The sequence below is a fragment of the Pseudomonas sp. PDM17 genome, assembly GCF_014851985.1.
Lineage (GTDB): Bacteria > Pseudomonadota > Gammaproteobacteria > Pseudomonadales > Pseudomonadaceae > Pseudomonas.
On record NZ_JACVAT010000005.1, the window covers coordinates 1 to 112,144 of the forward strand.

The 112,144-nt window shown below is 65.6% G+C and carries 101 protein-coding genes, 1 tRNA gene and 2 pseudogenes; 45 read left to right on the top strand and 59 right to left on the bottom strand.

The features are described 5' to 3' along the window. Positions 1-697, bottom strand: a 697-nt coding sequence (locus IB256_RS18250; RefSeq protein ID WP_192403575.1) for an OprD family outer membrane porin, incomplete at its 3' end; no start/stop codon positions are given. A gap of 193 nt (positions 698-890) precedes the next feature. After that, complete coding sequence (locus tag IB256_RS18255) at positions 891-2,195, bottom strand: OprD family porin (RefSeq protein ID WP_192403577.1); 1,305 nt, start codon at positions 2,193-2,195, stop codon at positions 891-893. Positions 2,196-2,488: 293 nt separating this feature from the next. On the opposite strand from IB256_RS18255, the gene IB256_RS18260 reads away from it, so the two are divergent. Continuing rightward, entirely contained in the window at positions 2,489-2,770 is a 282-nt protein-coding gene (locus IB256_RS18260; RefSeq protein ID WP_192403579.1) for a hypothetical protein, read from the top strand. A 287-nt stretch (positions 2,771-3,057) separates the two neighbouring features. Beyond that, positions 3,058-3,567 carry a hypothetical protein gene (locus IB256_RS18265; RefSeq protein WP_192403581.1) on the top strand — a complete coding sequence of 170 codons (510 nt, stop codon included), beginning with the start codon at positions 3,058-3,060 and terminating at the stop codon, positions 3,565-3,567. A 206-nt stretch (positions 3,568-3,773) separates the two neighbouring features. Here IB256_RS18265 and IB256_RS18270 read toward each other — a convergent pair whose 3' ends face one another. Both IB256_RS18270 and IB256_RS18275 read right to left on the bottom strand, forming a co-directional pair. Next, the gene (locus tag IB256_RS18270) at positions 3,774-5,402 is read right to left on the bottom strand and encodes a serine hydrolase (RefSeq protein ID WP_192403583.1); all 1,629 of its coding nucleotides are present in this window, start codon (positions 5,400-5,402) and stop codon (positions 3,774-3,776) included. A gap of 117 nt (positions 5,403-5,519) precedes the next feature. Further along, positions 5,520-6,209: a cysteine hydrolase gene (locus IB256_RS18275; protein WP_192403585.1), complete on the bottom strand. Its 690-nt coding sequence runs from the start codon at positions 6,207-6,209 to the stop codon at positions 5,520-5,522. 874 nt (positions 6,210-7,083) lie between these two features. Here IB256_RS18275 and IB256_RS18280 point away from each other — a divergent pair. The 7 genes from IB256_RS18280 (at position 7,084) to IB256_RS18310 (ending at position 11,264) form a co-directional block, all read left to right on the top strand. Continuing rightward, the gene (locus IB256_RS18280; RefSeq protein ID WP_192403587.1) at positions 7,084-7,422 is read left to right on the top strand and encodes a hypothetical protein; all 339 of its coding nucleotides are present in this window, start codon (positions 7,084-7,086) and stop codon (positions 7,420-7,422) included. Positions 7,423-7,628: 206 nt separating this feature from the next. Beyond that, the gene (locus IB256_RS18285) at positions 7,629-8,027 is read left to right on the top strand and encodes a DUF302 domain-containing protein (protein WP_192403589.1); all 399 of its coding nucleotides are present in this window, start codon (positions 7,629-7,631) and stop codon (positions 8,025-8,027) included. A gap of 80 nt (positions 8,028-8,107) precedes the next feature. Beyond that, positions 8,108-8,461, top strand: a complete 354-nt coding sequence (locus IB256_RS18290) for an SH3-like domain-containing protein (RefSeq protein WP_192403591.1) — start codon at positions 8,108-8,110, stop codon at positions 8,459-8,461. Next, positions 8,458-9,123, top strand: coding sequence for a nitrile hydratase subunit alpha (locus IB256_RS18295; protein ID WP_192403594.1), 666 nt, complete (start codon positions 8,458-8,460; stop codon positions 9,121-9,123). The genes IB256_RS18290 and IB256_RS18295 overlap by 4 nt, the downstream gene beginning before the upstream one ends. Continuing rightward, on the top strand, positions 9,120-9,449 hold the full coding sequence (locus IB256_RS18300) for an SH3-like domain-containing protein (protein ID WP_192403596.1): 330 nt from the start codon (positions 9,120-9,122) through the stop codon (positions 9,447-9,449). Before IB256_RS18295 ends, IB256_RS18300 begins: the two co-directional genes overlap by 4 nt. A gap of 203 nt (positions 9,450-9,652) precedes the next feature. Then, on the top strand, positions 9,653-9,913 hold the full coding sequence (locus IB256_RS18305) for a heavy-metal-associated domain-containing protein (RefSeq protein WP_192403598.1): 261 nt from the start codon (positions 9,653-9,655) through the stop codon (positions 9,911-9,913). Positions 9,914-10,229: 316 nt separating this feature from the next. After that, positions 10,230-11,264 carry a beta-propeller fold lactonase family protein gene (locus IB256_RS18310; RefSeq protein ID WP_192403600.1) on the top strand — a complete coding sequence of 345 codons (1,035 nt, stop codon included), beginning with the start codon at positions 10,230-10,232 and terminating at the stop codon, positions 11,262-11,264. 881 nt (positions 11,265-12,145) lie between these two features. Here the strand turns inward: IB256_RS18310 and ppa are convergent. The 8 genes from ppa to eat form a co-directional block, all read right to left on the bottom strand. Then, a complete protein-coding gene (ppa, locus tag IB256_RS18315; protein ID WP_081517241.1) occupies positions 12,146-12,676 on the bottom strand; it encodes an inorganic diphosphatase in 531 nt (176 codons plus the stop codon). 80 nt (positions 12,677-12,756) lie between these two features. Then, a complete protein-coding gene (locus tag IB256_RS18320; RefSeq protein ID WP_192403608.1) occupies positions 12,757-13,575 on the bottom strand; it encodes a zinc-dependent peptidase in 819 nt (272 codons plus the stop codon). Between the two features lie 7 nt (positions 13,576-13,582). Continuing rightward, complete coding sequence (locus IB256_RS18325; RefSeq protein ID WP_192290324.1) at positions 13,583-14,242, bottom strand: DedA family protein; 660 nt, start codon at positions 14,240-14,242, stop codon at positions 13,583-13,585. A 185-nt stretch (positions 14,243-14,427) separates the two neighbouring features. After that, complete coding sequence (locus IB256_RS18330) at positions 14,428-15,312, bottom strand: substrate-binding periplasmic protein (RefSeq protein ID WP_192290322.1); 885 nt, start codon at positions 15,310-15,312, stop codon at positions 14,428-14,430. 101 nt (positions 15,313-15,413) lie between these two features. Beyond that, a complete protein-coding gene (locus IB256_RS18335) occupies positions 15,414-15,878 on the bottom strand; it encodes a GNAT family N-acetyltransferase (protein ID WP_081517245.1) in 465 nt (154 codons plus the stop codon). Between the two features lie 335 nt (positions 15,879-16,213). Then, the gene (eutC, locus tag IB256_RS18340; RefSeq protein ID WP_192403610.1) at positions 16,214-17,011 is read right to left on the bottom strand and encodes an ethanolamine ammonia-lyase subunit EutC; all 798 of its coding nucleotides are present in this window, start codon (positions 17,009-17,011) and stop codon (positions 16,214-16,216) included. A gap of 15 nt (positions 17,012-17,026) precedes the next feature. Then, positions 17,027-18,421 carry an ethanolamine ammonia-lyase subunit EutB gene (locus IB256_RS18345; protein WP_192403612.1) on the bottom strand — a complete coding sequence of 465 codons (1,395 nt, stop codon included), beginning with the start codon at positions 18,419-18,421 and terminating at the stop codon, positions 17,027-17,029. 11 nt (positions 18,422-18,432) lie between these two features. Continuing rightward, positions 18,433-19,797 carry an ethanolamine permease gene (gene eat / locus IB256_RS18350; protein ID WP_192403614.1) on the bottom strand — a complete coding sequence of 455 codons (1,365 nt, stop codon included), beginning with the start codon at positions 19,795-19,797 and terminating at the stop codon, positions 18,433-18,435. Between the two features lie 363 nt (positions 19,798-20,160). On the opposite strand from eat, the gene IB256_RS18355 reads away from it, so the two are divergent. Then, positions 20,161-21,213 (top strand): AraC family transcriptional regulator, encoded by a 1,053-nt coding sequence (locus tag IB256_RS18355; protein WP_192403616.1) that lies wholly within the window; start codon positions 20,161-20,163, stop codon positions 21,211-21,213. A gap of 294 nt (positions 21,214-21,507) precedes the next feature. Here the strand turns inward: IB256_RS18355 and IB256_RS18360 are convergent, their stop codons facing one another. After that, a complete protein-coding gene (locus tag IB256_RS18360) occupies positions 21,508-23,028 on the bottom strand; it encodes an aldehyde dehydrogenase family protein (protein ID WP_081517256.1) in 1,521 nt (506 codons plus the stop codon). Positions 23,029-23,367: 339 nt separating this feature from the next. On the opposite strand from IB256_RS18360, the gene IB256_RS18365 reads away from it, so the two are divergent. The 4 genes from IB256_RS18365 to IB256_RS18380 all read left to right on the top strand — a co-directional run bounded on the left by IB256_RS18365 (position 23,368) and on the right by IB256_RS18380 (position 27,775). Continuing rightward, on the top strand, positions 23,368-25,284 hold the full coding sequence (locus IB256_RS18365; RefSeq protein WP_192290314.1) for a sigma-54-dependent Fis family transcriptional regulator: 1,917 nt from the start codon (positions 23,368-23,370) through the stop codon (positions 25,282-25,284). 229 nt (positions 25,285-25,513) lie between these two features. After that, positions 25,514-26,866, top strand: a complete 1,353-nt coding sequence (mpl, locus tag IB256_RS18370) for a UDP-N-acetylmuramate:L-alanyl-gamma-D-glutamyl-meso-diaminopimelate ligase (protein WP_192290312.1) — start codon at positions 25,514-25,516, stop codon at positions 26,864-26,866. Positions 26,867-26,868: 2 nt separating this feature from the next. After that, positions 26,869-27,498, top strand: a complete 630-nt coding sequence (gene ubiX, locus IB256_RS18375) for a flavin prenyltransferase UbiX (protein WP_017521701.1) — start codon at positions 26,869-26,871, stop codon at positions 27,496-27,498. Next, positions 27,482-27,775, top strand: a complete 294-nt coding sequence (locus IB256_RS18380; RefSeq protein ID WP_192403618.1) for a YceK/YidQ family lipoprotein — start codon at positions 27,482-27,484, stop codon at positions 27,773-27,775. The genes ubiX and IB256_RS18380 overlap by 17 nt, the downstream gene beginning before the upstream one ends. 162 nt (positions 27,776-27,937) lie before the next feature. Here the strand turns inward: IB256_RS18380 and IB256_RS18385 are convergent, their stop codons facing one another. The 3 genes from IB256_RS18385 to IB256_RS18395 form a co-directional block, all read right to left on the bottom strand. After that, a complete protein-coding gene (locus IB256_RS18385) occupies positions 27,938-28,579 on the bottom strand; it encodes an oxidoreductase (RefSeq protein WP_192290308.1) in 642 nt (213 codons plus the stop codon). A 30-nt stretch (positions 28,580-28,609) separates the two neighbouring features. Next, the gene (locus IB256_RS18390; RefSeq protein ID WP_192403620.1) at positions 28,610-30,340 is read right to left on the bottom strand and encodes a C13 family peptidase; all 1,731 of its coding nucleotides are present in this window, start codon (positions 30,338-30,340) and stop codon (positions 28,610-28,612) included. A gap of 93 nt (positions 30,341-30,433) precedes the next feature. Beyond that, complete coding sequence (locus tag IB256_RS18395) at positions 30,434-30,889, bottom strand: MaoC family dehydratase (RefSeq protein WP_045217066.1); 456 nt, start codon at positions 30,887-30,889, stop codon at positions 30,434-30,436. 179 nt (positions 30,890-31,068) lie between these two features. Here IB256_RS18395 and IB256_RS18400 point away from each other — a divergent pair, with 179 nt between their 5' ends. Genes IB256_RS18400 through IB256_RS18410 form a run of 3 tightly spaced genes read left to right on the top strand, consistent with a single transcriptional unit; the run spans position 31,069 to position 32,753 of the window. Continuing rightward, positions 31,069-31,431, top strand: a complete 363-nt coding sequence (locus tag IB256_RS18400; protein ID WP_045217069.1) for a CidA/LrgA family protein — start codon at positions 31,069-31,071, stop codon at positions 31,429-31,431. Next, a complete protein-coding gene (locus IB256_RS18405) occupies positions 31,431-32,144 on the top strand; it encodes an LrgB family protein (RefSeq protein WP_138212109.1) in 714 nt (237 codons plus the stop codon). The genes IB256_RS18400 and IB256_RS18405 overlap by 1 nt, the downstream gene beginning before the upstream one ends. Positions 32,145-32,162: 18 nt before the next feature. Continuing rightward, positions 32,163-32,753 (top strand): LON peptidase substrate-binding domain-containing protein, encoded by a 591-nt coding sequence (locus IB256_RS18410; RefSeq protein ID WP_192290304.1) that lies wholly within the window; start codon positions 32,163-32,165, stop codon positions 32,751-32,753. 124 nt (positions 32,754-32,877) lie between these two features. Here IB256_RS18410 and prpF read toward each other — a convergent pair whose 3' ends face one another. The 5 genes from prpF to IB256_RS18435 form a co-directional block, all read right to left on the bottom strand. After that, complete coding sequence (prpF, locus tag IB256_RS18415; RefSeq protein WP_192290302.1) at positions 32,878-34,065, bottom strand: 2-methylaconitate cis-trans isomerase PrpF; 1,188 nt, start codon at positions 34,063-34,065, stop codon at positions 32,878-32,880. 122 nt (positions 34,066-34,187) lie between these two features. Then, a complete protein-coding gene (acnD, locus tag IB256_RS18420; protein WP_192403983.1) occupies positions 34,188-36,797 on the bottom strand; it encodes a Fe/S-dependent 2-methylisocitrate dehydratase AcnD in 2,610 nt (869 codons plus the stop codon). Between the two features lie 14 nt (positions 36,798-36,811). Next, a complete protein-coding gene (gene prpC, locus IB256_RS18425) occupies positions 36,812-37,972 on the bottom strand; it encodes a 2-methylcitrate synthase (RefSeq protein ID WP_081517267.1) in 1,161 nt (386 codons plus the stop codon). A gap of 216 nt (positions 37,973-38,188) precedes the next feature. After that, on the bottom strand, positions 38,189-39,076 hold the full coding sequence (gene prpB, locus IB256_RS18430) for a methylisocitrate lyase (protein ID WP_138212114.1): 888 nt from the start codon (positions 39,074-39,076) through the stop codon (positions 38,189-38,191). Then, positions 39,073-39,795: a GntR family transcriptional regulator gene (locus IB256_RS18435; RefSeq protein WP_192290298.1), complete on the bottom strand. Its 723-nt coding sequence runs from the start codon at positions 39,793-39,795 to the stop codon at positions 39,073-39,075. The genes prpB and IB256_RS18435 overlap by 4 nt, the downstream gene beginning before the upstream one ends. Positions 39,796-40,039: 244 nt before the next feature. Here IB256_RS18435 and IB256_RS18440 point away from each other — a divergent pair, with 244 nt between their 5' ends. Next, the gene (locus IB256_RS18440) at positions 40,040-40,651 is read left to right on the top strand and encodes a class I SAM-dependent methyltransferase (protein ID WP_081517270.1); all 612 of its coding nucleotides are present in this window, start codon (positions 40,040-40,042) and stop codon (positions 40,649-40,651) included. On the opposite strand, the gene IB256_RS18445 is transcribed toward IB256_RS18440, so the two are convergent. The 3 genes from IB256_RS18445 to IB256_RS18455 all read right to left on the bottom strand — a co-directional run bounded on the left by IB256_RS18445 (position 40,630) and on the right by IB256_RS18455 (position 42,251). Continuing rightward, entirely contained in the window at positions 40,630-40,887 is a 258-nt protein-coding gene (locus IB256_RS18445) for a hypothetical protein (protein ID WP_192290297.1), read from the bottom strand. The two genes, IB256_RS18440 and IB256_RS18445, sit on opposite strands and share 22 nt — an antisense overlap. A 107-nt stretch (positions 40,888-40,994) precedes the next feature. Then, positions 40,995-41,237 carry a hypothetical protein gene (locus IB256_RS18450; protein ID WP_192290295.1) on the bottom strand — a complete coding sequence of 81 codons (243 nt, stop codon included), beginning with the start codon at positions 41,235-41,237 and terminating at the stop codon, positions 40,995-40,997. Between the two features lie 120 nt (positions 41,238-41,357). Continuing rightward, the gene (locus tag IB256_RS18455) at positions 41,358-42,251 is read right to left on the bottom strand and encodes an NAD(P)H-binding protein (protein ID WP_192403622.1); all 894 of its coding nucleotides are present in this window, start codon (positions 42,249-42,251) and stop codon (positions 41,358-41,360) included. Between the two features lie 168 nt (positions 42,252-42,419). On the opposite strand from IB256_RS18455, the gene IB256_RS18460 reads away from it, so the two are divergent. Beyond that, positions 42,420-43,388 carry an AraC family transcriptional regulator gene (locus tag IB256_RS18460; RefSeq protein ID WP_192290291.1) on the top strand — a complete coding sequence of 323 codons (969 nt, stop codon included), beginning with the start codon at positions 42,420-42,422 and terminating at the stop codon, positions 43,386-43,388. A gap of 191 nt (positions 43,389-43,579) precedes the next feature. On the opposite strand, the gene IB256_RS18465 is transcribed toward IB256_RS18460, so the two are convergent. The 10 genes from IB256_RS18465 to IB256_RS18510 all read right to left on the bottom strand — a co-directional run bounded on the left by IB256_RS18465 (position 43,580) and on the right by IB256_RS18510 (position 53,883). Continuing rightward, positions 43,580-44,029, bottom strand: coding sequence for a hypothetical protein (locus IB256_RS18465; protein WP_192290289.1), 450 nt, complete (start codon positions 44,027-44,029; stop codon positions 43,580-43,582). Positions 44,030-44,143: 114 nt separating this feature from the next. Then, entirely contained in the window at positions 44,144-44,683 is a 540-nt protein-coding gene (locus IB256_RS18470) for an SMI1/KNR4 family protein (protein WP_192290287.1), read from the bottom strand. 47 nt (positions 44,684-44,730) lie between these two features. Beyond that, positions 44,731-46,056 (bottom strand): sigma-54-dependent transcriptional regulator, encoded by a 1,326-nt coding sequence (locus IB256_RS18475; RefSeq protein WP_192290285.1) that lies wholly within the window; start codon positions 46,054-46,056, stop codon positions 44,731-44,733. Further along, positions 46,053-47,945 (bottom strand): sensor histidine kinase, encoded by a 1,893-nt coding sequence (locus IB256_RS18480; protein ID WP_192290657.1) that lies wholly within the window; start codon positions 47,943-47,945, stop codon positions 46,053-46,055. Before IB256_RS18480 ends, IB256_RS18475 begins: the two co-directional genes overlap by 4 nt. An 80-nt stretch (positions 47,946-48,025) precedes the next feature. Further along, on the bottom strand, positions 48,026-49,699 hold the full coding sequence (gene ggt, locus IB256_RS18485) for a gamma-glutamyltransferase (protein WP_192403624.1): 1,674 nt from the start codon (positions 49,697-49,699) through the stop codon (positions 48,026-48,028). Positions 49,700-49,784: 85 nt separating this feature from the next. Then, positions 49,785-50,519 carry an amino acid ABC transporter ATP-binding protein gene (locus IB256_RS18490; protein ID WP_081517280.1) on the bottom strand — a complete coding sequence of 245 codons (735 nt, stop codon included), beginning with the start codon at positions 50,517-50,519 and terminating at the stop codon, positions 49,785-49,787. Then, complete coding sequence (locus IB256_RS18495; RefSeq protein WP_138520248.1) at positions 50,516-51,184, bottom strand: amino acid ABC transporter permease; 669 nt, start codon at positions 51,182-51,184, stop codon at positions 50,516-50,518. Before IB256_RS18495 ends, IB256_RS18490 begins: the two co-directional genes overlap by 4 nt. Then, positions 51,181-51,927 (bottom strand): amino acid ABC transporter permease, encoded by a 747-nt coding sequence (locus IB256_RS18500; RefSeq protein ID WP_081517282.1) that lies wholly within the window; start codon positions 51,925-51,927, stop codon positions 51,181-51,183. The genes IB256_RS18495 and IB256_RS18500 overlap by 4 nt, the downstream gene beginning before the upstream one ends. A 194-nt stretch (positions 51,928-52,121) precedes the next feature. Beyond that, on the bottom strand, positions 52,122-53,030 hold the full coding sequence (locus IB256_RS18505) for a glutamate/aspartate ABC transporter substrate-binding protein (RefSeq protein WP_045217115.1): 909 nt from the start codon (positions 53,028-53,030) through the stop codon (positions 52,122-52,124). Between the two features lie 238 nt (positions 53,031-53,268). Then, a complete protein-coding gene (locus IB256_RS18510) occupies positions 53,269-53,883 on the bottom strand; it encodes a phosphatase PAP2 family protein (protein WP_192290281.1) in 615 nt (204 codons plus the stop codon). Positions 53,884-54,023: 140 nt separating this feature from the next. Between IB256_RS18510 and IB256_RS18515 the strand changes: the two genes are divergently transcribed. After that, positions 54,024-54,617, top strand: a complete 594-nt coding sequence (locus IB256_RS18515; RefSeq protein WP_192290279.1) for an MFS transporter permease — start codon at positions 54,024-54,026, stop codon at positions 54,615-54,617. Here the strand turns inward: IB256_RS18515 and ada are convergent. Beyond that, on the bottom strand, positions 54,561-55,649 hold the full coding sequence (gene ada / locus IB256_RS18520; RefSeq protein WP_192290277.1) for a bifunctional DNA-binding transcriptional regulator/O6-methylguanine-DNA methyltransferase Ada: 1,089 nt from the start codon (positions 55,647-55,649) through the stop codon (positions 54,561-54,563). The genes IB256_RS18515 and ada overlap by 57 nt on opposite strands. Before the next feature lie 135 nt (positions 55,650-55,784). Here ada and IB256_RS18525 point away from each other — a divergent pair, with 135 nt between their 5' ends. The 5 genes and pseudogenes from IB256_RS18525 to IB256_RS18545 all read left to right on the top strand — a co-directional run. Further along, positions 55,785-58,136, top strand: coding sequence for an ATP-binding protein (locus IB256_RS18525; protein ID WP_192224629.1), 2,352 nt, complete (start codon positions 55,785-55,787; stop codon positions 58,134-58,136). 101 nt (positions 58,137-58,237) lie between these two features. Then, positions 58,238-59,419 (top strand): two-component system response regulator, encoded by a 1,182-nt coding sequence (locus IB256_RS18530; RefSeq protein ID WP_192403626.1) that lies wholly within the window; start codon positions 58,238-58,240, stop codon positions 59,417-59,419. A 72-nt stretch (positions 59,420-59,491) separates the two neighbouring features. Then, positions 59,492-60,388: a PA4780 family RIO1-like protein kinase gene (locus IB256_RS18535; RefSeq protein WP_045217128.1), complete on the top strand. Its 897-nt coding sequence runs from the start codon at positions 59,492-59,494 to the stop codon at positions 60,386-60,388. 5 nt (positions 60,389-60,393) lie between these two features. Continuing rightward, positions 60,394-60,945 (top strand): nucleotidyltransferase family protein, encoded by a 552-nt coding sequence (locus IB256_RS18540; protein ID WP_192290273.1) that lies wholly within the window; start codon positions 60,394-60,396, stop codon positions 60,943-60,945. Between the two features lie 256 nt (positions 60,946-61,201). Continuing rightward, positions 61,202-62,087 (top strand): annotated as a pseudogene (locus tag IB256_RS18545) (EamA family transporter); the annotation flags it as partial. Between the two features lie 88 nt (positions 62,088-62,175). On the opposite strand, the gene cueR reads toward IB256_RS18545, so the two are convergent. The 3 genes from cueR to IB256_RS18560 form a co-directional block, all read right to left on the bottom strand. Continuing rightward, positions 62,176-62,577, bottom strand: a complete 402-nt coding sequence (gene cueR / locus IB256_RS18550; RefSeq protein WP_192290269.1) for a Cu(I)-responsive transcriptional regulator — start codon at positions 62,575-62,577, stop codon at positions 62,176-62,178. Between the two features lie 51 nt (positions 62,578-62,628). Next, positions 62,629-65,034, bottom strand: a complete 2,406-nt coding sequence (locus tag IB256_RS18555; protein ID WP_192403629.1) for a heavy metal translocating P-type ATPase — start codon at positions 65,032-65,034, stop codon at positions 62,629-62,631. Positions 65,035-65,137: 103 nt separating this feature from the next. Continuing rightward, positions 65,138-65,620, bottom strand: a complete 483-nt coding sequence (locus tag IB256_RS18560; RefSeq protein ID WP_192290265.1) for a hypothetical protein — start codon at positions 65,618-65,620, stop codon at positions 65,138-65,140. 153 nt (positions 65,621-65,773) lie between these two features. On the opposite strand from IB256_RS18560, the gene IB256_RS18565 reads away from it, so the two are divergent. Next, positions 65,774-65,971 carry a heavy-metal-associated domain-containing protein gene (locus IB256_RS18565; RefSeq protein WP_081517296.1) on the top strand — a complete coding sequence of 66 codons (198 nt, stop codon included), beginning with the start codon at positions 65,774-65,776 and terminating at the stop codon, positions 65,969-65,971. A 36-nt stretch (positions 65,972-66,007) separates the two neighbouring features. Here IB256_RS18565 and IB256_RS18570 read toward each other — a convergent pair whose 3' ends face one another. After that, positions 66,008-66,640 (bottom strand): TetR family transcriptional regulator, encoded by a 633-nt coding sequence (locus tag IB256_RS18570; protein ID WP_081517297.1) that lies wholly within the window; start codon positions 66,638-66,640, stop codon positions 66,008-66,010. 156 nt (positions 66,641-66,796) lie between these two features. Between IB256_RS18570 and IB256_RS18575 the strand changes: the two genes are divergently transcribed. From IB256_RS18575 to IB256_RS18585, 3 genes are all read left to right on the top strand, one after another. After that, positions 66,797-67,981: an efflux RND transporter periplasmic adaptor subunit gene (locus tag IB256_RS18575; protein WP_192403630.1), complete on the top strand. Its 1,185-nt coding sequence runs from the start codon at positions 66,797-66,799 to the stop codon at positions 67,979-67,981. Positions 67,982-67,993: 12 nt separating this feature from the next. Then, the gene (locus IB256_RS18580; protein WP_192290261.1) at positions 67,994-71,152 is read left to right on the top strand and encodes an efflux RND transporter permease subunit; all 3,159 of its coding nucleotides are present in this window, start codon (positions 67,994-67,996) and stop codon (positions 71,150-71,152) included. 211 nt (positions 71,153-71,363) lie between these two features. Then, entirely contained in the window at positions 71,364-72,539 is a 1,176-nt protein-coding gene (locus IB256_RS18585; RefSeq protein ID WP_081517300.1) for a multidrug effflux MFS transporter, read from the top strand. On the opposite strand, the gene IB256_RS18590 is transcribed toward IB256_RS18585, so the two are convergent. After that, a complete protein-coding gene (locus IB256_RS18590) occupies positions 72,540-72,719 on the bottom strand; it encodes a hypothetical protein (protein WP_045217315.1) in 180 nt (59 codons plus the stop codon). It abuts the gene before it with no gap. A gap of 304 nt (positions 72,720-73,023) precedes the next feature. On the opposite strand from IB256_RS18590, the gene IB256_RS18595 reads away from it, so the two are divergent. Both IB256_RS18595 and IB256_RS18600 read left to right on the top strand, forming a co-directional pair. Next, positions 73,024-74,919: a propionyl-CoA synthetase gene (locus IB256_RS18595; protein ID WP_192290259.1), complete on the top strand. Its 1,896-nt coding sequence runs from the start codon at positions 73,024-73,026 to the stop codon at positions 74,917-74,919. Positions 74,920-75,070: 151 nt separating this feature from the next. Then, positions 75,071-75,505, top strand: coding sequence for a response regulator (locus tag IB256_RS18600; protein WP_192290257.1), 435 nt, complete (start codon positions 75,071-75,073; stop codon positions 75,503-75,505). Between the two features lie 31 nt (positions 75,506-75,536). Here the strand turns inward: IB256_RS18600 and IB256_RS18605 are convergent, their stop codons facing one another. Then, positions 75,537-76,442 (bottom strand): neutral zinc metallopeptidase, encoded by a 906-nt coding sequence (locus IB256_RS18605; RefSeq protein WP_192290255.1) that lies wholly within the window; start codon positions 76,440-76,442, stop codon positions 75,537-75,539. Positions 76,443-76,509: 67 nt separating this feature from the next. Beyond that, positions 76,510-77,370, bottom strand: a complete 861-nt coding sequence (locus IB256_RS18610) for a PhzF family phenazine biosynthesis protein (RefSeq protein ID WP_192403631.1) — start codon at positions 77,368-77,370, stop codon at positions 76,510-76,512. Positions 77,371-77,542: 172 nt separating this feature from the next. Here IB256_RS18610 and alaC point away from each other — a divergent pair, with 172 nt between their 5' ends. Further along, positions 77,543-78,760 (top strand): alanine transaminase, encoded by a 1,218-nt coding sequence (gene alaC, locus IB256_RS18615; RefSeq protein ID WP_081517305.1) that lies wholly within the window; start codon positions 77,543-77,545, stop codon positions 78,758-78,760. Positions 78,761-78,936: 176 nt separating this feature from the next. Here alaC and IB256_RS18620 read toward each other — a convergent pair. Next, a pseudogene (locus IB256_RS18620) lies at positions 78,937-79,388 on the bottom strand (DUF411 domain-containing protein). Positions 79,389-79,572: 184 nt separating this feature from the next. On the opposite strand from IB256_RS18620, the gene IB256_RS18625 reads away from it, so the two are divergent. Beyond that, the gene (locus tag IB256_RS18625; RefSeq protein WP_081517307.1) at positions 79,573-80,031 is read left to right on the top strand and encodes a DUF4345 family protein; all 459 of its coding nucleotides are present in this window, start codon (positions 79,573-79,575) and stop codon (positions 80,029-80,031) included. 100 nt (positions 80,032-80,131) lie between these two features. After that, on the top strand, positions 80,132-80,434 hold the full coding sequence (locus tag IB256_RS18630) for a DUF1883 domain-containing protein (protein ID WP_017521653.1): 303 nt from the start codon (positions 80,132-80,134) through the stop codon (positions 80,432-80,434). A gap of 3 nt (positions 80,435-80,437) precedes the next feature. Here IB256_RS18630 and IB256_RS18635 read toward each other — a convergent pair whose 3' ends face one another. The 3 genes from IB256_RS18635 to IB256_RS18645 form a co-directional block, all read right to left on the bottom strand. Continuing rightward, positions 80,438-80,935 (bottom strand): DUF4136 domain-containing protein, encoded by a 498-nt coding sequence (locus tag IB256_RS18635; protein WP_192290251.1) that lies wholly within the window; start codon positions 80,933-80,935, stop codon positions 80,438-80,440. Between the two features lie 89 nt (positions 80,936-81,024). Continuing rightward, positions 81,025-82,110 carry a tRNA (uridine(54)-C5)-methyltransferase TrmA gene (gene trmA / locus IB256_RS18640; protein WP_192403632.1) on the bottom strand — a complete coding sequence of 362 codons (1,086 nt, stop codon included), beginning with the start codon at positions 82,108-82,110 and terminating at the stop codon, positions 81,025-81,027. 192 nt (positions 82,111-82,302) lie between these two features. Next, a complete protein-coding gene (locus tag IB256_RS18645; RefSeq protein WP_081517309.1) occupies positions 82,303-83,598 on the bottom strand; it encodes an NCS2 family permease in 1,296 nt (431 codons plus the stop codon). Positions 83,599-83,888: 290 nt separating this feature from the next. Between IB256_RS18645 and IB256_RS18650 the strand changes: the two genes are divergently transcribed. After that, a complete protein-coding gene (locus IB256_RS18650; protein ID WP_192290247.1) occupies positions 83,889-84,395 on the top strand; it encodes a SecDF P1 head subdomain-containing protein in 507 nt (168 codons plus the stop codon). Between the two features lie 191 nt (positions 84,396-84,586). On the opposite strand, the gene glyA is transcribed toward IB256_RS18650, so the two are convergent. Continuing rightward, the gene (glyA, locus tag IB256_RS18655; protein WP_024763060.1) at positions 84,587-85,840 is read right to left on the bottom strand and encodes a serine hydroxymethyltransferase; all 1,254 of its coding nucleotides are present in this window, start codon (positions 85,838-85,840) and stop codon (positions 84,587-84,589) included. Positions 85,841-86,107: 267 nt separating this feature from the next. Next, positions 86,108-90,271 (bottom strand): EAL domain-containing protein, encoded by a 4,164-nt coding sequence (locus IB256_RS18660; protein WP_225601857.1) that lies wholly within the window; start codon positions 90,269-90,271, stop codon positions 86,108-86,110. 420 nt (positions 90,272-90,691) lie between these two features. On the opposite strand from IB256_RS18660, the gene ettA reads away from it, so the two are divergent. Further along, complete coding sequence (gene ettA, locus IB256_RS18665) at positions 90,692-92,356, top strand: energy-dependent translational throttle protein EttA (protein WP_192224641.1); 1,665 nt, start codon at positions 90,692-90,694, stop codon at positions 92,354-92,356. Positions 92,357-92,420: 64 nt separating this feature from the next. Here the strand turns inward: ettA and IB256_RS18670 are convergent, their stop codons facing one another. Continuing rightward, positions 92,421-92,717 (bottom strand): hypothetical protein, encoded by a 297-nt coding sequence (locus IB256_RS18670; protein WP_225601845.1) that lies wholly within the window; start codon positions 92,715-92,717, stop codon positions 92,421-92,423. A gap of 217 nt (positions 92,718-92,934) precedes the next feature. Here IB256_RS18670 and gdhA point away from each other — a divergent pair, with 217 nt between their 5' ends. Then, a complete protein-coding gene (gene gdhA, locus IB256_RS18675; protein ID WP_138212153.1) occupies positions 92,935-94,269 on the top strand; it encodes an NADP-specific glutamate dehydrogenase in 1,335 nt (444 codons plus the stop codon). A 51-nt stretch (positions 94,270-94,320) separates the two neighbouring features. Here the strand turns inward: gdhA and IB256_RS18680 are convergent, their stop codons facing one another. The 8 genes from IB256_RS18680 to IB256_RS18715 form a co-directional block, all read right to left on the bottom strand. Continuing rightward, the gene (locus IB256_RS18680) at positions 94,321-95,352 is read right to left on the bottom strand and encodes a cytochrome-c peroxidase (protein WP_192290243.1); all 1,032 of its coding nucleotides are present in this window, start codon (positions 95,350-95,352) and stop codon (positions 94,321-94,323) included. Positions 95,353-95,480: 128 nt separating this feature from the next. Next, positions 95,481-95,840, bottom strand: coding sequence for a hypothetical protein (locus tag IB256_RS18685; protein WP_192403633.1), 360 nt, complete (start codon positions 95,838-95,840; stop codon positions 95,481-95,483). A 102-nt stretch (positions 95,841-95,942) separates the two neighbouring features. Further along, positions 95,943-96,968, bottom strand: a complete 1,026-nt coding sequence (gene rtcA / locus IB256_RS18690; RefSeq protein WP_192403634.1) for an RNA 3'-terminal phosphate cyclase — start codon at positions 96,966-96,968, stop codon at positions 95,943-95,945. A gap of 19 nt (positions 96,969-96,987) precedes the next feature. Then, a complete protein-coding gene (locus tag IB256_RS18695; RefSeq protein ID WP_192403636.1) occupies positions 96,988-97,566 on the bottom strand; it encodes a hypothetical protein in 579 nt (192 codons plus the stop codon). A 9-nt stretch (positions 97,567-97,575) separates the two neighbouring features. Continuing rightward, positions 97,576-98,802 (bottom strand): RtcB family protein, encoded by a 1,227-nt coding sequence (locus IB256_RS18700; RefSeq protein WP_192290236.1) that lies wholly within the window; start codon positions 98,800-98,802, stop codon positions 97,576-97,578. Continuing rightward, positions 98,799-99,197: a zinc-ribbon domain containing protein gene (locus IB256_RS30870; protein WP_192290234.1), complete on the bottom strand. Its 399-nt coding sequence runs from the start codon at positions 99,195-99,197 to the stop codon at positions 98,799-98,801. Before IB256_RS30870 ends, IB256_RS18700 begins: the two co-directional genes overlap by 4 nt. A gap of 31 nt (positions 99,198-99,228) precedes the next feature. Beyond that, positions 99,229-100,371: a slipin family protein gene (locus IB256_RS18710; RefSeq protein WP_192290232.1), complete on the bottom strand. Its 1,143-nt coding sequence runs from the start codon at positions 100,369-100,371 to the stop codon at positions 99,229-99,231. Between the two features lie 361 nt (positions 100,372-100,732). Next, positions 100,733-100,805: transfer RNA gene (locus IB256_RS18715), tRNA-OTHER, on the bottom strand. Positions 100,806-101,089: 284 nt separating this feature from the next. On the opposite strand from IB256_RS18715, the gene rtcR reads away from it, so the two are divergent. From rtcR to IB256_RS18735, 4 genes are read left to right on the top strand one after another with little or no spacing between them, the layout of a single operon-like run. After that, positions 101,090-102,703, top strand: coding sequence for an RNA repair transcriptional activator RtcR (gene rtcR / locus IB256_RS18720; RefSeq protein ID WP_192403638.1), 1,614 nt, complete (start codon positions 101,090-101,092; stop codon positions 102,701-102,703). A 35-nt stretch (positions 102,704-102,738) separates the two neighbouring features. After that, complete coding sequence (locus IB256_RS18725; RefSeq protein WP_192290228.1) at positions 102,739-103,308, top strand: NADAR family protein; 570 nt, start codon at positions 102,739-102,741, stop codon at positions 103,306-103,308. Continuing rightward, positions 103,301-104,242 (top strand): SMI1/KNR4 family protein, encoded by a 942-nt coding sequence (locus IB256_RS18730; RefSeq protein ID WP_192403640.1) that lies wholly within the window; start codon positions 103,301-103,303, stop codon positions 104,240-104,242. Before IB256_RS18725 ends, IB256_RS18730 begins: the two co-directional genes overlap by 8 nt. Continuing rightward, positions 104,239-105,294, top strand: coding sequence for a hypothetical protein (locus IB256_RS18735; RefSeq protein WP_192290224.1), 1,056 nt, complete (start codon positions 104,239-104,241; stop codon positions 105,292-105,294). Before IB256_RS18730 ends, IB256_RS18735 begins: the two co-directional genes overlap by 4 nt. Positions 105,295-105,342: 48 nt before the next feature. Here IB256_RS18735 and IB256_RS18740 read toward each other — a convergent pair whose 3' ends face one another. Then, the gene (locus tag IB256_RS18740; RefSeq protein ID WP_192403643.1) at positions 105,343-107,208 is read right to left on the bottom strand and encodes a DUF4105 domain-containing protein; all 1,866 of its coding nucleotides are present in this window, start codon (positions 107,206-107,208) and stop codon (positions 105,343-105,345) included. A gap of 61 nt (positions 107,209-107,269) precedes the next feature. After that, positions 107,270-107,758 (bottom strand): DUF3015 domain-containing protein, encoded by a 489-nt coding sequence (locus IB256_RS18745; RefSeq protein WP_192290220.1) that lies wholly within the window; start codon positions 107,756-107,758, stop codon positions 107,270-107,272. 246 nt (positions 107,759-108,004) lie between these two features. Here IB256_RS18745 and IB256_RS18750 point away from each other — a divergent pair, with 246 nt between their 5' ends. The 4 genes from IB256_RS18750 (at position 108,005) to IB256_RS18765 (ending at position 112,102) form a co-directional block, all read left to right on the top strand. Further along, complete coding sequence (locus IB256_RS18750) at positions 108,005-108,328, top strand: TraR/DksA family transcriptional regulator (RefSeq protein ID WP_045217219.1); 324 nt, start codon at positions 108,005-108,007, stop codon at positions 108,326-108,328. A 96-nt stretch (positions 108,329-108,424) separates the two neighbouring features. Beyond that, positions 108,425-110,932 (top strand): Lon protease family protein, encoded by a 2,508-nt coding sequence (locus IB256_RS18755; RefSeq protein ID WP_192403645.1) that lies wholly within the window; start codon positions 108,425-108,427, stop codon positions 110,930-110,932. A 146-nt stretch (positions 110,933-111,078) separates the two neighbouring features. Beyond that, the gene (locus IB256_RS18760) at positions 111,079-111,420 is read left to right on the top strand and encodes a hypothetical protein (protein WP_081517330.1); all 342 of its coding nucleotides are present in this window, start codon (positions 111,079-111,081) and stop codon (positions 111,418-111,420) included. Positions 111,421-111,607: 187 nt separating this feature from the next. Beyond that, the gene (locus IB256_RS18765; RefSeq protein WP_017521628.1) at positions 111,608-112,102 is read left to right on the top strand and encodes a TIGR00645 family protein; all 495 of its coding nucleotides are present in this window, start codon (positions 111,608-111,610) and stop codon (positions 112,100-112,102) included. Positions 112,103-112,144: the final 42 nt, after the last annotated feature.

Genomic DNA, 112,144 nt, shown 5'->3' on the forward strand with positions numbered 1-112,144 from the left:
GGAGCTGGTCGTTGACCTGGTAGTCGGCCTGGTAGGAGTCGAAGCGGTTGCCGGTGGTATCGCAGGCGTAGCGCTTGTTCTTGCAGTTCAGGCGCACGTCCTGGGCATCGGTGGAGTCGCGCGCGGTATAGCGCTCCAGGCGTGTGGCGGTGAACTTGAGGTGGGCGATTTCCTCGCTGGTCAGCTGCGCGCCGTGGAACATGTTGGGCAGCAGGCGGCCGTCGTTGTACTTGAGCAGCGGCATGTCCGGCAGCATCGCGCCGTACTTGAACTGGGTGTGGGAGACGCGCAGCTTGCCGGTGACGCCGGCCTTGGCGTACTGGTCCTCGGATTGACGCGGGTCGTGGCCGCTGGAGGGCAGCAGGCCGCTGTTGCTGTCGGCGGGGCTGGAGTCGAGCTTCACGCCGAGCATGGCCAGGGCATCGACACCGAAGCCGACGGTGCCTTCGGTGTAGCCCGACTGCAGGTTGAGAATGAAGCCCTGCGCGGTTTCCTCGCGCTTGGAGGCACCCTGCGGGTTGGACGAGCTGCCGTCGCGGAAGTCTCGGTTGAAGTAATAGGTGCGCGATTCCAGGCGCGCGCTGCTGTCCTTCAGGAAATCCGCGCGTACTGGCATGGCAAAGCTGCCGGCCAGTGCCAGGGCGCTGACGGCACAGCCGAGCGCACGCGGGGACGGGTTCAGGTTGAGGGCGGACATGCGATAGCTCCGTGAGCGTGAAAGATCGCAGCGAGATATCACGCGGGAACTCCGGCTGGTCGGCCTCAGAAAACAAATGATCCATTAATGAACGGGCAGACTCTCTGCTGTCCGTCTTCCGGTTCCGGGGCAGCCCTCGGCCAGGCTAACGGCCTCAGGCCTGCCGGGGCCTGGCGCTGTTTCTCCTCGCCTGTCAGAGGAGCGAGAAGTTGTAGGTGGCGATCAAGCGGGTTTCGTCGATATCCCGTGCGGACTCTTCGAAGTTGGTGCGGTAGGTCGCATTGCGCAGTCGGAGATTGAGGCCCTTGAAGGTGCCGTTCTGAACCACGTATTTGAACTCGACGTTGCGCTCCCACTCCCGGCCTTCCTGGTCGCCGGCTACCTCGATGTGGTCGCCGCTGACGTAGCGGGTGAGCAAGCTCAGGCCGGGAATGCCGAGACCGCGGAAGTCATAGTCGTAGCGCAGCTGCCAGGAGCGCTCCCCGGCATTGGCGAAATCGTTGTATTGCACGTAGTTGACCAGGTAAGGCGTGCTGCCATCTAGGTAGGGCATCGAGCTGTCGCCGGTAAGGCGTTGCCAGCCGACACTCAAGGTGTGATTGCCGAGGCTGTAGCCGAGCAGGGCGCTCAGGGTGCGATTGTCGATCCGGCCGGCTCGGGCGGCACCATCGTCGTCGCTGTCGAACCAGCGCAGATCCACGTTTGCCTGACCCGGACCGAGGGGCTGCCGGCCGACTACGCCGACGAAGCTCTGGCGATAGACGTTTTCCAGTCCGCCCCGGGCGTACTGCAACTGGAAGTGCTCGGTGATCTGATAGTCGGCCTGGTATGCGTCGAAACGGTTGCCGGTGGTGTCGCAGGTGTAGCGCTTGTTCTTGCAGTTCAGGCGGATGTCCTGCGCATCGGTGGAGTCGCGGCCGGTGTAACGCTCCAGGCGTGTCGCGGTGACTATCAGTCCGGGGATATCGGTGCTCGCCAGTTGCGTGCCGTGGAACATGGCCGGCAGTAGGCGCGTGTCGTCGTGCCGGAGCAGCGGCATATCCGGCAACAGGGCGCCGAACTTCAGACGGGTCTGGGCGAAGCGCAGTTTGCCGGCGACGCCTGCCTTGGCGTACTGATCGGCAGCGCCACGCGGTTGATGGCCGCTGGAGGGGAGCAGACCGCTGTTGCTGTCCGCGGGGCTGGAGTCGAGCTTCAGGCCCAGCATGCCCACGGCATCCACACCGAAGCCGATGGGGCCTTCGGTAAAGCCCGATTGCAGGTCGAGGATGAATCCCTGGGCAGATTCCTCGTGCTTGGAGGCACCCTGCGGATTGGCGGAGCTGCCGTCGCGCATGTCGCTGTTGAAGTAATAGGTCCTGGACTCGAGGTGCGCACTGCTGTCTGTGAGGAAGTCCGCGCGTGCCGGGCCGACGATCCCGGTGGAGAGGACCAGTGAGCCTATTGCCCACAGTGGGCGATAAAGGCGAGTGGTGAGCGTGGGGGAAATGACAGGCATTCGATGACTCCATGGCAACTGAATGGCCAGCGGAAATAGCACGGGGAGTCGAGGAAAACTTTGCCTGAATAATTAATGAGCCGATTAATGAGTCACGGCCTTCTTTGCTTTGCCCTGGCAGGAAATGAGCGCTGCTCAATGTCTCATTATTCGCTCTTGCCGGGCGTGGCGGATTTTCCTGTTAATGCCAGGGGCCTCGCGGTGCGACGCCTGGGGTGGTGGGGGCGGGTTTTCATTAGTCGGTTATTTGCAACCCTGAGCGGTTATCGCGCAGGCGTCAGCGGCGCACACTGATGGCAAGCATTGATCGATGTGGACAGGGCGCGACGGCCAAGGCCGAACGTCAGCCCAGCGATATTTCCTGCTTCCATTGGGTGTGGATAGACAAGATGAAAAAGACTCTGGCGATATCCGCTGTATGGCTTTGCTGCACTTTCCTCCTCGTGGGTTATACGGCCTCGGCCAGCGTGGAAAGTTGCGGCAAGGACGATCAATCCTGTGCAAGCAGCACGGCCTGGTATCGATTGCATGGCCTGGAAAAGCTATCCGAAGCCACCGGTAAGCTCTATTTCTAGATTTCCAGCTTCTTCGTGTATCGGCTGTATTTCGCCCTCCGGTCTGAGTCGTCCGCCGTGAATGCGGCTTCTAGTGTGCCGACTTCACGAGGAGGCTTTCCCGCTGGCTCTGTTGCGTGTTTGGTTGAGCGTAGTTAGGCGGCTTGCCGAGCTTTCGCTCTAACGATACCCACGCCAGGTACGAGTCATTGTCGTGGTTGCCAATGAGCGGAAACCCCCCCCGGGAAAAGACAAACCGGAAGGAGGGGAAGCGAATCGTTCGTTGTAGACAACGTAGACAACGGCTGATGGAAACCCATCGTCGCTCACCCGCTGCGAGGCGGCGTGTGAGCAGCTTTGCGCGGATCATCCTGGCGCCCGCTAGCCGGTCCAGTAAAGCGGTGGGCGCAAAGGCACAACGTTTAATCATCTACCCCGAGTACGGCACCATGGCCAACAAGCACCTGCGAATCCTGATTACCGAGAACCTGCATCGCGAGGCACTCTGGAAGGAGCAGATGCTGAACCAGTTGGGCTATTTCCGCATTGCAGTCGCCTCGTCGCTGCAGGAAATGCGCATTCTGGGTCGCTGCACATCCATGCCGTTCGATGTGATGATCAGTAGTTCCCGACTGCTCAACACCGAGCCGCTGCAGCGAGGTTCGACGGCCGGTGTCTACCGCAATGCGCTGTTCTACGACATGAAGTACCTCTGCACCGATCCGACACTGCTGGCCGCGCCAGGAACTGTCGTACAACTGCCTGGTCCCCTTGGCATCGCGAATCTCGACGCTTTCATGGCCCTGGTCAGCGCCTAAGGGCCGTACGCGGAGGCGTTCCTTCGCCAGCAATGGATTGCGATGGTTGAAATGCACAAGGCCCGCTACGAGCGGGCCTTGTGCATTCAGGGGCGTGGGTTTCCGGAAACGATATTCAGTGACGCGTGATCGGGCTGGTTCCGGAGCGGCAGCTGACGGATCACGGCTGCCACTCCGCAAGTTTGACCTCACGTCCTGACGATGTCTCAGGGCTGGTAGACGCTAACCGCCTTGAGCAGCAGATCGTTCATGAAGCGGGTCATTTTATCGAGTGTCGCAGTGTCGGTGATGCCGTACTTCTGCGACAGCTGGTCGAGGTTCTCGTAACCCGCCCAGACGCGGCCGCGCTCATCCTGCCAGACCGCGACGCGCAGGGGCAGGTCAAGTGCCGCGCCCTGCTTGTCGAGCATCACCTTGCTGCCGACGTTTGGGTTGCCCAGCACCAGGACCTTGGTCGGGCGCAATTGGCTACCGGTACCACGGGAGTTCTTCTCGTGGTCGAACTCGGCGAATACCGGCACTTTGTGCAGAGCGAGGTCTTCCTTCAGGCGGGTGATGGTTTCATCCACACTGAACTTGCTTTCCAGGTTGACCACCTTGTCCGAATCCAGTCCGGACCCAAGGCCCGGCTTGTACGCCTCGGCGATGTCTCGTCCCAGCGCAGTCATGTCGACATCCTGCTTGTTGGTGATCAGGGTGACGCAGACCAGTTCGTCGCCGGCGGTGAAGCGGCTCAGGTAGGCGCTGAAGCCAGCGTTGCTGCCCTTGATCTCGAGGAAGCCTGGATGACGGGTGAATTCCCACCCGGCCATCGCCGGAACTACGCTGCCGTTCTTCAGCTTGGCCGGTTTGTAGATGGTGTCGCGGTGAGCGGCGTCCTTGAGCAGAACGCTGCCGGCGAGGGCGATGTCCCAGCGGCTGATGTCTTCTGCGGAGGACCAGATGCCGCCATAGGCGTAGAGGTTCTTCGATTCATTGATGCCGACGGCCACGTTCTTGCCGTTTACGCTCCGGTAGCCAGTTGCCGCCTCGCTGGGGTCGATGAAGACCTGGTCAGCCTTGAATTTCGAGTGTTGATTACCGACCTTGGTCGGAGTGGGGCGGTCAAGGTGTACGCGGGTCGCCATGTCAGCCGGGAACATCGTGTTCTTGAGGTCCAGGGGCTTGATCTGGTACTTCCAGACGAAGTCCTCATAGGACATGCCGCTCACCTTCTCGACGATTTTGCCGAGCAGGATGAAGTCGGTGGCGCTGTCGCGCACGTTGGTACCCGGTTTGAACAGCAGGGAGCTGTCCTTCACCAGGTCGATCAGCTCTTCTGGGGTATACGCCTGGTCCGCCTTGTAGCCATGGTGGCGGAAGTCCGGGATTCCGGAAGCGTGCTGCATCAGTTCAAGGATCGTGATGTCATGCCAGCTGCGCGGGGCATCGGTGATGTAGCGGGAGACGGGTTCGGAAACGTCCAGCTTGCCCATTTCCACCAGCTGGAAAATAGCCACCGCGGTGAAGGCCTGGGTGATCTGGCCGACGTTCCAGGACGTCTTGATCGATGCCAGTTCATCGTTGCTTGCGGTTGCCAGGCCGTAACCGGCTGCGCGCGGGATATAGGGTGCCTGGACGATCGCCATCGACAGACCGGGCAGGTCGTTCTTCTTCATGAAGTCCGACACCATCTGGTCGATGTACTTGCCGCCAGCTTTGAGTGCAGGGTCACCGCGGTTCACCGAGTACAGGGTGGCATCAGCGGCCTGGGCGGCGAAAGTGTGCACAGGCAGCAGGGTAATGGAGGAGAGGAGGCAAACCGAGATCAGGGTCTTTCTGAGGGACGGGGTCATGTTGACGTTCCAGTTGAGAGAATGTGGGTCAGCTGCAGTAGTCACCGGTAGTGGGGCGTTGCTCGCGCCCGGCCGATTCCGATGACGAGGTATCGGGTGAAAGGTCGCTGGCGAGAGTCAGAGAGGGGCAGGGGCCAGGCGCTGGAGGATTTCGTCCGTACTGAGCACATCGCGCGCGAGATAGCGGAAGTTGATCTGTGCCGAGACATTGCCGTCACCCCATTCGGGATGGCGAGGGCCGGCAGTAGCATCGCGGGCGATGACCAGTTCGAAACCCTGTTCGATCAGCTCGCGGGCATGAGCCTCGACGCACATGTTGGCCAGCATTCCACCGAGGATGACGCGCTGGATGCCGCGCTTGCGCAATTGCAGGACCAGATCGTTGGTTTCCGGGCCGTACAGCTTGTGTGGTGAGACGACGATGGTCTTGCCGTCTTCGATATAGGGCCGCAGGGACGGTACCCAATCGGCTCCGGAACCTGCGAATCCTTCCAGGCTGAGAGGGCTGCGGCGTTCGAACATGTGGTTGAAGTGCATGACCTGGCCGAGAGGCTCGTGGAAATGCCAGTTATGATCGGTTGGGTAGTAATAGTGCGGGGAGACGAACACCTCATAGCTGTGGGCCTTTGCCGCCTTGAATAGCCGCTCGATGTTTTCCAGCGTACGGTTGGCTTCCACGGCCTCCTTCACGAAAGGCCAGGCGCCGCCATTCTCGGTCAGAACTTCAATTTGAGGGTCCGTGAACAGTAGTGCGGTGGTATTCGGATTGAAGCGATCCGAATCAGGGGCGTTTAGAACGTCAGTCATGGATATCTCCAGGGATGGCATCGATCATTTATCAATTCGGCGGCTAGCCTGGTCCGGTAGGGCGGATTTGCAGATTTCAGTTTTCGCCACGAATAACTCTTATGAAAACTGGAGCGCTGACTGCCAGCCGAAGTTGATGAGCAGGTGCTGGCGTAAACCAGACGGCTATTCCGTGTTCTCGCAGGGCCTGCAGTAACTCTGTATCACTGGCGTTGTCTGCGGCGGTAATAACGAAGTGCTCGTTCTGGGTGCAGTGCAACACCTGGAAGTTAATCGATGATTGGTTGGTAAAGAATTTAGGTGGCGTAGTCTCTACAGACTTGATGCTTCGGATGCTGTTGCCTCCTATGAATGCCGGAGCTCGCCTGGTTGGCGACGGAATCAAGCTAAGCCGGTTGCTCAAAGCCGACAACCCATTGCAACACTATTTGAAGTGATTGGTCTGAATAATGATTTCGTGAAATATTATTATGATTTCAAGGGCCGGGCTTTAATCTCGTGGTAAGGGATCTGGCTGGGTGGTCAGCGGTTCTCATTATCGATTTGTTGTTGCGTGCAGGCAGGCTGTTTGTCTTTGGCAAGGCGAATCGCTGGCGGTGTGTGATGTTTGCTGGCGTGGTTAGGGTAGATGGCTGGCGTGCACTGGGTGGTGGGTTTTAAGTTGTTTGGTTATTAATAATCTCCTGTGGTGAAGTAATGATGTGTCTTGTCTCCAAAGGCTGGGTAAGAGTTCTGAAGCTCACTGGCGTAGCCGGGAGCGGCGAAGTAACTCGTTGGTGTTGCCAATTCAACTAAAGGGTGGCCCACAGATGTTTTACTGAGCCTTGCCTGGGAGTTCGCCGACGAATCCATACCTGATGGGAGGAAGCACATCGTGTCCCGGACCAAGCCATTGCGCGCGCCACCCGCCACCTTGCAGACCCTGGCGTCGAATGCCGATGACGAATCGGCCATCTTGCAGGCCGCCAGTATTCCCATGGACTACAGGAACTACCGTACGCCGCAGGAGGCGCGCCAGGCGCTGGCTGACGCCCAAGCGGATTTCCTCGCCCGTGGTGGGGTGGTCACTGTGCTCGAGAGCTTTGTCTCCAAGCCACTTCCGCCTGCGAAGACGTTGACTGATCACAGCACCGGAAGGTCTGTGCCTGTGACTCGCGGCAACCTGGAGGCGGCTCGGCTCGACAGGGCAGCGAACACGAGGAGTGATCCATGATGTCGGCGAGGCGCCTGGTTGGCAGACACGCCGTGTGTTGGCCTCCGACCCGTATCGCGGAGGGAGTGTCCACTTTCCGTACGCTGCTCCGGGCCCGCGACAGACTTCAAGGGGGACACATGGCGATGCAGGTTTCTCTGGCAGTCTGTCGGCGACGGACTATCGTCTTCGTGGTTCCTTTTACCTGCGACTGCCGAGGCTGATCCATGGAACATCCATCACGCACACGGACGATTACCAGCCAATTCGACTTTGCCACCACGCTTTTGCGGCTCCACCAGACATTGCAGTCGCACGGAGTCACCATCTTCGCGGATATCGATCAGCGGGCCGCTGCACAGCAGGCCGGGACTACCCTGCGGCCGACCCAGCTCATCCTGTTCGGGAATCCCAGAGGCGGTACGCCTGCCATGCAGGCCAACCCCCACGCAGCGGTGGAGTTGCCGTTGCGCGCGGTGGTCTGGGAGGACGAGCAAGGCACTACCCACATCGACTATCAAGATGCTGCCGGGGTTCTCGCTGCGGAGTACGGCTTGCCGCAGGACCACGTGGCTGCGCTGGCTGTCCTGGAGCCTTTGCTTCAGGGCGTGGCTGGCTTGAGGTAGAGCTGGTCGACTTTTCGAGAAGTCGCAATTTCCATCCAATCTGAACATCGGCAAAGGTCCTCAGCCGAGGAGGAAACCCCATGTCTGTTCGCCCTTGGAATGCTCCTGTCCCCACTGCCAATGTCGTCTTCGCGCTGGGAGAGCAGCCCCCCTTCCGTGCCGGGGACCGGGTGCGTATTGCCACTCGCTCGCCAGTGGGGCACTACCGCGTGCCCACCTACATTCGCGGCAAGGTGGGCACCATCGAAGCTGTCGTCGAGCCTGTAGGTGTCGACAACGAGCAGGAAGGCTTTGGCCGCAACGCAGGTGCAAAGCGTCACTACTACCGTGTGGCATTCCCCATGACCGAAATCTGGCCGCACTACGCCGGCTCGGCCCATGACGGGCTACGGATCGAGGTCTACGAAACCTGGCTGGAGAGCATCGAGCAATGAGTAAGACAGGACATGGACACGACCATGGGCATGATCACGAACATGCCCACGAGGAGATCGCCGAGTCCGGCGGGCCAGGTTACTACGAGATCATGGAGACGGCCGTCCGGGAGCTCCTGGTGGCCAAGGGATACCTGGGCGCCGACGAGATCAGGCGGCAGATCGAAGTGCTGGACTCGCGCACGCCTGCTCTGGGTTCCATGGTTGTCGCGCGAGCATGGACCGACCCGGCGTTCAAGGCGCGCCTGCTGGCCAACGGCCGAGCCGCGTGCGAGGAGCTGGGGGTCAGCTTCTATGACGACACCCAGCTGATTGCACTGGAAAACACCGAGAAGGTGCACAACCTGATCGTCTGCACGCTCTGTTCCTGTTATCCCCGGCCACTCCTGGGGCTGCCGCCGGACTGGTACAAGCTCAAGCCCTACCGTGCGCGTGCAGTCAGTGAGCCGCGCCTGGTGCTTGCCGAATTCGGTACGTTGATTCCAGACGATGTCGAGATCCGCGTCAGTGACTCAACGGCGATGGTGCGATTCCTTGTCGTGCCAAGACGGCCAGAGGGAACGGATAACTTCAGCGAGAAAGAACTGGCAGATCTCGTGACGCGCGACTCGATGATCGGAGTCATTCCCGCCACTGCACCAACCGCAAGGAGCGCCCCATGACGCAGTCGGAAAACCTGGTCCGCAAACTCCCCAATGACATCGGTGGCGAGGAAGCGGGTCCGATCGATCGAAGTGAGCACGTACTGGAGCCCTGGGAGAAGCGTTGTCATGCCCTCGCGGACGTACTGGACTTCCACAAGATCATCAATACCGAAGAGAAGCGACGCGGCGTCGAAGCGCTCGGTGCTCAGATGATCTCGGCCCTCAGCTATTACGAGCGCTGGATAGTGGCATTCGCCAACATCTGCTTCGAGAAGCAAATCCTCACGCCCGAAGAGTTGGCGCGGAAGATGGACGAAGTGCAGAGCCGCAGCTCCACCTCATAGGTGGGAGCAGGTCATTGAATTTGCCGTCTGTATGCAGTGGGGACGGTCGTGAGCCGGGGAGTTCTGTCGTGCACCTTCAGCCAGGACTCAGCGCATCAGGACCGTCTGTCCGGAGGCAAAAAAAACGCTTCGATGCGTATTGACCTTGACCTTGTGTCAAGGTTGAAAGTGGCTCCATCCACTCAACAACTGGAGTCCCAGAGATGATCAGCATTGAAGTCAAAGACATGACCTGCGGCCACTGTGAAGCCACCCTGCGCAAGGCTGTCGCCGCGGTAGACGCTGGAGCCGGCGTGGTAGTCGACTTGCCAGCACGTCGACTGGAGATCGACTCCATCGTGGATTCGGAGCGCTTCTTCGAAGCGGTGCTTGCCGCCGGCTATACCCCGGAAAAAGTGGGCGCGAAGAACGCCAATGCCAATGGAAACGCGGTCAAGGAAAAACGCGGCTGCTGCTGCCGCTAACCGCAGCAGGGCGTCGGCAGGCTGCTGACGCCCAACCTCTCGAAAGGTGGACACGGATATGCCTCGTACGAAGCGTTCGGATGAATGCGCCCAGGATCATCCCGCAGCCCTGTTCAGGCGCTCGGAGATTCCACCACTCATAACCTTCACTCGTTGCCGACGGCTACGGCCTGCGCGATGTGCCCCGCTGCATCCCTGAGCCGGGAGAAGCAACCGGGCCGAGTTCGTCGGTGATGACCTCAAACAGATGACTGCGTCGGCTCGCTGATGAAGCCGGCGCAGACGAGTACCCGTTTCTCAACAAGGAGTGACCAACATGCAAAGCATCAAGAACAAGCTTCTGGCAGCCGTACAGATTGGCCTGCTGGCCTTCGCCGGAAGCGCCTTTGCCGCCGACAAGGTCTATACCGCCAACGAGGGCGCGGCCGTGGTCGACGTGCTGGACGCCGCTTCGCTGAAGCCGCTGAGCAGCATCCATGTCGGCATGAAGCCTCACAACGTGCAGGTATCGCCCGATGGGAAGTTCATCTGGGTGACCAACATGGGGGAGCCGAGCAAGGCAGGTAATGCCGAGGCGAAGAAGGAGGCCGAGGGCGGTCACGTGGACAAGCCTGGCGCGGTGTGGGTCATCGATGCCGGCAACGAAGCCATCGTCGCCAAGGTTCCGGTGGGCAAGCACCCGGCGCATGTGGTGGTATCCCCGGATGGCAGCACGGCCTACGTCACCAACAGCGGTGACAACACCATCAGCGTGATCGACGCGGTGAGCCGCAGCCCGGTGACGACCATCGCAGTCGGCAAGTTCCCGCATGGTCTGCGCATCAGCCCGGATGGCAAGGAAATCTACCTCGCCGACATGAAGGGCGGCACGGTGTCGGTGGTCGATACGGCCAGCCGCAAGGAAGTGGCACAGATTCCGGTAGGCAAGATGCCGGCGCAGGTCGGCTTCACGCCGGACGGGCGTCTGGTCGCTGTGTCGCTGGCTGGCGAGAACGCGGTCGCGGTGATCGACACCGCCACTCGCAAGGTGGTGCACAAGGTGAGCGTGGGCAACATGCCGATCCAGCTGTTCGCCACGCCGGATTCGCGCACTGTTGTGGTGGCGAACCAGGGCTCCCGTGAAAAACCTGGCAACTCGGTCAGCGTGATCGATCTGGAACACTTCAAGGTCGCAAAAACGGTGGAGACGGGTGCCGGTGCCCATGGGGTGGTGATCGATCGCGAAGGACGCTATGCCTACGTCACCAACTCCTTCGCTGATTCGGTGTCGATGGTCGACTTGAAGGAAGGCAAGGTGGTCAAGACCACGCCGGTCTCGAAGAACCCCAACGGCATCAACATGACGCCCTAACGCGCCGTCAGGCAGAAAAGCGCCGCTGTCAGATCTGCTCCATTCCCCCTCGCCCGATGCATTGCATCGGGCGTGTTGTTTCCGAGCAGATTCGGTCAACGTGCGGGGTGTGTCTGAGCGAGGCAGGGACGCTCCGCAGGACTGCTGATCGCAAGCCATCTTCGTTGATGGTCGGTCGTTGCATCTGGCGGCCTATAGCGGACTTTCACTCAATCAGCGCTGCGATGAAGTAGCCAGGCAATGACCCCTGCGAATGGAGCGAGCGGAACCGGGCCTCCGACAACGACTGCTGAGCCCCAGGCAAAGCCGCTTTCACCCTTGAACCGGCCACCGCGCAGAAAGCGCAATACGCGGGCACCGGCGCAATGCGTCAGATAGACGCGTATTCAGCCGTCAATGACGTCCATCCGGTCTTCAGGATCGCGAATGCGAGGTGGGCGAAAAGAGTAAAGCTCAGATGTCTGGTGGCAGTCGCCCGCTTCCGGGCCTGCCCCGTCGATCATGGTTTCAAACCATTCCGGTGAGATTCGCTGCAGTTGGTGGTCAGGACGAATGCAGGCGGATGGTTGACTGCAGTGCGATCCCGCACTCCGAGCCGGCTGCCGCAAGGTGTGGGTCGAAGTGTGGGTGCTATATCCCGAGCTTTCACGATGCCGCGCTCCGCAAGGCTTGCGGGCATTAAAAAAGCCGGCTTGTGGCCGGCTTTCAGGGGGTGGTCCAACCTTACTTCTGGTAGGGCGGACCGCCTTGATTCTGTGGCAGCGCAGCGAGCTGCGTGCGGGGCGAAGATGGTAGCAAAGTCGGGACGAAAAGCCTAATCCCAGTCATGAAAAAGCCCCGCCTGGGCGGGGCTCTTCACGGCGCGGTCACCCGCGCCACCATCACTTGGCCTGGAAGGCAGCGACGGCCTTGTTGATGTAGTCGTGAGCCTGGGCGGTGTCGCCCCAGCCTTCGACCTTCACCCACTTGCCCTTCTCGAGATCCTTGTAGTTCTCGAAGAAGTGCTTGATCTGCTCCAGCAGCAGGGCCGGCAGGTCAGTGTATTCCTTCACGTCGTGGTACAGCACGCTCAGCTTGTCGTGCGGCACGGCGATCAGCTTGGCGTCGCCGCCGGCTTCGTCGCTCATGTTCAGCACGCCAACCGGACGGGCGCGGATCACGGAACCCGGAGCGACCGGGTACGGGGTAACGACCAGCACGTCCAGGGGGTCACCGTCGTCGGCCAGGGTGTTCGGGATGAAACCGTAGTTGGCCGGGTAGAACATCGGGGTGGCCATGAAACGGTCGACGAACAGGCAGTCGGTGTCCTTGTCGATTTCGTACTTGATCGGCGCGTGGTTGGCCGGGATCTCGATGGCGACGTAAATGTCGTTCGGCAGGTCTTTGCCAGCCGGGATGCTGCTGTAGCTCATGGACGACTCCAGATAGTGGTCGGGCCGAAAAAGTGCGGCGGATTATAGGCAGATTGCCGTGTCCAAGCCACAGACATCGCCTAGTGCGCCTGAGTTTCCTGATATTCGGGGTGATCGGCCTGAAGCTTGTGCAGGCGCGAGAGCGGATCTTGCCGGTAGAACAGCGAAAGCTGTTCATAGACTTTGGGATAGGCCGCCCAAAGGAGGTCCGGAGCGGTAAAGAAGTACTCGCTGGTGACGGCAAAGAACTCGGCCGGATTTTCCGCCGCGTACGGGTCGATGGCGGTGTGCGCCTGCGGATTGTGGTCGAGCTGGCGGTTCAGGTCGTCGTAGGCGGCCTGCATGGCGGCGGCCCAGTCGGCGACGCGCATGTCGCGGTGCAGCGGTGGCATGCCGTTGGCATCGCCATTGAGCATGTCGAGCTTGTGGGCCAGTTCGTGGATCACCAGGTTATAGGCATCCCAGCCACCGCCGTTTTCCACGCCGGGCCAGGCGAGAATCACCGGGCCCTGCAACGAGGTCTCACCGGCGCGCTCGTCGTCGAATTCGTGCATGACGCCCGCCGGGTCGCGGTGCTTCTGCGGGCTGACGAAGTCGTCGGGATACAGGACCAGCTCATGGAAGCCGCCGTACCAGTTCAGGTCCGGCAGGTGCAGCAGTGGTAATTCTGCCTGGGTGGCCAGCAGCAGGCGGCGGTAGTCGTCCAGTTCGATGCCCGGCAGTGGCGAGAGGCGCTTGTCGCGCAGGAACAGCAGCGCCCGCTCGCCGAGCCGGCGCAGCTCTTCTTCGCTCAGACCGTCGAGGATCGGCAGGTGCCCGCGCACCTGCGCCCACAGCTCTGCGTCAAGCGGATAGCGGGCGAGGAAGCGCCGGCGGCGCCAGGCGCTGAACGACCACATGGGCGGATCAGTGCTCGCCGGGCTGGGCCTTGGCCGAGGGGCGCATCTTGTGGCGGATGAAACCGATCAGCATGGGCACCAGGGAGAAGGCGATGATGGCGACGATCATCACCGAGAGGTTCTGCTTGATGAACGGCACATTGCCGAAGAAGAAGCCCAGGGTGACCAGGCCGCCGACCCAGGCGATGCTGCCGGCCACGCTGAAGAACAGGAAGCGCGCATAGGGCATGTAGGCCATGCCGGCGACGAAGGGGGCGAAGGTCCGCACGATGGGCAGGAAGCGCGCCAGGGTCACGGTCTTGCCGCCGTGGCGTTCGTAGAAGGCGTGGGTCTGGTCCAGGTAGTCGCGGCGGAAGACTTTCGAGTCCGGGTTGCTGAACAGGCGTTTGCCCAGGGTTCGGCCGATCACGTAGTTGGTGCTGTCACCGCTGATCGCCGCGAGCAGCAGCAGGCCGCCGAGCATCCACGGGTCCATGCCGCCCGCGGCGCAGATGGCGCCGGCGATGAAGAGCAGGGAGTCGCCCGGCAGGAAGGGTGTCACCACCAGGCCGGTCTCGCAGAAGATCACCAGGAAGAGGATGGCGTAGATCCAGGTGCCATAGTTGGCCACCGCCAGCGACAGGTAGGTGTCGAGGTGGAGAATCAGGTCGATCGGGTTGAATTCCATGAGAAGCCTGTCTGACAACAAGGTGAACGGCCGGGCCGCCCATTATAAGGCGCGGCCGGGCTGCCGGGGGCGCGCTCCGTCGAATCCTGCGACGGAGGTCCGCGGGAGGATATTACAGCTTCTGCGTGAAAATCCTGTCGCTGTGAACGCGGCAATGCCTTGTGACAAATGCCCGGCGCACGGTCCTAGAGCAGGCTCGCCTGCCAGCTCAGCAGGTCCGTTGTCGTCCGGGGAGTCAGAGTGGCCCCGTGCTGATCGCTGGTCGCCGGCAACTGCTCGGCCAGCGGATGCGCAGCGACTTCGCGGGTGTTCATCGCGCTTTCCAGACGTGCCTCGGCGATCAGTTGCTGAAGACGGCCGCTGCGGCGCAGGGTGCGCAAGCCGCGATCGAGGCTGGCGGCCAGGGCTTCGCCTTCGGCGCGCTTCTTCGGCACCAGCACGTAGAGTGGCTTGATCTCCAGCGGAGGGTCGACGAACTCGAGTTGCTCGCGCAATGCCGGGGCGTTCTGGCTGAGCAACTGGTAGCCGGTGTAGCGGTCCACCACGGCCAGGTCGATACGCCCGCGCAGGAGTTTTTCCAGGTTCTGCCAGTCGCTGCTCACCACGTCCTTGTTGAGGAAGTCGGCGGCGTCAAAGCGCTCTTGATTGACGTAACCGCGCACTACGCCGATGCGGTAGGGTCGCAGAGTGTCGAGGTCGCGCGGGTTGATCGGCAGGGCGCGGTCGCGGCGGCGGAAGAAGCCGAGCTGGGAGTCCAGCAGTGGCATCGAGGTGTAGAAGTCCTGGCTGCGGTCTGGCGACAGGTAGGCCGGCATCAGTGCATCGAAACGGCCCTCGCGGGATTCGTTGAGGGCCCGTTGCCAGGGCAGAAAGACCAGTTCTGCCTTGTCGCCGTTAAGCGCCAGGGCTTCGTTCAGGATGCGGCTGGCCAGCCCGTTGCCCGGCAGGTCGCTGCCGACGTAGGGCGACCATTCCAGGGTGGCGATGCGCAGGGTCTGGGCCTGGGCGTTGGCGCCCAGGAAGGCGAGACAGAGACAGGCGGTGCGCAGAACAAGCAGGGAAATACGCATGGGATCCCTTCATGCGGAGGCCGCGGTGATTCCGCTGGTTGCACTCTAATGCGCCGGGCCCGCCGATGCCAGCGGGCCGCTCCGCACCGTGGATCAGCTCCTCAGTTGAGATCGTCGCTGATCGGCAGGATGTAGTTCTTGAACTCGCTGTCCTCGCGGAAACCGATGGACTCGTAGACCTTCTGCGCCACTTCGTTATTGACGCTGGTGGACACGCGCATGCGCACGGCCTGGGTCTCGCGGGCCATCTGCCGGGCGGTCTGCAGCAGGTGGTCAGCGACCAGCTGGCGTCGAGCCTCTTCGGCGACATAGATGTCGTTGAGGATCCATACGCGTTTGAGCGATAGCGAGGAGTAGCTCGGGTAGAGCTGGCAGAAGCCCAGCAGCTTGCTGTCGTCGTCATCCGGCAGGGCCAGGTAGATCACCGATTCCTTGCGGCGCAGGCGCTTCTCGAGGAATTTCCGCGAAGACTCGGGGTAGGGGAGCATGCCGTAGAACTCACGGTATTTGACGAACAGCGGCGCGAGCAGATCGAGGTGGTCGAGCGTGGCTTGCACGATGCGCATAAGCGGGCCTCGGCGGGAGGTGAGTGGGCTGGTATGGCGATGCAGGGGCTATGCCAGCGAATAGCCATTGGTCCGATGCTGCACTAGAAATTGTTGAAAGCGCAATCCAAGCGAGCGTTTGATCTGGAATGGTTGGCAGACGGGGCTTGAGACGCTGTAGGAGATAGCTTGCTTGGAAAGTTTTGTGGGGTGGTGACAGGGGAATGTTCAGGGGGCGACGGACTGTAGGAGCGAGCTTGCTCGCGAAACGCCTCGGCGACGGAGCTGCTGGAAACCCGTTCGCGAGCAAGGGCCAGGCGCCCCCTCGGTCCTACGAAGAGCCGCCCGTGCTGCTTTCAGGTCAGCAGGAAGTTCGCCCCCGGCCCGCCGCCCTCCAGCGTCGGCAACTCCGCCTCGTCCTTCAGGTTCACCCCCGACAGCTGCCGGCGGCAGGCCTCGCGCATCAGATACAGCAGCCGGTGCGTGGCGAGACCGTAGCTGAGGCCTTCCAGGCGCACGTTGGAGATGCAGTTGCGGTAGGCATCGTTCAGGCCGACCTTCGGCGCCCAGGTGAAGTACAGGCCGAGGCTGTCCGGCGAGGACAGGCCGGGGCGCTCTCCGATCAGGATCACCACCATCTTCGCCCGCAGCAGCTCGGCGACTTCGTCGGCCACGGCGACCCGGCCCTGCTGCACCAGCGCCACCGGGGAAAGATTCCAGCCTTCGTTGCGCGCCTGCTCCTCCATACGCTGAAGCAGGGGCAGGCTGTGACGTTGCACCGCGAGCGACGAGAGACCGTCGGCGATCACCACCGCCAGGTCATAACCCTGCGGGTGGCGGTCGGCGTGGCGACGCAGGGTCTCCACCGATTCCTCGTTCAGCCGGCGGCCCAGGTCAGGGCGTTGCAGGTAGGTGTCGCGGTCGGCGGCAGCGCTGTGCAGCAGCAAGGTGGCGCGGCCGTGTCCGGCCAGTTGCGCGGCGAGGCCCTCGCGGTCGAAGGGCAGGTGCACGGCGTCGCGCGCCTGGGCATGGGCGAACTGGAAGTCCAGTTGCGCGCCGGTCGGCAGGCTGGTGCCGGCGCGGCCCAGGGCGATGCGCGCGGCGGTCAGTCGACGCAGTTCCTGCCAGGGGTTGGGGGTGAAGCTGTCGCTCATCGAAAACTCCTCAACTCAGGACAGCTGCGCGAGCGCGTGGCGGAAGGCGCCGGGAAGCTGGCCGGCCATCTGCACGCGGCCATCCTGCTGGTGGAGGATTTCCATGCGCGCAAGCCACGCTTCGAATTCCGGCGCTGGCCGCAGGCCCAGCGTCTGGCGCGCGTAGAGCGCGTCGTGGAAGGAGGTGGTCTGGTAGTTGAGCATCACATCGTCGGAGCCGGGGATGCCCATGATGAAATTGATGCCGGCCACGCCCAGCAGGGTCAGGAGCATGTCCATGTCGTCCTGGTCGGCCTCGGCGTGGTTGGTGTAGCAGATGTCGCAACCCATGGGTACGCCGAGCAGCTTGGCGCAGAAGTGGTCTTCCAGCCCGGCGCGGATGATCTGCTTGCCGTTGTACAGGTATTCCGGGCCGATGAAGCCGACCACGGTGTTCACCAGGAACGGCTTGAAATGCCGCGCCACCGCGTAGGCGCGGGTCTCGCAGGTCTGCTGGTCGACGCCGTGGTGGGCGTTGGCCGACAGCGCGCTGCCCTGGCCGGTCTCGAAGTACATGAGGTTGTCGCCGAGCGTCCCGCGCTTCTGCGACAGCCCCGCTTCGTAGCCTTCCTTGAGGATCGACAGGCTCACGCCGAAGCTGGCGTTGGCCGCTTCGGTGCCGGCGATGGACTGGAACACCAGGTCCAGCGGCGCGCCGCGATTGATCGCCTCGATGGAGCTGGTGACGTGAGTGAGCACGCAGGACTGGGTGGGAATCTCGTAGCGCTGGATGATCGCGTCGAGCATCTCCAGCAGGGTGCAGATCGACTGCAGGCTGTCGGTGGCCGGGTTGATGCCGAGCATGGCGTCGCCGTTGCCGTAGAGCAGGCCGTCGAGCACGCTGGCGGCGATGCCGGCCGGATCGTCCGTCGGGTGGTTGGGCTGCAGCCGTGTGGACATGCGTCCGCGCAGCCCCATGGTGTTGCGGAAACGGGTGACCACGCGGATTTTCTGCGCGACCAGTACCAGGTCCTGCACACGCATGATCTTCGATACCGCGGCTGCCATTTCCGGTGTCAGCCCGGGCGCCAGGGCGCGCAGGCTGGCTTCGTCGGCGGCATCGCCGAGCAGCCAGTCGCGCAGGCCGCCCACCGTGAGGTGGCTGACCGGCGCAAAGGCCTGGCGGTCGTGGCTGTCGATGATCAGCCGGGTGACTTCGTCGCTCTCGTAGGGAATCAGCGCCTCGTCGAGGAAGTGCTTGAGCGGGATGTCGGCCAGCGCCATCTGCGCGGCGACGCGCTCGGCGTCGCTGCCGGCGGCGACCCCGGCGAGGCGGTCGCCGGAGCGCGCCGGGCTGGCCTTGGCCATCACCTCGCGCAGGCTGTCGAAGCGCCAGGTCTGGCCACCGACGCTGTGGACGAATCCGGACATGGCGCTACTCCTCAGCCCTGGCTGGCGAACGATGCGTCGGTGCCGCGGTTGAGGCTGATGACGATGCTGCAGATGGAGCAGCCGCCGATCATCAGCACCAGGAACACCGAGGCGATGACGTTGTTGAACCAGAGCATGGCGGCCAGGCAGACCAGCGCCAGGACCAGCGCGATGGCCGGCACCACCGGGTAGCCCGGTGCGCGGAAGCTGCGCTCCAGGTCCGGCTCGCTGCGGCGCAGCTTGAACAGGCTGAACATGCTCATGATGTACATGACGATGGCGCCGAACACGCTCATGGTGATCATCGCCGCCGTCAGGGTCATGCCTTGCAGGCTGATCAGGCCGTCGCTGAAGATCGCCGCGATGCCTACGGCGCCGCCGGCGAGGATGGCGCGGTGTGGAGTCTGGAAGCGCGACAGCTTGGCCAGGCCACGCGGCAGGAAGCCGGCGCGGGCCAGCGCGAAGAACTGCCGCGAGTAACCCAGGATGATGCCGTGGAAGCTCGCCACCAGGCCGAACAGGCCGATCCACACCAGCATGTGCATCCAGGTCGAGTTGTTGCCGACCACGGCTTTCATCGCCTGCGGCAGCGGGTCGTTGATGTTCGACAGGGCGCGCCAGTCGCCGACGCCGCCGGCGAAGATCATCACGCCGATGGCCAGGGTCACCAGGGTCAGGATGCCGGCGATGTAGGCGCGCGGAATGGTGCGTTTCGGGTCTTTCGCCTCTTCGGCCGCCATGGCCGCGCCCTCGATGGCGAGGAAGAACCAGATGGCGAACGGGATTGCGGCGAAGATGCCGGCCATGGCGGTGGAGCCGAATACATCCGAGCCGGCCCAGCCATTGAGCACGAAGTTGCTGAAGCTGAAGCCCGGTGCGACCACGCCCATGAACACCAGCAACTCGGCCACCGCCAGCACGGTCACCACCAGTTCGAAGGTGGCGGCGATGCTTACGCCGAGGATGTTCAGGGTCATGAAGATCACATAGGCGCCGGTGGCCGCCCACTTCGGATCGAGGCCGGGGAACTGCACGTTGAGGTAGGCGCCGATGGCCATGGCAATGGCCGGCGGGGCGAAGACGAACTCGATCAGGGTGGCGATGCCGGCGATCATCCCGCCGGTCTTGCCGAACGCCCGCAGGCTATAGGCGAAGGGCCCGCCAGCGTGGGGGATGGCGGTGGTCAGCTCGGTGTAGCTGAAGATGAAGCAGGTGTACATCACCGCGACGATCAGCGTGGTGACGAGGAAGCCCAGGGTACCGGCGGCGGCCCAGCCGTAGCTCCAGCCGAAGTACTCGCCGGAGATCACCAGGCCCACGGCGAGCCCCCAGAGGTGAAGGGTGCCAAGCGTTGGTTTGAGTTGTGATGCGCTCATTGTTGTTATTCCTCTCTCCGCAAGGGATAGGCCGCAAGTGGGGCGGGCCGCAGGGGCGTGGACGGATACCTGAGACTCGATGGTAGTGGCGCACTGCCGCGCAAGACTTGACCGCTGGAACCGGCTTTCGCCATGCAGAGTCAACTGGTTGTTACCCATCGCCCCACCGTGCGCGCGGTGCTCGCTTCTGGTGCTGGAAATCGCCCGCCTGCCCCGTGCTGTGGCAGCTGCAGGCCAGGCGTGGCGCCATGTCGGGGGGCGTTGGTAACGGATCGGCGAGGCATGGGATTTGCTTTGTTTTCTCGTTCCCTGTTCCCGCGTGCGACGTGCCCCGAGCACCTCATAACAAGATCGGTAACCGACATGAGCCAGCCTCTGTTTTCCCCGTCCGGCCTGAGCCTGCCCCTGGCCAGCAACATCGGCGTGCTGTCCGCTGCCGCCAGCGGCCTGGGTCGCTTCATCGGCGACCAGGGCGGCGACATCGACCGCGTCTTCGGTCGCGCCGGCATCGACCCGGAGCGCCTGCTGCATCCGACCCTGAGCCTGGCACTGACCAACTACTGCCAGGTGCTGGAGGAGGCTGCGCGACAGTCGGGCTGCGACAACTTCGGGCTGCGCTACGGTGAGCAATTCCGCCCCCGTGAGCTGGGCCTGCTGGGCTACGTCGGGCTGTGTTCGGAGACGCTGGAAGAGGCGCTGAAGAACTTCGCCGCCGCTTTCCCCTATCACCAGCACGACACCCTGATCCGCCTGGTGGATTGCGGGGAGTGCTATCGCTTCGACTACCAGGTTCGCCACGGCGCGATCCTTGACCGCCGCCAGGACGCCGAGCTGACCTTAGGGATGGCGCTGAACCTGATGCGCCACGCGCTCGGCTCCGAGTGGGCGCCGCGTGCGGTGAGCTTCGAGCACGCTCGGCCGGAAGGCTGGCAGGAACACGGGCGGGTGTTCGATGCGCCGGTGCTGTTCCAGCGCGGCTGCAATTCGATGCTGATTCCCAAGCGCGACCTCTACGGCCGGCAGATGCCCGAGCGCGATGCCAACTTGCTGTTCCTGGTGCAGGACGTCATCCGTCGGCTGGGCGAGCAGGGCAGTGCGCCCAATCTGGTGGAGGACGCCGGCACGCAGATTCGCCTGGCGTTGGCGGATGGCGAGCCGTCGCTGGAGATCATTGCCGAGCAGCTGGAGCTCACTACCGCCGGCCTGCAGCGGCGCTTGCGCGAGGCCGGGCTGAGCTTCAGTCAGCTGGTGGAAAACACCCGCCGTGAGCTGGCGTTGCACTACCTGCGCCAGCCGCAGCGGCCGATCTCCGAGTTGGCGCCGCTGCTGGGGTATTCCGAGACCAGTGCGTTCTCCCGCGCCTTCCGCCGGTGGTTCGGGGTGAGCCCTCTGCAGTGGCGTAGCGACGCCAGCTGAGTCTTTCCATTGTGTGGCCCGCTACATGAAACCCTGCGCGAGGGGCTGCCCTCTCCCTAACCCTCTCCCTGAAGGGAGAGGGGACTGTTCGGCGCTGGGTGAAACCACATCGTCAGCCGGCACGATCTGCTCCCTCTCCCTTCAGGGAGAGGGCAGGGGAGAGGGGAAGCCCCGGCGCGGGCTTTCATGAGAGGCCAGTTTCCCCCAGGCATAAAAAAGCGCGGCCCGTGGGCCGCGCAAGGATCGATGTGAGGAGGTGCCCGGCTCGCGCCGGGCGGGTGACTCAGAACAAACTCAGAAGAAGCCCAGCGGGTTGATGTCGTAGCTGACCAGCAGGTTCTTGGTCTGCTGGTAGTGGTCGAGCATCATCTTGTGGGTCTCGCGGCCCACGCCGGATTTCTTGTAGCCACCGAAGGCAGCATGCGCCGGGTACAGGTGGTAGCAGTTGGTCCACACGCGGCCAGCCTTGATGCCACGGCCCATGCGGTATGCACGGTTGATGTCGCGGGTCCAGACGCCCGCGCCCAGGCCGTACTCGGTGTCGTTGGCGATCGCCAGCGCTTCGGCTTCATCCTTGAAGGTGGTGACGCCCACCACCGGCCCGAAGATTTCCTCCTGGAACACGCGCATCTTGTTGCTGCCCTTGAGCAGGGTCGGCTGGATGTAATAGCCGGTGGAGAGGTTGCCGTCGAGCTTCTCGACCGAGCCGCCGACCAGGATCTGCGCGCCTTCCTGCTGGGCGATGTCGAGGTAGGAGAGGATCTTCTCGTACTGCTGCTGCGAGGCCTGGGCACCGACCATGGTGTCGGTGTCCAGCGGGTCGCCGCGCTTGATGGCCTTCACCTTCTTCATCACCACGTCCATGAACTGCGGGTAGATGGACTCCTGCACCAGCGCGCGAGAGGGGCAGGTGCACACCTCGCCCTGGTTGAAGAAGGCCAGCACCAGGCCCTCGGCGGCCTTCTCGATGAAGGTCGGCTCGGCCTGCATGATGTCTTCGAAGTAGATGTTCGGGCTCTTGCCGCCCAGTTCCACGGTGGACGGAATGATGTTCTCGGCAGCGCACTTGAGGATGTGCGAGCCCACCGGGGTCGAGCCGGTGAAGGCGATCTTGGCGATGCGCTTGCTGGTGGCCAGCGCTTCACCGGCTTCCTTGCCGAAGCCCTGGACGACGTTGAGCACGCCCTTGGGCAGCAGGTCGCCGATTACTTCCATCAGCACGCAGATGCCCAGCGGGGTCTGCTCGGCCGGCTTGAGCACGATGCAGTTGCCGGCGGCCAGTGCCGGGGCGAGCTTCCACGCCGCCATCAGCAGCGGGAAGTTCCACGGGATGATCTGCCCGACCACGCCCAGCGGTTCGTGGATGTGGTACGCGACAGTGCTGTCGTTGATCTCGGCGGCGCTGCCTTCCTGCGCGCGGATGCAGCCGGCGAAGTAGCGGAAGTGGTCGGCAGCCAGCGGGATGTCGGCGTTGAGGGTTTCGCGGATCGGCTTGCCGTTGTCCCAGGTCTCGGTGACGGCCAGCAGTTCCAGGTTCTGTTCGATACGGTCGGCGATCTTCAGCAGCACCAGCGAACGGTCCTGCACCGAGGTGCGGCCCCAGGCATCGGCGGCGGCGTGGGCGGCGTCCAGCGCCTTGTCGATGTCCTCGGCGGTGGAGCGGGGGAACTCGGCGATGGGCTGGCCGTTCACCGGCGAGGTGTTGGTGAAGTACTGACCCTTCACCGGCGGGACGAATTCGCCGCCGATGTAGTTGCCGTAGCGCGCCTTGAACGAAACGATGGCGCCTTCGCTACCGGGATGGGCATAACGCATGGTCGGATCTCCTGGGTCTTGTGCTTGTTGGGGAGGACGTTGAACAAGCGTAGAGCAAGGGCCGGGCCATGCCAGTGAAAGGCGCGCCGCGCATGGGCTGGGCGGGTGGCTGGTGATGCTCCGGAAAGTGCGCTGTTACGCCTCTGGCACAGTGCCTCGTGACACTTTGTCCCGTTTTCGTGACAGTCGTGACCTGACGGTCGGCCAGGCGTTGCATTGGGCTGGCGCGTGGGGGATGCTGTCCTGCGTTCCATCGCTTTCTGTAGGAAGAGAAAGGTCCTACAAGACTTCGTTGGAATTCGGGGCTGCCTCCCCGTCCCCAAGCGGAGAACAACAAGAATGCGCGCCAACGATTTGAGCCGCCACGCCCGCCAGGTCATGACCGTGGCCGAGGGCAAGGCCCCCGCCGGTGCCCCCGGCGCGGACCCATCGATCGCCCGCTCCTGGATGCGCTGCCTGGAGCAGTACCACCTCGACCCGGCGCAACCCATGGCGCCCGCCGTGCTCGAACACGCGCGCATGCTCGAGGTCCGCGAGCGCCACCGCCAGGTGCTGGAGATCGCCAGCGACGAGATGAACAGCCTGCACCAGCAGCTGTCCGGCGCCGGACACGCGGTGCTGCTCACCGATTCCCGTGGGGTGATCCTCAACTGCGTCAGCGAAGCCGCCGAGCGGCGTACCTTCGAGCAGGCCGGACTCTGGCTCGGCGCCGACTGGAGCGAGGCCCGCGAAGGCACCAACGGCATCGGCACCTGCCTGGTGGAGCGCCAGGCGCTGACCATTCACCAGGACGAACATTTCCGCAGCCGCCACACAGGCCTGACCTGCTCGGCCAGCCCGGTGTTCGACCCGCAGGGCGAACTGCTGGCGGTGCTCGACGTTTCCTCCGCGCGCCGCGACGTGTCGCGGCAGAGCCAGTTCCACACCATGGCGCTGGTCAACCTGTCGGCCAAGGCCATCGAGAGCTGCTACTTCCTGCGCCATTTCGAGGACCAGTGGCTGCTGCGCTTCCACCTGCAACCCGACGGCCTCGGGTTGTTCAGCGAAGGCATGCTGGCCTTCGGCGGCGATGGGCGCATCCGCGCGGCGAACCAGAGCGCCATCAACCTGCTCGGCAGCCGCCGGGAAAGCCTGATCGGCCGCTCGCTGGAACAGTGCTTCGATTGCCGGCTGGACGACCTGTTCAGCCGCGCCGACCCGCATCCCAACGCCAGCTGGCCGCTGCGCACCCAGGCCGGGCGCACGCTGTATGCGCTGCTGCGCGGCAAGCGGCCCATCGCCGCCGCGCCGGTCCTGCCGCGCGCGCCTCTGGCGAAAGGCTTGTGCATCGACGACCCGCAACTGGCCCACGATTTCCGCCGTGCGCTGAAGGTCTACGCCCACGACGTGCCACTGCTGCTGCAGGGCGAGACCGGCACCGGCAAGGAGGCTTTCGCCCGCGCCGTGCATCTGGGTGGCGAGCGCGTCGGCAAGAGCTTCGTTGCGCTGAACTGCGCGGCGATTCCCGAGACCCTGATCGAGAGCGAACTGTTCGGCTATCGTGGTGGCAGCTTCACCGGCGCGCGCAAGGAAGGCATGCGCGGCAAGCTGCAGCAGGCCGACGGCGGCACGCTGTTCCTCGACGAAATCGGCGACATGCCGCTGGCACTGCAGACCCGCCTGCTGCGTGTGCTGGAAGAGCGCCAGGTGGTGCCCATCGGTGGTGAGCCGCAGGATGTGGATATCCGCCTGATCAGCGCCAGCCACCGTGACCTGGAAGCGCTGGTAGCCGCCGGGCAGTTTCGCGAAGACCTCTACTACCGCCTCAACGGCCTGGTGGTCGCGCTGCCGCCACTGCGCGAGCGTGAAGACCGCGGCGCACTGCTCGACCACTTGCTGGCCGAGGAGAGCAAGGGCCGCAGCGTGCGCCTGGATGACGATGTGCGCCGGCACCTGCTGGACTTCCCCTGGCCGGGCAACGTGCGCCAGTTGCGCAACGTGCTGCGCACGCTCTGTGCGCTGTGCGACGGCGGCCGCATCCAGATGGCCGACCTGCCGCCGGACCTGCGTCGCGCGCCGGCTGCCGCTGCGGCTCCGGTCGCCTTGGCCGGGGAGGGCGGTGACACCCTCGGCGTGGCCGAGCGCAACGCGCTGCTGGAAGTGCTCGAAGCGCAGCGCTGGCACATCAGCCGTGCCGCGCAACAGCTGGGCATCAGCCGCAATACCCTGTACCGCAAGCTCAACCGTCACGGTCTGAACAGGAAGAGCCTCTCGTAGGATGACGTGGAGCGCAGCGATACCCGTCACTGTCCGGCGCCGGATCAGCCTGGGTATCGCTGCGCTCGACCCATCCTGCGTTTCACGCCCGTGACGACTTTTCCCGGCCTGCGGGAACCGCCTCCCCACCTCGTCGTCTGATGCCCCGGCGGCGGGCCGCGCGGGGGCGCGCTGTGCTACTCTGCCGCCCATTCGAAGTGCCTTCAAAGGCTTGATTGCAGGAGTCTGCATGCATATCCACATCCTCGGCATCTGCGGCACCTTCATGGGGTCGCTGGCCGTCCTGGCCAAGGAACTGGGCCACCGCGTGACCGGCTCCGACGCCAACGTCTACCCGCCCATGAGCACCCAGCTGCAAGCCCAGGGTATCGAGCTGATGCAGGGCTACGACCCTGCGCACCTGGAGCCGGCTCCGGACCTGGTAGTGGTCGGCAACGCGCTGTCGCGCGGCAACCCGGCAGTGGAATACGTGCTGAACAAGGGCCTGCCTTACGTCTCCGGCCCACAGTGGCTGGCCGACCACGTGCTGCAGGGGCGCTGGGTCCTGGCGGCCGCCGGCACCCACGGCAAGACCACCACCAGCAGCATGCTGGCCTGGGTACTGGAGCACGCCGGCATGAGCCCGGGCTTCCTGATCGGCGGCGTGCCGCAGAACTTCGGCGTCTCCGCACGCCTGGGCGGCACCCCGTTCTTCGTAGTCGAGGCTGACGAGTACGACAGCGCCTTCTTCGACAAGCGCTCCAAGTTCGTCCACTACCACCCGCGCACGGCGATCCTGAACAACCTGGAGTTCGACCACGCGGACATCTTCCCCGACCTCGCGGCCATCGAGCGGCAGTTCCACCATCTGGTGCGGACCATCCCCGGCGAAGGCCTGGTCATCCACCCGACGTCCGAGACCGCACTCAAGCGCGTGATCGACATGGGCTGCTGGACGCCGGTGCAGACCACCGGCGAAGGCGGCCAGTGGCAGGCGCGGCTGCTCAGCGAGGACGGCTCGCACTTCGAGGTGCTGTTCGACGGAAAACCGCAAGGCACCGTGGACTGGGAACTGACCGGCCAGCACAACGTCGCCAACGCTTTGGCCTGCCTTGCAGCGGCCCGTCATGTCGGCGTGGTGCCGGAGCTGGGTTGCGCCGCGCTGTCGGCCTTCAAGAGCGTCAAGCGGCGCATGGAGAAGGTCGCGGAAGTGCAGGGCGTGACTATCTATGACGACTTCGCCCACCACCCGACCGCCATCGCCACCACCCTCGACGGCCTGCGCAAGCGCGTCGGCGATGCCAGGGTGATCGCCGTGGTTGAACCGCGCTCCAACTCCATGAAGCTCGGTGCCCACCGCGACGGCCTGCCGGAGTCCGTTGTCCAGGCCGACAGCGTGTTCTGGTACGCGCCGCCCAACCTCGGCTGGGACCTGGCCGCCACCGTCGCCAGTTCGACCGTGCCGACGCAAGTGTGCGATTCGCTGGAAGCCATCATCGAGGGCGTGAAAGCCATCGCCACGCCGGGCACCCAGGTGGTGGTCATGAGCAACGGCGGGTTTGGCGGCCTGCACGGCAAGCTGGCCAAGGCGCTGGAGAGCTGAACATGGCCGGAGCCGAACGCGTCACCCTCGCCATGACCGGCGCCTCGGGCGCCCAGTACGGCCTGCGTCTGCTCGACTGCCTGGTGCAGGAAGACCGCGAGGTGCACTTCCTGATCTCCAAGGCCGCGCAACTGGTGGTGGCCACCGAGACCGACGTGACCCTGCCGAGCAAGCCGCAGGCGATGCAGGCTTTCCTCAGCGAGTACACCGGCGCCGCGCCGGGGCAGATTCGCGTCTACGGCAAGGAAGACTGGATGGCCCCGGTGGCCTCCGGTTCCGGGGCTCCCAGTGCGATGGTGGTGGTGCCCTGCTCGACGGGGACGCTCTCGGCCATCGCCACCGGCGCCTGCAACAACCTCATCGAACGTGCCGCCGACGTGGCGCTGAAGGAGCGCCGCCAGTTGATCCTGGTGCCGCGCGAGGCGCCGTTCTCCAGCATCCACCTGGAGAACATGCTCAAGCTGTCCAATATGGGCGCGGTGATCCTGCCGGCCGCTCCGGGCTTCTATCACCAGCCGCAGACGGTCGACGACCTGATCGACTTCGTCGTCGCGCGCATCCTCAACCAACTGGGTATTCCCCAGGACATGCTGCCGCGCTGGGGCGAACACCATCTTGTCAGCGACGAATAAGGTCCTCGCCGTCCTGTTGCTGTTGCAACTGGGCGGTTGTGCCACTGTGAAGACGCTCAACGACAGCCGGCCCGGCGACCCGCTGATCTATGCCGGCACCCGGCTGGACTGGTATTCGCTCAATGGCGGCTGCTGCCCGAAGGATCACTTTGGCACCGACGCGCCGGCCTACCCCGGCCTCGACCTGCCCGGCAGCGCGCTGCTGGATACCTTGTTGCTGCCGCTCTCGCTCGCCGCGGAGCTGGGCATCGGCCTGCAGGTGTGGGGCGGGAACTGACCCGCTTCTGCTGATTCCCCTGAAGAAAGATCAGGGAGGTCCTGCGTAGGATGGGGGGAGCGGAGCGATACCCATGCGGTCATTGTTGCGATTGATGGGTAACGCTTCGCTCCACACCATCCTACAAAAGCGCCCGGCGATCGTAGGCTTGCGTGGAGGGGGTTATTTGCCCAGCTTGCGCAGTTCGTCCGATTCGACGACGCGCACGCCCTTGCCCGGCTCCAGGGCCAGGCGCCACAGCGCGCGGGCCAGGGCGATGGCTTCGATGCCGTGGAGCTTGCCCGGCAGGATGCGCGAGAAGGGCGCGGCGAGCAGTTCGGCGAGGCGGATTTCCTCGCGCTGCCCCAGCAGCAGTGACGGCCGGGCGATGGTCAATTGCTGCCAGCCTTGCTGGCGCAGGGCATCTTCCAGCTCGCCCTTGGTCCGGCTGTAGAAGATCGATGACTTGCTGTCCGCACCCAGCGCGCTGACCACGATGTAGTGCCGCGCGCCCAGGGCCAGGCCGCGCTCGCCCAGGGCCAGCGGCAGGTCGTAGTCGACACTGCGGAAGGCCTCCTCGGAGCCGGCCTCCTTGAGCGTGGTGCCCAGGCAGCAGAACACCGTGTCCACCGGCTGGAGCAGGTGCGGGATGAGTTCGGCCAGCGGGCCGACGGGATTGTCCAGGCGTGGGTGCTCCGCCAGCTTCCTTCGGGCCGGGGCAATGACGCGCTTGACCGTGGGCTCGTTGAGCATGCGGTCGAGCAGATGCTCACCGGTCAGGCCGGTGGCGCCAGCTAGCAGGATATTCGTCGGTTTCGAGTACATCTGTGTTTCCCCTCTGACACACCTTCCAGCTTAGTTCTCGCCCTGTCCTTTTGCCTGCGCATCGTTGCTGCCGAGCGCCAGGGCTCCGTGCGTCTGTTGCGCACGCAGGGCCTGCCAGCGAGTAATGACCGCATCCGGCGCCCAGAGTTGCGGCTCCGATGGCTCGAACTCTTCCTCCTTCTCGCGCTTGGCCACGGTGACGCTGGCGAGCTTGAACGCCTGCCTGAGGTCGTCGGTCTGCTGGAAGGCCTTGGCAAAGAGCGCATCGCCGAAGTAGGTGAAGTCAGCCTCCTCGGAGCAACCGAAGGACACCCGGTCGGCGCGCGCGGCGGTCATGATCAGGGTCTTGTCGTCCTTGAGCGCGGGGATGAAGCCGCCGCTGTAGCAGGCGGAGATCACCAGCACCTTGGTGCGGTCCTTGAGCGGAGCGAGCAGCGTGGCGAGTTCGCTGGCCGGCAGGTCGTCGAGCTTCAGGCCCGGCATGTCCAGCACCAACTGGTGGTCATGGGAGCCGTGGCTGGTCAGGTAGATGAACACCAGGTCTTCCGGGCCGCTGCGCTCGGCGATGGTGCGCAGGGTGCGGGCGAGGGTTTCGCGGGTGGCCATGGGACGGTCGGCGAGGTGATCGCGGTGGTTCACCAGACGGACCACGCCGCGCGCGCCGAAGCGATCACCGAGCAGGTTGGCGACGTAGTCGGCCTCTCGCAGGAACACGCTCTGCTTGCCGTCGCCGCCCAGGCTGACGCCGTAGAGCTCGATTGCCGGGGTGGACTGCGGGATGGCGGACAGGGCTTTCTCCAGCATGGCGCCCTGTTCCAGCAAGCCGACTTCCAGCGGGTTGGGCAGTAGCTTGCCGGCGGCGTCCTGGCGCAACTGGCCGGCGCTCCAGGTGCCTTTCTGCACGGTGCCGTCATGGCGGGTTAGGGTGCCGGCACCGGAGTACTCGCCACGGGCGAAGCCACCGCTGTAGGTCTGGCCGTCGGCCTTGGTCAGGGTGCCCTGGCCGTCGAAGCGCCAGAAGCGGAAGTCGCCCTTGTAGCGGCTGCCATCGGTGCCGATGAACTCGCCCGGCCCGCTCAGCGCGCCGGCCTTGAAGCGACCGAACCAGACATCGCCGTCGGCGTTCTGGAAGCGTCCGGTGCCGTCGAACTGGTCGTTGCGGAACTCGCCGGCGTACTGGTCGCCCGCATCGTCGCGGAAGATGCCCTTGCCTTCGAGCACGCCGTTCTTGAACGGGCCGCTGTACTGGTTGCCGAGGCTGTCGCGGCGGGCGCCTTCGCCGTTGGCTTCGCCTCGGGCGAAGGCTCCCTGGTGGTGGGTGCCATCGGCTTGTACGAGGCTGCCCAGGCCCTCGTAGCGACCCTTGCGGAAGCCGCCGCTGTAGGTGGTGCCGCCCTGGGAAATCCGCCCTTCGCCGTCGAACTCGCCGCGCTTGAACTGGCCCTCGTAGAAGCTGCCGTCGGCGTACTGCAGGTGGCCACGCCCTTCGAACAGGCCGTCGCGGAACTCGCCTTCATAGCTCGTGCCGTTGCCGTCGCTCCACTTGCCCTGGCCGCTCTGCAGGCCCTTGTCGAAGCCGCCCTCGTACCAGGAACCATTGCTGTAATCCAGCCGACCCGGGCCCTGCAGTTGGCCGTTCACCAGCTCGCCACGGTAGCGCGCGCCGTCGGGCAGGCGGGCGTCCGGGGGTGTCAGCGGTTCGCCTTCGCCGCAGGCAGTCAGGAGCAGGGCGAGGCTCAAGGGCAGGAGTTGGCGTGGCATCGGGACTCTCGAATCGACGGTGGGTCGCAGAGTGAGTGTGACGTAAAAAAGCCCGCGGACGCGGGCTTTTTTCTCAACGCTGTGCCAGAGCCGTCAGACGAAGCACAGGCTCAGCGATTCGGCGATGTAGGCCGGCTTGGGCAGGCCTTCGATCTCCAGGGTGCAGCGTGCCTTGATCAGCCACTGGCCGGGGTTCTTCTCGGTGATGTCGGTGATGGTCACCTGCAGGCGCACGCGCGAGTCCACCGGTACCGGCTGGATGAAGCGCACGCTGTCGAGGCCGTAGTTGACCACCATCTTGGGGTTCTCCGGCAGGACCAGCAGGCCCTCGCAGAGTTTGGGGATCAGCGACAGCGACAGGAATCCGTGGGCGATGGTGCCGCCGAAGGGCGTCTTCTTCGCCTTCTCCGGATCGACGTGGATGAACTGGTGGTCCTCGGTGCACTCGGCGAACTGGTTGATGCGCTGTTGATCGACGGTGATCCACTGCGAATGACCCAGGTCCTTGCCGATGTAGTCCTTCAGTGCGCTTACGGGTACGAATGCCATGTTTCCTCCGGGGATATCGTTGTTCTTCTAGTGCGGCCTGCATGAGAGTCCGCCAACAGATCAGCATGGGGTCCGCGGCCGGTCAAGCCGCAGTGGCATTCATGCTTTGGGCGAATGCCGAGCCATAGCGGGTGCCGGGCGGGCATAATGGCGGTTCCTTGCGCTGGAGATGTTCCCTGATGTTGCTACGCGGCCTGACCTGGCTGGTGCTGTTCCAACTGCTCGGCACGGGCCTGAATGCTCTCATCCTGCACATGATTCCCGGCCCCATCATTGGGCTGGTGCTGCTGTTCGCCTTCCTGGTGTGGAACGGCGAGGTGAGCAAGCCGGTGAACGAGGCGGCCGCTTCGCTGCTGCGCTACCTGCCGTTGCTGCTGGTACCGGCGGCGGTGGGCGTGATGGCCTACGCGAAGCAGATCGCCGCGGACTTCTGGGCCATCGCCGGCGCCCTGGCGCTGTCGCTGCTGGTGTCTTTCGTGTTCGCCGGCTGGCTGATGCAGAAGCTCATCGACCGCCAGCGCAAGCAGAAGGAGGGCGCGTGATGTTCGACTGGCAAGGCGCGCTGAACTCCGTCATCCACCATCCGCTGTTCTGCGTCGGCGTTACCCTGGGCGCCTACCAGCTGGCGCTGGCGGCCTACGAGCGCACGCGCTGGGTGTTCCTGCAGCCGGTGCTGGTGTCGATGCTGATGGTCATCGCGGTGCTGCTGGCCTGTGGCATCGACTACGCGGAATACAGCAACAGCGCCAAGGTGCTGACCATCCTCCTCGGCCCCGCTACTGTCGCGCTGGCGGTGCCGCTGTTCCTCAACCTGAAGCGCATCCGCCAGCTGTTCTGGCCGACGCTGATCACCCTGCTGGTCGGCGGCCTGTTCGCCACCGCGCTGGGCATCGGCCTGGGCTGGCTGTTCGGCGTCGACCACGAATTGCTGATGAGCCTGGCGCCCAAGTCGGTGACCTCGCCCATCGCCATGCTGGTGGCCAGCCAGATCGGCGGCGTAGCGGCGCTGGCGGCGGTGTTCGTGTTGATTACCGGCGTGCTCGGCGCCATCCTCGGCCCGGAACTGCTGCGCCGCTTCGGCGTGCATCACCCCGCTGCGCAGGGCATGGCGCTGGGCATGACCGCCCACGCCGTGGGCACCTCCCGCGCCTTGCAGGAGGGCGAGGAGTGCGGCGCCTTCGCCGCCCTGGCCATGAGCCTGATGGGCGTGGCCACCGCTGTGCTGCTACCGTTGGCGGTAGCGCTGATCGCCTGACGAATCGACGGAGTGTCCATGAGTTTCCCGCTGTTCCCCCTCAACACCGTGCTGTTTCCCGGCTGCCGCCTCGACCTGCAGATCTTCGAGGCGCGTTACCTGGACATGATCGGCCGCTGCATGAAGCAGAGCGGCGGGTTCGGCGTGGTGGCCATCGTCGAGGGCGAGGAAGTCGGCGATGCGCCGGAGCGCTACAGCCTGGTCGGCTGCGAGGCGCATATCCGCGACTGGCAGCAGCGGCCAAATGGTTTGCTGGGTATCCGTGTCGAAGGTGGGCGGCGCTTCCGCGTGCTCTCCGCCAACGTGCAGACGGACCAGTTGACGGTGGCCGAAGTGCAGTGGCTGGACGAGCAGCCCGACCAGCCGCTGACCAAGGAGCACGACGACCTTGCGGCATTGCTCGAGGCGCTGTCCATGCACCCGATGGTCTCCGCGCTGGAGATGGGCGGGGAGGTCAACGGCCAGCAGGCACTGGCCTGCCAGCTCGCCTACCTGCTGCCCTTCGAGCGCGACCAGAAGCAGGTGCTGCTGGAGATGGACGACCCCACCGTACGCCTGGCGCGCATCCAGGTGCTGCTGGAGCAGTTGCAGGGCGACTTCGTTGCCTGACACGCCATCTCCTGCAGGGATACATCGGCGCGCTGGGGGAGGAAGAGCCCAGGCACGATTTCCCCATGAGAAACGACAAGGCCCGCAATCGCGGGCCTTGTGCTTTCACGGGTAGATCCAGCGATCAGAACGAATCGCCCGGCACCCGTACCCAGCCTTCCATCAGGATGCGCGAGCTGCGGCTCATGATGGCCTTGGTCACGGTCCACTCACCGTTAACCTGTTTCGCCTCGGCGCCTACGCGCAGGGTGCCGGAGGGGTGGCCGAAGCGCACGGCGCTGCGTTCGCCACCGCCGGCGGCGAGGTTCACCAGGGTGCCGGGGATGGCGGCTGCGGTGCCGATGGCCACGGCGGCGGTGCCCATCATGGCGTGGTGCAGCTTGCCCATGGACAGCGCGCGAACCAGCAGGTCGACATCGCCGGCCTGGACTTCCTTGCCGCTGGAGGTGACGTAGTTCTTCGCCGGTGCGACGAAGGCGATCTTCGGCGTGTGCTGGCGGGTCGCGGCTTCTTCCGGGGTCTTGATCAGGCCCATGCGCAGGGCCCCGGCGATGCGGAATTTCTCGAAACGCGCCAGTTGCTCGGGGTCGCCATTGATCGCTTCGCGCAGTTCGGCGCCGGTGTAGCCGATGTCCTGGGCGTTGACGAAGATGGTCGGGATGCCGGCGGTGATCATGGTCGCCTTGAAGGTGCCGATGCCGGGGACTTCCAGATCGTCCACCAGGTTGCCGGTGGGGAACATGGCGCCGCCGTCTTCACCGTCGTCGGACGGGTCGAGGAACTCCAGCACGATCTCGGCGGCGGGGAAGGTCACGCCGTCCAGCTCGAAGTCGCCGGTCTCCTGCACCTGGCCGTTGGTGACGGGCACGTGGGCGATGATGGTCTTCTGGATATTCGCTTGCCAGATACGCACCACGCAGGTGCCGTTGTCCGGGATGCGCGACGGGTCGACCAGGCCGGCGTGGATGGCGAAGGAGCCGGCGGCGGTGGAGAGGTTGCCGCAGTTGCCGCTCCAGTCGACGAAGGCCTTGTCGATGGAAATCTGCCCGTAGAGGTAGTCGACGTCGTGGTCCGGCTGGCTGCTCCTGGACAGGATCACGCACTTGCTGGTGCTGGAGGTCGCGCCGCCCATGCCATCAATGTGCGCGCTGTACGGATCGGGGCTGCCGATCACGCGCATGAACAGCTGGTCGCGGGCTGGGCCGGGCACCTGGCAGCGCTCGGGCAGGTCCTGCAGGCGGAAGAACACGCCCTTGCTGGTGCCGCCGCGGATGTAGGTGGCGGGGATCTTCACTTGAGGTACGTGGGGCATGGGTCGGGTCCGTGGGTGTTCGGTGGTGGGCTGCCCTCTCCCCCACCCTCTCCCTTCAGGGAGAGGGTGGGGGAGAGGGGCTTTCAACCCGGCCCGCCGCATGGCAAGCCGGGGCCGTTGCATCACGCCACGGACGACTCGAGGAAGTCCTTGGCGAAGCGCTGCAGCACGCCGCCGGCGTTGTACACCTTCACTTCGGCGGCGGTGTCCAGGCGGCAGGTGACCGGGACCTCGACCACTTCACCGTTGCGGCGATTGACCACCAGGGTCAGGTCGCAGCGCGGCGAGACGTCGCCCTTGATGTCGTAGGTCTCGGTGCCGTCCAGGCCCAGGGTCAGGCGGGTGGTGCCCGGCTTGAACTCCACCGGCAGCACGCCCATGCCCACCAGGTTGGTGCGGTGGATGCGCTCGAAGCCTTCGGCCACGATCACTTCCACGCCCGCCAGGCGAACGCCCTTGGCCGCCCAGTCGCGGGACGAGCCCTGGCCGTAGTCGGCACCGGCGACGATGATCAGGTTCTGCTTGCGGTTCATGTAGGTTTCGATGGCTTCCCACATGCGCATCACCTTGCCTTCGGGCTCGACGCGGGCCAGCGAACCCTTCTTCACCTCACCGTTGACCACGGCCATTTCGTTGACCAGTTGCGGGTTGGCGAAGGTGGCGCGCTGGGCGGTCAGGTGGTCGCCGCGGTGGGTGGCGTAGGAGTTGAAGTCCTCCTCCGGCAGGCCCATTTTCGCCAGGTATTCGCCGGCCGCGCTGTCCAGCAGGATGGCGTTGGACGGCGACAGGTGGTCGGTGGTGATGTTGTCCGGCAGGATCGCCAGCGGCAGCATGCCCTTGAGCGTGCGCTCGCCGGCCAGCGCGCCTTCCCAGTACGGCGGGCGGCGGATGTAGGTGGACATCGGGCGCCAGTCGTACAGCGGGCTTTCCGCTTCCTGCACGCTGCCCAGGTCGAACATCGGGATGTAGACCTGCTTGAACTGCTCGGGCTTGACGCTGGCGGCGACGATGGCGTCGATCTCTTCGTCGGAGGGCCAGAGGTCCTTCAGGGTGACGGGGTTGCCGTCCTTGTCGGTGCCCAGCGGGTCCTGCTCGATATCGAAGCGCACGGTGCCGGCGATGGCGTAGGCGACCACCAGCGGCGGCGAGGCGAGGAAGGCCTGCTTGGCGTACGGGTGGATACGCCCGTCGAAGTTGCGGTTGCCCGAGAGCACGGCGGTGGCGTACAGGTCGCGGTCGATGATCTCCTTCTGGATCACCGGGTCCAGCGCGCCGGACATGCCGTTACAGGTAGTGCAGGCATAGGCGACGATGCCGAAGCCGAGCTTCTCCAGCTCTGGCAGCAGGCCGGCTTCTTCCAGGTACAGCTTGGCGACTTTCGAGCCCGGCGCGAAGGAGGTCTTCACCCACGGCTTGCGCAGCATGCCCAGCGCATTGGCCTTCTTCGCCACCAGGCCGGCGGCGATGACGTTGCGCGGGTTGGAGGTGTTGGTGCAGCTGGTGATGGCGGCGATGATCACCGCGCCGTCGGGCATCAGGCCCTGGGCTTCTTCACCCTTGCCTTCCTGCAGCTTGGCTTCGTCGGCGATGCCGCGCTCGGCCAGTGCCGAAGTCGGCAGGCGGCGGTGCGGGTTGGACGGGCCGGCCATGTTGCGTACGACGCTACCCAGGTCGAACTCCAGCACGCGCTCGTACTCGGCGGTTTCCAGAGCGGTGCTCCAGAGGCCGAGGGTCTTCGCGTAGTTCTCCACCAGCTCCACCTGCTCGGGCTCGCGGCCGGTGAGCTTGAGGTAGTCGATGGTCTGGCCGTCGATGTAGAACATCGACGCGGTGGCGCCGTATTCCGGGCACATGTTGGAGATGGTCGCGCGGTCGCCGATGGAGAGGCTGTCCGCACCCTCGCCGAAGAACTCGACGTAGGCGCCGACCACGCGCTCCTTGCGCAGGAACTCGGTGATCGCCAGGACGATGTCGGTGGCGGTGATGCCCGGCTTGCGTTTGCCGGTGAGCTGCACGCCGACGATGTCGGGCAGGCGCATCATCGACGGGTGGCCGAGCATCACGGTCTCGGCCTCGAGGCCGCCGACGCCGATGGCGATCACGCCCAGGGCATCCACGTGCGGAGTGTGCGAGTCGGTGCCGACGCAGGTGTCGGGGAAGGCCACGCCACCGCGCGCCTGGATCACCGGGCTCATTTTCTCCAGGTTGATCTGGTGCATGATGCCGTTGCCGGCCGGGATCACATCGACGTTCTTGAACGCGGTCTTGGTCCAGTCGATGAAGTGGAAGCGGTCCTCGTTGCGGCGGTCCTCGATGGCGCGGTTCTTCTCGAACGCATCCGGGTCGAAGCCTGCGGCTTCCACGGCCAGCGAGTGGTCGACGATCAGCTGGGTCGGCACCACCGGGTTGACCTTGGACGGGTCGCCGCCTTTTTCGGCGATGGCGTCACGCAGGCCGGCGAGGTCGACCAGTGCGGTCTGGCCGAGGATGTCGTGGCAGACCACGCGCGCCGGGTACCAGGGGAAGTCGAGGTCGCGCTTGCGGTAGACCAGCTGCTCCAGGGAGGCGGTCAGGTCCGCCGGCTCGCAGCGGCGCACCAGCTGTTCGGCCAGCACGCGGGAGGTGTAGGGGAGCTTGTCCCAGGCGCCGGCCTGGATCGCTTCGACGGCCTCGCGGGCGTCGAAGTAATCCAGCGCGGTGCCGGGCAGGCGCTTGCGGAATTGGCTGTTCACGGTGGCGTTCATAGTTATTTACGGTCCTTGAGCGGCACGAACTTCAGGTCTTCAGGGCCTGTGTAGTTGGCGCTCGGGCGGATGATCTTGCCGTCGATGCGTTGCTCGATGACGTGAGCGGACCAGCCGGCGGTGCGGGCGATGACGAACAGCGGGGTGAACATCGCGGTGGGCACGCCCATCATGTGGTAGCTCACGGCGCTGAACCAATCGAGGTTGGGGAACATCTTCTTGATGTCCCACATGATGGTTTCCAGGCGCTCGGCGATGTCATACATCTTGGTGTTGGACTGCTCGTTCGACAGCTGGTGAGCGACTTCCTTGATCACCTTGTTGCGCGGGTCGGACACGGTGTAGACCGGGTGGCCGAAGCCGATCACGACTTCCTTCTTCTCGACGCGGGCGCGGATATCGGCCTCGGCTTCGTCCGGGTTGTCGTAGCGTTTCTGGATCTCGAAGGCCACCTCGTTGGCGCCGCCGTGTTTCGGGCCGCGCAGCGCGCCGATGGCGCCGGCGATGCAGGAGAACATGTCCGAACCGGTGCCGGCGATAACGCGGGAGGTGAAGGTGGAGGCGTTGAACTCGTGCTCGGCGTACAGGTTGAGCGAGGTGTGCATGGCGCGCACCCACGACTCGCGGGGCTTCTCACCGTGCAGCAGGTGCAGGAAGTGGCCGCCGATGGAGTCGTCGTCGGTCTCGACGTCGATGCGCTTGCCGTTGTGGCTGAAGTGGTACCAGTAGAGCAGTGCGGAGCCCAGGGAAGCCATCAGCTTGTCGGCGATGTCGCGGGCGCCCGGGTGGTTGTGGTCATCCTTCTCCGGCGACAGGCAACCGAGCACGGATACGGCGGTGCGCATCACGTCCATCGGGTGGGCCGAGGGCGGCAGGGTTTCCAGGGCGGCCTTGACGCCGGCCGGCAGGCCGCGCAGGGCTTTCAGCTTGGCCTTGTAGCCGGCCAGTTCGGCAGCGTTGGGCAGCTTGCCGTGGACCAGCAGGTGGGCGATTTCCTCGAAGTCGCAGCGGTTGGCGAAATCCAGGACGTCATAGCCACGGTAGTGCAGGTCATTGCCGGTACGGCCGACGGTGCACAGGGCGGTGTTGCCAGCGGCGGTGCCACTCAGGGCCACGGACTTCTTCGGCTTGAAGCCGGTGGTGGTTTCTGCGGTAGCGCTCATCGCGTGTCTCCTCATCAAATCCGGTTGCTTGTTCTTGTCCCCGGCGCGGGCCGGGATATCGGTTCGAATCTGGTTGGTCGGCTCCCGCGCGGGAGGCCGGCCTGGCGTAGGGCGAATAACGCGAAGCGTTATCCGCCGTCACCGCCAATGGTGGATAACGTCTGTGACGTTATGCACCCTGCGCTTCGTTCAGGCCTGGCCCGAGCGAAGGGGAAATCACTTCTTGCCAGCGGCAAACAGGGCGTCGAGCTTCTGCTCGAAGGCGTGATAGCCGATGCGGTCGTACAGCTCGGCACGGGTCTGCATCAGTTCGATCACGTTCTGCTGGTGACCTTCCTGGCGGATCGCGGTGTACACGGCTTCGGCGGCCTTGTTGGCGGCGCGGAAGGCGGACAGCGGATACAGCTGGATGGCCACGCCGACCGAGGCCAGCTCGTCACGGGTGAACAGCGGGGTTGCGCCGAACTCGGTGATGTTGGCCAGGATCGGCACGTTCAGCGCATCGACGAAGCGCTTGTAGGTCGGCAGGTCGTAGGCGGCTTCGGCGAAGATCGCATCGGCGCCGGCCTCGACGTAGCGCAGGCAACGCTCGATGGCGGCGTCCACGCCTTCGGCCTGGATGGCGTCGGTGCGGGCGATGAGGAAGAAGTTCGGGTCGGTCTTGGCGTCGGCGGCGGCCTTCACGCGGTCAGCCATTTCCTCGACGGAGACGATTTCCTTGCCCGGACGGTGACCGCAGCGCTTGGCGCCAACCTGGTCTTCGATGTGGGCGGCAGCGGCGCCGGCCTTGATCAGGTTCTTGACGGTGCGCTCGATGTTGAAGGCGCTGGGGCCGAAGCCGGTGTCGATGTCCACCAGCAGCGGCAGGTCGCAGACGTCGGTGATGCGGCGAACGTCGGTGAGCACGTCGTCCAGGGTGTTGATGCCCAGGTCCGGCAGGCCGAGGGAACCCGCCGCCACGCCGCCACCGGAGAGGTAGATGGCCTTGAAGCCGGCGCGCTTGGCCAGCAGGGCGTGGTTGGCGTTGATCGCGCCGATCACCTGCAGCGGCTTTTCTTCGGCAAGGGCTTCACGGAAACGTTGGCCGGCGGTCTTGTTGCTCATTGTTCACCTCGTTCGTTGGCTGTCTTGGCTTGGGCGTCCAGGTAGTGACGCTCCATATTGCGTTTCGAGGCGCCGATGTGACGGCGCATCAGCAACTCGGCCAGTTCGCCGTCACGATCGGCGATGGCATCGAGAATCCGGTGGTGCTCGGAGAAGGCCTGGCGCGGGCGGTTGGGCGTCGCCGAGAACTGCAGGCGGTACATGCGCACGAGCTGGTACAGCTCGCCGCAGAGCATGCGGGTGAGGGTGCGATTGCCGCTGCCCTGAATGATCCGGTAGTGGAAGTCGTAGTCGCCTTCCTGCTGGTAATAGCCGCGGCCGGCCTGGAACGCCTCGTCGCGCTCGTGGGTGTCGAGCACCCGGCGCAGCTCGTCGATCTCGGCCTGGCTCATGCGCTCGGCGGCCAGGCGGCAGGCCATGCCTTCGAGGGATTCGCGGATCTCGTAGAGCTCCAGCAGCTCCTCGTGGCTGAGCGAAACCACCCGCGCACCGACGTGCGGCACGCGCACCAGCAGCTTCTGGCCTTCCAGGCGGTGGATTGCCTCGCGCAGCGGGCCGCGGCTGATGCCGTAGGTGCGCGCCAGTTCCGGCTCGGAAATCTTGCTGCCGGGGGCGATCTCGCCCTTGACGATGGCCGACTGGATCTTGCGGAACACGTGTTCCGACAGGGTCTCGCCGTCGTCGCTGGCAGGGGGGGGGAGAATCAGGCTATCGCTCATGGTGTCGACAATCTTCTTGATGTGCGGCGAAAGCTACCCCCGGAAAAGTCTTCGGTCAATCAAGATCTGATGAATTGTCGACAATCGTCTAATGGGGACCTTTGGTTATGCCGAGGCGGGCGGCTCGCTGGGGGCCGTTGTACGGGAGAATGATGCGCGAGAATGGCGGATATCCCCTCGTCGGCTGCTGTGCCGGCGCGCTGCAGGCCCGCTAGGATCGGGGGAAACGCCGGAAGAACTGCCCATGCAACTCTATGACCGCTATGTGCTGCCCCGACTGATCGACTTCGCCTGCGGCATGGGTGATGTGATGAAGCAGCGCTCGCTGCTGGTGCCCCGTGCGCGCGGCCGGGTACTGGAGATCGGCATGGGCACCGGCCTGAACCTGTCGTTCTACGATCCGGCGAAAGTGTCGACAATTGTCGGCGTCGACCCGGCGGCGCAGATGCAGAAGCTCGCCCGCAGCCGGGCCGAGGCGATCGGCATTCCGGTGGACATGGTGGCGCTGGAGCTGGGGCAGATTCGTGCCGACGCCGGCAGCTTCGACAGCATCGTCTGCACCTTCACCCTGTGCAGCATCCCCGATGCGGTGGCGGCGCTGAAGGAAATGCGCCGGGTACTCAAGCCCGGTGGCGAGTTCCTCTTCTGTGAACATGGTCTGGCGCCGGATGCCGGCGTGCGGGCCTGGCAGCACCGCCTGACGCCGGTCTGGAAGCCGCTGGCCGGCGGCTGCCACCTGGACCGCGACATGCCGGCGCTGATCGAGTCCGGCGGCTTCCACCTGCGCGAACTGATCCAGGACTACCTGCCGGGGCCGCGGCCGATGACCTACGTCTACCGTGGCATGGCCGACTGACGCCCGGGCAGGCGGTCGAGCACCTCGATGCTGAGGATGTAGGCGCTGCGCACGTAGAGGTCTTCCGGTCGCAGGAGCAGCCCCATGTCCGACTGACAGTCGTTCATGCGCACCACGAAAGGCGCCTCGCCATCGCACAGCGCGCAATAGTCTCCCTGGCTGATCCAGCCCTGGAGCACAGAGGACTCGCGGTTGTGCGCGCGAACCACGACTTCGACCTTGAGCTGATTGTCCATTGCCACGTCACTCCACGGCGGGGAAAAGAGGTGGCAGACCTTAACGTCCGTCCTGAATGGTCTCTGTCAGGTTGTTCTGAATGGCCTGTGGGACTATCCCTGGCGTATCAGGCGACCCGGTCGGCCGGGGTGACGTTGAGGATGTGCGTGCCGCTGAGGAACAGGTCCTGCACCGGGCCGGTGGGGCAGTGGCGGCTCTGGCAATCACCCAGGCGCACCTCGAAGGGCGCGCGGCCGTCGCACAGGGCGAGGTAATCCTCGCGACTGATGCGGCCGTGGAGGATGCGTTGCGGGCGGTAGGGAGACCAGGTCTCCACATCGACCCAGAGACTGTCGGAAGCGAGGTTCATGGCAGTGGTCCGGCCGTTGGGAAAGGGGCGAGTACTCTAGACAGCGGACCAGCGCCAAATTCATCAGAACCTTCCGGGATATTTGTAGGAATTTATTTTTGGCTGACTGACGGCACCGTCTTACGGCAGCGCCCGGTAGGCCTCGGCCCAGTCCTGGGCGAAGTCTTCGAAGCGCGTCGACGTGGTATTGGCTGGCGAGCGCACCTCCTGCGCCCGAACCCGCCCGCTGTTGATCGCCTCGCCCAGTTCCGCGTAGCACGCGGCAACGCTGGCGGAGCAACCGGCTTCGCGCAGTGCGCTCTCCAGCTCCCGAGGCGAAACCGGTACGTAAGGCAGGTCCGGCCGGCCGATGGCCGCTCCCAGCAGCCGGGTTGCCTGGGCGTAGCTGATATCGCGCTGGCCGAGCACCTCGCGGGTCACGCGGCCCTGCCAGTCGCGGCCCAGCAGGGCGCGGCTGGCGGCATCGGCGACATCCCGGGTGGCGACCATCGGCACCGGCACATCCGGCGCCACTGCGTCGCTGTAGCAGTCGTAGGCGCGGACGATTTCCAGCGCACCGTACAGGTTCTCGAACAGCGCGCCGGAGCGCAGCATCAGCACATCCACCTCCGGCGGCAGCTCGCGCAGGCGCTGTTCCTGATCGTGCATGCTGATGATCGGCCCGGTTCCGGCGGGCACCTCGGCGCCCACGCTGCTCAGGAACACCACCCGGCGCACGCCGCTGTTGCGGATCGCGGCGAAGATCGCCTTGCCCTGGGCGGCCTGCTGCTGGCGATAGTCCTCGGTGTCCGGGCCGTAGGCGAGCAGGGTGTAGACCGCTTCCGAGCCGCGGAAGGCCTTGCTGAGGAAGGCGGCGTCGTGCGGCTCGCCCACGGCGATCTGCGCACCGGCGGCCGCCAGCGGCGCCAGGCGTTCGGCATTGCGGCCCAGGGCGCGAACGGGCACGCCGGCTTCCAGCAGGGTCTGGCAGATTCTCGAACCGGTGCGGCCGGTGGCTCCCATTACGGTAATCATGGCGGTGTCCTCGCTGTTGGCCGTCCCGCGGCGCCCGCCGTGGGTTCGTTGGCCCGGGTTCAGTTTCCTGCCAAAGAGCTGGACGGTTAATGCCTGGAAATCGCTTCTTCGTGCTTATTCGTCCAGGAGTGCTGGACGCCGCCGGACTGCCGGACCAGTCTCAAGACCATGAACGCTCCTACCGCCATTCAGGACCCGACCGACGCCTGGGTTTCCAACGATCCTCTGGGCGAAGCCCTGCATTTCCTGCGCATGAGCGGCACCTTCTATTGCCGCTCCGAATTCACCGCACCCTGGGGGCTGGACCTGCCAGCCATGCCGCAGTGTCTGATGTTCCATGTGCTGACTGTCGGCGAATGCTGGCTTGAAGCCGAGGGCGACGAGCCGCGCCGGCTGACGCCGGGCGACCTGGTGCTGGTGCCCCACGGCGAGGGCCACCGGCTGGTGAGCGCGCCGGGGGAAGCGGCGACGGCATTGTTCGACCTGCCGCGCGTCTACGCCAGCGACCGTTACGAAGTGCTGCGCCAGGGCGGAAGCGGGGCGCCGACGGCGATGATCTGTGGCGCGGTGCGCTTCGATCATCCCGCCGCGCTGCAACTGGTGCGCCTGCTGCCGCGGGTGCTGGAGGCGCAGGTGCGTGACCCCGGCCAGCGCGACTGGCTGATGAGTACCTTGAGGTTGATGGAAAACGAAGCACGGGCCATGCGCCCCGGCGGTGAAACGGTGATCACCCGGCTGGCCGACATCCTGGTGATCCAGGCCATCCGCGCCTGGATCGAGCAGGACCCGGCGGCCCAGACCGGCTGGCTCGGCGCCTTGCAGGATCGCCAGCTGGGCCGCGCGCTGAGCCTGGTCCACCGCGACCCGGCGCGGGACTGGAGCCTCGCGTCGCTGGCCGGCGCGGCGGCCATGTCGCGCTCCGCCTTTGCCGCCCGTTTCGCCGAAAAGGTCGGCATGCCGGCCATGCACTACGTCACCCGCTGGCGCATGCATGTGGCGCTGAGCTGGTTGCAGGAACGGGAGATTGCCGTGGCCGAACTGGCCGAGCGCCTCGGCTACCAGTCGGAGGCGGCGTTCAGCCGGGCGTTCAAGCGCTTTATCGGCGTCTCACCGGGCAGCGTGCGGCGCAGCCTGTAGGAGCGGGCCATGCGCGTGATCGCGGGCATGGCCCGCTCCTACAGGGTGATGCCGGTGCCGACGGTCGTGCTGCCCCGTAGGGCGCATGACGCGTCAGCGTTATCCGCCGCGGGGCTTCGACGGATAACCTGTTCCAGGTTATGCGCCCTACGTCTCTGCCGGCGGCAGGCGCGGCCCGGCAAGGGGTGGGTTCAGAGCTGGATATCGTCGCGGATCAACACGCAGGTGCAGCCGTCTTCGTCTTCGCGCCAGTCGTGGAGGAAGTACATCTGGATCTTGCCGCCGTCCATCACCGCCAGGTAGTCGCCCACTTCCGGGACGAAGAAGGCGGAAGTGCCGGGCTGTGCTTCGCACTCGATGCGGGCGCTGAAGAACAGCGCCGGGTCAGCGTCGTCGAAGAAGTCTTCGCGCTCGGCGGCGTCCCACTCGATGGGCGCTTCGAAGGGGCCGAGGAACAGCACCTTGGCGTCGCCCATGTCCAGCTCTTCGGCGTCCGGGTCGTTGTCGTCCGGGCGGTAGACGGTGGCGTCCAGCGCGCTGCTGTCGGCGAGGATGGCCTGGCGCGAGGCCATGCGCTGCTGCGGGTCGACGCCGGCGTCGGCGCAGAGCTGGTTCCAGAGGGTTTCGGCTTGGGTGGACATGATGGCTCCCGCTCGTGCGGCCGGTTCAAAGGCCGATAGTGTCCGGGACGGCGGAGCAGAGATCAACGCCCTGCGTCAGCGCGACCGAGGTCGTGCTGACGCATCACGATTCGCTCAGCGCGCGCTGATGCGGGTGCGCATCTGGTCCATGCGCTCGATCAGGCTGTCGACTTCCTGCTTGAGCAGGTCGAGGAAATCGGTCGGCTCGCAGCTTTCCAACTCGTAGCCGTCGTACAGCGCGAGGCTGCCGTCGGCGCGGAAGCCGTAGTAGCGCGGATCGCTCTGGACCTTGAGCACCGGCGCGAAGTCCACGATGCCCTGGCGGCGGACTTCGGCCAGCTGCACGCTCAGGCTCAGCCATTCAGGGATGTCCTCGGCCAGCCCGAACACCAGCAGGCCGCACCAGAAGGTCCAGGCGGGACCGACGTCGAAGGCCTTGGCCGCAGGCCAGGACTCCTCCCGTGCGGTGATGTACAGGCCACCAAGTTTGGATAGTGTCAGCAGACGGAAGGCCTCCGGCAGGGCGAAGCCCAATTCCGCTTCGTAGCGCTCCAGGGCGGCGGGCTCGGCCTTGCCGGCCACCACTTCGAAGTGCTCGATCTCGATGGGTTCGAGAATCTTCCAGATGTCTTGCAGCAGAGCGTCTTCAGTCATTGCCAATCCTTTTCCGAGTGACTGTCAGTCGTGTGCGAGGCGCGCCGTCACAGGCCGTACTTCTTCACCTTGTCGAACAGCGTGGTCTTGGCCATGCCCAGTGCGTGCGCGGCCTGGCTGAGGTTGCCGGCGTGGCGTTCGAGGGCGGTGGACAGCAGGCTCTTCTCGAAGGCTTCCACGGCCTCGGCGAAGCGCGGCTCGCCGGCGTCCGGGCCGAGGTTGCCGCCGGCCAGTACCGGCAGGCCGAGGGCGAAGCGTTCGGCGACGTTGCGCAACTCGCGCACGTTGCCCGGCCAGTCGTGGGCCATCAGGGTGGCGGCGGTGGCGTTGTCGATGGGGGGCGCCGGGCGGTCGAATCGCAGCGAGGACTGCTGCAGGAAGTGCTCGAAGAGCATCAGGATGTCTTCGCGGCGCTCGCGCAGCGGCGGCAGGTTCAGGGTGATGACGTTGAGGCGGTAGTAGAGGTCGCTGCGGAAGCTGCCTTCGCGGCCCATGGCGGCGAGGTCGGATTTGGTCGCGGCGATCACCCGGCAGTCCACGCGGATCAGTTCGTTGGAGCCCAGGCGTTCCAGCTGCTGTTCCTGCAGCACGCGCAGCAGTTTGATCTGCAGGTTCAGCGGCATGCTCTCGATCTCGTCAAGGAACAGGCTGCCGCCGTCGGCGTGCTCGATCTTGCCGATCCGCCGCTTACCGGCGCCGGTGAAGGCATGGGCCTCGTGGCCGAAGATTTCGCTGTCGATCAGGCTTTCCGGCAGGCCACCGCAGTTGAGCGCGACGAAGGGTTTGGGCTGGCGCCGGCTGGAGTCGTGCAGGCAGCGCGCGACCAGTTCCTTGCCGGTGCCGGTCTCGCCTTCGATGAGCACGTTGGCGGAGGTGTCGGCGACGTTGGCGATCAGTTCGCGCAGCGCCTGCATGGCCGGTGAGCGACCGATCAGCCGGCTTTCCAGGGCCTGTTTGCCGGCGAGCTGGCGCCGCAGCTGGCTGACTTCGCGGGTCAGGGCGCGCTGGGCGAGGGCGCGGCGCGCGGTGTCCACCAGCTTCTCGGGGGAGAAGGGTTTCTCCATGAAATCGTAGGCGCCGTCGCGCATGGCCTTGACCGCCATGGCGATGTCGCCGTGGCCGGTGATGAGCACCACCGGCAGGCTGGGGTCGCGCTCCTTGAGTTTCTCCAGCAATTGCAGGCCGTCCATGCCGGGCATGCGGATGTCGCTGACGACGATGCCGGGGAAGTCGGCGCCGACCTTCTTCAGCGCTTCCTCGGCACTGCCCACGCTGTCGGTCTCGATGTCTTCCAGGGCCAGCGCCTGCTGGCAGCCGAGGCGCACGTGGGGGTCGTCCTCGACGATCAATACGCGCAGGGAAGGGTCGCTCATGCGGGTGTCTCCATGGCGGGCAGCAGCGGCAGGTTCAGCTCGAAGGCGGTGCCGCCGGCCTCCGGGTAGGCCACGCCGAGGCTGCCGCCGGCGGCGGTGGCGAGGCTGGCCGATAGGGTCAGGCCCAGGCCCAGGCCGAGTTCGCCGGGCTTGGTGGTGAAGAAGGGTTCGAACAGGTGCTGGCGCGCATCCTGCGGGATGCCGGGGCCGTTGTCGCGGACCACCAGACGGTAGTGGCCGTCGCCTTCGCTGCGGCCTTCCAGCCAGAGCTGGCGGTCGACCTGCGGACCCATGGCGTCGAGGGCGTTGGCGATCAGGTTGACCAGGATCTGTTCCAGGCGCGTCTGGTCGATGGCCAGCTGCGCGTCGGGGTAGTCGCGGTGCAGGGTCACCGGCACTTCGGAGAGCCGCCCCTGCAGCACCATCACGGCGGCGTCCACCGCCTTGCTCAGGGTTGCCTGGCCGTGGTCGTCGGCGCGTCGGGCGAAGGCGCGCAGGCTGGCGGTGATGCGGCCCATGCGGTCGACCATTTCCGCGATGGCTTCGAGGTTGCTGCTGGCGACGTCCAGCTTGCCGCGTTCGAGGAAGCGCACGCTGTTGCTCGACAGGGTGCGCAGCGCCGCCAGCGGCTGGTTGAGTTCATGGGCGATGCTGGTGGACATCTGCCCGATCACCGCCAGCTTGCCGGCCTGGACCAGGCGGTCCTGGGCCTTGCGCAGGGTGTCCTCGGCCTGCCGGCGTTCGCGGATCTGCTCGCGCAGGTGCTGGTTGCTGGCGCGCAGGTCTGCGGTGCGGTCGGCGATACGCCGCTCCAGGGCGTTGTTGGCCTGCTCCAGTGCCTCACGGGCGGCGAGGCGGGTGGCGATGACCTTGCGCCGCTCATTCCAGGCGATCAGCAGGAAGGCGAACAGGGCGAAGCCGACGGCGGCCAGCACGCCGTGCATCAGTGCTTCGCGGCGCAGGTCGGCCAGCGGGGTGAGCAGGGTGAAATTCCACGGCGTGTCGCTCAAGCTGCGCGTCTGCATCAGGTAGCTGAGCGGCTTGTGGCTGTCGGCGTGCTCGCCCGGCGGGAAGCTGATTTCCTCGACGCCTTCACCGAGAGGTTTGCGCGCCAGCGGCTGCCATTCGTTGAGCGCCCACCAGTAGTACTGCAGGCTGCGGGCGAGGCGTTCCTTGTCCTGGTCGCTGAGCGGGCGCACGGCCTTCAGGCGCAGGGCCGGGTCGCTGGAGAGGATGATGATGCCGTTCTCGTCGCTGACGAAGGCTTGCAGGCGTGCCTTCTCCCAGCGTTCTTCGAGGGATTCCATGCGCACCTTGACCACCGCCACGCCGACGATCTTGCCGCCGTGAACGAGGCCATGGGCGAGGTAGTAACCGGGTTCGCCGGTGGTGCTGCCGATGCCGTAGAAGCGTCCGGGGCGGCCGCTCACCGCTTCCTGGAAGTAGGCGCGGAAGGACAGGTCTTCGCCCAGGTAGCTGTCGGCGTCCTGCCAGTTGCTGGTGGCGAGCACCCGGCCGGAGGTGTCCAGCAGGTACACGGCGCGGCTGCCGGCGCGGCGGTTGAGGCCTTCCAGGTAATGGTTGACGCGGTCGCGGTGCAGCGGCGTCGGGTCCACCAGCAGGCGGCTGACGCTGCCTTCGAGTTCCAGCAGGCTGGGCAGGTAGGTGTAGCGGCTGATCTCGCTTTCCACGCCACGGGCGTGCAGTTCCAGCTGGCGTTCGCCGGTCTCGATCAGGGTGCGGGTGCCGGCGCCTTCGCTGATCAGGTAGCCGCCATAGCCGAAGCCCAGGGTGAGCAGGAGCAGGAGGAAGGGCAACAGGTAGTTGCGCACGAGGCGTGGCTTCACGGTCAGCGGCGGCGGCAGTGGGCTGGAAGCGCATTGCAGCACAGTCGCCGAGGCCGAACCAGCCCAACGCCGGGGGGCGGCGATGGACTGGCTCGGGTACCACACGGTGCGTCCGCCGGGGCTTAGGGCTTGACCACCATGCCGATGCCGCGGCCGCGCGGATCGGAGGCGGTTTCCAGAGCCTTGCCGTTGACACGGATGGCCTGGATGTCACCCATGTTCCAGCCCTGGTCTTCCAGGGTGTAGCCCATGGCTTTGAGCTCGTCGGCAACCTTGCCGGTGAGCGGCGCGTATGCGTCGTAGTAGATGGTGTCCTTGGGCAGCAGCTGGTGATGCACGCGCTGCGCGGCGACTGCCTTTTCCAGGGGCAGCTTGTAGTCGTAGACGTTGTTCAGCACCTGGAAGATCGAGGTGAAGATCCGCGAGCCGCCGGGGGTGCCCAGCACCAGGCTGACGTGGCCGTCGCGGGTGACGATGCTCGGGCTCATGGAGGAGAGCATGCGCTTGCCCGGCTCGATGGCGTTGGCGTCGCTGCCCACTACGCCGAAGGCGTTGGCCACGCCCGGCTTGGAGCTGAAGTCATCCATCTCGTCGTTGAGCAGGAAGCCGGCGCCCTTGACCACCACGCCGCTGCCGAAGTCCCAGTTGAGGGTGTAGGTGTTGCTGACGGCGTTGCCGTCCTTGTCGACGATGGAGAAGTGCGTGGTCTGGTGCGGCTCCAGGCCGGGACGGACTTTCTCGGTGGCCGAGATGGCGTCCAGGTTCACTTCTTTGGCGCGCTTGGCGATGTACTTGGCGTCGGTCAGCTGGGCCACCGGCACCTTGGAGAACTGCGGGTCGCCCAGGTAGTCGGCGCGGTCGGCGAACACGCGCTTCTCGATTTCCGCGAGCAGGTGGATGTACTTGGCGGAGTTCAGCTCCACACCCTTGAAGTCGGCGGCGCGCTGTTCCTTGATGCCGATCAGCTGGGCCAGGGCAATACCGCCGGAGCTTGGCAGCGGCGCGGTGTAGAGGGTGTTGCCCTGCCAGTCGATGCGCATCGGTTCGCGCCACTTGGCTTGGTAGCTGGAGAGGTCATCGGCGCTGATCAGGCCGCCGTCCTGCTTCATCTGTGCGATCAGCAGCTTGGCGGTCTCGCCCTTGTAGAAGTCGTCCGGGCCCTTGTCGGCAATGCGCTCCAGGGTCTTGGCGAGCTCGGGCTGCTTGAAGGTCTCGCCCGGCTTCATGGTGCCGAAGTAGTCGCCGAAGTTGGTCTTGCCGTTGAACAGCGCGATGGCGTCCTGGCGGTACTGGTACTGCTGGTCGGCGACCCGGAAGCCGCTCTGCGCGTAGCCGATGGCCGGGGTCAGCAGCTCGCTCCACTTCAGCTTGCCGAAGCGCTTGTGCGCTTCCCACAGGCCCATCACGGTACCCGGCACGCCGGCGGCCTTGGCGCCGACCAGGCTGAGGTTCTCGATCACCTCGCCCTTGTCGTTCAGGTACATGGTCTTGGTCGCCGCCTTGGGGGCGATCTCGCGGTAGTCGAGGAAGTAGGGCTTGCCGTCGACGTACAGGGTCATGAAGCCGCCGCCGCCGATGTTGCCGGCTTCGGGGTAGGTGACCGCGAGGGTGAAGGCGGTGGCGACCGCGGCGTCGACGGCATTGCCGCCTTTCTTGAGGATCTCGGCGGCGACCTTCGCACCGTACTGGTCGGGGGATGCGACCGCGCCGCCGTCGAGAGTGACGGCGAACACCGAAGAACTCGCCGCGAGGATCGCGACGCCCAGGGGCATCTTGCTGAAGTGGAACACGCGCATGGAACTTCCTTATTTATTCTTGTGCTTGCGGTGAGGTTGAACGCCCCGGCGTACCGGGGCCTTCGGGTGAATCAGAACGGCTGGATCAGTGCGGCAGGATCTTGGCGAGGAACTGCTGGGTGCGCTCGGCGCGGTTCTGCAGGTCGCCGAAGAATTCCTCCTTCGGGCAGTCCTCGACGATCTGCCCGCGGTCCATGAAGATCACCCGGTCGGCGACCTTGCGCGCGAAGCCCATCTCGTGGGTCACGCACATCATGGTCATGCCTTCCTGGGCGAGCTGGACCATCACGTCGAGCACTTCGTTGACCATCTCCGGGTCGAGCGCCGAGGTCGGTTCGTCGAACAGCATGACGATCGGGTCCATCGCCAGCGCGCGGGCGATCGCCACGCGCTGCTGCTGGCCGCCGGAGAGCTGGCCGGGGTGTTTGTGCGCGTGAGCCTTGAGGCCGACGCGGTCGAGCAGCTTCATGCCCTTGTCCATCGCCTCTTCCTTGCTCCGCCCCAGTACCTTGCGCTGGGCGATGGTGAGGTTCTCGGTGATGGTCAGGTGCGGGAACAGCTCGAAGTGCTGGAACACCATGCCGACCCGCGAACGCAGTTTCGGCAGGTCGGTCTTCGGGTTGGCGATGGAGGTGCCGTCGACGGTGATATCGCCCTTCTGGAAGGGCTCCAGCGCATTGACGCACTTGATCAGGGTCGACTTGCCCGAGCCGGACGGCCCGCAGACCACCACCACTTCACCCTTGGACACCTTGGTGTTGCAGTCGGTGAGCACCTGGAAGTCGCCGTACCACTTGCTGACGTTATCGATGGAGATCATACGGTTAACCTTTTCTGCAGGCGCTTCACGCCGAAGGACGCGGCGAAGCTGATGACGAAGTAGACGAGTCCGGCGAAGATCAGGAACTCATGGGGCTGGCCGATGATGTCGCCACGGGAGCGGGCGGCGTTGAGGAAGTCCATCAGGCCGACGCTGTAGACCAGCGAGGTGTCCTGGAACAGGATGATGCTCTGCTGCAGCAGCAGCGGGGTCATCTTGCGGAATGCCTGGGGCAGGATGATCAGGCGCATGGACTGGCCGTAGGTCATGCCCAGCGCGTAGGACGCGCCGATCTGGCCCTTGGGGATGGCCTGGATGCCGGCGCGGACGATCTCGCAGTAGTACGCCGCCTCGAACATCATGAAGGCCACCAGGCACGAGGTGAACGCGCCCACGGGGGTGTCCTGACCGGTGATCCAGCGCAGGATGAACGGCACCGCGAAGTAGAACCAGGTGATCACCAGCAGCAGCGGGATCGAACGGAAGTAGTTCACGTAGAAGCCGGCGATGTTCGACAGCAGCTTGCTGTTGGACAGCCGCATCAGCGCGAGGATGGTGCCCAGTACCACGCCGCCCAGCACGCCCAGCACCATCAGTTGCAGGGTGGTGAGCATGCCTTCCCAGAGGCCGGGGAGGGCGGGGACGATCTGACTGAAGTCCATCATTTACCTCCCACGGAGATCAGGCCCGGCACCGCTACCTTGCGCTCGACGAAGCGCATGATCAGCATCAGGCTCATGTTCAGGGTGAAGTAGATCGCGGTGGCGAGGGTGAAGGCCTCGAACAGGTTGGCGCTGAATTCGGCGGTCTGCTTGGTCTGCGCCAGCAGCTCCATCAGGCCGATCAGCGAGGCCACCGAAGAGTTCTTGAAGACGTTGAGGAATTCCGAGGTCAGCGGCGGAATGATGATCCGGAAGGCCTGCGGCAACAGCACGTGACGGTAGATCGACGGCAGGCGGAAACCCACGGCGCTGGCGGCGGCGAGCTGGCCCTTGGGCAGCGCCTGGATGCCGGTTCGCACCTGTTCGCAGACCCGCGCGGCGGTGAACAGACCCAGGCACACGACGACGCTGATGAAGGCCGAGGTTTCCGGGGCGATGCCCAGCTTGAACCAGTCCTGGATCGGCTGCGGCAGGTAGTCGGGTACGAAGAAGTACCAGAGGAACAGCTGCACCAGCAGCGGCACGTTGCGGAACAGCTCCACGTAGGCCGTGGCAATGCCCGACAACCAGCGGTTGGGCAGGGTGCGCATCACGCCCAGCAGCGAGCCGAGCGCCAGGGCGATGACCCAGGCCGCGAGCGAGACGGCGATGGTCCAGCCAAGGCCGGTGATGTACCAGTCCAGGTAGCGTTCGTCGCCAATCCCGGTGGACTTGAAGAACACGCCCCAGTCCCAGTTGTAATCCATGACGGGTTTCCCCTCGATTGCTTTGCACGGTTGCTTGGTACGCTACGGGGCCGGACGCGGGCGCAAGGCCGCCCGCCACCCGCGGGTAGCGGGTGTTCCGGCATCGTCATCAGGAGTAGTGGGCTCGGGAGCGCTGGCTTGCGCTCCCGATCCCCCGCGTGGCTACGCCTTGTGGGCGCAGCCGCGCGCGACCGTTACATCTGCTCGGCAGACTTGTCGGTCGGATTGGCGATCAGCTTCTTGAGCTCATCACTCATCGGGAAGTTGAGGTTCAGGTTCTTCGGCGGGATGGGCTGCATGAACCACTTGTCGTAGATCTTGTTCACTTCACCCGAGGCGAAGGTGTCGGAAATGGCCTTGTCGACCACCTTCTTGAACGGTGCGTCGCCCTTGCGAACCATGCACGCGTAGATCTCGTAGGACTGCGGCTTGCCGACCACGTGCCAGTCGTCGGGCTTCTTGGCCTTGGCCATTTCGCCGTAGAGCAGCGCGTCGTCCATCATGAAGGCCACGGCGCGGCCGGACTCGAGCATCAGGAAGGACTCGCCATGGTCCTTGGCCGAGATGATGTTCATACCCATCTTCTGGTCGGCGTTCATCTGCTTGAGCAGGCGCTCGGAGGTGGTGCCGGCGGTGGTCACCACGTTCTTGCCCTTGAGGTCCGGGAAGTCGTTGATGCCCGAGCTGGTCTTGGTCAGCAGGCGGGTACCGACCTCGAAGATGCCGACGGAGAAGTCGACCTGCTTCTGGCGTTCGAGGTTGTTGGTGGTGGAGCCGCACTCGATGTCCACGGTGCCGTTCTGCACCAGCGGGATACGGGTCTGGGAGGTCACCAGGTTGTAGCGGACCTTGAGGTCGGGAACGTTCAGCTCTTTCTTCAGGGCTTCGACGACCTTGATCTGCAGGTCGTGGGAATAACCTTCCGGCTGACGCGGATCGCTGCCGAGGTAGGAGAAAGGAATGGAGGCGTCACGGTGGCCGAGGACGATGGTGCCGGAGTCCTTGATCTTCTTCAGGGTACCGGTGAGTTCTTCGGCGACGACGGGAGTGGCGAGCAGGGCCGCGACAATGGCGACGCCCAACGCACGGGGTGCGAAACGCATGGAGACTACCTCGACTGGTTGTGTTTGTTATTCAGTCCTGCGCCGACGAGGCTCACTCCAGGCCGGTCGCATGTTCGAGGTGGAGCAGAGCAGGCTCCGTGCCAAGCTTTTTATTTTTTGGTAACCGATTGAATTATAAGAATTAATTTTGATTTAACGACCGTGGCGAAGCGACGCCGCGTTCGGTCATCCGGAAATCTCTGGAATTCTCGTTCGGAAATCCGAACGAATCGCCCGTTCAGACGTCCGGCTGGCCGGCCCACTGGCCGCGCCGATATGGCTGGTCGCGATCGGCCAGGTGCGCGGCGATGCGCTCCAGTAACTGGTGCGTCGGGGCGCGCACGCCGGTGACCGCCTGGCCCAGCCCCAGCGCGATGATCAGCAGCAGAAGCGCGGGCTGGAAGGCCGGCAAGTGGATGCGCGTGGCGCCGAGGAAGGCTGCGCTGGTGCCCAGGCCCAGCGCCAGGCCGGCGTAGACTTCGGCCGGCGAGTGGACGTTGATCGCCAGCCGCGAGAGACCCACCAGCACCGCAATCAACGCCGCCAGCCCCGCAGCGGCGAGGCCGGCTCGCCGCGAGCTGAACAGCTGCGCGGCCAGGGTCGGCAGCACCGCGCCAGCCATCATGCTGTGACCGGAGATGCCGGTGAAATTCAGGTTCGGAATTCCGATTCCCCAGCCCATGAAGGCCAGCTTCGAACCCACCACCAGCGCGGTCGAGAGTCCGAACAGCAGCGCCCACAGCCCGGCCTTGGCGGTCTCGCGGCGGTACAGCAGCCAGCAGAAGACGAACACGGCGGCGGGCGCCAGCAGGGAGCTGTCGCCGAGGCGGGTGATCAGGGGCCAGAAGGTCATGGGGCGTCGGATGGGGGCGAAGGTTGGCAACGGTAGCACAGGCCGGCGCCGTCACTGGGCGCCAGGCGACGGGATGAGCCCTTGGCCGTTATCCGGGGGCTGGCCCACAATGTGGCCCTCAGCCCTCAGGAATGCCTGCCATGGAAATGGAAAACCCCTACCGCGCCCCGGAAGCCCCGCTGGTCGAGGAGCGTGCCGGCGCCGAGCAGGCCAATCGATTCTTCGTCATCTCCATCACCAAGATGATCGTGCTCTACGTGGCGACGCTGGGGCTGTTCAACCTGTACTGGATGTACAAGCACTGGTCGATCCAGAAACCGCACATGCCGGGCAAGATCAACCCGCCGCTGCGCAGCCTGTTCATGATCTTCTATATCCACTCCCTCGCCCGGCGTGTGCATGAGGCCTTGCCCGAAGAGCAGCGCAAGGGCTGGAGCTACAGCAGCGATGCCACCTGGGCGGTCGTGCTGCTGATCGTCTCCAATGTCGCCGACAAACTGACCAGCCGCATTCCCGAGCTCAGCCACTACAGCCTGCCGTTCATCGTCCTGGGGCTGGTGCCGCTCATTCCGCTGACGAACATCCAGCGCCGCGCCAATGAGGCCAGCGGTGATCCGCTGGGCCAGGGCAATGCTTCGATCACCCGCTACAACCTGCCATTCCTGATCCTCGGCGGTCTACTCTGGGTGCTGATCGTGATCGGCTCGGTGGCGGAGTTCGCCGGCGTCGCCTGAGTGACCCTCGCGGCGCAGCAGTTCGCGCTTGCGCGGCAGACCCCAGCGATAACCACCTTCGCCGGCGCCGCCGACCACGCGGTGGCAGGGCACCAGCAGGCCGACATTATTGCTGGCGCAGGCACGGGCGATGGCGCGTGGGTGCGTGCCCAACTGTTCGGCCAGTTCGCCATAGCGCCGCGTCTCGCCGCTGGGAATGCGCGTGAGGGCGCGCCAGACGCGCAGCTGGAAGGCGCTGCCGTGCAGGTCAAGCGGCAGGTGCGCGGCCTGTTCGGGTTCCTCCAGCTGGGTAATTACCTCGCGCAACCAGTCGCCCAGGCCGGCGTCGTCGCGGCTGCGTTCGGCGGCGCTGAAGCGCTCGGCCAGCTGGCGCTCCAGTTCGTCGGCCTCATCGGCGAAGAGCAGGGCGCACACGCCCTTGTCGGTGGCCGCCAGCAGCACCAGCCCGAGCGCGCAGGGCGCGATGGCGTAGCGCAGGCGCTCGCCGGCGCCTTTCTGACGGCGTTGCGCGGGGCTCAGCGGCGTGGCGCTTTCATACAGGGCGCGGGTGCCGGAGTAGCCGGCCTCAAGTGCAGCGTCGAGCACCGAGCGCGCTTGCGGCAGGACAGCGGCCAGGCGCTGCTCGCGGCGGGATTCCGCCCAGGCCCGTGGCGTGAGGCCGGTGCGGGCCTTGAAGGCGCGGGCCAGGTGCGAGGCGGACAGGCCGATGCGCCCGGCGAGCTCCTCCAGCGTCAGCGGCTTCTCGGCCTTGTCGAGCAGCGCGCAGGCCGCGGCGACCAGCGCATCCAGTTGTTCGCGCGGGCTCGGGCCGCGTGGCGAACAACGCTTGCAGGGGCGGAAGCCGGCGGCCTCGGCCGCTTCGGGCGCGGCGTGGAAGGCCACGTTTTCCCTTGATGGCCGGCGGGCCGGACAGTTCGGCCGACAGTAGACACCGGTGGAGCGCACGCTGAAGACGAAGCGCCCCTCGTAGCGTTCATCGCGCTCGCAGACCGCCTGCCAGCAGCGCTCGGGGTCAAGTCGGGTGATCGTCATGGCAGCTCTCCGGGGCAATGGCTGTTGGGGCGATTGTCCGTCCCGACACGAAGTGCAGCAATCCGCATCGCGTTTTCAAACTCGAAGCGCGGCGGCAGGGGCTACGCTTGCTGGGTATTCCCTGAAGAAGACCCCATGTCCTTGCGCCGATTCTGCCTGTGCTGCCTTCTGCTGCTGCTCGCGCTGAGCGCCCAGGCCCGTGCCGCGAGCCTGGCGCTGAGCGAGCAGGAGCGAGCCTTCATTTCAGCCCACGAGCCGATCCGCGTCGGCCTGTTCCGCGCCGGCTGGCCGCCGTTCGAGGTGATCGACGAGTTCGACCAGTTCCACGGCATCAGCGCCGATTACCTGCAGTTGCTGTCCGAGCGCCTGGGGATGAAGGTCCAGCCGGTGCTCTACAACACCTGGGAGGAGGTGCTGGCAGCGGTGAAGGCTGGCGAGGTGGATCTGCTGCCGTCCATGGCGGCTACCGAGGAACGCCAGCATTTCCTGAGTTTCACCCAGCCCTACGTCACCACCAGCAGCCTGATCTTCGCCCGGCGCGACAGCACCATCCGTACGCTGGACGACCTGTCCGGCCGCCGCGTGGCCGTTGAGCAGGGCTATGCCGTCCATGAACTGCTGACCAAGGCTGTGCCGGGGATCGACTTCGTGCTGGTGGAGGACTCACCCAGCGCGCTCAAGGCGGTCTCCACCGGGCGCGCCGATGCCTATGTCGGCAACCTCATCACCACCACCTTCCTGATCGAGCAGCTCAGCCTTTCCAACATGGAGGTGCGCGGCGACAGCGGGCTGGGCAACAGCCAGGTGCGCTTCGCCACGCGCAAGGCGCTGGAGCCGCTGGTGCCGCTGCTGGACCGCGCGCTGGGCAACATCACCCGCAACGAGCAGGAGGCGATCCAGGCGCGCTGGCTGCCGTCGCTGGATGTCTTCGACTGGATGAACCTGCTGCAGATCGCCTGGCCGTGGGTGGTGGGTTTCCTCGCCCTGCTGACCTTCGTTCTGGTGTGGAACCGCCGGCTGTCGATCCAGGTGACCGAGCGCGCCCGCGCCGAGGCGGAGGAGCGGCGCCAGCGCAGCACGCTGCTGGCACTGATCAACTCGATCCCCGATCCGATCTGGTTCAAGGACACCCAGGGCCGCTATCTGGGAGTCAACCAGGCGTTCGCCGACTGTCTGGGGCGCGCGCCGGAGGACATAGTCGGGCGCAGCGACCAGCAAATGTTCAGCCGTGCCGCCGGCACCGGACGCCAGGAGCGCGACCGCCAGGCGCTGACCGAGCGCGAGCCCTACGCCAGCGAAGGCTGGGTGGTCTATCCCGATGGCCGGCGGGTGCTCTTCGATACCCTGCGCAGCGCCTTTCATGACGATCAGGGCCGGTTGCTCGGGCTGGTGGGCGTCAGCCGTGACGTTACCGCGCGCAAGTCCACCGAGCTGGCACTGGCGGAGGCCCGTGACCTGGCCGAAGAGGCCGCGCAGCTCAAGAGCGACTTCCTGGCCAACATGAGCCATGAGATCCGCACGCCGCTGAACATCATCATCGGCCTGGCGCACCTGCTCCAGGAAACCACCCTGGACCCGCAGCAGGTGGACTACCTGGGCAAGATCCAGGGGTCGGGCCAGTACCTGCTGGAGCTGATCAGCGACATCCTCGACCTGTCCCGTGTGGAGGCCGGCAAGCTGGAGTTCGAACACATCGGCTTCGACCTTGAGCGCCTGCTCGGCGAACTGTTCGACCTGTTCAACATCCGTGCGGCGAGCAAGGGCCTGGCGGTGCGCTGCGAGATCGACCCACGGGTGCCCGCCCAGGTGGTAGGCGATTCGCTGCGCCTGCGGCAGATCCTGATGAACTATGGCAACAACGCGCTGAAGTTCACCGAGCAGGGCGAGGTGGTGCTGATCGTCCGCCTGGAAGACGAGGACGAAGACAGCCTGCAGCTCTACTTCGCCTTCCGCGACACCGGCATCGGCATCACCGAGCCGCAGCAGGAGCGCCTGTTCGAATCCTTCCAGCAGGCGGACAGCTCGATCACCCGCCGTTATGGCGGCTCCGGCCTGGGCCTGGCGATCTGCAAGAAACTGGCGGAGGCGATGGGCGGCAGCGTCGGGGTGGAAAGCGAGCCGAATCGCGGCAGCCTGTTCTGGTGCCGGCTGCCCATGGGCCGGGTGGACGACTCGGTCAGCCTGAGCCTGCAGAACATCAGCCACGAACCGCTGCCGGTGCCCATGTTGCCGGCGGCCTCGGCTGCTCCGGCGCTGCTGGAGAGCGGCAATGTCGCCGAAGTCGAGCAGGTCTGCCGGCGCCTGGCGCACCTGCTGGCGGCGGACGACCCGCGCGCCGGACGGTTGCTCGGCGAACGTGCAAGCCTGCTGCGCAGCGTCTTCAATGAGGGCTACGAAGGCATTGCCACGAGCGTGCGGCGTTTCGAATTCGAGCGGGCCCTGGAAAGTCTGGTGAATCTCGCGAGGGAGCGCGACATCCGGATCTGACGGGGCGGATAGACAAGAAAGGTGCGACAGGAACACGCGGACAGGGCCGTGGTCCGATCACCCATGGCATGTCACGAATCTGACCGATGCGAGGAGTTGCGATGGATAGCATGCTGGACCGGCCGGAGCAGGAGATGATCCTGGTGGTGGACGATCAGCCCGACAACCTGATGCTCATGAGCGAGCTGCTCATGGACCGCTATCAGGTGCGCGTCGCCTCCAGCGGGCCGAAGGCGCTGCGCCTGATGCAGAGCGACCCGCGCCCGGACCTGGTGCTGCTCGACATCATGATGCCGGAGATGGACGGCTACGAAGTCTGCCGCCAGCTCAAGGCCGACCCGCTGACCCGCGACATCCCGGTGATCTTCCTCACCGGCATGGTCAGCGCCGCCGATGAGCAGAAGGGCCTAGACCTGGGCGCGGTGGACTACCTGACCAAGCCGATCAGCCCGCCGGTGACCCTGGCGCGCATCCGCGCGCACCTGAGCCTCAAGGCCAACGCCGACTTCCTGCGCGACAAGAGTGAGTACCTGGAACTCGAGGTGCGCCGTCGCGCCCGCGAGCTGCAGGCCATTCAGGACGCCACCCTGGAAGCCATGGCGACCCTCTGCGACCTGCGCGACAACCCACACAGCAACCACCTGGTGCGCATCGAACACTACATGCGACTGCTGGGCAGCTCGCTGTCCCTGCACCACGAGTTCTCCACCGAACTGTCGGTGGAGAACATCGAGTTGCTGGTGCGCTCGGCGCAACTGCACGATATCGGCAAGGTCGCCGTGCCCGACCGCATCCTGCACAGCCCCGGCCAACTGGAAGAGGCCGACCGGCTGATCCTCGAAAGCCACACCACCGTCGGACGTGACGCCCTCGAGGCGGCCGAGCGCAAGCTGGGCTCCCCGGCGGAATTCCTGCGGTACGCCAAGGAGATCGCTTACAGCCATCATGAACACTGGGACGGCAGCGGCTTCCCCGAGGGGCTGGCCGGCGAGCAGATTCCGCTGGGCGCGCGGATGCTCTCGCTGATCGACTGCTACGACGAACTCACCTGCCGCCACGCCTACCGCACCTCGCTGACCCCGGAGGAAGCCGCCGGGCGCATCAAGGCGGGCGCCGGCAAGCAGTTCGACCCGCGCGTGGCCGAGGCCTTCAGCGAGGTCGCCGAAGGCTTCGCCAACATCGCCCAGCGCTACGCCGACAGCGACGAGGCGCTGGGGCTGGAGCTGCAGCGGCTGGAAGACGCGGTGGTGGAAAGCATCGAGCTGACGCCGCCTGAACCCTGATCGCGCTGGGCGGTTGTCGAGGATTGCCGTATAAGGAGCGCAGCGCCCCAGAGAGGTACGCCAGGAAGCCTGATGAAAACCCCGAAACGCCTGGAGCCGTTGATCGAAGACGGCCTGATCGATGAAGTATTGCGCCCGCTGATGAGCGGCAAGGAAGCAGCGGTCTACGTGGTGCGCTGCGGCGCCGAGCTGCGCTGCGCCAAGGTCTACAAGGAAGCCAACAAGCGCAGCTTCCGCCAGGCCGCCGAGTACCAGGAAGGCCGCAAGGTGCGCAACAGCCGCCAGGCCCGCGCCATGGCCAAGGGCACCAAGTACGGCCGCAAGGAGCAGGAAGACGCCTGGCAGAACGCCGAGGTGGCCGCGCTGTTCCGCCTGGCCAACGCCGGGGTGCGCGTCCCCAAGCCGTACGATTTCCTCGACGGCGTGCTGCTGATGGAGATGGTCGCCGACGAAGAGGGCGATGCCGCGCCGCGCCTGAACGACGTGGTGATGGAGCCTGAACTGGCCCGTGACTTCCACGAATTCCTCATCCGCCAGATCGTCATGATGCTCTGCGCGGGCCTCGTGCATGGCGACCTGTCGGAATTCAACGTGCTGGTCGGCCCGGACGGCCCGGTGATCATCGACCTGCCGCAGGCCGTGGACGCCGCCGGCAACAACCACGCCTTCCGCATGCTCGAGCGCGACGTGGGCAACATGGCCGCCTACTTCGGCCGCTTCGCCCCGGAGCTCAAGTACACCCACTACGCCAAGGAAATGTGGGCCCTCTACGAGGACGGCAAGCTGCAGCCGGACACCCCGCTGACCGGGCACTTCGACGATCCGGAAGACGAGGCGGACGTGGATTCGGTGCTGCGTGAGATTGCCGAGGCCATGCGCGAGCAGGAGCGCCGTGAAGCCGGCCGCGCCGCCCAGGATGCCCCGCAGCAACGCGACGAGCCTCCGCCTCCGCCGTGGGAGCAGGCCTGAACCCATTGCCCGGCGAATCTGAGCTGCTTGCACTGATCGCCGGGCAACCTGAACGCCTGCACCTGCTGCGCGTGGTGCGCGATCACGGCCCGCAAGGCGCCTGGGTCGCTGCCGGTTTCGTGCGCAACGCGGTGTGGGACGCCTTGCAGGGCTATGACGAGCCCACGCCGCTCAGCGATATCGATGTGTTGTACTTCGCGGCCGACAACCTGGAGCCCGAAGCGGACTGCGCCTGGGAGCTCCGGCTGCTGGAGGCCTGCCCGGACCAGCCCTGGTCGGTGCGCAACCAGGCGCGCATGCACCTGCGCAATGGCGATGCGCCCTACAGGGATTGCGCCGATGCGATGTGCCGCTGGCCGGAGGTCTGCACGGCGGTAGCGCTGCGACTGCGGGGGGATTCCCTGGAGCTGCTGGCGCCGTTGGGGATCGATGACCTCTGGGCGCTGCGGGTCCGGCCGACCGAGCATTTCCGCGCCAAACCGCACCTCTACCGCGAGCGTCTCGCCGCGAAGAACTGGCCGGCGCGCTGGCCGAAGCTGCGTATCGAGACCCTGTAAAGCCTTTTCGCCGAAATCGCCGTCATGCTCTGCGTAGGATGGGTGGCGCGCAGCGATACCCGTGCTGATGGTTTCCCGGGATTGATGGATATCGCTTCGCTCCACACCATCCTACGCACGGTTCCTTCTTGGGGCTGGGTACGGACTGTCTGGATTCCCGTCTGGTCCTGCGAAAGAACTGTAAGCCCACAACTGTATCCATACATTTCAGACGTGGGCTGTTAGTTTTGCCTCATCCCACCCCGAGCGCTCTGCCATGCCCCTCCGCCATGTTCTCCTCGCCCTGCTGGTCACCCTGATCTGGGGCGTCAACTTCGTCGTGATCAAGGTCGGCCTGCACGACTTCCCGCCGCTGCTGTTCTGCGCCTTGCGCTTCGCCCTGGCGGCGCTGCCGCTGATCTTCCTGCGCGGCCCGCTGCCGGCACCGTTCTGGCGTATCGTGCAGATCGGCGTGCTGCTGGGTGTGGTCAAGTTCGGCCTGCTGTTCGTCGGCATGCACATCGGCATGCCCGCCGGCCTGTCGTCGCTGGTGCTGCAGAGCCAGGTGTTCTTCACCGTGCTGATCGCCGCCGCCTTCCTCGGCGAGCGTCCCAGCCCTCGCGCACTGATCGGCCTGGTGCTGGCTGCCGGCGGTCTGCTGCTGATCGGCCTGGAGCGCCCCCTGGGCGACAGCCTGGTAGCCTTCCTGCTGGTGATTGCCGCCGCGCTGGCCTGGGCCTTCTCCAACATCGCCACCAAGCGATCCGGCGCCAGCGACATGCTGCGCCTGATCAGTTGGGTCAGCCTGATCCCGCCACTGCCGCTACTGGTCCTCTCGTGGATATTTGAAGGCCAGGAAGCCATCGAGCACGCCGTGCTGAACATCAACTGGACCGGCGCGGGAGCGCTGCTCTACATCGCTTTCCTCGCCACCACCGTCGGCTTCGGCCTGTGGAGCTTCCTGCTGCGCCGCTATCCGGCCAGCCAGGTCACGCCTTTCGCCCTGGCGGTACCGGTGTCGGGCCTGCTGTCGGGTTGGCTGTTCCTTGGCGAAGACCTCACCACCCAGGATTGGATGGCGTGCGTACTGGTCTTCGTCGGCCTGGCCGTGACGGTACTGCCGGCCTCGCTGTGGCGCCGCCGCGCGGTGGCCAGCGCGTAGGGCGGATAAAGCGGAGCGCTTTATCCGCCGTTATCCGGCATGGCGGATAACGCTTGCGGCGTTATGCACCTTACGGGATGGAATAGCCTTCAGTGACGGCAATTCCCCGACTCCAGGTCCTTGAGGATCGGGCAGTCCGGCCGGTGGTCGCCCTGGCAGTGGTCGCTCAGCTCCTGCAGGGTGTCGCGCAGGCTGCTGAGTTCGGCGATCTTGCGGTTGAGTTCGTCGATGTGCCGTGCGGCCAGGGCCTTCACGTCGGCGCTGGCGCGGGAGCGGTCCTGCCAGAGGGCGAGCAGTTGGCCGACCTCTTCCAGCGAGAAGCCGAAGTCCCGCGAGCGGCGGATGAACGCCAGGGTGTGCAGGTCCTGTTCCCTGTAGTGGCGGTAGCCGCTGGCGCTGCGGCCGGCGGGGGTGAGCAGGCCGGTGGATTCGTAGTAGCGGATCATCTTCGCGGTCAGGCCGCTCTTTTTCGCCGCTTCGCCGATGTTCATGCCGATGTCTCCTGAACGAACGCCCCCGCTTCTCGGGCGGGGGCGTGGGGCTTATTGGTGATCACGTGGTTTCCAGCGCTTGAGCAGCAGGGCGTTGCTCACCACGCTAACACTGGAGGCGGCCATCGCCGCGCCGGCGACCATGGGGTTGAGCAGGCCGAAGGCGGCCAGCGGGATGCCCACTAGGTTGTAGATGAAGGCCCAGAACAGGTTCTGGCGGATCTTCGCGTAGGTGCGCCGGGAGATGTCCAGGGCTGCCGGAACCAGGCGCGGGTCGCCGCGCATCAGGGTGATGCCGGCGGCGTGCATGGCGACGTCGGTGCCGCCACCCATGGCGATGCCCACATCTGCCGCGGCCAGTGCCGGGGCGTCGTTGATGCCGTCGCCGACCATCGCCACGACCTTCCCTTCCTGGCGCAGCGTGCCGACCACGGCAGCCTTGTCGCCGGGCAAAACCTCGGCGTGTACGTCGTCCAGGCCCAGGGCGTCGGCCACGACCTTGGCGCTGCCACGGTTGTCGCCGGTGATCAGGTGACTGGCGATGCCGCGCTCGCGCAGGGCGTCGATGGCGGTTTTCGCGCCTTCCTTGAGGCTGTCGCCGAAGGCGAACAGGGCGATCACCCGTGCCTGCGGCTCGCGTTCGATGAGCCAGGACAGGGTGCGGCCTTCTGCTTCCCAGCGCTGCGCCGACTCAGTGAGCGCGCCGGGTTGCAGCCGGGCTTCGTCGAGCATCCGGCGGTTGCCCAGGGCCAGCAGGCGACCGTCGATGCGGCCTTGAATACCCCGCCCGGTCAGGGCCTGGGTGGCCTCGGCGGCGGCTGGGTTCAGGCTGCGATCAGCGCAGGCGTCGAGTACGGCGCGGGCCAGCGGGTGTTCGCTGCCGCGCTGCAGGGCGCCGGCCAGGGCAAGGGCTTCGGCCTCGTCGCCGTTCGCCGCAAGGTTGGTGATGCGCGGCTGGCCGGAGGTCAGGGTGCCGGTCTTGTCGAAGGCCACGGCGGTCACGGCGTGGGCGACTTCCAGGGCTTCGGCGTCCTTGATCAGGATGCCGTATTTCGCCGCGACGCCGGTACCGGCCATGATCGCGGTCGGGGTGGCGAGGCCGAGGGCGCAGGGGCAGGCGATGACCAGCACGGCCACGGCGTTGATCAGTGCCTGTTCCCAGCCGGCGCCGGCGATCAGCCAGCCGACCAGGGTGAGCAGGGCGATGCCGATCACCACCGGGACGAACACGTTGCTGACCTTGTCCACCAGCTTCTGGATCGGCGCCTTGGCGGCCTGGGCGTCTTCCACCAGGCGGATGATTCTGGCCAGCACGGTCTCGCCGCCCAGCGCGGTGGTCTTCACGCGCAGCACGCCTTCGCCGTTGATCGCACCGCCGGTGACCGGATCGCCGACGTCCTTGGGCACCGGCAGGCTTTCGCCGGTGATCAGGGCTTCGTCGGCGTGGCTCTGCCCGGCGAGGACTTCGCCGTCCACCGGGAAGCGTTCGCCGGGGCGCACCAGCACTTCGTCACCCAGGCGCAGTTCGGCGATGGCGACGTCTTCCTCGACGCCGTCCCGCACGCGGGTGGCGCGCTCCGGGCGCAGGGCCTCGAGGGCACGGATAGCGGCGGCGGTCTGGCGCTTGGCGCGGCTTTCCAGGTACTTGCCGAGCAGGATCAGGGTGATGACCACGGCGCTGGCTTCGAAGTACAGGTGCGGCATCTGCCCCGGAGCGGCGGCATACCAGAGGTACAGGCTCAGACCGTAGCCGGCGCTGGTGCCGAGGGCGACCAGCAGGTCCATGTTGCCGCTGCGGGCGCGCACTGCCTTGTAGGCGGACACATAGAAGCGTGCGCCGATAAGGAATTGCACGGGCGTGGCGAGGAGAAATTGCACCCAGGCCGGCAGCATCCAGTGCTGGCCGAACCAGTCGCCCACCATCGGCAGCACCAGCGGCAGGGACAGCAGGATGGCGGCGGCCAGCCACCAGCGCTCGCGCGCCAGACGGGCCACGGCCGGATCCACGGCGGGCTGATCGGGTTCGATGGGGCGGGCCTTGTAGCCCGCCTTGTCGACGGCGGTGATCAGCGCGGCGGCGTCTACCGCGCCGAGCAGTTCGACGTGGGCGCGCTCGCTGGCCAGGTTGACGCTGGCCGTGCGTACGCCGGGGACCTTATTGAGGGCGCGTTCGACGCGGCCGACGCAGCTGGCGCAGGTCATGCCGTCGATGGCCAGTTCCAGGCTGTGGGCCGGTACCTGGTAGCCGGCCTGTTCGACAGCGGCGACCAGCGCCGGCAGGGTCTCACCGCTGGATGGCGCGGCGAGCTGCACACGGGCCTGCTCGCTGGCGAGGTTGACGCTGGCGTTCTGCACGCCGGGCACTTTGCGCAGGGCGCGCTCGACCCGGCCTGCGCAACTGGCGCAGGTCATCCCGGAGACGGGGAGGTCGAGTTCGATGGGGTTGGCGCTGTTCATGGGGCTTCTCCCTGAAGTTCCCCGATAGCATCAACCTTGACACAAGGGTAAGGTCAACCCTCGTTCGCTGCCAGCTTGTCGCAGGTCAAAGCCGAGGCCGGGATCAGCTGCCGCTGGAGACCGGCATGAGATACAGCCCGCTCTCGCTGTTGGCGATGCGGAACTTGCGTACTTCGCCTGCGTGCAACTGTACCGACTGTGCGCGCAGCGGCTGGATGCCGCTGCGGCAGAGGCCGGAGTTGGCGGTCTGCAGGCGCAGGGAGACCTCGCCCGGGGGCAGGTTGAGGGCGATTTCGCCTTCGGGCTGCAGGCGCGAGACCTTTTCGTCCTGCACATACAGGTCGATGTCGCAGGCAGTGCCGGTATCCAGCCGTTCGCGGCTGACGATCAGCACGGCATAGGCCACCGGCTGGGCGTCGGGCACCGGCCAGGAGCCGGGCGTGCTTGGCGGTGGCGTGGCCGGGGAGGTGGGTACGGGCGGCGCCGAGGGTTCCTCGGGCATGCCATCGGCCCAGGCGCTCGAAGGCGGTCCGGCGAAGGGCAGGACGGCGGCGAAACCGGCGGCGATAAAAAGGGAACGGCGCATGGCGTACTCCGACGAGTCAGCTGTTTCCGCAGCTTGGCTGAGAGCCTGACGTAGGACAAGTGCAAGACGAGTGCGACGCGAGAGGCTTGACCTTGCCACGGTGGCAAGGTCGAGACTGCATCTAATGCTTCAATCCATCAGAGGAGAGATTCCATGCACACCTTCAATGTCAAAGGCATGAGCTGCGGCCACTGCGTGCGGGCCATCACCCAGGCGGTACAGGCACTGGACGCCGCGGCGGACGTGCAGGTCGACCTGGGCGCCGGTGAAGTCCGCGTTGCCAGCCGGCTGGACGAACCCGCGATCCTCGCGGCGATCCGCGAGGAAGGCTACGAGGCCGAGGCGGCCTGAGGATTCACCCCTTCCGGGCCGGCGTTCTGCCGGCCCTCACGCCTGTGCCGGGTGCCAGTCGCGCACCAGGCCACGGAACACGGCGTCGAACAGTTCGCGGGTTTCCTGCAGCGGATCGAACAGGGCCGGGTCGCGCAGCCAGTCGCTGAGCAGGCCGAAGATCATCGCGTGCACCGCGCGCGAGGCAATCTTGGGTGTCACGCCGGGCATCAGGCGCGTGCGGCAATCCTCGCGGCTGAACAGTTGCTCGCACAGCTCGATGAACTGCCGGACGAACTGGTTGTGGCGTTCCTCGGCATCGCGCAGCTCATCGGTGAACTCGCAACGCTGCAGGAGGATGGTGAGGATGCGTCGGCGCTGCTCGTCGCGGGCGAGGTTCTCGACCACTTCCACGCTGAGCTGGAACAGCGATTCGATCGGGTCGTGACCGTCGCACCCGGACAGCCGCTGCGCCAACTGCTCAGGCGGCAGGCGGACCTGGTTGAGCATGTCGTTGAACAGGTGCGCCTTGTTCTGGAAGTGCCAGTACACCGCCCCGCGGGTGACGCCAGCGGCGCGCGCGATCTCTTCCAGGCTCGTATTTGAGACGCCTTTCGCAAAGAAAAGGCCTTCAGCCGAGTCGAGAATCGTCTGACGGGTTCGTTCCGAATCTTCTTTAGTTCTTCGCATGGCGCTTGGTGGTATACAGGCTAGGATCACTGGGTGACAGGCAGTTTACTGATTTTATTGCGCTAACAGTGCTTTACAGACACTGGCGTAGGTAAAAGTCACGCAGTCGTCGTCCTTTTGGGGTTCCGCCGTCAGTTATTTCCATGGAGAGGTTACATGCCGTTTGCCCGTCGTTTGCCCGTCGCGCTTGCTGTCGTTGGGTTGCCAGTCCTGTTCGCTGCCTGGGCCCAGGCCGAGGACAAACCAGCTACGGCAGCGCCTCCGCCCCCGGCAGTGATGGTCGAAGTGGCCAAGAGCGCCCCGGTGCCACTGACCTTCGAATACGCCGCGCGGACCGCCGGCTACCGCGAAGTGGAAGTGCGCGCCCAGGTCAGCGGCATCCTGCAGCGCCGCACCTACGAGGAAGGCCGGCCGGTGAAGGAAGGCCAGGTGCTGTTCCGCATCGACCCGCGCCCCTATCAGGCCGCGCTGGGCCAGGCCAAGGGGTCGCTGGCACAGACCCAGGCGCGCTACCGGCAGACCGAGCGTGACCTCAAGCGGATTCGCGAACTGCAGGCCAAGGGCTTTGCCAGCGAAAGCGAGCTGGACCGCTACACCTCCGATTTCGAACAGGCCAAGGCCGACGTCGAGGCCGCCCGCGCCAACGTCCAGGCCAAGCAGATCGACCTCAACTACACCACGGTCACCGCGCCGATTTCCGGCATGGCGAGCAAGGAAGTGCGCTCCGAAGGCAGCCTGGTGGTGGCCAGCGACCCGAATTCCAGCCTGCTGACCAAGCTCACCCAGCTCGACCCGGTGTACGTCAACTTCGCCTACCCCGACACCCAGGCGACGCAGATGAACGATGGCGTGAAGAGCGGCCGCTACCTCCTGCCCAAGGACGGCAAGCTGACCGCCGAGCTGCGCTTCGGCGACGGCAGCAAGTACCCCATCGAAGGCGTCGTCGACTTCACCGACAGTTTCGTCAATACCGGCACCGGCACGGTGAACGCCCGCGCCGTGGTGCCCAACCCGCACAACCTGCTGATCCCCGGCCAGTTCGTGCGCATCCTGATCACCGGCATCACCCAGAGCAACGCCGTGACCCTGCCCGAGCGTGCGCTGGCCCAGGGGCCGCGCGGCACCTTCGTCTACGTGGTGGACAAGGACGGTTTCGCCCGCGTGCGCCAGGTGACCACGACCAAGACCGTGGATGGCCGCTGGATCATCGATGCCGGTGTGGATGATGGTGATCGGGTGATAGTCGACGGGCTGCTCAAGGTCCGCCCCGACCAGCCGGTCAAGGCCGTGGAAGGTGGCGCGCAGGAATCTGCAGCCAATACCGCTTCGTCCCAGTCCTAAGGAGCGCCCATCGTGATTTCGCGCTTCTTCATCGAACGTCCGGTGTTCGCGATGGTGATTTCCATCGTGATCCTGCTCGCGGGCCTGGTGGCCATGCGCGCGCTGCCCATCGCCCAGTACCCGGAAATCGTGCCGCCGGAAGTGTCCGTGACGGCCTCCTACCCGGGCGCCAGCTCCCAGGTCATCGCCGAAACCGTGGCCGCTCCGCTGGAGCAGGAAATCAACGGCGTGGAGGGCATGATCTACCAGCTGTCCAACTCCGACGCCAGCGGCGCCATGAGCCTGACCGTGTACTTCGAGGTCGGCACCGACCCCGACCAGGCCACCATCGACGTCAACAACAAGGTGCAGGCGGCGCTTGCCAAGCTGCCCGAGGAAGTGCGCCGGCAGGGCGTGAAGGTGGAGAAGAAATCTTCCGACATCCTGCAGGTGGTGACGCTGTTCTCACCGGACAACTCCCGCGACCCGATCTTCATCAGCAACTACGCGCTGATCAACGTGATCGACGACCTCAAGCGGATTCCCGGTGTCGGCGACGTCAGCCAGTTCGGTTCCAAGGACTACTCCATGCGCATCTGGCTGCGGCCGGACAAGCTGGCGCAGTACAACCTTACGCCCACCGACGTGGTGAACGCGGTGCGCGAGCAGAACTCGCAGTTCGCCGCCGGCAGCTTCGGCCAGCAGCCGATGAAGGAGCCGCAGGACTTCACCTACATGGCCACCGCGCAGGGGCGCTTCACCGATCCGAAGGAGTTCGAGAACGTCATCCTGCGCAGTGATTCCACTGGCGCCAGCCTGCTGCTCAAGGACGTGGCGCGGGTCGAACTGGGCGCGCAGGACTACTCCCTGGTTACCTCGCTCAACGGCCAGCAGAACGCTGCCTTCGGTATCTACCTGCAACCGGGTGCCAACGCCCTGGACACCGCCGAGGCCGTGCGTACCCACATGGAAGCGCTGGCCAAGCGTTTCCCGCAGGGCATCGCCTTCAAGATTCCCTACGACACCACTACCTTCGTGAAGGTGTCCATCGAGGAGGTGATCCATACCTTCATCGAGGCGCTGATCCTGGTGATGGTGGTGGTGTTCATCTTCCTGCAGAACATCCGCGCCACGCTGATCCCGGTGCTGGCGATCCCGGTGTCGCTGGTCGGCACCTTCGCCGGCATGTACCTGATGGGCTTCTCCATCAACCTGTTGTCGCTGTTCGGCATGGTGCTGGCGATCGGCATCGTGGTGGACGACGCCATCGTGGTACTGGAGAACGTCGAGCGGGTAATGCGCACCGAGAAGCTCAGCCCGAAAGAGGCGGCGATCAAGGCCATGGAGGAAGTGACCGGGCCGATCATCGCCATCGTGCTGGTGCTTTGTGCGGTATTCATCCCGGTCGGTTTCCTCGGCGGTCTGGCTGGACAGATGTACAAGCAGTTCGCGATCACTATCGCTGTGTCGGTGGTGATCTCCGGCATCGTCGCGCTGACGCTCTCTCCTGCGCTCTGCGCGCTGATCCTCAAGCCCGAGCACAAGGAGCCGGCTGCGCCGTTCCGCTGGTTCAACAACGCCTTCGAACGCATCACCAATGGCTACGGCGCCGGGGTGCAGTTCTTCCTCAAGCGGGCGGCCCTCGGCCTGGTACTGTTCGGCGGCATGATCGCGCTGCTGGTCATCCTGTTCGGCCGGGTGCCTGGCTCGCTGGTGCCCGACGAAGACCAGGGCTACGTGCTCAACGCCTACTTCCTGCCGCCGGCGGCTTCGCTGAGCCGTACCGAGAAGCTCACCGGCGACGTGACCCAGGAGCTGATGAAGCATCCGGCCGTGGCCGACGTGGTGACCTTCGCCGGTTTCGACATCCTCACCTTCGGCACCCGCAGCAACGCCGGGGTCTCGTTCGTCACCCTCAAGGACTGGAAGGAGCGCAACACGCCTGAGCTGGACGCCCGCAACCTGACCCGCGAGTTCATGAAGATGGGGGCGGGCCAGGAAGACGGCGTGGTGATGTCCTTCAACCCGCCGCCGATCACCGGCATGAGTACCACCGGCGGCTTCGAGGCCTACATCCAGGACCGCAGCGGCGGCACCTCCGAGCAGCTCGAGGAGATCACCACCAAGTTCCTTGCAGCGGCCAGCAAGCGCCCTGAACTGGCGGGGCTGAACACTACCTTCAACGCCAACGTGCCGCAGTACTACGTCGACCTGGACCGCACCAAGGCGCGTTCACTGGGCGTGGCCATCGATGACGTGTTCACGGCCATGCAGTCCACCTTCGGCAGCTACTACGTCAACGACTTCACCCTCTACGGGCGGACCTGGCAGGTCTCCCTGGAATCGGAGCCGGAGTTCCGCCGCAAGCCGGACGACCTCAGCCAGGTCTTCGTCCGCTCGTCCACCGGCGATCTGGTGCCGCTGACCACGCTGGTCTCGGTCAAGCGCATCCTCGGCCCGGACTCCTACGCGCGCTTCAACGTGTTCCCGGCGGCCAAGCTGCTCGGCGGCCCGGCGCCCGGCTACAGCTCCGGCCAGGCGCTGGCGGCCATGCAGGAAGTGGCTGACCAGGTGCTGGGCGAGGACTACTCGCTGGCCTGGATCGGCTCGGCCTACCAGGAGCTGGCGACCCAGGGTTCGGGCAGCACCGCGTTCATCTTCGGCCTGATCCTGGTGTTCCTCATCCTCGCCGCCCAGTACGAACGCTGGACCCTGCCGCTGGCGGTGGTCACTGCGGTGCCCTTCGCGGTGTTCGGTGCGATCCTGGCGATCTGGCTGCGTGGGCTGGATAACGACGTGTACTTCCAGGTCGGCCTGGTAACCCTGATCGGCCTGGCGGCGAAAAACGCCATCCTGATCATCGAGTTCGCCGTGCTGTGCCGCGAGGAGCAGGGCATGGGCCCGGTCGAGGCGGCGCTGGAGGCGGCCAAGCTGCGCTTCCGCCCCATCGTGATGACCTCGCTGGCCTTCATCCTGGGTTGCGTGCCGCTGGCCATCAGCACCGGCGCCGGCTCCGCGAGCCGCCATTCCATCGGCACCGGGGTGATCGGCGGGATGCTCGCCGCGACCCTGCTGGCGACCTTCCTCATCCCGATGTTCTACATGCTGGTGGAGTCGGCTGCGGACAAGGTCGGCGGCCGCAAGGCCAAGGCAAAGGCCAAGCCCGAGCCAGAGGGCGCGCACGAAGCCTGATGCGAAAGCGGGCCCGGCCGGTGTGGCCGGACCCGCTTCTCCCATTGTTTCGGGAGTTGCCTGGGGAGTTGCTTAGGGAGCTTGCTAATTTTCCGGCGCTCGCCACAATGCAAGGCTTCGCCGCGCCTTCCCTGCGCGCCAATCCGTTAGCCACACCTGCCTGCCTGCGGCCTCTGCCGCCCTTCGGTGGACGCGTGTGACCAGGTGATCCATGAACCTCCGCATCCTGCTGATCCTCGGCGCCCTCAGCGCCTTCGGGCCCATGGCCATCGACTTCTACCTGCCCAGCTTCCCGGCGCTGGCGCAGGCCTTCGGTACCGACGTCGAGCACATCCAGCTGAGCCTGTCGGCCTACTTCGCCGGCCTCGCCATCGGCCAGCTGCTCTACGGCCCGCTGGCCGACCGCATCGGCCGGCGTATCCCCTTGCTGCTGGGGGTGAGCATCTTCACCCTGGCGTCGCTCGCCTGCGCCTTCGCGCCGAACCTGGAATGGCTGATCGGCGCGCGCTTCGTCCAGGCCCTGGGTGGCTGCGCGGGGATGGTGATCTCGCGGGCTGTGGTGCGTGACCTGTGCGACCCGATCGCCGCCGCCAAGGCCTTCTCGCAGCTGATGCTGGTGATGGGCCTGGCGCCGATCCTCGCGCCGCTGGGTGGCGGGTTGCTGCTGAGCCTGTCCGGCTGGCAGTCGATCTTCTATTGCCTGACGCTGTTCAGCGCCCTGGCCGGCGGCGCCATCGCCCTGTGGCTGCCCGAGACCATCCCGAGCGGGCCTCGACCGCCGTTGCGCGGAGCACTGAAGCAGTACCGCGCGCTGTTCCGCGACCGCTCCTTCATCACCTACGCACTCACCGGTGGGGTCGCCATCGCCGGGATGTTCTCCTACATCGCCGGCTCGCCCTTTGTCTTCATCGAGCTCTACGGCGTGCCGGCCGAGCATTACGGCTGGATCTTCGGCAGCAACGCGGCGGGCTTCATCCTGATGGCGCAGGTCAACGCGCGGCTGCTGCGTTATCGCGGGCCGGGGTTCTGGCTGCGCCGGGCGGTGTGGGTGTACTTCGGCTGCGGCGTGGCGCTGCTGGCGATCACCCTGGCCAAGCCCGAGCACCTGTGGCCGCTGCTGGTACCGTTGTTCGGCGCCATCGCCAGCCTGGGCTTCCTGCTGCCCAACTCCTCGGCCTGCGCCATGGCCAGCCAGGGCCGGCACGCAGGCAGCGCGTCGGCGCTGATGGGCAGCCTGCAGTTCACCGTCGCGGCCTGCGCTTCGGCGCTGGTCGGTGCTTTGCACGACGGCTCGGCACTGCCGATGGCGGTGGTCATCACCGTCTGCGGCCTGGTAGCTGCGGTGCTCGGCTGGCTGAGCGGGCAGATCAGCGAACGCGCGGCCTGATCAGCTGGCGGCGCGTTGCACCAGCTCGGGTAGCCGGTGCGGGGCCTTCAGGCGGGCTTCGAGGGTAGCGACGAAACTGCGCGCCTCGAGCTCGCTGCGGAAGCCCACGGCCTGCTGGTCGAGGCAGACTTCCCACGGCTGGTCTTTGCGCAAGCGGGACGGACGGACGAGGATGTTCACGGTGCTCACCCCTGTGCTGTCAGGTGAAAAGGGACTCTCAGTGTAGTCCTGTCACATGGCGGTAGTAGGTGCGACCTGTGGTCGCCGACATGCGGTGGCGGCGCTGCCGGAAAACTCTCCAGCTACCGTGCCAGAGCGCTCCGTCCGCCGTTGTGCCGCCTCGCTGAAAAATCCTGCAAAGCATTACTGCCAGACCCGCTTGCGGGGCGGGCGGAAGGACTACGACCAAAGGTTGATGGTGGGGTGGCGATCCCCGTCCATACTCGTTGTTCGACCTCGATAACAACAATAAGAGGCAGTGACGATGAGTTACCGGCAGTCCCATGACCGCTCCATCGCGGAGCCTTCCGCCTTCTGGGCCGAACAGGCCGGCCGCGTTGCCTGGTACCGCGCGCCGCAGGACACCCTGCAGGCCCTGCCCGACGGCAGCCACCGCTGGTTCGCCGATGGCCGCCTGAACACCTGCTACCTCGCCCTCGACCGGCAGATCGAACTCGGCCGCGGCAACCAGGCCGCGCTGATCTACGACTCCCCCGTGACCAATACCCAGCAGCGCTTCAGCTACCTGGAGCTGCGCGATGAAGTCGCGCGCCTGGCTGGCGCCCTGCGCGCGCTGGGGGTAGAGAAGGGCGACGGGGTGATCATCTACATGCCGATGGTGCCCCAGGCTGCCATGGCCATGCTCGCCTGTGCCCGGCTCGGCGCGGTGCACTCGGTGGTTTTCGGTGGTTTTGCGCCCCACGAACTGGCGCTGCGCATTGACGACGCCAGACCCAAGCTGGTGCTCACCGCCTCCTGCGGCCTGGAGTTCGAACGGGTGATCGAATACAAGCCGCTGGTGGACAAGGCCCTGGAACTGGCCAGCCACCAGCCGGCCCATGTGCTGGTGCTACAACGTCCGCAGGCGATGGCCGAGTTGCAAGCCGGTCGCGATCTCGACTGGCGCGAAACCCTGGCCCACGCGCAACCGGCCGACCCGGTGGAAGTCGCCAGTGGCGACCCGCTGTACATCATGTACACCTCCGGCACCACCGGGAAACCCAAGGGCATCGTGCGCGACAATGGCGGCCACGCGGTAGCGCTGAGCTATGCACTGCCGGCCATCTTCGGCCTGCAGCCGGGGGATGTCTGGTGGGGCGTTTCCGATGTCGGCTGGGTGGTCGGCCATTCGCTGATCGTCTACGGACCGCTGATGAATGGCTGCACCACGGTGTTCTACGAAGGCAAGCCGGTGCGCACGCCCGACGCCGGCAGCTACTGGCGGGTGATCGAGGAGCACAAGGTCAACAGCCTGTTCTGTGCGCCCACGGCAATCCGCGCGATCCGCAAGGAAGACCCCCAGGGCGATCTGCTCAAACGCTACGACCTGAGCTCGCTGCGCCACCTGTTCCTCGCTGGCGAGAAGCTCGACAGCAGCACTCAGCACTGGCTGGAGGAACTCACCGGCAAGCCGGTGCACGACCACTGGTGGCAGACCGAGACCGGCTGGCCGGTGACCGCGCCCTGCACCGGCCTGGGCGACCACGACCTGCGCGCCGGCTCCACCAACCGCGCAGTGCCCGGATACCACGTCCAGGTGGTGGACGACGAGGGCCGCTTGCTCGGGCCGAACGAGCAGGGCTCCATCGTCATCGCCCTGCCGTTGCCGCCCGGCTGCGCGCAGACGCTGTGGAACGATCACCCGCGCTACCTGCATGCGTACCTGAAGACCTACCCCGGCTACTACCACACCGGCGACGGCGGCTATGTGGACGAGGAGGGCTTCGTCTACATCATGGGCCGCACTGACGACGTGATTAACGTCTCCGGCCACCGTCTTTCCACCGGCGAGATGGAGGAGCTGCTGGCGCTGCACGAGGCCGTTGCCGAGTGCGCGGTGATCGCCGTGCAGGACGACCTCAAGGGGCATGTGCCGCTGGGGCTGGTGGTGCTCAAGGACGGCGCGCAGGCGACCGAGGCCAACCTGCAGCGCGAGCTGGTGGCGCTGGTGCGCGAGCGCATCGGCGCGCTGGCCTGCTTCCAGCGCGCGGTGGTGGTCAAGCGCCTGCCCAAGACCCGCTCGGGCAAGATCCTGCGCGCGGTGCTGCGCAAGGTCGCCGACGGCGAGAGCTATGCGCCGCCTTCCACCATCGACGACCCGGCGATCCTCGGCGAGATCGTCGAGCGCCTCGGTCAGGCCGGCCTGGCAAAGGCAGGCTGATATCCCACGACGCCGGTACTGCCGGCGTATTTCCAGGGCCGCACTCGTTGCGGCCCTTTTTTATCTGCAGGTTGACCGCGGGACGGCAGGAATAAAGGCCAGTTGCCATCTAGACTGATATCAACGAGCCTCTACTTGCGGTGTGGCGTTCATGGTCAATCCTGTGGTCCTCGACGAGGAGGAGCTCGAAGCGCTGCGCGAAGTTACCGCGCGGACGCCGCGCAAGCCGCTGGTGCTGGTGGTCGATGACGACCTCGAAGTACTGGCCGAGATGCGCGAGCTGATCGAGGGGGCGAACCTGCGCTGCCTGACTGCCGGCAGCGCCGCTGAAGCGCTGCGGCGCATCCGTCGCGACGAGTCGGACATCGACCTGCTGGTCACCGACCTGCGCATGGAGCATGAGGGCGCGGGGTTGGACCTGATCCGCGAACTGAACGAGGTCGGCACCTTCCTGCCGATCATCGTCCTGTCTGGCCAGGCTGACGCCCGCGACGTGATCGAGGCGATGCGGCTCAACGTGCTGGATTTCATGGTCAAGCCGCTGGACCCGCTGTACTTCCTCGACCTGCTCAGCCGTTATCTGTAGGACTGTGCAACGGGCGAGCCCGATAACGGCGTTATAGCGTCTGCGCCTTGAAGGTATCGCACTTGCCCGGCGCACCGCTCTCGAAGCCGATCTTGAACCAGCGCACGCGCTGCGCGGACGAGCCGTGGGTGAAGGAATCGGGCATCACCGTGCCGCGCGCCTGGCGCTGCAGGTGGTCGTCGCCGATGGCGTTGGCGGCGTTCAGAGCCTCTTCCACGTCGCCCGGCTCCAGCCAGTTCAGGCGCTGCTGGGCGTGATTGGCCCAGACACCGGCAAAGCAGTCAGCCTGCAGTTCCTGGCGTACCGAAAGCCCGTTGGCGCCTTCCATGCGCGCGCCGCGCTGGCGGGCGGCGTTGATCTTCGCGGAGATGCCCAGCAGGTTCTGCACGTGATGGCCGACCTCATGGGCGATCACGTAGGCCTGGGCGAAGTCGCCGGCAGCGGAGAACTTCTGTTCCATCTCGCGGAAGAAACCGAGGTCGAGGTACACGCGGTGGTCGCCCGGACAGTAGAACGGTCCGACCGCCGAGGAGGCGAAGCCGCACGCCGAGTTCACCCCGCCGTTGAACAGGATCAGCTTGGGCTGCTCGTACTGCTGGTTGCTGCGGGCGAAGATCTCACCCCAGGTGTCCTCGGTATCGCCGAGAATCGAGCGGACGAAATCCACCTGCGGATCGTTGCCGGTGGCCGGCTTGCCTTGCGTCGGCCGCGCCGGCGCCTGTTGCTGGGAGACGTCCATCTGGCCGAGCAGCGAGCCGAGGATGGTCATCGGGTCTTGCCCGGAGAGCAGGCCGATCACCACCACGATGGCCACGCCGCCCAGGCTCAGGCCGCGGCCGCCGATGCGCATGCCTCCGCCACCGCCCATGCCACCACCGCCGCTGTCATCGCGGGCATCCACTACGTTGTCGCTGCGTCGTCCTTTGCGCCATTGCATGGCGGCATCTCCATCGAACAGGTGGGTTCAGTGTTGTCGCGGGTGGGGCTGGCCGCCAGCCCGGTCGTCAGGCGAAACGCTGCAGCAGCTCGGCGCGGGCGAGCAGTTGCACGTCGCCGCCGACGCGGACCTCATCGTCCTGGCCGACCTGCACGTCAAGCCGACTGGGGCGGCCGACGAAGCGGCCCTGGGCCAGCTGGAACAGCTCGCCCCGGCGGGCCTTGCCCAGTTCCACCAGGTAGGCGGCAACGGGGCCGGCGGCGCTGCCGGTGGCGATGTCCTCGATGATCCCGGCGCCGTCCCAGGTACGCCCCTCGCGATTATCCACATCCAGCACGAAAACGAAGGCAGCGTTGAGTTTGGCCAGCTCGGCTGCCAGATCCGTGCGCTGGCGCACGCGGCCCAGGGCCTCGCTGCGTACCGGCAGCAGCAGGTAGGGCAGGCCGGTGCTGACCACGGCGGCGGGGTAGTCGGCGAGATCGCTGGGGCTCAGCGAGAAGGCCTCGGCGAACCAGCGGCGCGCGTCATCGTCGAGCACGCTGCCGAAGTCGGCGGCGCCCTGGTTCATCTCGGCGTGGAAGCCGGTGGCGCGGCGGCGCGTGGTGACCTTCACGGCCTTGGCCGGCAGCTCCAGCGTCCAGTGTTCTTCCTCGCCGCGCTGGTGCAGGTGGTGCAGCAGTGCTGCCGCGCCCAGCACCGGGTGACCGGCGAAGGGCAGCTCCTCGTCGACGGTGAAGATGCGCGCCGAGTAAGTGTCCAGTGAGGCGGACGGGAACAGGAAGATCGACTCGAACTGGCGCAGCTCCTGGGTCAGCGCCAGCAGGGTCTGGTCGGGGATGCCACGGGCATCGGGGAATACCGCCAGGCCATTGCCGGTGAGCGGTTGGTCGGCGAAGACGTCGAGCTGCCAGTACTGTTGCGCGGACATGGGCCTCCAGATGCCGCCCTTGAGCGGCGCAAAGAAAAACTCGACAGCCAGCCTAGCGAGCTATATGTTCGCCGACAAGAAAGCGTCGGTCACAGCACCGCGGTTTCCAGGCCACCGCAGTGGCCGGCGTCGCTCGGACGGTTCCGGGCGCCTACGTTCATCAGAGGACACCATGACTGAACCCCGTTCAGCTCGTCGCTTTGCGCGCATCGATCGCCTGCCCCCCTACGTTTTCAACATTACCGCTGAGCTGAAGATGGCCGCCCGCCGCCGTGGCGAGGACATCATCGACCTGTCCATGGGCAACCCGGACGGGGCCACGCCGCCGCACATCGTGGAGAAGCTCTGTCAGGTCGCCCAGCGCGAAGACACCCACGGCTACTCCACGTCCCGTGGTATCCCGCGCCTGCGCCGCGCCATCTCGCACTGGTACCGCGACCGCTACGAGGTCGAGATCGACCCGGAATCCGAGGCCATCGTCACCATCGGTTCCAAGGAAGGCCTGGCGCACCTGATGCTGGCCACCCTGGACCACGGCGACACCATCCTGGTGCCCAACCCCAGCTACCCGATCCACATCTATGGCGCGGTGATCGCCGGCGCCCAGGTGCGCTCGGTGCCGCTGGTGCCGGGGATCGACTTCTTCAACGAACTGGAGCGGGCGATCCGCGAATCGATCCCCAAGCCGAAGATGATGATCCTCGGCTTCCCCTCCAACCCTACCGCGCAGTGCGTGGAGCTGGACTTCTTCGAGCGCGTGGTCGATCTCGCCAAGCGCTATGACGTGCTGGTGGTGCACGACCTGGCCTACGCGGACATCACCTTCGATGGCTGGAAAGCTCCGTCGATCATGCAGGTGCCGGGCGCCAAGGACATCGCGGTGGAGTTCTTCACCCTGTCCAAGAGCTACAACATGGCCGGCTGGCGCATCGGCTTCATGGTCGGCAACCCGGAGCTGGTCTCGGCCCTGGCGCGGATCAAGAGCTACCACGACTACGGCACCTTCACCCCGCTGCAGGTGGCGGCCATCGCTGCGCTGGAAGGCGACCAGCAGTGCGTGCGCGACATCGCCGATCAGTACCAGAAGCGCCGCGACGTGCTGGTGAAGGGCCTCCACGAAGCTGGCTGGATGGTGGAGAACCCCAAGGCCTCCATGTACATCTGGGCGAAGATCCCGCCGGCCTATGCGCATCTGGGTTCGCTGGAGTTCGCCAAGAAGCTGCTCAAGGACGCCAAGGTCTCGGTGTCGCCGGGTATCGGCTTCGGCGACTACGGCGACGACCACGTGCGCTTCGCCCTGATCGAGAACCGCGACCGCCTGCGTCAGGCCGTGCGCGGGATCAAGGCGATGTTCCGCGCCGACGGCCTGTTGCCGGCCAAGGGCGAGTGACGGGATCCGGATAACGAGAAAGGCGGCCAGATGGCCGCCTTTTTCGTTGTGGAGTCCCTCACCCCATCCTGCTCGTGGAGCCATGTCGCGCGGGAACCTGGAGAGTGCCCCGCGCGTCGGAAGCCCCATCCCATCTCCACTAGCGTTCAGGGGGGAGGGAGTACCTGGGTGTCAGGTCAGTGAGCGGGATAGTCCGCCAGCACCTCGCGCTGGCCGGCCTTGTTCAGTCCGACCACCTGGTAGGCGTCATGCCGGTCGCCCATCTCCATGCCCGGCGAGCCCATCGGCATGCCCGGCACGGCGGCGCCGACCAGATCGGCCCGTTCGCGCAGCTTGAGCACGTCGGCCGCCGGTACGTGGCCCTCGACAAACTTGCCGTCGATCACGCCGGTGTGGCATGAGCCCATGCTGTAAGGCACGCCGAGTTTGGTCTTCACTGCACTCATGTCCGCCTCGACATGGTCGTTGACGGTGAAGCCGTTGCTTTCCAGGTGCTTGATCCAGTCCTTGCAGCAGCTGCAGTTGGCATCGCGGTGCACGTCGATGGTCAGCGGCTCGGCGGCCTGGGCGGCGCCGGCGACAAGGGCGGTGAGCAGAAGCAGGGTGCGCATGGTTGGAACCTCGAAATACGAACGCGACCGAGCATACTCCCGAGCGTCTTCGGCCCCCACCGGGTGTTTGTTTCCCCATATGACGCGCCGGCCCGAACTTGCCGCGCCGTGCGGGGTCTTTAGCTGATCGGTGGTGCGTCCGCGACTCCCGGTCGCAGGTCAGGACGCTCGGCAATGGCTGCAAGGCCAAGGAGAAATCGGATGCTCTTCGCCCGTCTCGTCCTGCTGGTCCAGGCTCTGGTCTGGGGTGGCCTGGGACTGCTCTACTGGATTCGCCCCTACGAGATGGCCAACCTCAGCGGCATGCTGCTGATGGAGCCGTCGTCGGTAAGCGACGCCCGCGTCTTCTATGGCGGCCACCAGTTCGCTCTCGCGCTGTTCCTCGTCTTTGCCCTGCGTCGTCGCCTGCTGGTGCGGCCGGCGCTGATCCTGGTGATCCTGGTGCAACTGACCCTGACACTGTCGCGCCTGCTGATCGCCTGGACCGAAGGCGGCATGGAGTGGGACGCGCAACTGGCCGGCGTGGTCTACCGCGGGGTGATCTCGGCACTGGCGATCTTCGCCCTCTACTGGCTGGAGCGGCAGTCGCGCCATCGCGCCGTGGTGGTGCGCGAACCGGAAGAGCCGGAGGAGCGCAAGGCGGACTTCGAAGGGCTGTGAGCTTCGGATAGGCGGCGCGGCCTGCCGGCGGCAGCGCTGCCGGGTACCCCCGCTCCGTGCTATCGTATTGATTTCGCGGTAGAAGCAAGGCGGAGCCAGCATGAAGTTCGTACATCAACGTGAGCACCTGAACGAAGGCGACCTGGTCGTCATCGAGTGCTCCATGACCTGCAACATCCGCCTGATGACCGATGCCGCCTTCCGCAGCTTCAAGAATGGCGGGCGCCACGTCTACCACGGTGGCGCGTTCGACCGGTTCCCGGCCAAGATCAAGGTGCCCAGCACCGGCAACTGGAACATCACCATCGACACCGTCACCCGCCGCGCCATCAGCGTCACGCGCAAGGCCGACTTCAAGTACAGCATCAAGTTCGTGCGCAAGTCGCCGTCGAACTACAGCTGATCCTCAGTTCCCCGCGTGCGCGGGGAAGTCCCTGAGCAGACGGGCGATGCCTTCGTCCACGGCCTGCTGGGTGATCTTCGGATCGTGCAGCTGGCGCGCCACCTGCGCCTGATAGAGCACCTGTCCGCTCGCCTCGTCGAGAATCTGCAGCGCCAGGCGCGCCTGTTCCTGGTCAGTGATCTGCGTCTGGGTCATCACCCCCGCACCGGTCACCACCGGACGCTGGACGATGCCGGTCTGGCTGTCCAGGCCGACGGCGTAGATCACCCGCAGCTCCCCTGAATTGTCCTGATAGCGGTAGCCCTTGGCTTCCAGCGCGCGGCGCACGGCGAGATCGAAGCGATCTTCCAGGTCCTCGCGGTGGCCCTGTGCGCGCACGGCCTGGATGAAGAAGGTGCTTTGCCTACCGTTGGCGGCAGGGGAGACGCTGATGCTGGCGGGGTCGGTGCCGGCGCAGGCGGCCAGCAGCAGGCAGAGCAGGGGAAGGATCAGGCGGGACATGGACGTGCCTCTTGTCATTGTCCCGCAAGCGTAGCCGCCTGGCGCTGGCCCGCCGCCCAACCCTTGGTTGGGCGGCGGGTGAGCAGGCTTCAGCGCCGGGTCAGCAGGACGCCGGCTTCCATGTGGTGCGTGTAGGGGAACTGGTCGAACAGTGCGCAGCGGCTCACCTGATGGGTGTCGTGCAACTGGGCGATGTTCTGCGCCAGGGTCTCCGGGTTGCAGGAGATGTACAGGATGTTGTCGAAGCGCCGGGTCAGCTCGCAGGTGTCCGGGTCCATGCCGGCGCGCGGCGGGTCGACGAACACGCTGCCGAACGCGTAGGACTTCAGGTCGACATCGGCCAGGCGGCGGAACGGGCGCACGTCATTCAGCGCCTGGGTCAGCTCCTCGGCAGAGAGACGCACCAGGGTGACGTTGTCCACGGCGTTGTCGGCGAGGTTCGCCAGCGCGGCGTTTACCGAGGTCTTGCTGATCTCGGTGGCCAGTACCTTGCGCACGCGGGTGGCCAGCGGCAGGGTGAAGTTGCCGTTGCCGCAGTAGAGCTCCAGCAGGTCGTCCTGGCGTTGGCCCAGGGCTTCGTACGCCCAGTTGAGCATCTTCTGGCAGACCTCGCCGTTGGGCTGGGTAAAGGCGCCCTCCGGCTGGCGGTAGCGGAAAGTACGGCCGGCGACGGTCAGTTCTTCGCTGACGTAGTCACGGCCGACGACCAGGCGCTTGCCACGGGAGCGGCCGACGATGCTCACGCCCAGTTCGGCGGCCAGTTTCTCGGCGGCGGCCTGCCAGGCGGCGTCCACCGGGCGGTGGTAGCACAGGGTGATCATGGCGTCGCCCGCCAGCGTGGTGAGGAACTCCACCTGGAACAGCTTGTGGCCGAGCGTCGGCTCGGCCCAGGCGGCCTTCAGGCGCGGCATCAGTTCGTTGATGCGCTGGCTGGCGATGGGGAATTCCTCGATGAGGATCGGCGTGTGCTTGTCGCCCTGCTCGAACATTGCATAGTGGCGGGCTTCGCCCTCGCGCCACAGGCGGAATTCGGCGCGCAGGCGGTAATGCTCGCGGGGCGAATCGAACACCTCCGGCTCTGGCGCGGCGAAGGGCGCCAGCAGCTCGCGCAGGCGCGCGGCCTTGTCGGCCAGTTGGCTGTCGTAGTGGGAGGGATCGAAACGCGGACTGCTCATAGGGAAAACTCTTCAAAGGGCCCGGAGTTGCCGGGCCGCTTTTCATCTAATGACAACTCGGAAGCATCGGGGCTCGCGAGCTAGGTCAGACAAGGCGCCAGGTCGATTCGGAAGCGGAGTTTACGACTGTAAATGAGCATTCCGGATTGACCTGGCAACGCAGTATGGCCGACGCGCAGCAGCCCCCTTCACTCAAGCGTTGAACCAGCCCAGCTTGATCACGAAAAGAATCGACAGGATGACCAGCGCCGGGTTCAGCTCGCGGAAGCGGCCGGACAGCAGCTTGCAGGCGGTCCAGGTGATGAAGCCGAAGGCGATGCCGTTGGCGATGGAGAAGGTCAGCGGCATGGCCAGTGCGGTCACTACCACCGGGGCGGCGACGGTCAGGTCGTCCCAGTCGATTTCGGCCAGGCCCGAAGCCATCAGCACGGCGACGAAGAACAGCGCCGGGGCGGTGGCGAAGGCCGGCACGTTGCCCGCCAGCGGGGCGAAGAACAGTGCCAGCAGGAACAGCACGGCGACCACGATGGCGGTCAGGCCGGTGCGGCCGCCAGCGGAAACGCCCGCCGCCGACTCGATGTAGCTGGTGGTGGTGGAGGTGCCCAGCAGCGAGCCGACCATGGCAGCGGAGCTGTCGGCGATCAGGGCGCGTCCCATCTTCGGCATGTGCCCGTCCTTGCCCATCAGGCCGGCGCGCTTGGCCACGCCGATCAGGGTGCCGGAGTTGTCGAACAGATCGACGAAGAGGAAGGCGAAGATCACGCTGAACAGGCCGATATCCAGCGCGCCCTTGATATCCAGCTGCAGGAAGGTCGGCGCCAGCGACGGCGGCATCGACACCACGCCACCGAACTGGGAGACGCCGATGGCGATGGAGATGAAGGTCACCACCAGGATGCCGATCATCACCGCGCCGGTCACGCGACGGGCTTCCAGGGCGACGATCAGGATGAAACCGAGGATCGCCAGCAGCGGTGCCGGCTTGGCCAGGTCACCCATGCCCACCAGGGTGGCCTGGTTGGCGACGACGATGCCCGACTCCTTCAGCGCGATCAGCGCAAGGAACAGGCCGATGCCGGCGGCGATGGCCGAGCGTAGTGCCAGGGGAATGCTGTTGATGATCCATTCGCGGATGCGGAAGATCGAAATGATGAAGAACATGCACGCGGAGAGGAACACCGCGCCGAGGGCCACCTGCCAGGTGTGGCCCATGTGCAGGACCACGGTGTAGGTGAAGAAGGCGTTCAGGCCCATGCCGGGAGCCAGGGCGATCGGGTAGTTGGCGATCAGGCCCATCACCGCCGAGCCGATGGCCGCGGCCAGGCAGGTCGCCACGAAGATCGCGCCCTTATCCATGCCCGTCTCGCCGAGAATGCTCGGGTTGACGAAAAGGATGTAGGCCATGGTCAGGAAGGTAGTGATACCCGCCAGGATCTCGGTGCGCACAGTGGTGTTGTGCGCCTTGAGTTGGAACAGCTTTTCCAGCATGTTTGGCTCCCCGTGACGCTCTCGCGCCGTTATCGTTCTGGCCGGGAAAAGCAAGGTGCATGCCCAGGTGGGCCGTGCGCCTTTTCTTGTGACCGGCAAAAGGCGCGCATGATACCAGCTCGTCCTGCGCCGGAGAATTTCTGACCGGACCGCCAGCATCCGTTCGTCTGCAAGCTTAGACGCGAGCGCCGACCAAGGGAGTGCAACTTGTGCGCTGATGGTGGTCTGACTGTTCATGACCTTGGCTATAACCCTGGCCCGACCGGGCCATCCTGTCCGATTCGCAGTCGATGAAACGCTCTATTCCGATCCTCCTTGCCTCATTGTTGGGCGCCGCTTTGCTGGGTGCGTGTGCCGGTGCGCCGCCGTCGGCCCCGCAGCACACGTTCGATGTCCATGCCGTGGCCGAGAAGCCCACGGCCAGCACCCGCACCCTGGCCGACCCACAGGGCAAGGCCGTGCTGGTGACCACTCACCCCGCCCTGACCCAGCGCGACGTGCAGCGGGCTGAACTGGCCAGCGTGGCCGACGGCACACCGGCCGTGCGCGTGCTGTTCACGCCCGAAGCCAGCCAGCGCCTGGCGAAACTGACCCAGGAAGAGCAGGGCAAGGCCCTGGCGGTGGTCATCGACGGACAGCTGCGCCTGCTGCCCAGGGTGACGCGGGTGGTGACCGATGGGCAGGTGCTGCTCAAGGGGTTCGCCAGCCCGGAGGAAGCCCAGACGCTGGTGCGTCGGCTCAATGAGCTGCGTGACGTGCCGGTGCAGCCGGAGCAGAAGTCCGGTGGGCAGCCGTAGCTTCTTTATAGGGGTTTGAAGAAGGTGGCACTGCGTAGGGCGAATAACCTGGGACAGGTTATCCGCCGATGCCCCAGCGGAGGATAACGCTGGCGCAATACGTGCCCCACAGGTCTGGACTCTGTGGACGACAGACATGAAAAAGCCCGGCATCTGCCGGGCTTTTTCGTTTTGCAGTTCGCGGGCTGGGCTTAGGCGCCGTAGACCGGGAACTTGGCGCAGATCGCCTTGACCTTCTCGCGCACGCCGTCCACCACGGACTCGTCGCCCATGTTGGTCAGGATGTCGCAGATCCAGCCAGCCAGCTCGCGGCACTCGGCTTCCTTGAAGCCACGAGTGGTGACAGCCGGGGTACCGATACGCAGGCCGGAGGTGACGAACGGGGAACGCGGGTCGTTCGGCACGCTGTTCTTGTTCACGGTGATGAAGGCACGACCCAGGGCAGCGTCGGCGTCCTTACCGGTGATGTCCTGCTTGATCAGGGACAGCAGGAACAGGTGGTTCTGGGTACCGCCGGACACCACGTCGAAGCCGCGCTCGATGAACACGCTGGCCATGGTCTGGGCGTTCTTCAGGACCTGCTGCTGGTAGGCCTTGAACTCGGGCTGCAGGGCTTCCTTGAAGCACACGGCCTTGGCGGCGATCACGTGTTCCAGCGGGCCACCCTGGGCACCCGGGAAGACAGCGGAGTTCAGCTTCTTCTCGATCTCTTCGTTCTTGCGAGCGAGGATCAGGCCGCCGCGCGGGCCGCGCAGGGTCTTGTGGGTGGTGGTGGTGACCACGTCGGCGAACGGCACCGGGTTCGGGTAGACGCCAGCGGCGACCAGACCGGCCACGTGGGCCATGTCGACGAACAGGTAGGCGCCAACCTTGTCGGCGATGGCGCGGAAGCGGGCGAAGTCCAGCACCTGGGAGTAGGCGGAGAAGCCGGCAACGATCATCTTCGGCTTGTGCTCGACGGCCAGGCGCTCGACTTCGTCGTAGTCGATCAGGCCGGCGTCGGTGATGCCGTACTGCACCGCGTTGTACAGCTTGCCGGAGGAGGAAACGCTGGCGCCATGGGTCAGGTGACCACCGTGGGCCAGGCTCATGCCCAGGATGGTGTCACCGGCCGACAGCAGGGCCAGGTAAACGGCGGCGTTGGCCTGGGAGCCGGCGTGCGGCTGGACGTTGGCATAGTCGGCGCCGAACAGTTCCTTGGCGCGGTCGATGGCCAGCTGCTCGACGACGTCGACGTACTCGCAACCGCCGTAGTAGCGCTTGCCCGGGTAGCCTTCGGCGTACTTGTTGGTCAGCACCGAACCCTGGGCTTCCATCACCGCCGGGCTGGTGTAGTTCTCGGAGGCGATGAGCTCGATGTGCTCTTCCTGGCGCTGGGCTTCCTGCTCCATCGCGGCGAAGAGTTCGGCATCGTAGCGGGCGAGGGTCAAATCACGGCTGAACATGGCGGTCCTCTTAAGGATCGGGTGCTGGGGAAAGGCGCGCATTCTAACCCAAGGCGCCGGTGCTGGCACATGAAAGGCGGTCATGTGGCTGACAAGCGGGGTTCAAGGCCCGGATCGCGTAGCCGAAGTAGCCTGGAGGAAGTGCAGGAAGAACTCGACGTAGGATGGCGTGGAGCGCAGCGATACCCATCGGTCCGCATTGCGACAGCATGCGTATCGCTGGGCTCTGCCCATCCCGCAAAGGCGCTCATTGGCGCCGTTGTGCAGTCAGCCCAGCAGGAACAGCGCGTTGCTGGCGAACAGTGCGGCGAACTGGTCGGCCGGCACCGGGCGGCCGAAGAGGAAGCCTTGTACCTCGTCACAGCCGTGTTCGCGCAGGAACTCGAGCTGCTCGTGGCTCTCCACGCCCTCGGCGATCACCATCAGGTTCAGGCTGTGGGCCATGGCGATGATGGCGCGGGCGATCTGCGCGTCCTGCTCGCCATGGGGCAGTCCGTCGACGAAGCTACGGTCGATCTTCAGCACGTCGATGGGGAACTGCTTCAGGTAGTTGAGCGAGGAGTAGCCGGTGCCGAAGTCGTCCACCGCAATCGCCAGGCCCAGGCGTTTCAGGCCCTGAAGTATCTGCATGGCCTGGGAGACGTCGCTCATCAGGATGCTTTCGGTCAGTTCCAGCTCCAGGCAGGCCGGGGCGATGCCGGTGTCTGCGAGGATACCGGCGATACGCTCGCCCAGCTGGCCGTCGGCGAACTGCCGGGCCGAGAGGTTCACGGAAATCTTCGGCACCCGCACCTTGTCCCGGTGCCAGGCGCGCAGTTGCAGGCAGGCCTGCTCCAGCAGCCAGTCGCCGACCTGGGCGACCAGGCCGAGTTCTTCCAGCACCGGAATGAACTCCGCCGGCGGGATCAGCCCGCGCTTGGGGTGCTGCCAGCGCAGCAGCGCCTCGGCACCGGTCAGGCGGCGGCCGTCGCCAGTGAACTGCGGCTGGTAGTGCAGGACGAATTCGTGCAGCTCGATGGCGCGGCGCAGGTCGCTTTCCAGTTCCAGGCGTTCCAGGGCGCGGGCGTTCATCTCGGCCTGGTAGAACTGGAAGTTGTTCTTGCCCATTTCCTTGGCGTGGTACATCGCCGTGTCGGCGTTCTTCATCAACTGGCTGAGCTCGGCGCCGTCCTGCGGCGAGAGCGCAACGCCGATGCTGGCGGTGACGAAGAACTCGCGGCCTTCCAGGGTGAAGGGGCGGGCGAGGCTGGAGAGAATCTGCTCGGCGACCTGGATCGCCTGGCGCAGCGCCTTCTCGCGGTCCTTCTGGCCGGGCAATAGCAGGGTGAACTCGTCACCGCCCATGCGCGCCACGGTGTCGTCGTCGCTGACGCAAAGGCTCAGGCGCTCGGCCACTTCCTTGAGCATGCGGTCGCCTGCGGCATGGCCCAGGGAGTCGTTGATCGGCTTGAATCGGTCGAGGTCGAGGAACATCAGCACCACCCACTGCTGGTGCCGTTCGGCCTGCAAAAGGGCGGTGTGCAGGCGGTCCTGGAACAGCGTGCGGTTGGGCAGGTGGGTCAGGGCGTCGTAGTAGGCCAGGCGATGGATGCGACGCTCGCTGGCCTTGCGCTCGCTGATGTCGCTGAAGAAACAGACGAAGCTGACCAGGTCGCCGTCCTCGTCGTGGACCGCGGTGATGCCGACCCAGCTGGGGTACAGCTCGCCGTTCTTGCGCTTCTGCAGAATCTCGCCTTCCCAGCTGCCGCTCTTGAGCAGGCTTTCCATCACATGCTTGAGCTGGTTGGCTTCCTGGCGGTCGGCGGTGAGCAGGCGCGGCAGTTGGTCCAGCACCTCCTCGGCGGAGTAGCCGGTGAGGCGGCTGAAGGAGTCGTTGATCTGCACGATGTAACCGGCCGGATCGGTGACCATGATCGCCGCCGTGGAGTGCTCGAATACCGTCGCCGCCATGCGCATCTCGCGCTCGGCGCGGCGTTGCTGGCTCACGTCGCGGGCGACGCCGAGCAGGCCTTCGAAGCGGCCGTGGTCGTCCCACATCAAAGCGATGCGCAGCTCCACGGGAATCTTGTGGCCGTCGGCGTGCAGGCAGTCGAGGCTGAACAGCTGCGGCTCGGCGCTTTCACGCAGTTCGGCCAGGCGCTTGGGCTCGCCGATGGCGCCCTGAACGCGGTTCAGCAGTTCATCCAGGCGCTCCAGCTGAGCCGGGTTGGCGGCCACCTGCTGGAAGCCGTTGGACAGCACCCACTCGGGGCTGTAGCCGAGCACCTGGTGGATCGATGGGCTGAGGTAGTTGAGCTTGACCTGGGCATCCGTGGAGAGGATCACGTCGCTGATGCTCTCGGCGAGCATGCGGTAGCGGCGGCCGCTCTCGCGCAGGGAGTTGTGCGCCTCGACCGTGTCGGTGATGTCCTTGGCCACGCCGATCAGCCGCGCCACGCGGCCGGAGGCGTCGCGGGTGAACGCCTGCTCGCGGATGTCGAACCAGTGCCAGCTGCCGTCGCGGTGGCGCCAGCGCAACTGGCTGTCCAGCAGCAGGCCATCGCCCACCACCTGCTGCAGGTTGCGCACGCGCCAGTAGTATTCGACGTCGTCCGGGTGCAGCACCTTCTCCCAGAAGCGCTCGCCCATCTCGCGCAGCTCGTCGTTGTCGTAGCCGAGCTGGTGGCCGAGGTTGTGGTTGCTGAAGATGACCCGGCGCGCGGCGATATCGTGGATATACAGGGTGTCGGGCACCGCGCGCACCGCGTCGGACCAGAACTTCTCGCGCTCGATCAGCGACAGCTCGACCTGCTTGCGGCTGGTGATGTCCGACAGGCTCAGGGTGACGGCGTGGAAGTCCTGGATCATCTCCGGCACGCGCAACTGCAGCCACAGATGGCGCTGCTCGCCCTGGCGGGTGTGGATGCAGGCTTCCAGCTCCACCATGCCATGGCCGTGCAGCACCGCTTCGAGCACCTTGCTGCGCACGCCGTCCGGGCGCATGCCGGTGCCGCCGACGAGAACCTGCCAGGCCTGTTCGGTGGTGCTCACGCCCATCAGGCGCTTGGCGACGTTGTTGATCTCGGTAATGCGTACCTGGCGCAGCAGCCAGGGCAGGCGCTCGGGCTGCGAGGCGATCCACTCGCGCAGGTCGCTCTGTCGGCGCAGGTTGAGATCCACCAGGCTCTGGCGCAGGGCGGAAAGGTCGAGCACGCAGAGGGCGACGCCGACACCGTCGAAGATGTCCTGGTAGCGTCGGCGGGTCTCCTCGAGGATGTGCAGCGCCTGCTGTTCCTCGGTGACGTCGCGCAGTACCCAGACCTGCCCGCCCTGGGGCAGGTTGCCGCGCAGCACCCAGGTCTGCTCCGGCGACAGCGGGCTGTCGTCCAGGGAATGGTGGCTGACGGCGAACAGCCGGGCCTGGCCGGTATCGTTGACGCGCACCAGTTCGGAGCCGTTTTCCGCCGCGGCATCGCTGCCATGCAGCAGGGCGCCCAGGCCGGGCAGCAACTCCAGCAGGTGATGCTCGCCGGCCTTGTCGGCGCTGACGCCGAACAGCTGCTCGGCCTGTGGATTGAGGTAGGCGAGGCGGCCGTCGGCGCGGGTCACCAGCACCCGCTCGTCGATCGCGCCGAGGGCCTGCGCGGCCTGGCGCAGACTCTGCTGCGATTCCACGGTCAGTGCCCGCAGGTTCTGCTGTTCTCGCTGCAGGCGCAGCAAGGCGGCGCCGGCGATGCCCGCCAGCACCAGCAGCAGGGATAGCTCACCGGCCAGGCGCGGCAGCAGGGTGGCGCGGATCTGCCGGTCGTCGAATTGCGGGTGCAACTGCCAGTCGGTGTTCTGGATGTCCAGGCCGTCCAGGCTCTGCGCCTGTTCCAGCGGCGAGGCGGCGGACAGCGGGCCGGGGCGGAAGCCGCTGGAACGGCCGAGGACCTTCTGCTGGACGTCGTCGACCAGGATCCAGTCCGGTGATTCGGGGCGGATCTGCGCCGCCCAGCCACGTCGGGCGACCTTTTCGTCGAGGCGGATGACGCTGTCGCCTTCGCCCGCCTCGGTGGCCTTCAGCCAGACATAGAAGTGGCCGCCGTTTTCCTCGCTGAAGGCATAGTGATAGGTCTGCTGCGCGCTGCGCTGGCGCAGGGCCTCGATGAACGCGGTGTCCTTGATGCCGCTGGCGGAGTCATGCACGGGCACGCCGCTGGCGCTCAGCCGGACCAGGCTGTGGAAGGACGGGTAGATGTGTGTCAGGCCAGCGATCAGCGGCGCGTGGACGTCGCCGGGGGCGCGGTCCTGTTCCTGCTGCAGCAGGGCCTGGGCCGCCACGGCCTTGAGCTCCAGGGTCAGGGAGATCCGCTGGGCCATCTGTTCGCCATGCAGCACCACCCGCTCACGCTCGAAGCGCTCCTGGCTACGAAACTCCTGATGCAGCTGCCAGCCCAGCAGGCCGAGCATGAACAGCACCAGCAGCACCAGCGCGGTCCGGGTCGCCACGCGGCCAGGCCTGGCCAGGGCGTCCGGAGGAGTACGGGGGAAAATAGACAAGGACTTAAGGACCTGGGGCGATACGGCTGAATTCGGCGCAGGCTAGGATGCCCGGAAAGGCGGCGAAGTGCCAGTATGGCCGACGAGCGTCGTTTGCCCTTCCTGACTCATTCCGGTAGCTTTGCCGCACGCGCGCGTGGTGTGGGTTGCATAAAGTACATCCGCGCAGAGTCCCGCGCGAAGGGCCGTCCATCGGCCGTTCGCGCCCGCCGGCAGCCCGCTCGCTAGCGTTCGAGCGCTGCCGCTCCGGCCAGTGAGCCGGCGTCCCGGAACCTGCCGTCGTTCGTTCCGGCCATCCCGATCACAATTCATCCCAGAAGTCAGGTATCCATGGCTCAATACGTCTATACCATGCACCGGGTCGGCAAGGTTGTGCCGCCCAAGCGTGAAATCCTCAAGAACATTTCCCTGTCGTTCTTCCCCGGCGCCAAGATTGGCGTGCTCGGCCTGAACGGCGCGGGTAAATCCACCCTGCTGCGCATCATGGCTGGCGTCGACACCGAGATCGAAGGTGAAGCCCGCCCGATGCCGGGTATCAACGTCGGCTACCTGCCGCAGGAGCCCAAGCTCGACCCGCAGGCCACCGTTCGCGAGATCGTCGAAGAAGCCGTCGGCCAGATTAAGGCTGCCCAGGCCCGCCTGGACGAGGTCTATGCCGCCTACGCCGAGCCGGATGCCGACTTCGACGCCCTGGCCGCCGAGCAGGCCAAGCTGGAGGCCATCCTCCAGGCTTCCGACGGCCACAACCTGGAGCGCCAGCTGGAAGTCGCCGCCGACGCCCTGCGCCTGCCGCCGTGGGACGCCAAGATCGAACACCTTTCCGGTGGTGAGAAGCGCCGCGTCGCCCTGTGCCGCCTGCTGCTGTCCGCTCCGGACATGCTGCTGCTGGACGAACCGACCAACCACCTGGACGCCGACTCCGTCGCCTGGCTGGAACACTTCCTCCACGACTTCCCGGGCACCGTGGTAGCGATCACCCACGACCGTTACTTCCTCGACAACGTCGCCGGCTGGATTCTCGAGCTGGACCGTGGCCAGGGCATCCCCTTCGAAGGCAACTACTCCGGCTGGCTGGAATCCAAGGCCAACCGCCTGGCCCAGGAAGCCAAGCAGGAAGCCTCCCATGCCAAGGCGATGAAGGCCGAACTGGAATGGGTTCGCCAGGGCGCCAAGGCTCGTCAGTCGAAGTCCAAGGCCCGTCTGCAACGCTTCGAGGAAATGCAATCGCAGGAATTCCAGAAGCGCAGCGAGACCAACGAAATCTACATCCCGGCAGGTCCGCGCCTGGGCGACAAGGTCATCGAGCTGCACAACGTCAGCAAGGGCTATGGCGATCGCCAGCTGATCGACGACCTGTCGCTGAGCATTCCCAAGGGCGCCATCGTCGGCGTGATTGGTGGCAACGGCGCGGGTAAGTCGACCCTGTTCCGCATGCTGACCGGCAAGGAGCAACCGGACTCGGGCAGCATCGAGATCGGCGAAACCGTGCAGATCGCCAGCGTCGACCAGAGCCGCGAAATCCTCGATGGCAACAAGACCGTGTGGGAGCAGGTGTCCGACGGCTTCGAGCAGATCAGGATCGGCAACTACGAAGTCCCGTCGCGCAGCTACGTCGGCCGCTTCAACTTCAAGGGCGGCGACCAGCAGAAGTTCGTCAAGGACCTCTCCGGTGGTGAGCGTGGCCGTCTGCACCTGGCCCTGACCCTGAAGCAGGGCGGCAACGTGCTGCTGCTCGACGAACCGTCCAACGACCTCGACGTGGAAACCCTGCGTGCGCTGGAAGAAGCGCTGCTGGACTTCCCCGGCGCCGCCATCGTGATCTCCCACGATCGCTGGTTCCTGGACCGCATCGCGACCCACATCCTCTCTTACGAGGACGACGGCAAGGTGGTCTTCTTCGAAGGCAACTACACCGAGTTCGAAGCCGATCGCAAGAAACGCCTGGGCGACGCTGCCTCGCAGCCGCACCGCGTGCGTTACAAGAAGCTGGCGTAAGCCGCTTCTGCAGGAAAACGGGGCCTTCGGGCCCCGTTTTTTTTGCGGCGCGCGCCGACAGCGGTCAGCGGCTGCGCTTGAGATCGTCCAGGGCGCGGCGCTGTTCCTCCAGCTGGCGCTGCAGTGTGTCGATTTGCCGCGCCTGGTCCTGCAGGGTGCGTTGCTGTTCTTCCAGCTGGCGCGCCATGCGCTCCAGGTCGTCGGTGCTGAACTTCGACTTGTGGATCACTTCGCTGTCGAATGTATCCGCTACCACCAGCGCGCCGGATTCGGTGAAGTTGCCCAGTTTCATGGCCCCGTGGGCGGGCAGGGCGAGAGTGCAGGTGAGGGCGGCGAGAAGTGCGAGGGGGCGTGCGAGCATCGGGATCGTCCTGATGGATTGAATGGTCTGCGTGCAACTACCTATTGATTTTGTATACAAAAATCTGTTTTTCTGCCGGTCCGGCAGAAGTGGGATTTATATTTTTGCACCATAAAGATTCATAAAAGCGTCACGCTGCACTATCTCGGGGCGGCGTGGGTTGTTAGAGTCTGCCGGCAAAAAAGCATCACATAATCAGAAAAGTACCGGTGTAGACATGACGCAATCCGTTGACTCGTTCCTCGAGCGCCTCAAGCGGCGCGACCCCGATCAGCCCGAATTCCACCAGGCGGTGGAAGAGGTGCTGCGCTCCCTCTGGCCCTTCCTCGAAGCCAATCCGCACTACCTGCAGGCCGGCATCGTCGAACGCATCGTCGAGCCCGAACGCGCGATCCTGTTCCGCGTACCGTGGGTGGATGATGCCGGACGAGTGCGGGTCAACCGCGGTTTCCGCATCCAGATGAGCAGCGCCATCGGCCCGTACAAGGGCGGCCTGCGCTTCCACCCCTCGGTGAACCTGGGCGTACTGAAGTTCCTGGCCTTCGAGCAGGTCTTCAAGAACTCCCTGACTTCGCTGCCCATGGGCGGCGGCAAGGGCGGCTCGGACTTCGATCCCAAGGGCAAGAGCGACGCCGAAGTCATGCGCTTCTGCCAGTCGTTCATGAGCGAGCTGTTCCGTCACGTCGGCGCTGACCTCGACGTGCCGGCCGGTGACATTGGCGTGGGCGCCCGCGAGATCGGCTACCTGTTCGGCCAGTACAAGCGCCTGTCCAACGAGTTCACCTCGGTGCTGACCGGCAAGGGCATGTCCTACGGCGGCAGCCTGATACGCCCTGAAGCCACCGGCTACGGCTGCGTGTACTTCGCCCAGGAGATGCTCAAGGCCCGCGAGAGCGGCTTCGACGGCCAACGCGTGGCCATCTCCGGTTCCGGCAACGTGGCCCAGTACGCCGCGCAGAAGGTCATGGAACTGGGCGGCAAGGTGATCTCGCTGTCCGATTCCGAAGGCACCCTGTTCTTCGAGGCCGGCCTGACCCTGGAACAGTGGGAAGCGGTGATGGAGCTGAAGAACGTCCGTCGCGGTCGCCTCAGCGAGATGACCGGCCCCGGCCTGCGCTTCATTGCCGGTGAGCGCCCGTGGTCGCTGGCCTGCGATATCGCGCTGCCCTGCGCTACCCAGAACGAGCTGGACGCCAACGACGCGCGCACCCTGCTGGCCAACGGCTGCGTCTGCGTGGCAGAAGGCGCGAACATGCCGTCGACCCTGGAGGCTGTGGATATCTTCCTCGAGGCCGGCATTCTCTACGCGCCGGGCAAGGCTTCCAACGCCGGCGGCGTCGCCACCAGCGGCCTGGAGATGAGCCAGAACGCCATGCGCCTGCTGTGGACCGCCGGTGAGGTGGACCAGCGCCTGCACGGCATCATGCAGAACATCCACCATGCCTGCGTCGCCTATGGCGAGGAGAATGGCCGGATCAACTACGTGAAGGGCGCCAACATCGCCGGCTTCGTCAAGGTCGCCGACGCGATGCTGGCCCAGGGCGTGGTCTGACCACTCCCCGGAAATGAAGAACGGGCCCGTCGGGCCCGTTTTTCATTTCGCTCAGTCCACCGGCTTCGGCGTGGTCGCCGTGCTTGGCGGCAGCAGCGGGTATTCCACCTTCGGCTGCTTGCCAGTGGCGGTCTTGAGGAAGGCGACGATGTCGCCGACTTCCTCGGCGTTCAACTGCTTGCCCAGTTGCGCGGTGCCCATGATCGCCACTGCTTCCTCCAGGTCCCAGACCTGCCCGCTGTGGAAGTACGGTGCGGTCAGCGCGATGTTGCGCAGGGGCGCGGCGCGGAACACGTACTGGTCGTTCTGCGTCTTGGTCACTTCGAAGCGGCCCTTGTCGCCGGTGGGCAGGATCTTGCCGTCGGGCTTCTTCACCAGACCGAACGGGAAATAGGCCTGGCCGCCCAGATTCACGCCGTTGTGGCAGCTGATGCAGCCTGAGCTCATGAAGGTCTGCAGGCCCTTTTTCTCCCTGGCATCGAGGGCGTTGTCGTCGCCCTTGAGGTAAAGGTCGAAGCGCGAGTTCGGGGTGATCAGGGTCGACTCGAAGGCTTGCAGTGCTCGGGCCATGTTGTCGAAGCTGACTGGTTGCTTGTCGCTGGGGAAGGCCTTTTCGAAGGAGGCAACGTACTCCGGCATGCTGCGCAGCGTGGCCTCGACGTTCTTCGGCGTGTTGTGCATCTCCACGGGGTTCTGCACCGGGCCCTTGGCCTGTTCTTCCAGGTCCTTGGCGCGGCCATCCCAGAACTGTGCGACGTTGAAGACCGCGTTGAATACGGTGGGCGAGTTGCGCGCGCCCTTCTGCCAGGCATGGCCGCTGGACGCGGGCACGTTGTCGGCGCCGCCGGTGCCGATGTTGTGGCAGGTGTTGCAGCTGATCACGTGGCTGGCGGACAGGCGTGGCTCGAAGAACAGCTGTCGGCCGAGTTCGATCTGGTTGGGGTCGAGCTTGTCGCTGGCCTGCTCCGGGATGGGCTTGAAGATGCTGTTGGCGTTGTCGCGCAGGACATCGGCGTTCGCTTGCGCCGCCGCCGTGCTCACGGCCAGCAGCAGACTGCCCAGTGCCAGTTTGATGGGCTGCATGTGGAGTCTCCTTTTTCTCAGGCTTTTTGGGTTTCTTCTGAGTTCAAGGAGAGGCCAGACGGACGGGGCGCGGCTTGACCGGAATCAAGCGCGCGGCGCCATACGGGTGTGGATGGTTGCCGCAGCGGTCAGTTGCCGCGCAGGGCATGGGACAGCGCGCGATCCTTCTGCTGTTCCCAGTCGCGGTCGCGGTCGCTGTTGCGCTGTTCTTCGTACTGCTGGCGCTCCTGGCTCACGCGCATGGCCTGGCATTGCTGGAAGCCGTCGTTCCAGCCCAGGGCGTACTTCGGCTCATCGAGGTAGCGCGGCACGTTCTTGCGGAACTCGCCGGTGATCGCGCCGGCCGCCTGGCGGCCGCTGCCGCAGCCGTCGTCATAGCCGTCGGCATAGGCCGGCGGATAGCCCTGGGCAATGAGGGTTTCATGGGTGGTTTCGCAGCCGGCGAGCAGCGCGGCGCAGAGCAGGACGACGGCGGCGCGGTGCGCCATGGAGACTCCCGTGTGCCGGTGAGGCGGGCACACGCGCCGGAAGAGGTAGCGCCACTCGAGGTGACATGGCGCGAATCTATTGGGCGGCTCGTGAGGAAAGCGTCAAGTCGGCGTGATGCGGATGTGCTGGCCAGCTGCCTGCCCTGCCGTGCAGTCGATCCGTACCGGCAGGAAGGCTTCGATCACCGCGCAGTTGCTCAAGAGATGGTCGCTCGCAACCGGCGTGGTGAAGCTGCCGCCACCGGCCAGCGCCATCGGTAGCACCAACTGGTCGGCGAGGTGTTCCTCGACGCTGGTGCCGCTGCGGCGCCAGTCATCGGCCTGGTGCAACGCCTGGCTGGCGACACGCTCGGCGCTGACCCCTGACTGGCCGAAGGCGCAGAACACCAGGGTGAGCTGCTCGCACTCGACTTCCAGCAGCAGGGCGTTGCCCGGGCCCTGGTCTTCCGGCAGGCGGACAACCTGTGCGGAGGCCGCGTGCCAGTCCTGATGCCGCTTCACCTTCTCCAGCTCGCGATCCGCCACGTGGCCGGGAATGGCCGCCAGCAGGGCGCGGGCCGAGCGCGAAAGCACGGCGCCGGCTTCCGGCAGATGCAGCGGCTGCAGCTCGCCGGGCGTGGTGCGCACCAGCAGCTCACCGCCGCCCGCCGGCATGAAGCCATGGCGCAGCAGCTCGAAGTCGACCTTCGCGCCCATGCGCCGCAGCAGCGGCAACCAGCTGCGCTCGATGAAGTCCGCCGGTGGCGCCAGCGGGTTGTGCGTGCCGCCGCTGATCGCCAGGCTGCTCGGCCCATCGGCGAACAGCAGGGCCGGCAACAGCGTCTGCAACACCAGCACGGCACTGCCCGCGCTGCCAATGGCGAAGCGGTAGTCGCCGCCGCGAATCGTGCCGGGGCGGAAGGTCAGGCTGCGCGATCCCAACTCGTCGCCTTCCACCGCCGCGCCGCAGATATCCACCGCTGTGCGCACGGCCGTCAGGTGCTGACGCAGCAGCCCCGACCGCGAGCGCCGGCCACGGATGTTGACGATACGCAGCGCCGTACCGGTGATCATCGACAGGCTCAGCGCACTGCGCAGAATCTGCCCGCCGCCTTCGGCGCCGTCGAGTTCGATCAGGTGCTTGTTCATTGCTTCGATCCTTGCAGCTTCAGTCCGTCGCGCTGGCGGCCAGCGCGGACAATGTCCGGCGTCGCGGGTTGTACAGGGTGAGGCACCAGATGCCCCACCATTCCTTGCCGTCATCGAAGTAGCAGCTCCAGTTGCTGCGATGCGGTTCGGCATCGCCGTCGCCGACCCAGTCGAGCACCTGCAGGCCTTCGTCCGGATTCAGCCGCAGCACCTGCAGCCATTCGCGGAAGTCCGCTACCTGCAGTTGGGTGCCATAGGGCGGGTCGCGGAAGGCGCGGCACAGCGGGCCGTCATCCCGAGCCAGCTCGCACACTGCTTCGGCACTGAGTGCCTGCGGGCGGGCCCGGGCCAGGTCCGGCGTCAGGTCCGCCCACTTGTGGTTGGCGTACTGCGGGTGGCGGGCGATGACTTCCGCCTGCCACTTGCGCGCGCGTTCCTGGATGGACTCGAACAGCCGCTGCAACGCCAGGCGATGTTCCGCCTCGCCGGGCATGGCGGTCGGGTCGAGCGTCAGCACGCGGAAGTCGAAGACGCAGCGCTCGTGTTCCAGGCGGCTGCGCAGTTCCTGCATGCGCTGGTTTTCCATGGGTTGCAGCATGTCCTCACCTCATCCTTTCACGCAGACCACCTGGCGCAGGGTATGCAGCACTTCCACCAGCTCGCGCTGGGCGTCCATCACGGCGTCGATGTCCTTGTAGGCCATCGGGATCTCGTCGATCACGTCGGCATCCTTGCGGCATTCGACGTGGGCGGTGGCGCGCACCTGGTCCTCGACGCTGAACAGCTTCTTCGCCTTGGTGCGGCTCATGGTCCGCCCGGCGCCGTGGCTGCACGAGCAGAACGCCTCTTCGTTGCCCAGGCCGCGGACGATGAAGCTCTTGGCGCCCATCGATCCCGGAATGATGCCGAGCTGGCCTTTCTGCGCAGACACCGCGCCTTTGCGCGTCACCAGTACCTCTTCGCCGAAATGGCGTTCCTTCTGCACGTAGTTGTGGTGGCAGTTCACCGCTTCCAGGCTCGCCTCGAACGGCTTGCGGATGATCTGCCGCGCCGCGGCGATCACCGATTGCATCATCAGCTCGCGGTTCTGCCGGGCGAAGTCCTGGGCCCAACCCACGGCTTCCACGTAGTCATCGAAGTGCTGGCTGCCTTCCTCGAAGTAGGCCAGGTCACGGTCCGGCAGGTTGGCGATGTGCTGGCGCATATCCGCCTGGGCCAGTTCGATGAACAGGTTGCCGATGGCGTTACCCACGCCGCGCGAGCCGCTGTGCAGCATGAACCAGACGCGGTCCGCTTCGTCGAGGCAGACCTCGATGAAGTGGTTGCCGGTACCGAGGGTTCCCAGGTGCTTGCGGTTGTTGGTTTTCTCCAGCTTCGGGTGCTTGTCGGTGATCACCTTGAAGCGGCCGGCCAGCGCGCGCCACGCGTCGTCGGCGTGATCGGGCACGTTTTCCCAGGCGCCCTTGTCGCGGCCTGCCCGGGTGTTGCTGCGACCGTGAGGTACGGCCTTCTCGATGGCGGTGCGCAGACCGTGCAGGTTATCCGGCAGGTCCGATGCCACCAGCGAGGTGCGTGCGGCGATCATGCCGCAGCCGATATCCACGCCCACGGCTGCCGGGATGATGGCGCCCCTGGTGGGAATCACGCTGCCGATGGTCGATCCCTTGCCCAGGTGCACGTCCGGCATCACGGCCAGGTGCTTGAAGATGAAGGGCATCTTCGCGGTGTTCATCAGTTGCTGCCTGGCGTCGTCTTCCACCGGCACGCCCTGGGTCCAGAGCTTGATCGGTTTGCCGTTGGCGACTTCCAGCAGTTGGAAGGTCTTGGTGCTCATGTTTCGACTCTCTTCATTTGCCTGGCGAGCTGGCCGGTAGCGGGTTGTGCCCGGCCATCGCGAATTCGTTTGTTCAATCGACAGGCGCGGCAGCGTATCGCCGTGGAAAACACCTGTCCCTTACAGTCTTCGTACCACCACTTCTGCTGGGCGGCGGTCCAGGTCTGCTCGGCGCCGCAGTCATGGCAGGTGAAATCCCGGTCCTCGTACCAGCCACGGCGCACGAACAACGGGTCGCCGTAGCTGTTGTAAGGCGCCAGGTTCGAGCGGTTGACCGGGACGCTGCCGGGCGGAGCGACCTGGCCCGAAGGATGCCAGGCGGGCGCGGCCTTCTTCGCCTTGCGTTGCTCGCGCGCCTGGCGGATTTCCCGGCGGCGTTGCTTGTTGCTCTTCACGGTGCCGACTCCTGCGCTGGGCAGGCCTTTGTCAGGCCTGCTTCAGCGTTACCAGTCCATTCAATACCTGATCCAGGCCGCCGAATACCGAGATGCGGTCGATTCGTTCGGCTACCCGCTCCAGGGTTTCCAGTTCCTTCAGGCGCAGGGCGGTGGGGTTGTCCTCCATCACCTTGGCTGTGTTCAGCAGCGAGCGGGTCGCCGAGGTTTCCTCGCGACGACGGATCACGTTCGCCTGCGCCGCCTTCTCCGCCTCCACCACCTGGGCCAGCAGGGTCTTCATCTCGCCCGGCAGGATGATGTCGCGCACGCCCAGGCCGCTGACCTCGATGCCGGTGCCCGGCAGTCGCTCCTTCAGGTAGGCGCCGACCGAGTCGTCGATGAGTTGCTTGTTCTCCAGCAACTCATCCAGCGAGCGGGTACCCACCGCCGCACGCAAACCGAATTGCAGCTCGCGGTAGAGGTGCTCCAGCGGCTTGGACAGGCTGGAAAACGCCGTCAGTACGTCGCTGTAACGCCAGTTGGCGGCCAGGTTCAGGCGCAGGCTCACCTTGTCGCGGGTGAGGATTTCCTGGCCGCTGACTTCCAGCGCCTGGATCCGCGTATCGATCAGCTCCACGCTCACCTGGCGGTTGTAGCGCCAGAAACCGTACTGGCCCGCGGGCAGGAGCTCGACCACCGCACCGTCGACCTTCAGCACGCCGACCTGGTAAGCCGGTACCAGGGTCACCAGCAGCGCCTCGACGCCGACCACGCTGCGACCGCGCAGGTTGCCCTGCATTTGCTGCAACAGCGCCGGAGCCACGCGGTACTCCTGGCTCAGGTCGATGCGCTCCAGGCGCTGTTCGGTCTGGCCTTTCCAGTACAGCCGGCGGCTGCCCGGCGCGAGGATTTCCGCCAGCACGCCGTCCTCGAAGCGCAGGCCGGCCTCGTTCTCGGCCAGGTCCATGCGGGTGAAGTAGCGTTCGACCAGCGCCGGTTCGGACTGGCGCAGGTAGCCAGCCAGGCGGTGTTCGAACAGCGGGGTGTTCAGGCTGAAGGTTTCCACGCTCAGGCGGTTGTACAGGTCCAGGTGACGGTGGATGCCCGGCTCGAGGATTGCCAGGAAATCGCCCTCGGAGTACAGCAGGCCGCGTTCGTTCTTCTTCACGGTAAAGCGCTTCAGCAGTTTCATCTCTCTTCCTTCTTCTGGTGTGCGTGCTTCTGTTGTGCTAGGTGCCGGTGTCCGCCAGCTCGTCGGGTGGCGAGGCGGGGGCCTGCGAGAGCCTGGTGCTGCGGACTGCCTGTCCATTGCGCCGAATCCATCGGCCAGCACTTGCCTTGTCGCGGGCCCGGTCCTCGTACCGGGCGGGCTGGCGGTGGCTTCGGGTCCCTGGCGCGTCCGGCCTTCCTGGCCTCTTTGCGCCTCTCCCGTCGCCCACCGGCGGGGTGTTGCCTTCATGAGTAGCTGCCTTAACAGGGCAGTGTTCGAGCGGGAGTCGAACCCGCGACAGGCCATTTCGTGGATGGCTGCTCTACCGGACTGAGCTATCGAACGGCGCGGGCAGGATTCGAACCTGCGACGGCTCCAGCGAAATGGAGTGCTCTACCGGGCTGAGCTACCGCGCCATCGACCGTGACTGCTGCAGCGGCATGCGCGAAGCCGACACCAGGGGTGGGCTCGGGCACCGGCGGGAGTGGTAGTCCCTGCCCGTGGGCTGCATCAGCGATGCGGTCGAGGGAGATATAGCGAGGGGCATGCCAGGTTTGTTTTTGGGTGTTGTTCTTTTCTTGTAACTAATTGATAAATAACGAATTAATTTTTTCTGGGTGCGGAAATCCATTCTCGATGATTGGCCGATCATGGATTTTATGGATATCCTGAGATCGTTATTTATCTTCATGGATAAAAGATGAAAACCAAGAAAACCGTCGCCATCGGCTTCCTCGGTTCTACCCTGGATCGCGTCGGCAAGGGCGCAGCGCGCTGGCAGAAATGGCGGCCCACGGTCGGCCTGTGCCAGCAGCAGGACCTGCTGGTCGACCGCCTGGAGCTGATCCACGGGCTGGACGCGCGGGATATCGGGCTGGCCGAGCGCATTGCCGCCGATGTGCGGCTCGTCTCCCCAGAGACCGAGGTGCGCTTGCAGCCCATGGCGCTGCGCAACCCGTGGGACTTCGAGGAGGTCTACGGCGCGTTGCACGATTTCGTCGGTAGCTACGCCTTCGATACCGAGCACGAGGACTATCTCGTGCACATCACCACCGGGACCCACGTCGCACAGATCTGCTGGTTCCTCCTTACCGAGGCGCGTTACCTGCCGGCGCGACTGGTGCAGGCTTCGCCGTCGCGGCGCAAGGACGAGGCGCGGCAGCCGGAAGGGACGGTCACGGTCATCGACCTCGACCTGTCGCGCTACGACCGCATCGCCACGCGCTTTCGTCGTGAACAGGAGGAAAGCCTGGCCTTCCTCAAGTCCGGCATCGCCACGCGCAACGCCGACTTCAACCGCTCCATCGAGCAGATCGAGCGGGTTGCCGGGCGCTCCCGCGCGCCGATGCTGCTGATCGGCCCGACCGGCGCCGGCAAGTCCTTCCTCGCTCGCCGCGTCTACGAACTCAAGCGTGCGCGGCACCAGTTCCAGGGTCGCTTCGTCGAGGTGAACTGCGCGACCTTGCGCGGCGACGGCGCCATGTCCGCGCTGTTCGGCCACATCAAGGGCGCTTTCACCGGTGCACAGAACGCTCGCGAAGGTCTGTTGCGCGCGGCGGATGGCGGCATGCTGTTCCTTGACGAGATCGGCGAACTGGGCCTGGACGAGCAGGCCATGCTGCTCAAGGCCATCGAAGAGAAGCGCTTCTTCCCGCTGGGCTCGGACCGCGAAGTGGGCAGCGACTTCCAGCTGATCGCCGGCACCCACCGTGACCTGCGCGAGCGGGTGGCCGAGGGGCTGTTCCGCGAAGACCTGTTCGCTCGCATCAACCTCTGGACCTTCGACCTGCCGGGGCTGGCCGGGCGCCGCGAAGACATCGAGCCGAACATCGATTTCGAGTTGGAACGCCACGCCCGCGAGCAGGGTCGCCTGGTGCGCTTCAACCGCGAGGCGCGCACGCGCTACCTGGCTTTCGCCAACTCGGCGCAAGCCTTGTGGAGCGGCAACTTCCGCGAGCTGTCGGCGTCCATCACGCGCATGGCGACCCTGGCCGATAGTGGACGGATCGACGAGGCGCTGGTGGAGGAAGAAATCGGCCGGCTGCGCCGCTCCTGGGGCGCTACCCAGACGCAGAGCGCGCTGGATCGCTTGCTGGGGGAGGAGGGCGCCGAGGCGCTGGACCTGTTCGACCGCCTGCAGCTGGAAGCGGTGGTCGACGTTTGCCGGCGGGCGCGCAGCCTGTCCGACGCCGGTCGCCAGCTGTTCGCCGTCTCGCGTCAGGAAAAGCAGAACCCCAACGACGCCGACCGCCTGCGCAAGTACCTGGCGCGCTTCGGTCTGGATTGGTCCGGGATCACTGACGGGGTGCGCTAGAATCGGCGTTTTGCGGTAGCGGCAAGGAGCCGATCATGGAAGAACCGATGAGTGTCGAGCAGCTGTGCCGACGCATCGAGGCGGGCGAGGCGTTCAAGTACCTGTACTTCTGGGGGCATCGCCCAAAGCACTCCGTGGAAGTCGACAAGAGCTGCTTCAGCCAGTGGTTCGAAGTGGCCTTCGAGATCGACGGAGTAACCTACACCAGTGCCGAGCACTACATGATGGCCGGCAAGGCCCGACTGTTCGGTGACGAGGCGGCGCTGGCGCGGATTCTCGCGGCGCGCACGCCGGCTGAGGCCAAATCCATCGGTCGCGAGATCCTCGGCTTCGACGAGGCCGCCTGGAACGCCGAGCGCCTGGCGATCGTCACCCGCGCCAACCACGCCAAGTTCGGACAGAACCCGGCCCTGCGCGAATTCCTGCTGGGCACGGGCGATCGCGTGCTGGTCGAGGCCAGCCCGGTGGATGCCATCTGGGGCATCGGTCTGGCGGTCGATCATCCCGATGCAGGCAATCCGGCGCGCTGGCGCGGGCTGAACTTGCTGGGTGTTGCCCTCATGAGTGCGCGCGATGCGCTGCGCCGGGAGGGCCGAAATGCCTGAGTTCACGGCTGCCCAGCAGCAACTGCTGCGCGATCACCGCCTCGCGTGGTTCGCCGGGCGCATTATCCATGACGCGCAGCCGCCGATCAGTGATGCGCAACTGGCCAAGGTCGAGCAACGCCTGGGCAGCCAGCTGCCACCCGAATTGGTCGCCCTGTGGCGCTGCAGCTTCGGTGGCCGGCTGGATTACGAGCTGTGCGTGGACTACGACGGCCACCTGCATCCCTACTCCTTCAACGAATTGTTCTATCCGGACAGCGACGGCTACAACGACCTCTGGGGCTGGCTGGCGCACGAGCAGGAGTGCGCCGAGGAAGTCGCCGAGGAGAATGGCCAGCAGTGGGACGGCCGCGTGGGCTTCCTGCCCATCGGTGGTTTCGAGTACCTGGAGCGGGTCTACGTCTGTGTCGAGCCGGAAGAGTTCGGCGCCATCTACGCCTGGAGCCGTGCGCTGCCGCCAGCCTGGCCGCTGCGTCTGCACCAGGATGCACTGACAAGGGTGGCCGACGACCTGTACGGCCTGTTCGCGCTGCTGGGCTTCGATGACGACCCGTTCGCCGAGGGGGCGGATGGCGGTCAGGAATTGCTCGAAGCTCTGGATGAACTGGCTGCCTCAGGCGCCGAGGGCGAAGCGCTGGTGCAGCTTCTGCAGGGCTCGCTGCGGCCGCTGATACGCGACTGGCGCGCGGCGCTGGAGCAGGGACGGATTGCCGGTGAGCCGGAGCTGCAACGCCTGGCGCTGACGCATGCGGTGCGCAGCGGCGATATTGCGCTGCTGGAACAGCTGCGCGACCGGGGTTGCGACCTTGGCCAGTTGCTGACTGGCGGTGGCAATGCGCCGGTGCATGCGCGGGTGATACAGCGCGAGACGGTGATCCGCTGGTTCGCCGAGCAGGGCATTGGGGAGTATCAGCTCGACGGAGATGTGGCATGACGCTGGCGACACGCTTGCCGGAATCGTTGGTCGAATTCCTGCGCCAGCCGGTGAGTGCGCCGGAGGATCGGGTCGAGGCGCAGGACTTCGTCCGCCGCACCGACGTTCGCGAGCTGTACCGCGAGACACTGGGTACGCCCCGCGCGGACGAGATGCTTGCCCTGTGCGCAGCATTGCTTCCCGAGCTCAGTCCCAACCGTGCGTCGTTGCTGGCGCTGTTCTGCGGTAGTTGGGTCGAGGGCGGCGCAAACCCGTGCATTGCCTTCGCGGCAGTGCTGGAAGCTTTGGCGCGGGCCCTCGCGACGCTGCGTCCGTATTGCGCCGATGAGGATGTCGAGGACGACGAGGAGGCGCAGGCCGCGGCGAGGCAGGCCCGCGAGCGGCTCGACAGCCTGACACCCGCGCAGTCGCTACTCATCGACAGCGCGCATCCGGCGGTCGATCTGCTGGTGCTGCCGCTGATGACCATGCTGATGCGTTCGCGGGAAAATCACCGCGATTTCCTGGCTAATGGCGAGCTGCTCCGCGATATCGACGCCATGGTGAAATCCAACACCACGCTGCCCTTCGAGAATCTGCACTTCCTCGACCATGCCGCGGCGCTGACCTACGAAGACGAGTTGGTGGTGGTGCTGCCCGCGACGCGCAGCGGTCTGGTGGTGAGCGCGCAGGGCATCAACTGCAACTTCCATGCGTTCTCACTGCTGCAGCCGCTGCTGGCGGTCCATGGTGAGCAACTCGGGTTGCGCGTCGCGGCACCTGTCGCGGGGCAGGAGGTACCACGGGAAGACAGCGCACAGTATTTGTGGTTGCAGGCGTTCGCCTTCGAGAAGGGCGAGCTGGTCAACAGTCTGGCCTGGGCGTGGGGCGAGGCGCCGCTGCGCAGCAATAGCCGCAAGCATGGCCACTGTGTGCTGATTGCGCTGGATACCGCAGAGGGGGTGTCGCGCTCCTGGTCGGGCTTCGCCGATCGCCTGCATGACGCACATCAGCCGTCGGTGGAGCTGGTGCGTTTTCTCAGCGAGGAAGAAGTGGCGGCCTATCTGGAGTGACGCTGGCAAAGGCGCGCCACGGCATTGGCCGCAGCGCGTCTTCCCCGGTCAGTAGTGGTACCAGCGCAGCTCCAGCATCACCTCACTGCGCGGGCTGGCCTCATGGCTGAACTCGCGCTGGGCCGACAGGCGCAGGCCGAGATTGCGGCCCAGTTCTACCTGCTGGCCGAAGCTCAGGGTGCGGCGCACTTCGCCGTTGTGGAAGTAGTCGCCCTTGCCTTCGAGGCTGAGGTTGCCCAGCGGGTTGCTCCATAGCACGCCGGTGTCGAAGCCCATGGCCGGGGCGATGGTGGCGGCGAAGTCCGGGTTGTTCTCGATGCGCGCTGTGCCCAGGGCATAGGCCTGCAAGTCGTCGGAGAGCTTCCAGCTGCCGCCAGCGCCGCCGTTGAGATGGCCGACCAGGGTGTCGTGGTCGTTGTCGCTGTGCTTGCCGATCACCCGTTCCCAGCCGCCGGCGACCTGCCAGGACAGCGGTTTCAGCAGCTCGTTGCGCGGCGTCATGGAGCGGATGGTGACCAGGTCCAGTTGCTGCAGCTGCCAGCGGTTGCCTTCGTACTGGCGCAGCTTGAGCTGGCCGATCTCGATCTGCGCGCCGAGGGGGAAGCCGTAGGCGTTGTCGTCGAGGTCGTGGTAGGCCATGCGCAGGCCGTACTGGGCGAAAGCCTCTCCGTCGCGACTGCCGGCACCCATCTGCCAGGTGCGCGATTCGTGGCCGTTCTCCGGCTGGCCGGGGCGTTCGACGTCCAGCGCCGGCGGCGGGTTCTTGTTGATCGCCTTGAGCAGGTTGTAGCTGCGCGAGGCGGTGGACTGGTCGCGTTCCTGGCCGGTGGCGCGGTAGCGCACCAGGCGGAACGCGGTGTCCTGCACCAGCGCCTGGCGGTCGGCGGGCAGGGCGGCGAACTCGGGGCTTTGCAGCTGACTGTCGTCGTCGGCGATGTGGCGGGCCAGCACCTTCTCGTCGTGGCTCAGCGGTTCGCCGCGGGCCAGCAACTCGCGCTCGCGGGAGGGGCGGTAGTCCACCCGGTCGATCAGCCCGGCGTCCTTTACTGCGCGCACCGTGTCGGTGGGGATGGCGGTGAGCGGGAAGTGGTCGGTGAGTTCGGTGCCGGGGCGGGCGATCTCCAGCAGCTCCAGCAGGCGGAAGGAGCAGTTCTCGTCGAAGAAGTAGTACTTGAAGCGGATCTGCTTCAGCTCCCAGACGTGCTCGACCATGCGCGCGGTTTCTTCCGGCGTCAGGTTCAGGCGGTATTCCCAGAGGTCGCGGTTCTCCAGGCGGCTGTATTCGGAGAGCTTCTCGCGGTAGGGCACCAGGGCGAACAGGCCGGGATAGCCGCCCATCAGGCCCTTCCAGGCGTAGAGGATGCTGTTGTCCATGCCCTCGATGTAGGCGCCGAAGTTGAGCGCGTAGCTGAGCAGGGCGGTGTTGTCGGAATCGACGTCGGCCTGGTCGATGCGCAGCAGGGTGTGGCCAAACATCGAGGACGGGCTGTTCAGGTAGGCGGCCGGGAACACCAGCACGGCGCTGTGCGGGTTGATGTCCTGGTACCAGGTGGTGAATTCCTTGCACTCCACCGTCGGCAGATCATCGAGCTGCAATTGCTGGCGCAGCCAGCGGGTACGCGCCGGGTACACGCACTGGGCGTGCTTGTCGCCGAGGCTGGCCGGTGCGTAGAGGGCCTGCACGGTGGCGGCCAGTTCGGATTGCGGGTGACGGTCTCCGTCCTTTGCGAGGAAGAATTTCGGATCATCGACGAAGCTGCGCCAGCCACCAAGCTTGGCGTGTTCGTAGTGACCCAGTGCCAGCCAGTAGGGCTCGTCGGCCAGGCTCTGCAGGCGTTGTGGGTCGATCGCCGGCGAAGCCAGCAGTGGGGTGCAGGCGCACAGCGCCATCCAGGGCAACAGGCGTTTGGGCATCGAGTGGGCTACTGGGAGGGAAGGGTGAGCCCGCCCTCAGGAGGCGGGCTCGCGTTGGCCATCAGGCCTGGTCGGCGTACTTGGCCAGGGTGCTGTCCTGTTTCAGGACGGCCTGGGTGTTGGTGTAGACGTCTTCGGCGGTGACGTCGGACTTGTTGAAGATCTGCGCGAAGTGCTCATGGGTGACCTGGGCGAAGTGCGCGCGGTCCTCGGGCTTCACGCCCAGCACGACGGCGTAGGTGGTCAGCGCTTCGCCGTCACCCTTGGCCATGTCTTCGGAGAGCTCGTCCATCATGCTGCTGAGCACGATCATCGGCTTGCCGCCGTAGGTCAGCGCACCGTTGGTGTGGCAGCCGTTGGTGCCGGTGGTCATGCCGAAGGTGTTGTTGCCGCTGGTGCCGTTGGTGGTCGCTGCCAGGACGTGGGTGGCGGTGCCGCGCTGGCCCTTGAACAGCATGTTGCCCCAGCCGCAGCCGTCGCTGCCGGGTGCATCGGCGAGGGCGCTCAGGGAGGCGGTGGCGAGGAGGGTACCGAGCAGAATCCTTTTCATCGTTTTTCTCTCTTTTTGAGGTCTTGCTTTATGAGATCGGGAAACGTTGAACAGTCGCTGACAGCCTAACAGCGCCTGGTCAGAGCTTTTCTCCAATGCCTTGCAGGTGTCAAGGCAACCGCTGCCGCAGTCAGTATGGCCGGTCCCGGCTGAATGGGCCGGGATGACCGGCAGTTGATCGGCATCAGCGGCGGAAGTCTTGGAACCGACCACACTTGAATCAGTTCCCCTTGCGAGGAAGTAGTCATGGTCGATTTCGATCCACGGCCAGCGCTGGACCAGTTGGCGGCCGAGTATTCCAAGCGTGCCGAAGCCATCCGCCGCGACCTCGGCCGCAGCCATTCGCCGGACTTCGCCGAGCAGGCCCAGCAGCGGCAGAACGACGACGTGCTGCGCGCGTTGCTCGCCGAAGCCGACGCGGGCATGCGCCTGGTGGGCCTGGCGCGCCTGCGCCTGGCTGACGGCACCTACGGCGAGTGCGCGCGTTGCGGCGAGGCCATCGAGGAGCGCCGCCTGCGCGCGCTGCCGGCCGCCGAGCACTGCCTGCGCTGCGCCGATGCGGTGGACTGAAACTGTCACCAATACTGCCTTGCCAGTGGCGCGCGGGCGGCGCGAGAATGCGGTCGAATCTCCGCGGCCTCGCGCCGCCCGAAGCAAGGACCTCCAATGCCCGATTCCGTTGCTGCCGGCCTGCGCCTGGCGCCCGATGAACTGACCCGCCCCTTCACCCCCGAACAGTTTCCCTTCAAGACCACCGAAGAACTGGAGCCTTTCCTGGGCGTGCTCGGACAGGAGCGCGCGGTCGAGGCGCTGCAGTTCGGCGTGGCGATGCCGCGTCCGGGGTACAACGTATTCGTCATGGGCGAACCGGGAACCGGTCGCTTCTCCTTTGTGCAGCGCTACCTGAAGGCCGAGGGCAAGCGCCTGCCGACGCCGGCCGACTGGGTCTACGTCAACAATTTCGACGATTCGCGCGAGCCGCGCGTGATCGAGCTGCCGCCGGGCAGCGCCGCCGAGTTCGGCACCGATATCGACCACCTGATCGACAACCTGCTCTCCACCTTCCCCTCGGTGTTCGAGAACCCGGCCTACCAACAGAAGAAGAGCGCCATCGACCGCGCCTTCAACCAGCGTTACGACAAGGCCCTGGACACCGTCGAACGCCTGGCCCTGGAGAAGGAGGTCGCCCTCTACCGCGACAGCTCCAACATCGCCTTCACCCCGATGAAGGACGGCAAGGCGCTGGATGAAGCCGATTTCGCCCAACTGCCGGAAGAGGAGCGCGAGCGCTTCCATGCCGACATCGCCGACCTGGAGGAGCACCTCAACGAGGAGCTTTCCAGCCTGCCGCAGTGGAAGCGCGAGTCGAGCAACCAGCTGCGCCAGCTCAACGAGGAAACCATCACCCTGGCGCTGCAGCCACTGCTGGCTCCGCTGGTGGAGAAGTACAACAACAACTCCGGGGTCAGTGCCTACCTGCAGGCCATGCAGCTCAACCTGCTGAAGACCGTGGTCGACCAGCTGGTGGACGCCGAGCGCACCGACCCGCAGCGCAAGCAGAGCCTGGAAGAGCAGTACGCGCCGAACCAGGCGATCGGCCACCATGCCACCAGCGGCGCGCCGGTGGTGTTCGAGTCGCACCCGACCTACGACAACCTGTTCGGACGCATCGAATACGCCTCCGACCAGGGCGCGCTCTACACCAGCTACCGCCAGTTGCGCCCCGGTGCTCTGCACCGCGCCAACGGCGGCTTCCTGGTGCTGGAGGCGGAGAAGCTGCTGAGCGAGCCGTTCGTCTGGGACGCCCTCAAGCGCGCGCTGCAGTCGCGCCAGCTGAAGATGGAATCGCCCCTGGCCGAACTCGGCCGCCTCACCGCCATGAGCCTCACGCCCCAGGTGATCCCGCTGAACATCAAGGTGATCATCATCGGCTCGCGGCAGATCTACTACACGCTGCAGGACCTCGATCCGGACTTCCAGGAGATGTTCCGCGTGCTGGTGGACTTCGACGAGGATATCCCGCTCGCCGAGGACAGCCTCGAACAGTTCGCCCAGCTGCTCAAGACCCGCACCTCGGAAGAGGGCCTGGCGCCGCTCAGCCGTGAAGCCGTGGCGCGCCTGGCGACCTACAGCGCCCGCCTGGCCGAACACCAGGGTCGCCTCTCGGCACGCATCGGCGACCTGTTCCAACTGGTCAGCGAAGCGGACTTCATCCGCCAGCTGGCCGGCCAGGAAGTGACCGACCTGGGGCACATCGAGCGTGCCCTGAAGGCCAAGGAAACCCGTACTGGCCGCGTGTCGGCGCGGATTCTCGACGACATCCTCGCCGGCATCATCCTGATCGACAGCGAAGGCGCCGCGGTGGGCAAGTGCAACGGCCTGACCGTGCTGGAAGTCGGCGACTCCGCCTTCGGTATGCCAGCGCGCATCTCCGCCACCGTCTATCCGGGTGGCAGTGGCATTGTCGACATCGAGCGCGAGGTCAACCTCGGCCAGCCGATCCACTCCAAGGGCGTGATGATCCTCACCGGCTACCTCGGCAGCCGCTACGCCCAGGAATTCCCCCTGGAGATATCCGCGAGCATCGCCCTGGAACAGTCCTACGGCTACGTGGACGGCGACAGCGCTTCGCTGGGCGAGGTCTGCACGCTGATCTCCGCCCTGTCGCGCACGCCGCTGCGGCAATGCTTCGCCATCACCGGCTCGATCAACCAGTTCGGTGAAGTGCAGGCGGTCGGTGGGGTCAATGAGAAGATCGAAGGCTTCTTCCGCCTCTGCGAGGCGCGTGGCCTGACCGGCGAGCAGGGGGTGATCATCCCGCGTGCCAACGTCGCCACCCTGATGCTCGACGAGCGCGTGCTGCAGGCGGTGCGCAACGGCCAGTTCCACATCTATGCCGTGCGCCAGGCCGACGAGGCGCTGAGCCTGCTGGTCGGCGAGCCAGCCGGTGCGCCGGATGCCAAGGGCCACTTCCCCAGGGGCAGCGTCAACGCCCGTGTCGTCGAGCGCCTGAAGGAAATCTCCGAGCTGGGCATGGACGAGGAAGAGAAGGAAAAACCGGCCAAGGAGCCCGCCGCCGCCAAGCCCGCCAGCAAGCCGAAGGCGGAGAAGGTGCCGGTGGAAAAGGCTCCTGTGGAGAAAGAGCGCGCCCGCAAGAAGAAGGACGTCGACTGATTGACGTCAGGACCGGGGCGTCGCTTCGGCGTCCTGTCCGCGCGTTTTACACCCCGTTGGCTGCAAGATGACGGGATAAATCCGCGCTTTCGCGTGTCGGAACCTGGGTGTAGTCTCGAACTCAGGACAACCGCGAGGGTGCCGCCATGCCGCGTAACCTCTGCCTTATCCGCCCCTGTCTGGGGCTGACCACGCGCATCGAGTGCGAGATCAGGCCGCTGGCCGGAGAGAATGGACTCTGGACCTTGTTGTGCGCTGCCGGGATGTCCGGCGCGCAGCCCACCGCCATCAAGGCGCAGGGCCCGTTCTGCGGGCCTTTCGTGGCCGAAGGCGTGCTTGAGGCAATCTCCGACTGCCTGGCCCAGCAGGGCTACATCGTGGCGGAAGATCCTCCCATCTGGCAGTTGCACCTGCAGGGCGAACTGCGCCGCCTGAACGGCGAACGTTCGCGCCATGTCGGCAATTTCCAGTTCCGCCCCGAAGGCTGACGGCCGCTTGCGCGGGCCCTGCACAATCCGCTGAAGCTCGCGGGGTGCCTGTTCGCTACGGTCCCACACCGTGGCCGTTGCCTAATGATCCACAGACATATTTATCCATAGAAAGCCGGGAAAACTCGCAAAAGCCATCCGCTATACTGCCGCGGCCCTTTTTCCCAATACTTCACCTGCGAGCACCATGGAACGATTCGTCGAAAACTCCCTGTACGCCGCGCGCTGGCTGCTGGCGCCGATCTACATCGGCCTGTCGCTGGCCCTGCTGGCGCTGACCATCAAATTCTTCCAGGAAATCTTCCACATCCTGCCCAGCATCTTCAGCATCGCCGAGGCGGACCTGATCCTGGTGCTGCTGTCGCTGATCGACATGGCGCTGGTCGGTGGCCTGCTGGTGATGGTGATGTTCTCCGGCTACGAGAACTTCGTCTCGCAGCTGGACATCGATGAAGGCAAGGAAAAGCTCAGCTGGCTGGGCAAGATGGACGCCAGTTCGCTGAAGAACAAGGTGGCCGCCTCCATCGTGGCGATCTCCTCGATCCACCTGCTGCGCATCTTCATGGACGCCAAGAACATCGAAGACAACAAGCTGATGTGGTACGTGATCATGCACCTCACCTTCGTCCTCTCGGCCTTCGCCATGGGCTACCTGGACAAGGCCACGCGCCACGACCACTAAGGCGTTGCTGCGTCATTCCCGCCGCCCGGCCGTTGCAAAACG

Bases quoted from the DNA above. Each gene is read 5' to 3' on its own strand.
- IB256_RS18410 (WP_192290304.1), top strand. From the start codon at position 32,163: ATGAGTTTCCCGCTGTTCCCCCTCAACACCGTGCTGTTTCCCGGCTGC.
- IB256_RS18610 (WP_192403631.1), bottom strand. From the start codon at position 77,370: ATGTCCGCGCAACAGTACTGGCAGCTCGACGTCTTCGCCGACCAACCG.
- IB256_RS18295 (WP_192403594.1), top strand. From the start codon at position 8,458: ATGAGTAAGACAGGACATGGACACGACCATGGGCATGATCACGAACAT.
- IB256_RS18365 (WP_192290314.1), top strand. From the start codon at position 23,368: ATGCGCGCCAACGATTTGAGCCGCCACGCCCGCCAGGTCATGACCGTG.
- IB256_RS18505 (WP_045217115.1), bottom strand. From the start codon at position 53,030: ATGCGTTTCGCACCCCGTGCGTTGGGCGTCGCCATTGTCGCGGCCCTG.
- IB256_RS18560 (WP_192290265.1), bottom strand. From the start codon at position 65,620: ATGCGCCGTTCCCTTTTTATCGCCGCCGGTTTCGCCGCCGTCCTGCCC.
- eat (WP_192403614.1), bottom strand. From the start codon at position 19,797: ATGAGCGCATCACAACTCAAACCAACGCTTGGCACCCTTCACCTCTGG.
- IB256_RS18285 (WP_192403589.1), top strand. From the start codon at position 7,629: ATGGAACATCCATCACGCACACGGACGATTACCAGCCAATTCGACTTT.
- IB256_RS18635 (WP_192290251.1), bottom strand. From the start codon at position 80,935: ATGTCCCGCCTGATCCTTCCCCTGCTCTGCCTGCTGCTGGCCGCCTGC.
- IB256_RS18700 (WP_192290236.1), bottom strand. From the start codon at position 98,802: ATGAGCACCAAGACCTTCCAACTGCTGGAAGTCGCCAACGGCAAACCG.
- IB256_RS18450 (WP_192290295.1), bottom strand. From the start codon at position 41,237: ATGAACCTCGCTTCCGACAGTCTCTGGGTCGATGTGGAGACCTGGTCT.
- IB256_RS18565 (WP_081517296.1), top strand. From the start codon at position 65,774: ATGCACACCTTCAATGTCAAAGGCATGAGCTGCGGCCACTGCGTGCGG.
- IB256_RS18630 (WP_017521653.1), top strand. From the start codon at position 80,132: ATGAAGTTCGTACATCAACGTGAGCACCTGAACGAAGGCGACCTGGTC.
- IB256_RS18755 (WP_192403645.1), top strand. From the start codon at position 108,425: ATGCCCGATTCCGTTGCTGCCGGCCTGCGCCTGGCGCCCGATGAACTG.
- IB256_RS18385 (WP_192290308.1), bottom strand. From the start codon at position 28,579: ATGTACTCGAAACCGACGAATATCCTGCTAGCTGGCGCCACCGGCCTG.
- IB256_RS18300 (WP_192403596.1), top strand. From the start codon at position 9,120: ATGACGCAGTCGGAAAACCTGGTCCGCAAACTCCCCAATGACATCGGT.
- IB256_RS18490 (WP_081517280.1), bottom strand. From the start codon at position 50,519: ATGATCTCCATCGATAACGTCAGCAAGTGGTACGGCGACTTCCAGGTG.
- IB256_RS18725 (WP_192290228.1), top strand. From the start codon at position 102,739: ATGGAAGAACCGATGAGTGTCGAGCAGCTGTGCCGACGCATCGAGGCG.
- IB256_RS18735 (WP_192290224.1), top strand. From the start codon at position 104,239: ATGACGCTGGCGACACGCTTGCCGGAATCGTTGGTCGAATTCCTGCGC.
- IB256_RS18765 (WP_017521628.1), top strand. From the start codon at position 111,608: ATGGAACGATTCGTCGAAAACTCCCTGTACGCCGCGCGCTGGCTGCTG.
- IB256_RS18730 (WP_192403640.1), top strand. From the start codon at position 103,301: ATGCCTGAGTTCACGGCTGCCCAGCAGCAACTGCTGCGCGATCACCGC.
- IB256_RS18255 (WP_192403577.1), bottom strand. From the start codon at position 2,195: ATGCCTGTCATTTCCCCCACGCTCACCACTCGCCTTTATCGCCCACTG.
- IB256_RS18405 (WP_138212109.1), top strand. From the start codon at position 31,431: ATGTTCGACTGGCAAGGCGCGCTGAACTCCGTCATCCACCATCCGCTG.
- IB256_RS18355 (WP_192403616.1), top strand. From the start codon at position 20,161: ATGAGCCAGCCTCTGTTTTCCCCGTCCGGCCTGAGCCTGCCCCTGGCC.
- IB256_RS18525 (WP_192224629.1), top strand. From the start codon at position 55,785: ATGTCCTTGCGCCGATTCTGCCTGTGCTGCCTTCTGCTGCTGCTCGCG.
- IB256_RS18745 (WP_192290220.1), bottom strand. From the start codon at position 107,758: ATGAAAAGGATTCTGCTCGGTACCCTCCTCGCCACCGCCTCCCTGAGC.
- IB256_RS18310 (WP_192403600.1), top strand. From the start codon at position 10,230: ATGCAAAGCATCAAGAACAAGCTTCTGGCAGCCGTACAGATTGGCCTG.
- IB256_RS18555 (WP_192403629.1), bottom strand. From the start codon at position 65,034: ATGAACAGCGCCAACCCCATCGAACTCGACCTCCCCGTCTCCGGGATG.
- IB256_RS18395 (WP_045217066.1), bottom strand. From the start codon at position 30,889: ATGGCATTCGTACCCGTAAGCGCACTGAAGGACTACATCGGCAAGGAC.
- IB256_RS18510 (WP_192290281.1), bottom strand. From the start codon at position 53,883: ATGACCTTCTGGCCCCTGATCACCCGCCTCGGCGACAGCTCCCTGCTG.
- ggt (WP_192403624.1), bottom strand. From the start codon at position 49,699: ATGCGCGTGTTCCACTTCAGCAAGATGCCCCTGGGCGTCGCGATCCTC.
- IB256_RS18435 (WP_192290298.1), bottom strand. From the start codon at position 39,795: ATGAGCGATAGCCTGATTCTCCCCCCCCCTGCCAGCGACGACGGCGAG.
- IB256_RS18270 (WP_192403583.1), bottom strand. From the start codon at position 5,402: ATGACCCCGTCCCTCAGAAAGACCCTGATCTCGGTTTGCCTCCTCTCC.
- IB256_RS18670 (WP_225601845.1), bottom strand. From the start codon at position 92,717: ATGCTCGCACGCCCCCTCGCACTTCTCGCCGCCCTCACCTGCACTCTC.
- IB256_RS18455 (WP_192403622.1), bottom strand. From the start codon at position 42,251: ATGATTACCGTAATGGGAGCCACCGGCCGCACCGGTTCGAGAATCTGC.
- ppa (WP_081517241.1), bottom strand. From the start codon at position 12,676: ATGAGCTACAGCAGCATCCCGGCTGGCAAAGACCTGCCGAACGACATT.
- IB256_RS18650 (WP_192290247.1), top strand. From the start codon at position 83,889: ATGAAACGCTCTATTCCGATCCTCCTTGCCTCATTGTTGGGCGCCGCT.
- IB256_RS18585 (WP_081517300.1), top strand. From the start codon at position 71,364: ATGAACCTCCGCATCCTGCTGATCCTCGGCGCCCTCAGCGCCTTCGGG.
- ubiX (WP_017521701.1), top strand. From the start codon at position 26,869: ATGGCCGGAGCCGAACGCGTCACCCTCGCCATGACCGGCGCCTCGGGC.
- IB256_RS18685 (WP_192403633.1), bottom strand. From the start codon at position 95,840: ATGGCGCACCGCGCCGCCGTCGTCCTGCTCTGCGCCGCGCTGCTCGCC.
- alaC (WP_081517305.1), top strand. From the start codon at position 77,543: ATGACTGAACCCCGTTCAGCTCGTCGCTTTGCGCGCATCGATCGCCTG.
- mpl (WP_192290312.1), top strand. From the start codon at position 25,514: ATGCATATCCACATCCTCGGCATCTGCGGCACCTTCATGGGGTCGCTG.
- IB256_RS18475 (WP_192290285.1), bottom strand. From the start codon at position 46,056: ATGAGCGACCCTTCCCTGCGCGTATTGATCGTCGAGGACGACCCCCAC.
- IB256_RS18530 (WP_192403626.1), top strand. From the start codon at position 58,238: ATGGATAGCATGCTGGACCGGCCGGAGCAGGAGATGATCCTGGTGGTG.
- IB256_RS18390 (WP_192403620.1), bottom strand. From the start codon at position 30,340: ATGCCACGCCAACTCCTGCCCTTGAGCCTCGCCCTGCTCCTGACTGCC.
- IB256_RS18470 (WP_192290287.1), bottom strand. From the start codon at position 44,683: ATGACTGAAGACGCTCTGCTGCAAGACATCTGGAAGATTCTCGAACCC.
- prpC (WP_081517267.1), bottom strand. From the start codon at position 37,972: ATGAGCGCTACCGCAGAAACCACCACCGGCTTCAAGCCGAAGAAGTCC.
- rtcR (WP_192403638.1), top strand. From the start codon at position 101,090: ATGAAAACCAAGAAAACCGTCGCCATCGGCTTCCTCGGTTCTACCCTG.
- IB256_RS18605 (WP_192290255.1), bottom strand. From the start codon at position 76,442: ATGCAATGGCGCAAAGGACGACGCAGCGACAACGTAGTGGATGCCCGC.
- eutC (WP_192403610.1), bottom strand. From the start codon at position 17,011: ATGAGCGACAGCTTCACCCCCAACCCCTGGCAGGAACTGCGTCGACTG.
- IB256_RS18695 (WP_192403636.1), bottom strand. From the start codon at position 97,566: ATGCTGCAACCCATGGAAAACCAGCGCATGCAGGAACTGCGCAGCCGC.
- IB256_RS18305 (WP_192403598.1), top strand. From the start codon at position 9,653: ATGATCAGCATTGAAGTCAAAGACATGACCTGCGGCCACTGTGAAGCC.
- IB256_RS18660 (WP_225601857.1), bottom strand. From the start codon at position 90,271: ATGCTCGGCCTGCTGGGCTGGCAGCTGCATCAGGAGTTTCGTAGCCAG.
- IB256_RS18360 (WP_081517256.1), bottom strand. From the start codon at position 23,028: ATGCGTTATGCCCATCCCGGTAGCGAAGGCGCCATCGTTTCGTTCAAG.
- IB256_RS18330 (WP_192290322.1), bottom strand. From the start codon at position 15,312: ATGCGTATTTCCCTGCTTGTTCTGCGCACCGCCTGTCTCTGTCTCGCC.
- trmA (WP_192403632.1), bottom strand. From the start codon at position 82,110: ATGAGCAGTCCGCGTTTCGATCCCTCCCACTACGACAGCCAACTGGCC.
- IB256_RS18275 (WP_192403585.1), bottom strand. From the start codon at position 6,209: ATGACTGACGTTCTAAACGCCCCTGATTCGGATCGCTTCAATCCGAAT.
- IB256_RS18515 (WP_192290279.1), top strand. From the start codon at position 54,024: ATGGAAATGGAAAACCCCTACCGCGCCCCGGAAGCCCCGCTGGTCGAG.
- IB256_RS18600 (WP_192290257.1), top strand. From the start codon at position 75,071: ATGGTCAATCCTGTGGTCCTCGACGAGGAGGAGCTCGAAGCGCTGCGC.
- ettA (WP_192224641.1), top strand. From the start codon at position 90,692: ATGGCTCAATACGTCTATACCATGCACCGGGTCGGCAAGGTTGTGCCG.
- IB256_RS18760 (WP_081517330.1), top strand. From the start codon at position 111,079: ATGCCGCGTAACCTCTGCCTTATCCGCCCCTGTCTGGGGCTGACCACG.
- IB256_RS18645 (WP_081517309.1), bottom strand. From the start codon at position 83,598: ATGCTGGAAAAGCTGTTCCAACTCAAGGCGCACAACACCACTGTGCGC.
- IB256_RS18570 (WP_081517297.1), bottom strand. From the start codon at position 66,640: ATGCGAAGAACTAAAGAAGATTCGGAACGAACCCGTCAGACGATTCTC.
- IB256_RS18740 (WP_192403643.1), bottom strand. From the start codon at position 107,208: ATGCCCAAACGCCTGTTGCCCTGGATGGCGCTGTGCGCCTGCACCCCA.
- glyA (WP_024763060.1), bottom strand. From the start codon at position 85,840: ATGTTCAGCCGTGATTTGACCCTCGCCCGCTACGATGCCGAACTCTTC.
- ada (WP_192290277.1), bottom strand. From the start codon at position 55,649: ATGACGATCACCCGACTTGACCCCGAGCGCTGCTGGCAGGCGGTCTGC.
- IB256_RS18465 (WP_192290289.1), bottom strand. From the start codon at position 44,029: ATGTCCACCCAAGCCGAAACCCTCTGGAACCAGCTCTGCGCCGACGCC.
- IB256_RS18495 (WP_138520248.1), bottom strand. From the start codon at position 51,184: ATGATGGACTTCAGTCAGATCGTCCCCGCCCTCCCCGGCCTCTGGGAA.
- IB256_RS18535 (WP_045217128.1), top strand. From the start codon at position 59,492: ATGAAAACCCCGAAACGCCTGGAGCCGTTGATCGAAGACGGCCTGATC.
- IB256_RS18750 (WP_045217219.1), top strand. From the start codon at position 108,005: ATGGTCGATTTCGATCCACGGCCAGCGCTGGACCAGTTGGCGGCCGAG.
- IB256_RS18680 (WP_192290243.1), bottom strand. From the start codon at position 95,352: ATGCAGCCCATCAAACTGGCACTGGGCAGTCTGCTGCTGGCCGTGAGC.
- IB256_RS18445 (WP_192290297.1), bottom strand. From the start codon at position 40,887: ATGGACAATCAGCTCAAGGTCGAAGTCGTGGTTCGCGCGCACAACCGC.
- IB256_RS18260 (WP_192403579.1), top strand. From the start codon at position 2,489: ATGGCAAGCATTGATCGATGTGGACAGGGCGCGACGGCCAAGGCCGAA.
- gdhA (WP_138212153.1), top strand. From the start codon at position 92,935: ATGACGCAATCCGTTGACTCGTTCCTCGAGCGCCTCAAGCGGCGCGAC.
- cueR (WP_192290269.1), bottom strand. From the start codon at position 62,577: ATGAACATCGGCGAAGCGGCGAAAAAGAGCGGCCTGACCGCGAAGATG.
- IB256_RS18440 (WP_081517270.1), top strand. From the start codon at position 40,040: ATGCAACTCTATGACCGCTATGTGCTGCCCCGACTGATCGACTTCGCC.
- IB256_RS18625 (WP_081517307.1), top strand. From the start codon at position 79,573: ATGCTCTTCGCCCGTCTCGTCCTGCTGGTCCAGGCTCTGGTCTGGGGT.
- IB256_RS18265 (WP_192403581.1), top strand. From the start codon at position 3,058: ATGGAAACCCATCGTCGCTCACCCGCTGCGAGGCGGCGTGTGAGCAGC.
- IB256_RS18345 (WP_192403612.1), bottom strand. From the start codon at position 18,421: ATGTCCGGATTCGTCCACAGCGTCGGTGGCCAGACCTGGCGCTTCGAC.
- IB256_RS18595 (WP_192290259.1), top strand. From the start codon at position 73,024: ATGAGTTACCGGCAGTCCCATGACCGCTCCATCGCGGAGCCTTCCGCC.
- IB256_RS18575 (WP_192403630.1), top strand. From the start codon at position 66,797: ATGCCGTTTGCCCGTCGTTTGCCCGTCGCGCTTGCTGTCGTTGGGTTG.
- IB256_RS18400 (WP_045217069.1), top strand. From the start codon at position 31,069: ATGTTGCTACGCGGCCTGACCTGGCTGGTGCTGTTCCAACTGCTCGGC.
- IB256_RS18710 (WP_192290232.1), bottom strand. From the start codon at position 100,371: ATGAAACTGCTGAAGCGCTTTACCGTGAAGAAGAACGAACGCGGCCTG.
- rtcA (WP_192403634.1), bottom strand. From the start codon at position 96,968: ATGAACAAGCACCTGATCGAACTCGACGGCGCCGAAGGCGGCGGGCAG.
- IB256_RS18335 (WP_081517245.1), bottom strand. From the start codon at position 15,878: ATGCGCATCGTGCAAGCCACGCTCGACCACCTCGATCTGCTCGCGCCG.
- IB256_RS18460 (WP_192290291.1), top strand. From the start codon at position 42,420: ATGAACGCTCCTACCGCCATTCAGGACCCGACCGACGCCTGGGTTTCC.
- prpB (WP_138212114.1), bottom strand. From the start codon at position 39,076: ATGAGCAACAAGACCGCCGGCCAACGTTTCCGTGAAGCCCTTGCCGAA.
- IB256_RS18500 (WP_081517282.1), bottom strand. From the start codon at position 51,927: ATGGATTACAACTGGGACTGGGGCGTGTTCTTCAAGTCCACCGGGATT.
- prpF (WP_192290302.1), bottom strand. From the start codon at position 34,065: ATGCCCCACGTACCTCAAGTGAAGATCCCCGCCACCTACATCCGCGGC.
- IB256_RS18325 (WP_192290324.1), bottom strand. From the start codon at position 14,242: ATGGAATTCAACCCGATCGACCTGATTCTCCACCTCGACACCTACCTG.
- IB256_RS18320 (WP_192403608.1), bottom strand. From the start codon at position 13,575: ATGTGGTCGTTCAGCGCCTGGCGCCGCCGGCGCTTCCTCGCCCGCTAT.
- IB256_RS18290 (WP_192403591.1), top strand. From the start codon at position 8,108: ATGTCTGTTCGCCCTTGGAATGCTCCTGTCCCCACTGCCAATGTCGTC.